This window comes from Burkholderia sp. BCC0397, from assembly GCF_902832865.1.
In the GTDB taxonomy this organism is placed as follows: Bacteria; Pseudomonadota; Gammaproteobacteria; order Burkholderiales; family Burkholderiaceae; genus Burkholderia.
In genome coordinates this window covers 227,799-330,975 of the sequence record NZ_CADFDL010000008.1, presented here as the reverse complement: position 1 = coordinate 330,975, position 103,177 = coordinate 227,799, and the positions used below count along the sequence as shown (strand labels likewise).

Annotated in this window: 78 protein-coding genes and 2 pseudogenes (1 of these 80 running past the window's edge); 56 read left to right on the top strand and 24 right to left on the bottom strand. The window is 67.1% G+C overall.

Annotated elements, in window-relative coordinates:
* Positions 1 to 892 precede the first annotated feature (892 nt).
* Positions 893 to 1,795 (top strand): hypothetical protein, encoded by a 903-nt coding sequence (locus HWX03_RS24540; protein ID WP_244107167.1) that lies wholly within the window; start codon positions 893 to 895, stop codon positions 1,793 to 1,795.
* Positions 1,796 to 1,838: 43 nt separating this feature from the next.
* Here the strand turns inward: HWX03_RS24540 and HWX03_RS24535 are convergent, their stop codons facing one another.
* Positions 1,839 to 3,533 (bottom strand): bacteriophage N4 adsorption protein A, encoded by a 1,695-nt coding sequence (locus HWX03_RS24535; protein ID WP_175872977.1) that lies wholly within the window; start codon positions 3,531 to 3,533, stop codon positions 1,839 to 1,841.
* Positions 3,530 to 5,494: a glycosyl transferase family protein gene (locus HWX03_RS24530; protein ID WP_244132757.1), complete on the bottom strand. Its 1,965-nt coding sequence runs from the start codon at positions 5,492 to 5,494 to the stop codon at positions 3,530 to 3,532. The genes HWX03_RS24535 and HWX03_RS24530 overlap by 4 nt, the downstream gene beginning before the upstream one ends.
* A gap of 960 nt (positions 5,495 to 6,454) precedes the next feature.
* On the opposite strand from HWX03_RS24530, the gene HWX03_RS24525 reads away from it, so the two are divergent.
* From HWX03_RS24525 to HWX03_RS24515, 3 genes are all read left to right on the top strand, one after another.
* The gene (locus HWX03_RS24525) at positions 6,455 to 6,730 is read left to right on the top strand and encodes a hypothetical protein (RefSeq protein ID WP_175820110.1); all 276 of its coding nucleotides are present in this window, start codon (positions 6,455 to 6,457) and stop codon (positions 6,728 to 6,730) included.
* Between the two features lie 12 nt (positions 6,731 to 6,742).
* Complete coding sequence (locus tag HWX03_RS24520) at positions 6,743 to 8,386, top strand: DUF2334 domain-containing protein (RefSeq protein ID WP_175872975.1); 1,644 nt, start codon at positions 6,743 to 6,745, stop codon at positions 8,384 to 8,386.
* Positions 8,387 to 8,491: 105 nt separating this feature from the next.
* Complete coding sequence (locus HWX03_RS24515) at positions 8,492 to 9,460, top strand: hypothetical protein (RefSeq protein WP_175872974.1); 969 nt, start codon at positions 8,492 to 8,494, stop codon at positions 9,458 to 9,460.
* A gap of 347 nt (positions 9,461 to 9,807) precedes the next feature.
* Here HWX03_RS24515 and glmS read toward each other — a convergent pair whose 3' ends face one another.
* A complete protein-coding gene (gene glmS / locus HWX03_RS24510) occupies positions 9,808 to 11,625 on the bottom strand; it encodes a glutamine--fructose-6-phosphate transaminase (isomerizing) (RefSeq protein ID WP_175872973.1) in 1,818 nt (605 codons plus the stop codon).
* A 47-nt stretch (positions 11,626 to 11,672) separates the two neighbouring features.
* Positions 11,673 to 12,761, bottom strand: coding sequence for a hypothetical protein (locus tag HWX03_RS24505; protein WP_175872972.1), 1,089 nt, complete (start codon positions 12,759 to 12,761; stop codon positions 11,673 to 11,675).
* 1,317 nt (positions 12,762 to 14,078) lie between these two features.
* Between HWX03_RS24505 and wecB the strand changes: the two genes are divergently transcribed.
* The 5 genes from wecB (at position 14,079) to HWX03_RS24480 (ending at position 21,660) form a co-directional block, all read left to right on the top strand.
* The gene (gene wecB / locus HWX03_RS24500; RefSeq protein ID WP_175872971.1) at positions 14,079 to 15,296 is read left to right on the top strand and encodes a UDP-N-acetylglucosamine 2-epimerase (non-hydrolyzing); all 1,218 of its coding nucleotides are present in this window, start codon (positions 14,079 to 14,081) and stop codon (positions 15,294 to 15,296) included.
* 453 nt (positions 15,297 to 15,749) lie between these two features.
* Positions 15,750 to 16,211 (top strand): (2Fe-2S)-binding protein, encoded by a 462-nt coding sequence (locus tag HWX03_RS24495; protein ID WP_126360814.1) that lies wholly within the window; start codon positions 15,750 to 15,752, stop codon positions 16,209 to 16,211.
* Entirely contained in the window at positions 16,208 to 18,532 is a 2,325-nt protein-coding gene (locus HWX03_RS24490) for a xanthine dehydrogenase family protein molybdopterin-binding subunit (protein ID WP_175872970.1), read from the top strand. The genes HWX03_RS24495 and HWX03_RS24490 overlap by 4 nt, the downstream gene beginning before the upstream one ends.
* A 175-nt stretch (positions 18,533 to 18,707) precedes the next feature.
* Positions 18,708 to 20,537, top strand: a complete 1,830-nt coding sequence (locus tag HWX03_RS24485) for an acyl-CoA dehydrogenase (RefSeq protein WP_175872969.1) — start codon at positions 18,708 to 18,710, stop codon at positions 20,535 to 20,537.
* A 142-nt stretch (positions 20,538 to 20,679) separates the two neighbouring features.
* On the top strand, positions 20,680 to 21,660 hold the full coding sequence (locus HWX03_RS24480; RefSeq protein WP_175872968.1) for an NADPH:quinone oxidoreductase family protein: 981 nt from the start codon (positions 20,680 to 20,682) through the stop codon (positions 21,658 to 21,660).
* A gap of 158 nt (positions 21,661 to 21,818) precedes the next feature.
* Here the strand turns inward: HWX03_RS24480 and HWX03_RS24475 are convergent, their stop codons facing one another.
* Entirely contained in the window at positions 21,819 to 22,370 is a 552-nt protein-coding gene (locus tag HWX03_RS24475; protein ID WP_175872967.1) for a PadR family transcriptional regulator, read from the bottom strand.
* A 152-nt stretch (positions 22,371 to 22,522) separates the two neighbouring features.
* Between HWX03_RS24475 and HWX03_RS24470 the strand changes: the two genes are divergently transcribed.
* Together HWX03_RS24470 and HWX03_RS24465 are read left to right on the top strand one after the other, a co-directional pair.
* Complete coding sequence (locus tag HWX03_RS24470) at positions 22,523 to 24,547, top strand: NADPH-dependent 2,4-dienoyl-CoA reductase (protein WP_175872966.1); 2,025 nt, start codon at positions 22,523 to 22,525, stop codon at positions 24,545 to 24,547.
* A 46-nt stretch (positions 24,548 to 24,593) separates the two neighbouring features.
* The gene (locus HWX03_RS24465; RefSeq protein ID WP_175820099.1) at positions 24,594 to 25,034 is read left to right on the top strand and encodes a nuclear transport factor 2 family protein; all 441 of its coding nucleotides are present in this window, start codon (positions 24,594 to 24,596) and stop codon (positions 25,032 to 25,034) included.
* A gap of 167 nt (positions 25,035 to 25,201) precedes the next feature.
* Here the strand turns inward: HWX03_RS24465 and HWX03_RS24460 are convergent, their stop codons facing one another.
* Genes HWX03_RS24460 through HWX03_RS24450 form a run of 3 tightly spaced genes read right to left on the bottom strand, consistent with a single transcriptional unit; the run spans position 25,202 to position 27,457 of the window.
* Positions 25,202 to 26,269 carry a maleylacetate reductase gene (locus HWX03_RS24460; protein WP_175872965.1) on the bottom strand — a complete coding sequence of 356 codons (1,068 nt, stop codon included), beginning with the start codon at positions 26,267 to 26,269 and terminating at the stop codon, positions 25,202 to 25,204.
* 7 nt (positions 26,270 to 26,276) lie between these two features.
* On the bottom strand, positions 26,277 to 26,579 hold the full coding sequence (locus tag HWX03_RS24455) for a Dabb family protein (protein ID WP_175872964.1): 303 nt from the start codon (positions 26,577 to 26,579) through the stop codon (positions 26,277 to 26,279).
* A complete protein-coding gene (locus HWX03_RS24450) occupies positions 26,576 to 27,457 on the bottom strand; it encodes an intradiol ring-cleavage dioxygenase (protein ID WP_175872963.1) in 882 nt (293 codons plus the stop codon). The genes HWX03_RS24455 and HWX03_RS24450 overlap by 4 nt, the downstream gene beginning before the upstream one ends.
* Positions 27,458 to 27,575: 118 nt before the next feature.
* Between HWX03_RS24450 and HWX03_RS24445 the strand changes: the two genes are divergently transcribed.
* The 6 genes and pseudogenes from HWX03_RS24445 (at position 27,576) to HWX03_RS24420 (ending at position 34,186) form a co-directional block, all read left to right on the top strand.
* Positions 27,576 to 28,499: a LysR family transcriptional regulator gene (locus HWX03_RS24445; protein WP_175872962.1), complete on the top strand. Its 924-nt coding sequence runs from the start codon at positions 27,576 to 27,578 to the stop codon at positions 28,497 to 28,499.
* Between the two features lie 199 nt (positions 28,500 to 28,698).
* Positions 28,699 to 29,004: pseudogene (locus HWX03_RS24440) on the top strand (transporter); the annotation flags it as partial.
* A gap of 259 nt (positions 29,005 to 29,263) precedes the next feature.
* Positions 29,264 to 31,363 carry a TonB-dependent siderophore receptor gene (locus HWX03_RS24435; RefSeq protein WP_175872984.1) on the top strand — a complete coding sequence of 700 codons (2,100 nt, stop codon included), beginning with the start codon at positions 29,264 to 29,266 and terminating at the stop codon, positions 31,361 to 31,363.
* An 11-nt stretch (positions 31,364 to 31,374) separates the two neighbouring features.
* Complete coding sequence (locus tag HWX03_RS24430) at positions 31,375 to 32,160, top strand: ABC transporter ATP-binding protein (RefSeq protein WP_174386465.1); 786 nt, start codon at positions 31,375 to 31,377, stop codon at positions 32,158 to 32,160.
* The gene (locus HWX03_RS24425; protein ID WP_175872961.1) at positions 32,157 to 33,149 is read left to right on the top strand and encodes an ABC transporter substrate-binding protein; all 993 of its coding nucleotides are present in this window, start codon (positions 32,157 to 32,159) and stop codon (positions 33,147 to 33,149) included. Before HWX03_RS24430 ends, HWX03_RS24425 begins: the two co-directional genes overlap by 4 nt.
* On the top strand, positions 33,146 to 34,186 hold the full coding sequence (locus HWX03_RS24420; protein WP_175872960.1) for an iron ABC transporter permease: 1,041 nt from the start codon (positions 33,146 to 33,148) through the stop codon (positions 34,184 to 34,186). Before HWX03_RS24425 ends, HWX03_RS24420 begins: the two co-directional genes overlap by 4 nt.
* A 36-nt stretch (positions 34,187 to 34,222) precedes the next feature.
* On the opposite strand, the gene HWX03_RS24415 is transcribed toward HWX03_RS24420, so the two are convergent.
* Positions 34,223 to 35,608, bottom strand: coding sequence for an ATP-binding protein (locus HWX03_RS24415; protein ID WP_175872959.1), 1,386 nt, complete (start codon positions 35,606 to 35,608; stop codon positions 34,223 to 34,225).
* Entirely contained in the window at positions 35,609 to 36,334 is a 726-nt protein-coding gene (locus HWX03_RS24410; protein WP_175872958.1) for a response regulator, read from the bottom strand.
* Positions 36,335 to 36,579: 245 nt separating this feature from the next.
* Between HWX03_RS24410 and HWX03_RS24405 the strand changes: the two genes are divergently transcribed.
* The 3 genes from HWX03_RS24405 to HWX03_RS24395 all read left to right on the top strand — a co-directional run bounded on the left by HWX03_RS24405 (position 36,580) and on the right by HWX03_RS24395 (position 38,460).
* Positions 36,580 to 37,326 (top strand): MipA/OmpV family protein, encoded by a 747-nt coding sequence (locus HWX03_RS24405; RefSeq protein WP_174433480.1) that lies wholly within the window; start codon positions 36,580 to 36,582, stop codon positions 37,324 to 37,326.
* A gap of 280 nt (positions 37,327 to 37,606) precedes the next feature.
* Positions 37,607 to 37,942 (top strand): hypothetical protein, encoded by a 336-nt coding sequence (locus tag HWX03_RS24400; RefSeq protein ID WP_175872957.1) that lies wholly within the window; start codon positions 37,607 to 37,609, stop codon positions 37,940 to 37,942.
* Between the two features lie 38 nt (positions 37,943 to 37,980).
* On the top strand, positions 37,981 to 38,460 hold the full coding sequence (locus tag HWX03_RS24395; protein ID WP_175872956.1) for a hypothetical protein: 480 nt from the start codon (positions 37,981 to 37,983) through the stop codon (positions 38,458 to 38,460).
* Between the two features lie 31 nt (positions 38,461 to 38,491).
* Here the strand turns inward: HWX03_RS24395 and HWX03_RS24390 are convergent, their stop codons facing one another.
* On the bottom strand, positions 38,492 to 39,709 hold the full coding sequence (locus HWX03_RS24390; RefSeq protein ID WP_175872955.1) for a transglycosylase SLT domain-containing protein: 1,218 nt from the start codon (positions 39,707 to 39,709) through the stop codon (positions 38,492 to 38,494).
* A 403-nt stretch (positions 39,710 to 40,112) separates the two neighbouring features.
* Positions 40,113 to 41,273 carry a porin gene (locus tag HWX03_RS24385; RefSeq protein WP_175872954.1) on the bottom strand — a complete coding sequence of 387 codons (1,161 nt, stop codon included), beginning with the start codon at positions 41,271 to 41,273 and terminating at the stop codon, positions 40,113 to 40,115.
* A 483-nt stretch (positions 41,274 to 41,756) separates the two neighbouring features.
* On the opposite strand from HWX03_RS24385, the gene HWX03_RS24380 reads away from it, so the two are divergent.
* The 4 genes from HWX03_RS24380 to HWX03_RS24365 all read left to right on the top strand — a co-directional run bounded on the left by HWX03_RS24380 (position 41,757) and on the right by HWX03_RS24365 (position 46,699).
* Complete coding sequence (locus HWX03_RS24380; protein WP_175820085.1) at positions 41,757 to 42,266, top strand: sigma-70 family RNA polymerase sigma factor; 510 nt, start codon at positions 41,757 to 41,759, stop codon at positions 42,264 to 42,266.
* A gap of 3 nt (positions 42,267 to 42,269) precedes the next feature.
* Positions 42,270 to 43,262, top strand: coding sequence for a FecR domain-containing protein (locus HWX03_RS24375; protein ID WP_175872953.1), 993 nt, complete (start codon positions 42,270 to 42,272; stop codon positions 43,260 to 43,262).
* 54 nt (positions 43,263 to 43,316) lie between these two features.
* Positions 43,317 to 45,839 (top strand): TonB-dependent receptor, encoded by a 2,523-nt coding sequence (locus HWX03_RS24370; protein ID WP_175872952.1) that lies wholly within the window; start codon positions 43,317 to 43,319, stop codon positions 45,837 to 45,839.
* 74 nt (positions 45,840 to 45,913) lie between these two features.
* Complete coding sequence (locus tag HWX03_RS24365; RefSeq protein ID WP_175872951.1) at positions 45,914 to 46,699, top strand: hypothetical protein; 786 nt, start codon at positions 45,914 to 45,916, stop codon at positions 46,697 to 46,699.
* A gap of 15 nt (positions 46,700 to 46,714) precedes the next feature.
* Here the strand turns inward: HWX03_RS24365 and HWX03_RS24360 are convergent, their stop codons facing one another.
* Positions 46,715 to 47,605 (bottom strand): LysR family transcriptional regulator, encoded by an 891-nt coding sequence (locus HWX03_RS24360; protein WP_175872950.1) that lies wholly within the window; start codon positions 47,603 to 47,605, stop codon positions 46,715 to 46,717.
* Positions 47,606 to 47,717: 112 nt separating this feature from the next.
* Between HWX03_RS24360 and HWX03_RS24355 the strand changes: the two genes are divergently transcribed.
* Both HWX03_RS24355 and HWX03_RS24350 read left to right on the top strand, forming a co-directional pair.
* On the top strand, positions 47,718 to 48,143 hold the full coding sequence (locus HWX03_RS24355; RefSeq protein ID WP_006481570.1) for a VOC family protein: 426 nt from the start codon (positions 47,718 to 47,720) through the stop codon (positions 48,141 to 48,143).
* 132 nt (positions 48,144 to 48,275) lie between these two features.
* Positions 48,276 to 48,860, top strand: a complete 585-nt coding sequence (locus tag HWX03_RS24350) for a flavin reductase family protein (protein WP_175872949.1) — start codon at positions 48,276 to 48,278, stop codon at positions 48,858 to 48,860.
* A gap of 32 nt (positions 48,861 to 48,892) precedes the next feature.
* Here the strand turns inward: HWX03_RS24350 and HWX03_RS24345 are convergent, their stop codons facing one another.
* Entirely contained in the window at positions 48,893 to 49,789 is an 897-nt protein-coding gene (locus HWX03_RS24345) for a LysR family transcriptional regulator (RefSeq protein WP_175872948.1), read from the bottom strand.
* Between the two features lie 97 nt (positions 49,790 to 49,886).
* On the opposite strand from HWX03_RS24345, the gene HWX03_RS24340 reads away from it, so the two are divergent.
* From HWX03_RS24340 to HWX03_RS24330, 3 genes are read left to right on the top strand one after another with little or no spacing between them, the layout of a single operon-like run.
* Positions 49,887 to 51,185 (top strand): citrate:proton symporter, encoded by a 1,299-nt coding sequence (locus HWX03_RS24340; RefSeq protein ID WP_175820079.1) that lies wholly within the window; start codon positions 49,887 to 49,889, stop codon positions 51,183 to 51,185.
* A 40-nt stretch (positions 51,186 to 51,225) separates the two neighbouring features.
* Entirely contained in the window at positions 51,226 to 52,584 is a 1,359-nt protein-coding gene (locus tag HWX03_RS24335; RefSeq protein ID WP_175872947.1) for an acyclic terpene utilization AtuA family protein, read from the top strand.
* On the top strand, positions 52,584 to 52,895 hold the full coding sequence (locus HWX03_RS24330) for a hypothetical protein (RefSeq protein ID WP_175872946.1): 312 nt from the start codon (positions 52,584 to 52,586) through the stop codon (positions 52,893 to 52,895). The genes HWX03_RS24335 and HWX03_RS24330 overlap by 1 nt, the downstream gene beginning before the upstream one ends.
* A 32-nt stretch (positions 52,896 to 52,927) precedes the next feature.
* Here HWX03_RS24330 and HWX03_RS24325 read toward each other — a convergent pair whose 3' ends face one another.
* Positions 52,928 to 53,749 carry a carbon-nitrogen hydrolase family protein gene (locus HWX03_RS24325; protein WP_175872945.1) on the bottom strand — a complete coding sequence of 274 codons (822 nt, stop codon included), beginning with the start codon at positions 53,747 to 53,749 and terminating at the stop codon, positions 52,928 to 52,930.
* 218 nt (positions 53,750 to 53,967) lie between these two features.
* Between HWX03_RS24325 and HWX03_RS24320 the strand changes: the two genes are divergently transcribed.
* Positions 53,968 to 54,723 (top strand): hypothetical protein, encoded by a 756-nt coding sequence (locus HWX03_RS24320; protein ID WP_244132754.1) that lies wholly within the window; start codon positions 53,968 to 53,970, stop codon positions 54,721 to 54,723.
* A gap of 51 nt (positions 54,724 to 54,774) precedes the next feature.
* Entirely contained in the window at positions 54,775 to 55,599 is an 825-nt protein-coding gene (locus tag HWX03_RS24315) for a topoisomerase IV (RefSeq protein WP_175872944.1), read from the top strand.
* A 42-nt stretch (positions 55,600 to 55,641) separates the two neighbouring features.
* On the opposite strand, the pseudogene HWX03_RS24310 reads toward HWX03_RS24315, so the two are convergent.
* Positions 55,642 to 55,827 (bottom strand): annotated as a pseudogene (locus HWX03_RS24310) (phosphatidate cytidylyltransferase); the annotation flags it as partial.
* A 212-nt stretch (positions 55,828 to 56,039) separates the two neighbouring features.
* Here HWX03_RS24310 and HWX03_RS24305 point away from each other — a divergent pair.
* The 5 genes from HWX03_RS24305 (at position 56,040) to HWX03_RS24285 (ending at position 69,074) form a co-directional block, all read left to right on the top strand.
* Positions 56,040 to 65,180 carry a hemagglutinin repeat-containing protein gene (locus tag HWX03_RS24305; RefSeq protein WP_175872943.1) on the top strand — a complete coding sequence of 3,047 codons (9,141 nt, stop codon included), beginning with the start codon at positions 56,040 to 56,042 and terminating at the stop codon, positions 65,178 to 65,180.
* 380 nt (positions 65,181 to 65,560) lie between these two features.
* Positions 65,561 to 66,238 carry a polymorphic toxin type 22 domain-containing protein gene (locus HWX03_RS24300; RefSeq protein WP_175872942.1) on the top strand — a complete coding sequence of 226 codons (678 nt, stop codon included), beginning with the start codon at positions 65,561 to 65,563 and terminating at the stop codon, positions 66,236 to 66,238.
* Positions 66,232 to 66,693 carry a hypothetical protein gene (locus tag HWX03_RS24295; protein ID WP_175872941.1) on the top strand — a complete coding sequence of 154 codons (462 nt, stop codon included), beginning with the start codon at positions 66,232 to 66,234 and terminating at the stop codon, positions 66,691 to 66,693. Before HWX03_RS24300 ends, HWX03_RS24295 begins: the two co-directional genes overlap by 7 nt.
* A 423-nt stretch (positions 66,694 to 67,116) precedes the next feature.
* Positions 67,117 to 67,299 carry a hypothetical protein gene (locus HWX03_RS24290; RefSeq protein ID WP_175872940.1) on the top strand — a complete coding sequence of 61 codons (183 nt, stop codon included), beginning with the start codon at positions 67,117 to 67,119 and terminating at the stop codon, positions 67,297 to 67,299.
* A 35-nt stretch (positions 67,300 to 67,334) separates the two neighbouring features.
* Positions 67,335 to 69,074 carry a ShlB/FhaC/HecB family hemolysin secretion/activation protein gene (locus tag HWX03_RS24285; protein ID WP_175872939.1) on the top strand — a complete coding sequence of 580 codons (1,740 nt, stop codon included), beginning with the start codon at positions 67,335 to 67,337 and terminating at the stop codon, positions 69,072 to 69,074.
* A gap of 234 nt (positions 69,075 to 69,308) precedes the next feature.
* Here the strand turns inward: HWX03_RS24285 and HWX03_RS24280 are convergent, their stop codons facing one another.
* Complete coding sequence (locus HWX03_RS24280; protein ID WP_059837105.1) at positions 69,309 to 70,238, bottom strand: phosphatidate cytidylyltransferase; 930 nt, start codon at positions 70,236 to 70,238, stop codon at positions 69,309 to 69,311.
* Between the two features lie 37 nt (positions 70,239 to 70,275).
* On the bottom strand, positions 70,276 to 70,908 hold the full coding sequence (locus HWX03_RS24275; protein ID WP_175820070.1) for a lysophospholipid acyltransferase family protein: 633 nt from the start codon (positions 70,906 to 70,908) through the stop codon (positions 70,276 to 70,278).
* Positions 70,909 to 71,377: 469 nt separating this feature from the next.
* Between HWX03_RS24275 and HWX03_RS24270 the strand changes: the two genes are divergently transcribed.
* The 13 genes from HWX03_RS24270 (at position 71,378) to HWX03_RS24210 (ending at position 91,266) form a co-directional block, all read left to right on the top strand.
* Positions 71,378 to 71,983 carry a CDP-alcohol phosphatidyltransferase family protein gene (locus HWX03_RS24270; RefSeq protein WP_175872938.1) on the top strand — a complete coding sequence of 202 codons (606 nt, stop codon included), beginning with the start codon at positions 71,378 to 71,380 and terminating at the stop codon, positions 71,981 to 71,983.
* 59 nt (positions 71,984 to 72,042) lie between these two features.
* Entirely contained in the window at positions 72,043 to 73,812 is a 1,770-nt protein-coding gene (locus HWX03_RS24265; protein WP_175872937.1) for a bifunctional alpha/beta hydrolase/class I SAM-dependent methyltransferase, read from the top strand.
* Complete coding sequence (locus HWX03_RS24260; RefSeq protein WP_175872936.1) at positions 73,809 to 75,218, top strand: phosphatase PAP2/dual specificity phosphatase family protein; 1,410 nt, start codon at positions 73,809 to 73,811, stop codon at positions 75,216 to 75,218. The genes HWX03_RS24265 and HWX03_RS24260 overlap by 4 nt, the downstream gene beginning before the upstream one ends.
* Positions 75,218 to 75,670, top strand: a complete 453-nt coding sequence (locus HWX03_RS24255; RefSeq protein ID WP_175872935.1) for a hypothetical protein — start codon at positions 75,218 to 75,220, stop codon at positions 75,668 to 75,670. Before HWX03_RS24260 ends, HWX03_RS24255 begins: the two co-directional genes overlap by 1 nt.
* A gap of 836 nt (positions 75,671 to 76,506) precedes the next feature.
* Positions 76,507 to 78,840 carry a cellulose biosynthesis cyclic di-GMP-binding regulatory protein BcsB gene (gene bcsB, locus HWX03_RS24250; protein ID WP_175872934.1) on the top strand — a complete coding sequence of 778 codons (2,334 nt, stop codon included), beginning with the start codon at positions 76,507 to 76,509 and terminating at the stop codon, positions 78,838 to 78,840.
* Between the two features lie 3 nt (positions 78,841 to 78,843).
* Positions 78,844 to 80,073, top strand: coding sequence for a cellulose synthase complex periplasmic endoglucanase BcsZ (bcsZ, locus tag HWX03_RS24245; protein ID WP_175872933.1), 1,230 nt, complete (start codon positions 78,844 to 78,846; stop codon positions 80,071 to 80,073).
* Positions 80,058 to 83,942 (top strand): cellulose synthase subunit BcsC-related outer membrane protein, encoded by a 3,885-nt coding sequence (locus HWX03_RS24240; protein ID WP_175872932.1) that lies wholly within the window; start codon positions 80,058 to 80,060, stop codon positions 83,940 to 83,942. Before bcsZ ends, HWX03_RS24240 begins: the two co-directional genes overlap by 16 nt.
* Positions 83,943 to 83,950: 8 nt before the next feature.
* Positions 83,951 to 85,915 carry a cellulose biosynthesis protein BcsE gene (gene bcsE, locus HWX03_RS24235; RefSeq protein ID WP_175872931.1) on the top strand — a complete coding sequence of 655 codons (1,965 nt, stop codon included), beginning with the start codon at positions 83,951 to 83,953 and terminating at the stop codon, positions 85,913 to 85,915.
* The gene (locus HWX03_RS37010; RefSeq protein ID WP_244132753.1) at positions 85,912 to 86,193 is read left to right on the top strand and encodes a hypothetical protein; all 282 of its coding nucleotides are present in this window, start codon (positions 85,912 to 85,914) and stop codon (positions 86,191 to 86,193) included. Before bcsE ends, HWX03_RS37010 begins: the two co-directional genes overlap by 4 nt.
* Positions 86,190 to 86,969, top strand: coding sequence for a cellulose biosynthesis protein BcsQ (bcsQ, locus tag HWX03_RS24225; RefSeq protein WP_175872930.1), 780 nt, complete (start codon positions 86,190 to 86,192; stop codon positions 86,967 to 86,969). The genes HWX03_RS37010 and bcsQ overlap by 4 nt, the downstream gene beginning before the upstream one ends.
* Positions 86,966 to 89,503, top strand: a complete 2,538-nt coding sequence (gene bcsA / locus HWX03_RS24220; RefSeq protein WP_175872929.1) for a UDP-forming cellulose synthase catalytic subunit — start codon at positions 86,966 to 86,968, stop codon at positions 89,501 to 89,503. Before bcsQ ends, bcsA begins: the two co-directional genes overlap by 4 nt.
* Positions 89,504 to 89,530: 27 nt before the next feature.
* Positions 89,531 to 91,087 (top strand): cellulose biosynthesis protein BcsG, encoded by a 1,557-nt coding sequence (gene bcsG / locus HWX03_RS24215; protein WP_175872928.1) that lies wholly within the window; start codon positions 89,531 to 89,533, stop codon positions 91,085 to 91,087.
* Positions 91,069 to 91,266: a hypothetical protein gene (locus HWX03_RS24210; protein WP_174386504.1), complete on the top strand. Its 198-nt coding sequence runs from the start codon at positions 91,069 to 91,071 to the stop codon at positions 91,264 to 91,266. The genes bcsG and HWX03_RS24210 overlap by 19 nt, the downstream gene beginning before the upstream one ends.
* A 55-nt stretch (positions 91,267 to 91,321) precedes the next feature.
* On the opposite strand, the gene HWX03_RS24205 is transcribed toward HWX03_RS24210, so the two are convergent.
* The 4 genes from HWX03_RS24205 to HWX03_RS24190 are packed head-to-tail and all read right to left on the bottom strand — an operon-like array spanning position 91,322 to position 94,559.
* A complete protein-coding gene (locus tag HWX03_RS24205) occupies positions 91,322 to 92,206 on the bottom strand; it encodes a pirin family protein (protein ID WP_175872927.1) in 885 nt (294 codons plus the stop codon).
* A 44-nt stretch (positions 92,207 to 92,250) separates the two neighbouring features.
* Positions 92,251 to 92,643: an OsmC family protein gene (locus HWX03_RS24200; RefSeq protein ID WP_174386506.1), complete on the bottom strand. Its 393-nt coding sequence runs from the start codon at positions 92,641 to 92,643 to the stop codon at positions 92,251 to 92,253.
* Positions 92,644 to 92,692: 49 nt separating this feature from the next.
* Positions 92,693 to 94,273, bottom strand: a complete 1,581-nt coding sequence (locus tag HWX03_RS24195) for a sodium:proton antiporter (RefSeq protein WP_175872926.1) — start codon at positions 94,271 to 94,273, stop codon at positions 92,693 to 92,695.
* A gap of 25 nt (positions 94,274 to 94,298) precedes the next feature.
* Positions 94,299 to 94,559 carry a XapX domain-containing protein gene (locus HWX03_RS24190; protein ID WP_174432070.1) on the bottom strand — a complete coding sequence of 87 codons (261 nt, stop codon included), beginning with the start codon at positions 94,557 to 94,559 and terminating at the stop codon, positions 94,299 to 94,301.
* 278 nt (positions 94,560 to 94,837) lie between these two features.
* Between HWX03_RS24190 and HWX03_RS24185 the strand changes: the two genes are divergently transcribed.
* On the top strand, positions 94,838 to 95,524 hold the full coding sequence (locus tag HWX03_RS24185; RefSeq protein ID WP_175820056.1) for a hydrolase: 687 nt from the start codon (positions 94,838 to 94,840) through the stop codon (positions 95,522 to 95,524).
* Positions 95,525 to 95,587: 63 nt separating this feature from the next.
* On the opposite strand, the gene HWX03_RS24180 is transcribed toward HWX03_RS24185, so the two are convergent.
* On the bottom strand, positions 95,588 to 96,511 hold the full coding sequence (locus HWX03_RS24180; protein WP_175872925.1) for a LysR family transcriptional regulator: 924 nt from the start codon (positions 96,509 to 96,511) through the stop codon (positions 95,588 to 95,590).
* 98 nt (positions 96,512 to 96,609) lie between these two features.
* On the opposite strand from HWX03_RS24180, the gene HWX03_RS24175 reads away from it, so the two are divergent.
* The 6 genes from HWX03_RS24175 to HWX03_RS24150 are packed head-to-tail and all read left to right on the top strand — an operon-like array spanning position 96,610 to position 102,292.
* The gene (locus tag HWX03_RS24175; protein WP_174432067.1) at positions 96,610 to 96,777 is read left to right on the top strand and encodes a DUF1427 family protein; all 168 of its coding nucleotides are present in this window, start codon (positions 96,610 to 96,612) and stop codon (positions 96,775 to 96,777) included.
* A gap of 18 nt (positions 96,778 to 96,795) precedes the next feature.
* On the top strand, positions 96,796 to 98,685 hold the full coding sequence (locus HWX03_RS24170; RefSeq protein WP_175872924.1) for an amidohydrolase: 1,890 nt from the start codon (positions 96,796 to 96,798) through the stop codon (positions 98,683 to 98,685).
* Position 98,686: 1 nt separating this feature from the next.
* Positions 98,687 to 99,139 (top strand): DoxX family protein, encoded by a 453-nt coding sequence (locus HWX03_RS24165; RefSeq protein ID WP_175872923.1) that lies wholly within the window; start codon positions 98,687 to 98,689, stop codon positions 99,137 to 99,139.
* 26 nt (positions 99,140 to 99,165) lie between these two features.
* Positions 99,166 to 100,080: a glyoxalase gene (locus HWX03_RS24160; protein ID WP_175872922.1), complete on the top strand. Its 915-nt coding sequence runs from the start codon at positions 99,166 to 99,168 to the stop codon at positions 100,078 to 100,080.
* Positions 100,077 to 100,775 (top strand): YoaK family protein, encoded by a 699-nt coding sequence (locus HWX03_RS24155; protein WP_175872921.1) that lies wholly within the window; start codon positions 100,077 to 100,079, stop codon positions 100,773 to 100,775. Before HWX03_RS24160 ends, HWX03_RS24155 begins: the two co-directional genes overlap by 4 nt.
* On the top strand, positions 100,772 to 102,292 hold the full coding sequence (locus tag HWX03_RS24150; RefSeq protein ID WP_175872920.1) for an alginate export family protein: 1,521 nt from the start codon (positions 100,772 to 100,774) through the stop codon (positions 102,290 to 102,292). The genes HWX03_RS24155 and HWX03_RS24150 overlap by 4 nt, the downstream gene beginning before the upstream one ends.
* 113 nt (positions 102,293 to 102,405) lie before the next feature.
* Here the strand turns inward: HWX03_RS24150 and HWX03_RS24145 are convergent, their stop codons facing one another.
* Positions 102,406 to 103,177, bottom strand: the 3' end of a protein-coding gene (locus tag HWX03_RS24145) for an acid phosphatase (RefSeq protein ID WP_175872919.1). Its footprint extends 815 nt past the window's final position; only the last 772 of its 1,587 coding nucleotides appear in the window; its start codon lies off the right edge, out of view; its stop codon occupies positions 102,406 to 102,408.

Here is a 103,177-nt window from a genome sequence, read left to right as displayed (position 1 = left end):
GACGCTGCCTGCGATCAAATCGGCAGCATGATTGCCTCGGACGTTCCACTTAAAAATCTCAGAAAACTGTCCGAATGAGCGAGGCCACCTCTCATCTTTCCGAGATTGATGCGGCCCAAACGAAATTTGACCGGAGCTTAGATCGCTCATGAGTCTCGAAGTCGGACCGAGCCCCCTGGGCGGCAGATGCCGACCGGCCAAGGCATACGCTATCAAGCGATAGAACGTGAAGTGCAGTCAGCGGCGCGTCGAAATCGGCCGTTGCCACTGCTGCATCATCTGACCTGCCCGGGAACTCTCGGACCAATTGAAACAGAATGGCTTCCTGATCCGCTTGGGATCTCCGGGTTTTCCCCATCGATCGCTGGTTCTTCGGTGCTGCTTCGTGCAACCGTCATGTAACCCGATCCGAGCAACGCTGGAATCGGGAGGCTATCGCGATGCGCATCGTTGGATGCTCGTGCAAGTGCTCCACGCTTTTGGTGCGCTGCACTCAGCCGATGCCCACGCCGGTCGTGCGCGCCTCGAGGTGCTGGCGCATGCCGGATGTCGCTGACCGCCTGCAGACGCATGCATGACGAGATCGGCGCACTTGTCGTGCGATACAAGCGGATAACCCCTGTTTTTGCATCGCTAGGAAAGAGCGGCAACGAACTGCGCTTGTCTCTCGATAGCATTGCGGAGTCACTTCTCCGGCACGGCGCTCGCGCGCGCATGAGGTGTTGGCGTCGCGACGCCTGGCATCCTGCTTTCGATATCATCAGATAATTTACTTTTATTTTCGTCTAAAATCGCGCTTCTTCTTACTTTAAGACGGAACGACGTTTTGATTAACCTGACGAAATGTATTTCACGTACGACCATTGCTGCATGTGTTGCTTGTGCCGGGCTGATGCCTTTGTCCCGGTCCGCCGAGGCCCAGGTCGAGCCCCTGAAGAGTCCGGTCTACGGCGTGACGCTCGACGATCTGACCAAACTTGATGCGATCATCGCGTCGCTGCAGAACCTGCCGTACCGGCCGACCGTGCGTGTCGTGTTCGATCCGGATACGTCTGCCGCCGACTACTACGCACCGTTGCTGCGCCTGCACGCAGTCGCGTACGTGATGGGCGAGGTCTACGATTCGTACTATTTCCCGACGGATCTCGCGACGTACAAGGCGCGAACGCAGGAACTGGTGTCGCAGTTGAAGAACACCGTCGACGTGTGGGAGATCGCCAACGAAATCAACGGCGAATGGTTGCGGGCCAACCCGAGCGGCACGAACGCCGTGGTCAATTCGCAAGAGCAGCAGATCGGCCAGATGGTCGCCGCGGCCAACACGATCGTCAAATCGAACGGCGGCAAGACGGCCATCACGCTGTACTACAACGACGACAGCAAGGGCAATAACTGCTGGGAGAAGCCGCAGGATTACTGGAAGACCTGGCCGACGAACTTCCTCTCGTCGACGGTTCGCCAGCAGGCCGACTATGCGCTGTTCAGCTACTACCCGTATCAGGATTGCACGGGGCTGAATCCGTCGTGGAACAACGATTTCGCGGCGCTGGAAAGCATCTTCCCGAACGCGAAGGTCGGCTTCGGCGAAATCGGCACGTCGTCAATCTCCGCGCCGGCGTCGGTGCAGCAGAACCTGATCAAGACCTATTACCCGATGGTCAACAGCATGACCGATCCGCGTTTCATCGGCGGATTCTTCTGGTGGAACTACGCCGAGCAGATGCTCCCGTACTCGACGAGCGCCTACTTCCAGTTGTTGCGTCAAACGATCATCACGCTCAAGTCGCCCAACTGATCGCCCCATCCCGCGGGTAGCCCCCAAGCGTCAGCGCAGTCGCTCAGAACCACAATGTCGCGCGCACCACGAGACCACGTGCGCGGACCGCTGACGTCAAGGGAAACCGGTATTGCACCGTCACGTCGAGATAGCTTGCCGGCGCGGTATACCTGCCTTCGCGAAACCAGTACCTGAACTGGATCCCTGGCCCCGCACCGATTGCCGTCTTGTCCGGCTGACGGTTGTCGTGATCGCCGGCCACCGCGGCGTGCGGGTAGACGGTCAGCCGATTGCTGAGCATCGGCAAACGCCACGTGTGCCCGTAACGCAGCTCCGAATAGATGATGTATCGGCCTGCCCGGATGAAATACGCCCCTTCGACGTACGCCTGCCAGCTCCGCCAGCTTGGTTCGGTGACCCGCAGGTCGGTGCCCCCTTCCGACGAATAGCCCAGGCGCATCAGCCAGTCCGTCATCGACAGGCTGCCGATGTGGAACAGCCGCTCGGCGGTCATCACCACGTTCTGGTCGGGTATCGGCTTGTAACGCACGCCCACCGATCCTTGCACGGTCGGCAAGCCGGTCACGTTGCCCGAGCCGTCGTAGGCCGTGCCGTATCCGCGCACGAAGAACTGAAGGATGCGGCCGTTCCGATAGCCGATCTTCGGCGGCTGCCAGTATGCCTCGATGCCTGGCTGGAGCACGCTGATCGTGCCCTGCGGACCGAATGCCGCCGACTGGTATGGCGCGCTCAGCACGAAACCCCAGGTGCGCTCCAGCTGTTCGACTTCCCGCCGATAGCCGAACTTGCGCTGCGCGTCGAACGCATGTTCGTTTTCGTCGGCGTCGAGACTGTGTTCGAACATCTGGACGGACTGCTCGTTCAATCCGATCCGCTTGGCGGCATAGCCCGCATCCGCGTAGTTCATCGCGTTGCCGGCGCCACCGGCGAAACCCTCCTGGAACGTGTCGAGCGCCTCGCGATCCTTGTGCTCGCGCAGGAGGTCGTAGGCCTGCTGCAACTTCCGTTGCGCGGTATCGTCCACCGGCACCTGAGGCGGCTGATCGGCTTGCCGCGCCTGGGCCGCGATCGACGCGGCCATGTTCCGCTCGCCATCGGTCGACGCGTCGCCGGCCGCCAGCTCGGCCACGCGGATGGCGCTGTCGCGGTCGCCCGCCTGCAAGCTCATCTGCGCGATACGCAACTGGATCACGGCCGATTTTTCATCGGCCAGCGGCGCCAGCGCAACGCCCGCCTCGTGCGGCCGATTCGCCGCGAGCGCACTGTCCGACCACGCGAGGCGCAGGTTGCGCTGCTGCTCCTTGCTCCAGTTTCCCGTCGCGACGGCCGCCGAGAAATCGCTGCACGCGACGTCGTAGCGCATCTGCCGCTGCGCCAGATAGCCATGCTGCGCCCGTACCGCCGCGCTTTTCCGAAAACGCACGCTCAGCGATTCCACCATCGCGTCGGCTTCGTCGACCTTGCCTTCCCGCCGGTAGACATCCACGAGCAGCAGTCCGAGCTGTTCGCTTCCGGGCTGAATCTTGAGGGCGCGCAGCGCATAGTCTTCCGCGCGGGGCAGGTCGCCGGCATTGATCGCCTTGTATGCGCCATCGGCGAGCCGATAGGCCTTGGGGGTGAGCTGCTGGGCGGCGGATGCCGGAGCCTGCCAGGCCAGCGACATGGCGATTGCCAGGGCGCTCAACCGTGCGCAGCGCTTGAGGCCAGCCGCGATGGGACGTGTCGAGCGCTTCATGCCTGTTCTCCCGACGGCTTTTTCACCGAAGCTGCCTGCGGCGTCGCGTCGTCGCCGTCGCCGTCGCGTAGCCGCGCAATTTCGACGAAGCGCGAGTGCCGGGCCAGTTCGGCGGCAATCTCCGCATCGCAGGCAATGAAATAGGCCACGTTCGATCTGGCGCCGCGCCGCACGATGTCCTGTTCGTCCGGCGTGAGCGGTCGCCCGACCGCGACGTTCAGCGTCCCGTCGTCCGCGGTTGAAAACGGGACGGCGTGATACGCGTACTGCAGCTCGAATGCCAGCGAGTCCGCGAAGTGACCCACCGCGACGTTGCCCAGGCTCACCCGCGGCAGTTCCGCCTGCTCGGCAATTGCGTCGGCCAGCGACTCGGTGGACAGCGCGCTGCCTTCGAGCAACAGTTCGCCCAGCCGCTTGCCGCATGTCAGTTGTTTCTCGAGACCGGCTTGCAACTGCTCCAGCGAGACCACCCCCCAGCCGACCAGGATCTCGCCGACCTTGAGGCGCGCTTTTCCGAGCTGTTCGTTCGACAGGTAGGTGTGACTGGTCTTGTCCCATGCGATGGGCTTGCCGCTCGCCAGGTGGCCGATATAGATGCGCCAGGCCCGGCAGACCGCGTAGAAATTGATCAGGTTGTTGATGAACATCCTCGGGATCGAGAGCAGCCCCTGGAGCGGACCGTTCAGCTTGCTGACGAAGTGAAAGCGCTGTCCGGCCCGGGCAAACAGCATGACGGTGTTCACCCACAGCAGCGGCGTGACCCATGCACTGGCCGCGACGAGGTGCGTGCCGGCGGGGATGACGTGCCCGGCTTTCTGCAGGGCGGCAAGCAACAGGAAGTTGAGCAGCACGCCATAGGCAATCACCGAAAACAGCGACGTCACGATGCCCTTGCGATCGTGGAAGAACATGTAGCGGGTGAGGAGGTCGCCCTTCCAGCCGAGTTGCTCCCAGCCTTGAAACGCGATGCCGAGAATCCAGCGCGCGCGCTGCCGGTAGGCGGTGCGGAAGGTCTTCGGAAAATACTCGCGCGTGGCCAGCAGGTTTCGATTGGGGGCGCCTTCCTTTGCGCGCTGGCCACCGGCGTCGTGCGCGACGTCCGAAAGCGCAAAGCGGGCGAAGGTTTCCTTCATGCCGAGGTCTCTCAACCGGAAGCTGAAGTCATAGTCCTCGGTCAGCGAACTCGTGTTGAACGGGCAACCGTCGCGCTCCTTCATCGCCGCTTCGATCGAACGCCGGCTGTAGCACGACGCAACGCCCGCGCCCGGGACGACGCCGGTCAGACGGGCGCGCACCGGCACATCCTTCTGGTGCGTTTCGCTGAAATCGTCGAGATAGCAGCCGGCCACGAACTCGTTCCATTTTCGCGGCAATGACAGGACCGGAAGCTGGACCAGGTCGCTGTCCGCCACCGCATGGTTGAGGTACTTGAGTTCAACCGGATGAATGACATCTTCGCAGTCGTGCATGACGACGCCTGCGAACCGAATATGGTGGACCTCTTCGTAGCGCAGGATGGCTTCGATGATCCAGTTCAGGCAGTCGGCCTTGCAGGTCGGCCCGTCGTTCATGACCGTTGCGCGCGTGACCCTGCCCGGATACCGGCGCACCATCCGTTCGACTTCCGCCGTGGTTTCGGCGTCGTTGTGATAGGTTCCGACGAAGATGACGTAGTGCTCGTACTCGAGGGTCGCCAGGGTGTTTTCGATCATTTTGGCGATCACGTCATACTCTTTCCAGGCCGGCACCATGAGCGCCAGATGGCGCTCTTCCAGCGCGCGCAGCATGCCGATATCGATGGTCTGCGATTTCTCGCGACGCAAGATGCGCCGGATTTCGAATGACCAATAACAGGCGTCCAGCGTGAGGTCATCCAGCGTGCTGACCAGGATGACGAGGGCGGCCACAATGGCGACAATGTTAAGTGCATATAAATACGCACTCCATATCATATTATCCATCATTTTTTCCGCGATTTTTCTCTTGTCAGCGTTTCCTCTCCTTCGTACCAACGTAAGACGAAATACGCCCCGTCCCCGTCGACCCCGTCACGTCCACTCGTGGCAAACGCCACACTCACTCCTGTCGCTCTCAACAGACTCGGTCAGACCTCGAGCGCTATTGATACGACCACGTAACATCATCAAAAATGCAACGTGTTCAGTGGATGACTTTTGACAGCCGGTTCTCCCGCTTGCTTGCCTCCATCCCTGCATTCGCCAACGCTTGCAGCCATGCTCGATCCGGCGTCTCGCAGTGCTCCCCGCGCACTGTCTTCTCGACTGACAGTTCATCAAGCAAGTCGTGCGCCACCGTCCCACCACCTTGAACCTGCCGGGCGCCGGACTTGTACGCCACGCACTCGGCTGATCGAACCCGAACCAAATGTTTCAGTGCTGAAACACGCGATCGAGCGATTCGATGAAAGGTGTCTGGCAGATCCGCTGCCGCGCTTCGGTCGCCGCCATCGGAGGGGCGTCACGCGATTGCGGCGTCATTGGCCGGAAGGAATCGACATCGAACCCGAAAATCCGGCGTTCGAGTCGTCATTGCATACGCGCTAACCGGGTCGATTGCCGCGTTGACGTGTGCGGAGCGCGGCGCGCAACCGGTTTTCCCTGAACCGTCCCACCAGGCTTTACGCGTTGAATTCGCGAAACGGGCCGCGTTGCATGCTTGAAACGTTTATCGAAGCAATTTTTGGACGGCCATGACGTACCGATTTGGGCGTCTCGGCCCGGTGCCCATTTGCAGCGGATGGTACGGATCTAGCTTGAAAGCCAAACTATCCGGTTTCGTTTCTTTAACCGGTATCAAGCGTGTCAAAAATCACGACATAACGCCCCGATTCTGAATGGCACTTCACCGTGCTCGTTTCGTTAACGAGATGAACTTAATTTGCATATCAAAGGATGAAAATCATGCCTTCGCATCGCAATCGATCTTTTCGAAACGGGTTGAGGACCATTGGACTACTCCTCGCGTTGGCCCCTGCACTCGTCGTCACCGGCGCGGAGACGAACAATGAGTCTCACGGCAAGATCAAGCCCCCGCCATTACCTATCGGCTCGACCCAGGTCGTCGTGAAGCCCGGTATGTCCGACGAGGAATGGGAAAAGGCGTACAAGGAGACGGGGCGCCCCAAGTTCGACAGAAAGCTCGTCAAGAAACACGGCGGCAACGTGGAACGTGACTAGGGAGAAATGGCCATGAAAAAGATCTTGATCGTCATAGCCCTGCTTGCCGGACTCGCGCAAATGACATTGCCGGGCACGGCGCACGCGCAGGCTACCACCGCACACACGCTTGTGCTGTATGACAACCCGGCCAACAACCCGTATTCGAAGCTTGGCCTGATGTACAGCATCATGTTGAGAAACCTGCTCGGCCACTTCAATACGACGGTCGATCTGGTGCCGATACAGAACTACACGCCCGGCATGATCGGGAGCCACGACGCCACGTTCTACATCGGCGACTACTACGACAACCCGATTCCGGCGGCGTTCATGAGCGACGTGATGACCGCCACGAAGACCGTGGTCTGGTTCAAGTACAACCTGTGGCAGCTCGCATGGAACACGGCCTATACGTTCAACCAGACCTTCGGGTTCAGCTTTCAAGGTGTTGCCGGGATGAACGCACCGCCTTCGTCGAGCAATCCGAATCCCGGCTTTTACGACACGGTCACGTACAAGAACCTGTCGATGGTCAAGTACTACGCGTATGACGCGTCGACCGGCGCCATCAATGCGGACCCGGAGGTCGGACTGACCCAGGTTGTCGATGCCACCAAGGCGCAGGTGCTCGTCACCATGAAGAACAGCAAGAGTGGGGCGACCACGCCATACATCATGCGTTCGGGCAAGCTGTGGTACTTCGCGGATATGCCGTTCTCCTACATCGGCCCGACGGATCGCTACCTGGTGATGTGCGACATCCTGCACGACATCCTGCAGACCAATGCACCGGTGAATCATCGTGCGCTCGTCCGCCTCGAGGATGTGGACGCATTTACGACGACGAGTTCGATGAGAAAGCTGACGGATTATCTGTACTCGAAGAACATCAAGTTCACGATGGCGACCATTCCGTTGTATACCGATCCGAACGGGTATTACAACGGCGGCGTGCCGGAGACGATTCACCTCTCGCAGGCAACGGGCCTCAAGAGTGCGTTGAACTACGCGCTCCTGCGCGGCGGCTCGATCGTGATGCACGGCTATACGCACCAGTATGACTCGACGCCGAATCTTCTGACCGCGGTCAGCGGCAGCGACTACGAGTTCTGGTTCGCGGTCCAGAATCGTCCGGTCGACGAGGACTCGGTGCAATGGGCGAAAGGCAGAATGGCCGATGGCCTGCTCGAGTTCACGCTCAACGGCTACAAGGTTGTGGGCTGGGCCGCGCCGCAGTACCAGATGTCGCCGAAGGCAGCAGCGGCCACGGCGCAGACGTTCCCGACCACGTTCCAGCGGGCCGTCTACTACACCGCGACCAATCCGCAGCTCGGAACGGGGGCGCCCAACCAGGACTTTTCGGCCGGGCAGTTTTTCCCGTACATCATCAATTCCGATTACTACGGGCAGCGGATCATCCCGGAAAACCTGGGCAGCATCCAGTACAACATCTGCACTATCGACAAGTTCTCATGCATCACGTATACGTGGCAGCAACTCCTCACCAATGCGCAATACGGTCTGGCGGTGCGGGACGGCTTCGCGTCGTTCTTCTTCCATCCGTACTGGCTTGAGTCCGATCTCGGCGTGCCTGCCTACCAGGACTTCCAGAGTCTCGTGACTGGCATCACGAATCTAGGCTATACATGGGTGGACGGCACAACGGCCAAGTGACGCGGGCTGGCAGCAACCTCGTGCGACCCGCATCGGCAACGCGGGTCGCACGTTTGCGTTTGATCGGCTACGATGACGCGCGGGAATGTTTTCCGGGAGGCAGCGATGACTACGTACGCCATCCCGGCCTTGCGCAGGCTTCAACAGCGTATGGGCCGGTTCCGACAGGCCGGCCGGCCGCGCCGGTGCTCGCCCGCGCCGCGTTTGCCCCGGGCGGCGACGCTCGCGATCATCGGCGCATCGCTCGCCATGGCCGCGTGTAGCTGGACGGCGCGCGACGTGCATGCTGACGGCATCGTCTGGCAGGTGGACAACACGACGACGAATCCCGTCGGAAGCTGGCAACAGCTTGGCGTGCACGATCTGTTGATCCAGTGGGTCGTCGTCGACGATACCGCGTACGTGGCCCATACCCGCATCCGTCCCGCGGCGCACCTTCCCGACTGGGAACGCATCGGTCGCGAGCCGTGGGCCAGAAACGTCATCCTGGGCCTGGCCGGCTACCAGGACGAAAAACGTGCGCGCACCCATCTGTCGACACTCGCGGACCAGTCCGTGGAGGCGGCGCGCGTACCTGTCCCGCTGCATGTCACCGGCTACTACTTCCCGGTCGAAATCGATCCGACCTGGCAGGACGCGCCCAAGCTTGCTGCCGTCCTGCAGCGGCTGCCTCGTCCGCTGTGGGTGAGCGTCTACGACCAGACCAATATCGGCGGCAAGGCGCTGGCGGACTGGCTCGCATCGTGGCTGCCTTCGGATGTCGGGGTGTTTTTCCAGGACGGCTGCGGCGTCTATGCGCGCGAGCCCGACGTCGCACGCACTTACCTCGACGAACTGGCTTCACGACTGGGTAAACGACGCGTGCGGGTCATTGCCGAGGCCTTCAGGCCAGCCGAGCATGGGGGGTTCCGTTCAGCCAGCGCCGACGAGTTGGGCAGGCAGCTATTGGCTTATCGCGGCTATCCGGCCTATCTGTTCGATGGGCCTCACTATATGTCAAACGACCTCACGCGCGCGCTTGCAACCTGGAAGGCCAAGCCTCCTGCGGCCGGGCCTGCCGGTACGGAACGCTGATTCTGCGTCACCTCGGAAGCCCGAGAAGAAGTGAGCGATCTAGCGGCGCATTGAATGCGAAGGGAGGCTCGGTGCGGCAGTCACTGATCGTAAATGATTTCAGAACGTATCCTGCGGCGTAAGGCACCACACGCATCCCGTCGCCGAGCACGCCATTTCAGTCAATAATGACGATTATTCGTTGACGGGATTTTCGATGTAGTCGTCAATCCAGGTATCAGGCTCCCCGGGGCATAAGGGTCCGGCATTTCGAGCTTCCATTCGTCCAGGTCGAAGGTCGCACGTTCGAATCGTGCAGGACGGCCCAGTTCGGGCATTTCAAGACCATCCGCGGATACGCTCGGGTGTCACTCGACCGTCACCGATTTGGCCAGGTTCCTCGGCTTGTCGATATCCGCGCCGCGCAAGCATGCCGCATGATAGGCGAGCAGCTGCAACGGCACGACGTGCAGGATCGGCGACAACAGCCCGTAGTAATCCGGCATCCGAAGTACCGATACGCCTTCGCTGTTGTCGATCCGCGTATCGGCGTCGGCGAACACGTAAAGCTGGCCGCCGCGCGCCCGTACTTCCTGCATGTTCGACTTGAGCTTTTCGAGCAGCGCATCGTTCGGCGCGATCGTTGCAACGGGCATCGTCTGGGTCACGAGCGCGAGCGGCCCGTGTTTCAGCTCGCCTGCCGGATACGCTTCCGCGTGGATATACGAAATCTCCTTCAGCTTCAGCGCGCCTTCGAGTGCGATCGGGTAGTGCAGCCCGCGCCCGAGAAACAGCGCGTTTTCATGCTGCGAGAATTCCACTGCCCAGCGCGCGATCTGCGGCTCCAGCCCGAGCACGTCTTCGAGCGCGCCGGGCAGACGCCGCAACTGCATCGTGTAGCGCGCGAGCTGCGCGTCGTCGACGTAGCCGCGCAGCCGCCCGAGCGTCACGGCGAGAATGAACAGCGCGACGAGCTGCGTCGTAAACGCCTTGGTCGACGCGACGCCGATCTCCGGGCCGGCCCGCGTCAGGAAGCGCAGGCCGGTCTGGCGCATCATCGCGCTGGTCGGCACGTTGCAGATTGCGAGCGTATCGATATGACCGAGCGCCTGCGCGTACTTGAGCGCGGCGAGCGTATCGGCGGTCTCGCCGGATTGCGACACGCTCACCACCAGCGTGTTTGGCATAGCGAGCGCGTCGCTGTAACGGTATTCGCTCGCGATTTCGACCTGCGCGGGCACGCGCGCGATCGTCTCGAGCCAGCGGCGCGCGGTCAGGCCGGAATAATAGCTCGTGCCGCACGCGAGAATCAGCACGTTGTCGATCTGCTCGAACGCCCGCGCGGCGTCCGGGCCGAATACGGCCGGATCGAACAGCCCCGCATCCGGGATGGTCGCGGCCACGGCCTGCGGTTGCTCGAAAATTTCCTTCTGCATGAAATGCCGGTATGGCCCGAGTTCGACCACGCCTTGCGCGGACGAAACGGTTTGTATCGCACGGTCGACCGGTGCGCCGGTGCGATCGAGCACCCGCACGCCGCCCGGCGTCAACTCGACGAGGTCGCCTTCCTCGAGAAAGATGAAGCGATCGGTGATACCGGCAAGCGCGAGCGCGTCGGACGCGAGAAAGCATTCGCTGTCCGTCACGCCGACGACGAGCGGCGAGCCGGCCCGCGCGCCGATCAGCCGCTGCGGCTCGTGTTTGCTGAACACGGCGATCGCGTAGGCGCCGTGAAGCTGCGACGTCGCATCGCGCACGGCGGCGAGCAGGTCGCCGCGATACTTGCTGTGGATCAGGTGCGCGACGACCTCGGTGTCGGTCTGGCCATCGAACTCGTAGTGCTCGTCTGAAAGCTGCTGGCGCAACGCTTCGTGGTTTTCGATGATGCCGTTGTGCACGAGTGCGATTTCATCGCGGGAGAAGATCGGATGCGCGTTGCAGGTTGCCGGCGCGCCATGGGTCGCCCAGCGCGTGTGCGCGATGCCGGTGCTGCCGGTTAGGCCGGCGCTGCGCACGTGCGCGTCGAGGTCGGCGACGCGCGACATGCTGCGCTCTCGGCGAGCTTGGCCGCCGACGACCGTCGCGACGCCGCATGAATCGTAGCCGCGATATTCGAGGCGGCGCAAACCTTCAATCAGAATCGGGACGATGTCCCGTTGCGCGACCGCGCCGACGATGCCACACATGACAGGTCTCCTTCTCTTTTGGTGATCATGGATCGCGCGCCCTTGCGTCAGCGCGTTGCGGCTGCCGTTGCCGCCGCCATCGTGAATCCGCATCGAGCGGGTGCGACGGGGGCGACCATTCGGCTTTCGAATGCCAGATAAAGCGACTCCTCCAGTACGTTCCAGTGTGCGCCGTGACGGTACGGACCGGATCGAGCCTGCCAGCAGGCGATCGTGCTCCAGTCGTTCATCCTGGACGCGACCAGCGCGACCAAACCCCACGGATAATCACTGCCGGCGAGTTGTTGCCAGGTCTTTCCGTATTTCTGCATCCATTGTGCATAGATCATTTCACTGGATTGTTCGGGAACCTGAATGCCAGACAAGAGTGGAAAGATTTGCGCGATTTTCGCCGGATAAAAGCTCGTATCGCTGACCTGCTGCGTGCTGGCGCGAAAGCCGGATTGCGTGCCGCGCCAGAATATTTTCAGGATGGCCGATGCGAGCCGGTCGGCGCGCTGGCTCCATGGGCTCGCGTGCGAATAGTCGGCGTGCCGGACGTAGTACGCCGCGAGGGCCTGGAATGCGCTATGCACCTCGACGTTGTCTATCAGCAACGCTACGTGCAGCGACGACGAGATTCGATAGACGCCGGCGGGCTTGTCGAGCAGCGTGTCCAGATGCATGCCCGCGCGGTTCAGGCTGAGTTCCCATGCGGCGGGCAAGCCGTCGGGCGGAGCGAAGCGGGCGAGCAACTCGATCCAGGTTGCCATCATCGCGTCGTCGGTGTCAGCTTCGGCGCATGCGCTGTACCGGTCGTTTTTCACACAGTAGCGATCGAAGCCGCCATCGTTGCGCTGGCGCGGCAACAGCCAGGCGATCCAGGCGAGTGCTGCCTGACGGGCGTCGAGTTGCGCGTCGTCCGCGGCGAGCAGCGCCTTCGCCGCGAAATAAGGATCGACGCCGGCGCCATTCAGGCGCACGGTAATCGCCCCGTCGGGGCGTTGGTACAGCCCGTTGATCCGGAGCTCGGCGGCACTCGCGTACAGCGTGAAGCCGCACGCGGCGACACAGCAGGCAACGCACCGCAGGCAGCACAGCCGCACGGTGGCCGCGACGCGTGAGCGTGTGATCGGGAAAAGCGCGAGCCGGTTCATGATCGTAGGCTCCTGCGCGGTGGTCCTGCGCAATCGTGCCGGGCGCGGCGTTGGCCGCGTCGCGCCTGGCGAGCATGTCGACGTTGTGGCTCAAGTTCACCGTGGCGCCGGTGAACTTGAGGCTGGTGCCGTTATTCGCGCTGCCGAGCCCGTTCCTCACATGAGAGCAGGAAGGCGGACCGTGGTTCGCGCGGAGGTCAATGGGCCGCGACGGTACGCTCGTCACGCATGAGCAGTCCTCCTTCGCTCCGTGCGGACGCGTCCCATCCCGGCTTCGTTGCTTGGGCGTGCCCGTCCGTCGGCTGTCGTACGAGCGCTTCGGGGCGCACCCGTCTGGCATCAAGCAAGGCGTGAGCCATCGGCCGCGACGCCCCGCGCAGCAAGGGTCGGGAGGCCGGCTGGGTGCGCGGGGCGGGCGGCGGCGGCACGTTTTGATTCATCGAAGAATCAGCTGGTGCGCAAGCGGCGCGACCGCGCGGTCGATGTCGCAGCCCATACGTGTCTCACGGCCAACGATTTGTCTGCTGAACCTGCGCCGCCTTGCCGGGAGCGGCTTTGCGTGGTTGCTCGACATTGTTAAATTAGTTGCGTGTGCAACTATATGGAGGGGGCGAAATACCCGCTGCTGCGTACACCGGATGAACCGGACTCCGATGAAACCATCCCGTGCCGAACGCGTGTTTCACATTCGCAACATTTCCCGCCCTTCGATTCGTGCGACGTGAACGGCGTTGCGTGTCGGGAAATTCTCCTGCATGACCGTGGCCGGGCGTCGATGACGTGCCGCGCACTGCACGGACAAAGGTTGCGAGTCGAGGCGGCGCAAAGCGCTTCAAAAGAGGCGTGCGGTTCAATCCGCAACGGATGCTCGATATGACTTCGCGATTCATCGGACGACGCCGTCGGACGGATCGCGCAACCGACCGGATGTTTGTCCGTACGCGCTCGGCCGGCGATGCGACGCTCGTAGCAGTTGTGAAACATTCCGTCACGCGCTGCGTGTGTGTCGTGTGCACTGCGCGGACCGGACGCGCCCGCAGGGCGGATGGTTTGAATATTGCTGTAGTGGAGAGGGCGTGACGAACCAACGTGACGCCCGACACAGCGAGGAACGAATCATGACGTGACCGATCAAGCGCAAGGGGACACCGGTAGTACGACGATTCGCGCGGCCCAGACCGCGCGGACGAGGCGGCGCGCTCGCCCCACGACACCGCCGCGTGTTGATCGCGTGCGAGCAGGGGATGCGCCGCCCGAATATATGCTTTGCGCCACGTTCAGGATCGCCAGGTGCGAAGTGGCTAAACGAGGATAACGATGAAAAAGATCTTGCTTGTGTTCGGGACTCGGCCGGAAGCCATCAAGATGGCACCGCTGGTGCGTGCGCTGAAGGCGCAAGCGGGTGTCGATGCCAGGGTATGCGTGACCGCGCAGCATCGGGAAATGCTCGATCAGGTGCTGACGCTGTTCGACATCAAGCCCGACTACGATCTCAACCTGATGCGGCAAAGCCAGACGCTGACCGACGTGACGACCGGCATTCTTCAGGCGATCGGCGTGGTTTTCGACGACTTGCGGCCGGACATCGTGCTGGTGCACGGCGATACGACGACCACGCTTGCGGTGAGCCTTGCAGCGTTCTATCGCTATCTGCCGGTCGGGCACGTGGAGGCCGGCTTGCGCAGCGGCGACATCTGGTCGCCGTGGCCGGAGGAATTGAATCGCCGCGTGACCGATGCGGTGTCGTCATGGCATTTCGCGCCGACCAGGCAGGCACGCGACAACCTGCTGAGCGAGGGGGTGCCGGGCGGGGCGGTCTCGCTGACCGGCAACACCGTGATCGATGCGCTGCACGAGGTCAAGCGCATGCTGGACCATACCGCCGCGCTCTCGGACAAGGTCGCCGCATACTTCCCGTTTCTCGAACCGTCGCGGCGCGTCGTGCTGATCACTGGCCATCGCCGCGAGAGTTTCGGCGAGCCGTTCCGGAATTTCTGCGACGCGCTGTGCACGCTGGCGAGCCGCTATCGCGATGCGCAGTTCGTCTACCCGCTGCACATGAATCCGAACGTGCGGGAGCCGGCGCGTGCGCGGCTCGGCGGCGTGCCCAATATCTACCTGATCGAGCCGCAGGAATATCTTTCGTTCGTATTCCTGATGTCGCGTGCACATTTCATCATCACCGATTCGGGCGGCATTCAGGAGGAAGGACCGGCGCTCGGCAAGCCGGTGCTCGTCACGCGCGAGACGACCGAGCGGCCCGAAGCGATCCAGGCCGGCACCGCACGGCTCGTCGGTACCGATCAGGATCGGATCGTATGGGAGGCGTCGAGGCTGTTCGACAGCGAGAGCGCGTACGAGGAAATGTCGCGCGCGAGCAATCCGTACGGCGACGGCCATGCGAGCGAGCGGATCGTTCATGCGCTGATGCGTACGCCCGGCGTGCCCACGAAGACGACCAGCTTCTCGATGGGCACCGCGGAGATGCCGTTCAACGCGCTCACGCTCGGGTTGCAGGCGTTGCGGTCGCCGTGAGGCGGATCGCGCGGTAGCGTCTTCCGGCGCGTTCTACGCAGCGTCTGGCATCCGGTTCGGCCTCGAGGTCGGCCGGATGCTTGCCTGTGTGCGGCCCAGGCCGAATTTTCCCGATGCATTCAAAAGTCACGCCACCGACACCTCCCGTTCCTGGCCGTGCTTCCTCCCCACTTGCCTAAAACTCCCGATTCCCCCCGATCCGACGTCAAATCCGAAATGGTTCGATAATGCGGACGGCGATCCATGCGGACGAGCCGCTGGCCGGCGTGACGTTGAAAGGTTGCGCAGGCAACCGGCCGGCCGCATCGTTCGCGGCATCTGCCCGACCGTGCCTGCACGCGACACGGTCGACGAAACGGCGCCACGCCTGCCTGATCGTTCTGAATGTGCGCCGCGCCGTTCGAATCCCCACCCGATGCCTGCCCGGCGGGCATCGCAACCAGGAGGTGAACGATGATCACGCTGACCGTCAACGGTAGCGAGCAGCACTTCGACGGCAATCCCGACATGCCGTTGCTCTGGTATCTGCGCGATGTGCTCGGCCACACCGGCACCAAGTTCGGCTGCGGCATGGCGCTGTGCGGTGCGTGCACCGTGCATCTCGACGGCGTGGCGATCCGGGCGTGCATCACGCCGGTCGCGGCGGCGTCGGCCAAGCGCGTGACGACCATCGAGGGGCTGTCGACGGACCTCACGCACCCGCTGCAGCAGGCGTGGCAGGAGCTGAACGTCGCGCAATGCGGCTACTGCCAGTCCGGACAGATCATGCAGGCCGCGTCGTTGCTGAAGACGAACCCCCATCCGACCGACGCGGACATCGACGATGCGATGTCCGGCAACATCTGCCGCTGCGGCACCTATACGCGCATTCGCGCGGCGATCCGGCTTGCCGTGCGCCGCGGAGGTGACGCATGAGCGCGCCCGAACTCTCCGTCCACAACGAAAGCCGTCGCGCGCTGCTGCTCGGTTTCGCGTCCGGCGGGCTGCTGCTCGCGTTCGGTGTGCCGTCGCTGGCGCACGCGGCCGCGCCGGTGCAGCCGCCCGTTAGTGCGAATCCGCAGTATGGCGGCGCAGGGATGCCGCACGGCTTGCGCGACGATCCGAACCTGTTCGTTGCGATCGCAACGGACGGCACGGTCACGGTGACCTGCATCCGCTCCGAGATGGGGCAGGGCGTGCGCACGAGCGTCGCGCTCGTGGTGGCCGACGAGCTGGGCGCGGACTGGGCGCGTGTGAAGGTCGCGCAAGCGGTCGGCGACGAGCCGCGCTACGGCAACCAGAACACCGATGGGTCGCGCAGTTTGCGCCAGAGCTTCGCCGCGCTGCGCCGCGCGGGGGCGGCCGCGCGCACGATGCTCGCGCAGGCGGCAGCGACGGCATGGGGCGTCGATGCCAGCCAGGTGAAGGTGACGGTGCACGAGGTCGTCGACACGAAGAGCGGGCGCAAGCTCGGCTTCGGCGAGCTGGCGGCGAAAGCGGCCGCGCTGCCGGTGCCGGATACGAAGACGCTCGCGTTGAAGGCGCCGGCAGAATTCCGCTATATCGGCAAGGGCAAGACGGCGCTGATCGACGGACGCGACATCGTCGGCGGCCGTGCGCAGTACGGGATCGATACGCGGCTCGACGGCATGCTGTATGCGGTCGTCGCGCGCCCGCCGGTCTACGGCGATACGGTAGCGTCGTTCGATGCGTCGGCCGCCGAGAAGCTGCCGGGTGTCGTCAAGATCGTGCAGCTGGCGTCGACGCCGCTGCCGTCCGGCTTCCAGCCGCTCGGCGGCGTGGCCGTCATTGCGCGCGATACGTGGACGGCCATCCAGGCCCGCGCGCAGTTGAAGATCGACTGGAAGCACGGACCCAACGCGGGCTACGACTCGGCCGAATATCGCAAGACGCTCGAAGCGGCCGCCGCGCAACCGGGCGACGTGATCCGCAACGACGGCGACGCGGCCGCCGCACTCGCCGGCGCCGCGAAACGCGTGCGCGCGACGTACTACATTCCGCATCTCGCGCACGCGACGATGGAGCCGCCCGCGGCCGTCGCGCGGGTGGCCGACGGCCGCTGCGAAGTGTGGACCTGCACGCAGGCGCCGCAGACCACGCGCGACGAGATCGCAAAGGCGCTCGGCGTGCCGACCGAGCGCGTGACGGTCAACGTGACGCTGCTCGGCGGCGGCTTCGGCCGCAAGTCGAAGCCCGATTACGTGGTGGAAGCCGCGCTGCTGTCGAAGGCGGTCGGCGCGCCCGTGAAGCTGACCTTCACGCGCGAGGACGACATCGCGCACGACTACTTCCACGCGGTATCGCTCGAAGCGTTCGACGGCGGGATCGATGCGTCGGGGAAGGTGGTCGCGTGGCAGCATCGCACGGTCGCGCCGTCGATCCAGTCGACGTTCCGGGCCGGCGTCGTGCACGAGCAGCCGGGCGAGCTCGCGCAAGGCATCGCGGATCTGCCGTTCGCGATTCCGAACGTGCGGATCGAGAATCCGGCCGCGGAAGCGCACACGCGGATCGGCTGGTTCCGCTCGGTGTACAACATCCCGCATGCGTTCGGCATCCAGAGTTTCGTGTCGGAGCTCGCGCATGCGGCCGGCCGCGATCCGAAGGATTTCCTGCTCGAACTGATCGGGCCCGCGCGGCGTTTCGAGCCGCACATCACGGTGAAAAACGTGAACTACGGCGAGGATCCCGCGCTGTATCCGGTTGATACGGGGCGGCTGCGGCGCGTGGTCGAGACGGTCGCGCGCGAAGCCGGCTGGGGGCGCAAGCTCGCGAAGGGGCACGGGCTCGGGATCGCCGCGCATCGCAGCTTCGTGTCGTACACAGCGGCGGTGTGCGAGGTGCAGGTCGGCGCGGACGGCAAGATTTCGGTGCCGCGCGTCGACATCGCGATCGACTGCGGGCCGCAGGTCAATCCGGAGCGGGTGCGCTCGCAGCTCGAGGGCGCGGTGGTGATGGGGCTCGGCATCGCGCTGCACGGCGAGATCACGTTCAAGGACGGCCATCCGGAGCAGAGCAACTTCAACGGCTTCCAGGTGCTGAGGATGAACGAGGCGCCGCGCGAAATCCGCGTCCATCTCGTCGCGCCGGACGACTTCGCGACGCCGCTCGGCGGTGTCGGCGAGCCGGGCCTGCCGCCCGTCGCACCGGCGCTGACCAACGCGATCTTCGCGGCGACCGGCACGCGCATCCGTAGCCTGCCGGTTGCCGATCAGCTCGCGAAACCGCAGGCGGGTTGACGCGCCATCTGTCCCGCGCCGGGCCGCGTCGTGCGGCCCGGTCCACCTCCCGGATACGCGGACTAGCTTGCTCGCCGTTGTCGTTTGCGAACGACCGTGCTAAATTCCTGCCAGCACTTGCAGTCACGCAACCCTTCATTCGGCTGACATGGCCGGCACCCCGGGAGGCAGCACGATGAGCCTGTTGATGTCGCGACGCGATCTCGCGTTCCTGCTGTATGACTGGCTCGACGCCGAAGCGCTCGCCGCGCTGCCGCGCTACGCGGAGCACGGTCGCGGGACCTTCGACGCGGTGCTCGACACCAGCGAGCGGATTGCCGAAGACCTGTTCGCGCCGCACGCGGCGCGCGGCGATCGCGAGGAGCCGCAGTTCGACGGCGAACGCGTGACGCTGATCCCGGAAGTCGAACCGGCCGTGCGCGCGTTCGCGGACGCCGGGTTGATCGCCGCGGGGCACGACGAAGCGCTCGGCGGCATGCGCTTGCCGAAACTGGTCGAAGCCGCGTCGTTCCTGTTCTTCCAGGCCGCGAACATCGCGACGGCCGCGTATCCGTTCCTGACCGTCGCCAATGCGAACCTGCTCGTCGCGCACGGCAGCGCCGCGCAGATCGACGCGTTCGCGCGCCCGGAGCTGGAAGGGCGTTTCCTCGGCACGATGTGCCTGTCCGAACCGCAAGCCGGCTCGTCGCTGTCCGACATCGCGACGCGCGCCGATTTCGAATGCGATTCGCCGCTCGGCGCGCGCTACCGGCTGACCGGCAACAAGATGTGGATTTCCGGCGGCGAGCACGAGCTGGCGGAGAACATCGTCCACCTCGTGCTCGCGAAGATTCCCGACGAACACGGCCGGCTGCAGCCCGGCACGCGCGGCATCTCGCTGTTCATCGTGCCGAAGTTCCTGACGGGCGCCGATGGCGACGCGAACGGCGAGCACAACGACGTCGTGCTCGCCGGGCTGAACCACAAGATGGGCTATCGCGGCACGACCAACTGCCTGCTGAATTTCGGCGAAGGGACGCGTTATCGGCCGGAAGGGCGTGCCGGTGCGATCGGTTACCTGGTCGGCCAGCCGAATCATGGGCTGGCATACATGTTCCACATGATGAACGAAGCGCGCATCGGGGTCGGCGCGGGCGCGGTGGCGCTCGGCTATACCGGCTATCTGCACGCGCTCGACTACGCGCGCAACCGTCCGCAAGGGCGCCCGCTCGGGCCGGCCGGCAAGGATGCGGCCGCGCCGCAGGCGCCGATCGTCGACCATCCGGACGTGCGGCGCATGCTGCTCGCGCAGAAGGCTTACGTCGAAGGCGGTCTCGCGTTGATCCTGTATTGCGCGAAGCAGGTCGACGAAGCACGCGCGCACGACGATGCGGCGGTACGCACCGATGCCGCGCGCCTGCTCGACGTCCTGACGCCGATCGCGAAAAGCTGGCCGTCGCAGTGGTGTCTCGCCGCGAACGATCTCGCGATCCAGGTGCACGGCGGTTATGGCTATACGCGCGACTACGCGGTCGAACGGCTTTATCGCGACAACCGCCTGAATCCGATTCACGAAGGCACGCACGGCATCCAGGCGCTCGACCTGCTGGGCCGCAAGGTGACCCAGGACGACGGCGCGTCGCTGCGCGCGCTCGATGCGCGGATCGGCGCGACCGTCGAGCGTGCACGAGCGCTGGATGCCGGCACGCGCGAGCAGGCCGATGCGTTGGCGCAGCGCTGGGCGAGGCTGTGCGACGTGACGCATCAGTTGAGCGCGATCGGCGATCCGCAGACGCGGCTTGCGAACGCGAGCGTGTATCTCGAAGCATTCGGCCATCTCGTCGTCGCATGGCTATGGCTCGACGTGACGCTTGCCGCGCACGGGCACGACGGCGATTTCCACGACGGCAAGCGGGCGGCGGCCCGTTACTTTTTCCGCTGGGAACTGCCGAAGGTGGATGCGCAGCTCGACCTGCTGTCGAGCGTCGACACGACGACGCTCGACATGCGCGACGCGTGGTTCTGAACGTGGCTAAAAAAACATTCCGGAATACCGACGATCTTGTCGATGCCGATAGCCATCGCGTGTTCGTCGTGAACCGGCCGCGCGGGGGTATCCCGCACACCGCACCGATGCGCGGCCACGCCGCGCAAGGAGACAAAAGCGCATGAAAGCCCTGTTGTGTACTGCATTCGGCCCGATCGACCGCTTGCGCATCGAGGACGTCGCGATTCCCGAGCCGGCTACCGGGCAGGTCCGGATCCAGGTGAAGGCGGCGTCGCTCAACTTCCCCGACGCGCTGATCGTCCAGGGGCTGTATCAGGTGAAACCGGCGCTGCCGTTTTCGCCGGGCGCCGAGTTTGCCGGCGTGATCGACGCGGTCGGCGAGGGCGTCACCACGTGGCGGCCCGGCGATTCGGTGATGGCGTTTACCGGCCACGGCGGGTTCGCGGAGCAGTGCGTGGCCGATGCGCACCAGCTCGCCGCGCTGCCGCCGGGGATGACGTTCGAGCAGGGCGCGGCGCTCGTGCTCGCCTACGGCACGTCGCTGCACGCGTTGCAGCAGCGTGCGCGGCTGCAGGCGGGCGAGACGCTGCTCGTGCTGGGCGCGGCCGGCGGCGTCGGGATCGCCGCGATCGAGATCGCGAAAGCGCTCGGCGCGCGCGTGATCGCGGCGGCGTCGAGCGGGGACAAGCTCGCGCTGTGCCGTGAAGCGGGCGCCGACGAGACGATCGACTATGCGACCGAAGACCTGCGCCGCCGCGTCGACGAACTGACCGGCGGGCGCGGCGCCGACGTCGTCTACGATCCGGTGGGCGGCCCATACAGCGAAGCGGCGCTGCGTGCGACCGCGTGGCGCGGCCGGTTCCTCGTGGTCGGCTTCGCGGCCGGCGAGATCCCGAAGATCGCGTTGAACCTCGCGCTGCTGAAGGAGCGCGACATTCTCGGCGTGTTCTGGGGCGATGCGGTGCGGCGCGATCCGGCGCAGCATGCCGCGAACATGCGGCTGCTCGCCGAATGGTTCGCGGCCGGCAAGGTGCGGCCCGCGATCACCGAACGCGTGTCGCTGGCCGGCGCGGCCGACGCGATCGCGCGGATGGCGAACCGGCAGGTGAAGGGCAAGGTGGTGATTTTTCCGGACGCGTGATCCGGTTGCGCCGCGCGGCGATTCAATGCGAGCCGCGCGGCGGGTTCTTCACGACGGCGGGCGCGACGCGACCTGCTGTAAAAACCCGTGACCCGGTAGTCGAGCGCACGATGCCGAGCGGTGCTGAAACGAACGCCGCCCGTCCTTCGTCGGCGCCTTCAATCCTTCGGCAAGCGCAGCGTATCGAGCGCATGCTGCGAAAACTCGACCCAGAACCGCTCGTTCGCGATGCCAGCTTGCAGCACGAGATGCTGCAGGCGCTTCGTGCGTGAATCGTCAGACGCCGGATCGCCGGCCGTCGAAAAATCACGCGCCTCGATCTGCAGATACACGTCCAGTTTTTCCTGATGCAGCGCGATGCGCCGCCTGATCTCGTCCTCGAGGCCGGCCGGCCCGAGCACGGCTTCCGCGCGTAGGCGCACCATCAGCGCTTCGCGCAGCGGCGTCGGATCTTCCGGTTCCGCGATCCAGCGTCGCAATTCCTTCTTGCCGGCCGGCAGGATCCGGTACGCGCGCTTGCGGCCGCGGCCGGACTCGGCGGGCAGCGATTCGATCCAGCCCGTTTCCTCGAGACGCCCGAGTTCGCGATAGATCTGCTGGTGCGTCGCCTGCCAGAAGTAGCCGATCGAGCGATCGAAACGGTCGGCGAGCTCGGACCCCGAACCGGGGCGTTCGGCGAGGGCGGTGAGAAGCGCGTGAGGCAAGGACATGTCGGATCGAAGGAGGCTGCGCAATGAACCGCATCTTGCCATATCGGGGCCGCGGCACAAACGACGGGAGCCTGTTTGTGCAACATGTTGCATAAACGAAATCGACGAGCTACCATCAGTGCAACTTGTTGCATAAAAAATGGAGACGCCCGATGACATCCCGTTATCCGCATTTGACGACCCCGCTCGAACTCGGCTTCACGTCGCTCCGGAACCGCGTATTGATGGGGTCGATGCACGTCGGCCTCGAGGAAGCGCCGAACGGCTTCGAGCGGATGGCCGCGTTCTATGCGGAGCGTGCGCGCGGCGAGGCCGGCCTGATCGTCACGGGCGGCTTCGCGCCGAACGAGCGCGGCCGTCCGGCGCCCGGTGGCGCGATGCTGACGACCGAAGCGGAAGCCGAACGCCATCGTGTCGTGACGCGCGCGGTGCAGGCGGAGGGCGGCAGGATCGCATTGCAGATCCTGCATTTCGGGCGTTATGCGTATCACCCGGCGCTCGCGGCGCCGAGCGCGCTGAAGGCGCCGATCAACCCGTTCACGCCGCATGCGTTGACGAGCGACGAGGTCGACGAGACGATCGCCGATTTCGTGCGATGCGCGGCGCTCGCGCAGCATGCAGGCTACGACGGCGTCGAGATCATGGGGTCCGAGGGCTACCTGATCAACGAATTCATCGCCGCGCGCACGAATCATCGCGACGATGCGTGGGGCGGCGCGTACGACAACCGCATCCGCTTCGCGGTCGAGATCGTGCGGCGCGTGCGCGAGCGCGTCGGCGCGAACTTCATCGTCATCTACCGCCTGTCGATGCTCGATCTCGTCGAAGGCGGCTCGACGCTCGACGAGGTGATCCGGCTCGCGCAGGCGATCGAGGCGGCCGGCGCGACGATCCTCAATACCGGCATCGGCTGGCACGAGGCGCGCATTCCGACCATCGCGACCAAGGTGCCGCGCGCCGCGTACGCGTGGGTGACGCGGCAGCTGATGGGCAAGGTCGGCATTCCGCTCGTCGCGACCAATCGGATCAATACGCCGGAAGTCGCCGAGCAACTGCTCGCCGACGGCTATTGCGACATGGTGTCGATGGCGCGACCGTTCCTCGCCGATGCCGACTTCGTCCGCAAGGCGCGGGAAGGGCGCGCGGACGAAATCAACACGTGCATCGGCTGCAACCAGGCGTGCCTCGACCATACGTTCAGCGGCAGGATCACGTCGTGCCTCGTGAATCCGCGTGCGTGCCATGAAACCGAGCTGGTGATCCAACCCGCGCCGCGGCGCAAGCGGATCGCGGTGGTCGGCGCCGGGCCGGCGGGCCTCGGCTTCGCGGTCACGGCGGCCGAGCGCGGTCATGCGGTCACGCTGTATGAAGCCGGCGCCGAGATCGGCGGCCAGTTCAATATCGCGAAGAAGGTGCCCGGCAAGGAAGAGTTCAACGAAACGCTGCGCTACTTCCGCCGGCAGATCGAATTGCGCGGCATCGCGCTGCACGTCAATACGCGTGCGACCGCCGAAATGCTGTTGCAGGGCGAATTCGACGAAGTGGTGATCGCGACGGGCATCGTGCCGCGCACGCCGCCGATCGACGGCATCGGGCATCCGAAGGCGCTCGGCTATCTCGACGTGTTGCGCGACGACCAGGCCGTCGGCCGCCGCGTCGCGATCGTCGGCGCGGGCGGCATCGGCTTCGACGTCGCCGAGTATCTCGTTCATGGCGACGGCGCCGAGCGGGTCGACGCAGACCGGTTCTTCAGCGAATGGGGTGTCGACCGATCGTATGCGAATGCCGGCGGGCTGGGCGCCGCGCGGCCCGAACCGGCGGCGCGGCACGTGCATCTGCTGCAACGCAAGGCGTCGAAGGTCGGCGACGGGCTCGGCAAGACCACCGGATGGATTCACCGCACCGCGCTGAAGGCGCGCGGCGTCGGGATGTCGTCGGCGGTCACGTACCGGCGTATCGACGACGACGGTTTCCACGTGACGATCGATGGCGTGGAACAGACGCTGCCGGTGGACAACGTGGTGATCTGCGCGGGGCAGGAGCCGTCGCGCGAGCTGGCGGAGCAACTGCAGGCCGCCGGATGCCGCGTGCATCTGATCGGCGGCGCATACGAGGCCGTCGAACTCGATGCGAAGCGCGCGATTCACCAGGGCACGACGCTGGCCGCGACCCTTTGATACCGATTCGTTTCTTTTCCGTCCAACCACGATGCTGGAGACTTCGATGACACACTCCCCGCTGCCTCTTCATCCCGCTGTCGCGAAATCGCTCGATACATGGCACGCGATGGTCGAGCGCAAGGATTTTGGCGCGCTGGAATCGATCGTCCATCCGGACGCCGTGTTCCGTTCGCCGATGGCGTTCAAGCCGTACGGGCCGGCGCCCGCGCTGCTGATGGCGCTGCGCACGGTGATCACGATCCTCGAGAACTTCACGTATCACCGCCAGTTCGTGACCGACGACGGCAAGAGCGTCGTGCTGGAGTTCGGCGCGACCATCGGCGACAAGGCGTTGAAGGGAATCGACATGATCCGCTTCGACGACGACGGCCGGATCGTCGAGTTCGAGGTCATGATCCGGCCGTTCAATGCGCTGCAGGCGCTCGGTGCGGAAATGGGCGCGCGGCTCGGGCAGCAGTTGCCGGCGTTCAAGACCGGCGGTTGAGCGGGGTGGGGGCCCCCGCACAGCTCGGGCCGCCGAACACGATCACGGTGCCGCGGACGCGCTCCGTCGTCGGATGAACCAGCCAGCCGACCAGGCGCGCAGCGCCGAACGGCACATGCGGGTTGTCTCCATGACGGTTTCGTCTATTGGTTTGTCGTGTGTTTGGCTCAGCGCATCGTCGAGCCGGGCAGGTTGCCGTCGAAGGCGTCCTGCAGCAGCGCGCGCAGGCCGTCGCGTTCGATCGGGCGCGGGTTCCAGTACGGATTCGCGGCCGCGAGATCGGCGGCGCGATCGAGGTCGGTTTCCTGCATGCCGATCGCCCGCAACGAGACCGGCGCGCCGTTGTCGCGTGCCAGCGCGTAGAGGCCGCGCGCGGCGTCGTTCGTGCCGATCGCGTGGGCGATCCGCTGCATCGCGTCCGGCGCGTGCGCCGCGTTGTACGCGAGCGCATGCGGCAGCACGACCGTGTGGGTCGGCGCGTGCGGCAGATTGAAGCTGCCGCCGAGCGTATGGCAGAGCTTGTGGTGCAGCGCCATGCCGACGTTGCCGAGCACCATCCCGCACAGCCACGCGCCGTAGAGCGCGTGGCCGCGCGCGTCTAGATCGGTGGGGTCGCGCCGCACGCCGGGCAGGCCGCGCGCCAGCGCGCGAATGCCTTCTTCGGCAACGAGGCTCATGACCGGATTCGCGTTGTTCGCGTAGAGCCCTTCCGCGGCATGCGCGATCGCGTTGAGGCCGCTCGTCACCGACAGTTCGACCGGCAACGTGACCGTGAGCGCGGGATCGTAGATCACCGTCTTCGGCAACACGCGTGCGTCGTGGCCCGTGCGTTTCACGCCGCCTTCGGTCAGTCCGTAGATCGGCGTCATTTCGCTGCCGGCATACGTCGTCGGGATCGCGAGGATCGGCAGGCTGCTTTCGAGCGCGATCGCCTTGCCGAGACCGATCGTCGAGCCGCCGCCGATCGCGACCGCGCAATCGGCGCCGCAGGACCGGGCGAATGCCTGCGCGTCGCGGGCGATCTCGATCGGCACGTGCATCGTCGCGCGGTCGTATAGCCCGGCGGCGCGCGCGCCGAGCCGCTCGACGATGCGTTGCGCGAGGTCGCGCTGCTCCGGCGTGCAGAGCACGATCGCGCGCTGCGCACTGAGTTCCAGCACTTCGCGTTCGAGATGCTCGAGGCTGCCCGCCCCGAAGATCACGCGTGCGGGGCGTGCGTGGTAGATGAAGTTCATGTGGTCGTCACTCCGTTGCGTAGTCGACCAGGTGGCGCGCGATGCGCAGCCCCGTCAGTGCGTCGCGCACACGTGCGTGTTCGGGATGCGTCGCGTACCCGTCGAGCGCCTCGTGCGACTCGAATTCGGCGACGAGGATCAGGTCGCACGCGTAATCGGCCGCGCTGAAATCCGCGCCGATCTCGAGGTGCGTCATGCCCGGAATCCGGCCGCGCAGGCTTTCGAAGGCGGACTTCACGCTGGCACGCGCGGCGGTGCGTTCGTGATCGGTTGCGCCGGCAACCTTCCACATCACGACGTGCCGGATCATGCGGCACCCTCCGCGCGATTCAGCACGAAGTCGTAATCGAGCGTGTAGAACGGCGTGTCCATCGGCGAACCGTCGGGCGCGATGCCGGGCGCATGCCGGACCCAGTCGGCGACGAGCGTCGAACGCACGCCGAAGACCGCATCGGAGTCGAGATAGCGGTCGCCGTCGCGGAACACGTGCGTGATCAGCGTCTCGTAGCCACGCGCTTCGATCATGAAGTGCAGGTGGGCGGGGCGCCACGGATGGCGGCCGAGCGCATCGAGCATCGCGCCGACGGGGCCGTCATGCGGAATCGGATACGGCTCGGCGAGGATCGAGCGGAACGCATAGCGGCCGTCGGCGCCGCTGCGCAGCCGCCCGCGCGCGCGATGCGTGACCGACCCGTCGTCGTCCGGCAACTGCACGTCGTAGTGGCCGTCCTCGTCGGCTTGCCACACCTCGAGCGACGCGTGGGCGACCGGCGTGCCGTCGATGCCGCGTACCTGGCCCGACACGAAGCACGGCTCGCCGCATGCGCCGTTCGCGATGTCGTCGAACATCCCGAATTCGGGGCTGCCGTCGACGTAGAACGGCCCGAACACGGTCGCTTCCGTGCAGCCGGCCGGCTTCGCGTGGTTCTGCGCGGTCACGAGCGTCGACAGCCCGAGCACATCGGACAGCAGGATGAACTCCTGGCGCTTGTCGTCGGTGATGTGGCCGACGGCCGTCAGGAAGCCGATCGCGGCTTGCCATTCGGCTTCGGTGAGTTTCGTTTCGCGCGCGAACGAATGCAGGTGCTGGACGAGGCTCGTCATCACCGTGCGCAGCCGCTCGTCGCGACAGCCGGAGAGCGACGCGATCACGGCCTGCGTGATGGTGTCTTCGTTGAGATTGCGCATTGGGGTTGTCTCCTGATGTCGCTCGATGGCGCATTGACGTAACATTAATTCCTCCCCGAATCGTAAAAAAGTGGGTTTGGAGGAGTTTTGTTCTCCGCCAGGTGGAAGAATCGAACGCATGGACAAGTGGACGCAGATCGAATTTTTCGTGCAGGTGGCGGAGCTGGGCAGCCTGTCGAAGGCCGCCGAGCGGCTCGGCATGTCGAGCGCGGCGGCGAGCCGTTGCCTGAACGCGCTGGAAGAGCGGCTGGGCGCGCGGCTCGTCGAGCGGACCACGCGCCGGCTGTGGCTGACCGACGCCGGGCACGAGTACCACCGGCGTTGCGCCGCGATCCTGACGGAGCTGTCGGAAGCCGACGCGGCCGTCAACGAAGCGAGCGTCAACCCGGCCGGCACGCTGCGCGTGACCGCGTCGGTGTCGTTCGCGTCGATCTACATCGCGCCCGCATTGCCCGAATTTCACCGGCGCTACCCGAACCTGAACGTGCAGATCATCGCGGCGAACCGCTACCCGGATTTCATCGAGGCCGGCATCGACGTGGCGATCCGCACGCGCGAGCACGAGGCAGATTCGGGCATCACCGTGCGCAAGCTTGCCGAGACGCGGCGCGTGCTGGCCGCGTCGCCCGGCTATCTGGCGAAGCACGGCGCGCCCGCGACGCCCGACGCGCTGGGCGACCACCGCCTGCTGGTCTATAACCTCGCGAACGATCCGTACGTGCTGCATTTCCGTCACGGCGCGAAGAAGCAGTCGGTCACGATCAAGAGCGTGCTCGATGCGAACGAAGGGCAGGTGATCCGCGCCGCGGCGCTCGCCGGGCTCGGCATCCTGATCCAGCCGCTTTACATCATTCACGACGATATCGTCGCGGGGAAGCTGGTGCCGGTGCTCACCGACTGGCAATTGCCGGCGCTCACCGTCAACATCGCGTATCAGAGCCGCCGACACCAGCCGGCGAAGATCCGCGTCTTCGCCGAGTTCCTGATCGAGCGGTTCGAACGGCTCGGGCTTGCGCGCAAATGGAAGGAAGTCGGCCGCTGAGCACAGGCCGGCGCGGCGCTGTCGCGCATTTCTCCGCATGACGGAGAACTGTTCTCCCGACCGTCGTCTTTTTCGCCGCTGTCGTGCGTTTTACATTGCGTCTCCCCGGGCCCGCCATGCCCGGCTCACGATAACAATCGGTCTGGAGACGACATGAGATACGCATTGCGACGGGTACCGTTGGCACGCCTGATCGCTGAACCACGCGACGCGCTATCACTCGGGCGCGGTCGCCGTGCTCGACTACCTGATCGGCTGTTCGCTCGACCGTCGCGTGCAGCTCGGCGTGCAGGGCACGTTCCTGAAGCAGTTCACGGACGATACGCAGGACGGCGTGAAGGTCGGATCGGACGGCTTTCGCGGGCAAACGGTCGCGATCGGTCCGCAGTTGCGCGACATGTGGGGGCCGGCGTCGGGCGTGGTCGTGAAATACCAGCACGCGTTCGCGGTGCGTAACCGGCCGCGGGGCGACAAGCTGTGGATGCAGTTCAGTTTCCCGCTGTAGACGCGCGGGGCGGCAACCCAGGTTGTCGAAATCCTGACGGATCAAGTTGATATATTGTATCATCTGACGTTTTCGTCGCCGGTAACCGGGCTGCCCGGCACACGCGCGCGCGACGACAACCGAACAAGATCGATACGACGTGACGAGAACCGGACACACCCCGGCGCGCGGGGCGCGGCGCCATGCCGCGCCGCGCCGGAACGCGGGCGCCTGGCGCACACGCGCGGCACGCAGTTGCACGACCTGGGTGGGCTGCGCGATGGCCGCCACCGGCGCGTTGGCCGCCGAAGCCGCCGAAGCCGCCGCACCGGCGCCGGACGATCGGCACGCGCTGCCGGCGATCAACATCACCGCTTCGTCCGCACTGGGCGACCCGCTGACGCAACCGCTCGAAACGGGCTCGCGGCTCGGGCTCGCCGGCCTCGACACGCCCGCGAGCGTCGAAACCGTCACGGCCGACACGATCGAAGCACGTGGCGATCGCACGGTGCTCGACGCGGTCACGCGCACGGCCGGCTTTTCGAGCGCGATCGCGCCGGGCACCGGCGGCACCGCGCTGAGCGTGCGCGGCTTCAGCGGACAGGAATCGGTGATGACGCTGCTCGACGGCGTGCGGCTGATGCCGGCGGCCGGCACGAGCACGTTTCCGTTCGACACGTGGTCGGTCGCGCGCATCGAGGTGCTGCGCGGCCCGGCATCGGTGCTGTACGGCGAAGGGGCGATCGGCGGGGTCGTGAACGTGGTGCCGAAGCGGCCGCAGCGCACGCGCGAGACGACGCTGCAGGCCGGCGTCGGCCCCGACGGCGCGAAGCGCTTCGCGTTCGATACGACGGGCGCGCTCGGCCCACGGCTGTCGTACCGCTTCTACGCGAGCGATGCACGCGCGAACGGTCTCGCCGAGCGGGCCGATACGCATACGACGGCGATCGGCGGCGCGCTGACATTCGACGTGAGCCCGCAGCTCACGCTGACGCTCGACTACGACTACGGGCGCCAGATGCCGGCGACATACTATGGCGTGCCCGCGTCGAACGGCGTGCTCGATCCGTCGCTGCGCAAGCTGAACTACACCGTCGGCGATGCGACGATTTCGTACTACGACCAGTGGACGCGCCTGTCTGTCCGCTACCGGCCCGCGCCCGGCGTGACGATCGACAACCAGCTCTACTACCTGACGTCGAACCGCCACTGGCGCAACGCGGAATCGTATGCGCTCGACCCCGCGACGGCGCGCGTCACGCGCGGCGACTATCTCGACATCGGCCACCACCAGCGGCAGATCGGCGACCGGCTGAGTGTGCGTTTCGACGGGATGCTGTTCGGTCGCGCGAACCGTTTCGTCGTCGGCACGGAATTCAGCCAGATCACGTTCAGCGGCATCAACAATTCGCCATACGGCGGCGAAACGACGGTGCCGGCGCATGGCTTCGATCCCGGTGTGTTCACGAGCCCCGACCCGACCGTGCCGCAGTTCAGCACGCGCGCGCGGCAGGCGGCGGTATTCGCGGAGAACCGGCTCGAGGTGCTGCCGCGGCTCGCGTGGGTGAGCGGCCTGCGCTACGACCATATCGCGTTCAGCCGCGAGCAGGCGGCGACCGGCACGGGCTTCGACAAGCGGTTCGCGAACGTCGGCTGGCGCACCGGTTTCGTATTCGACATCGCGCCGACGTTCAGCGCGTATGCGCAGTACACGACGGGTGCGGAGGGCGTCGGCTCGCTCGTGACGCTGTCCGCGTCGCAGGCGGGCTACCGGCTCGCGACCGGTGAACAGTGGGAAGCCGGGCTCAAGCAGACGCTGTTCGACGGTCGCGCGTACTGGACGTTCGCGGTGTACGACATCACGAAGCGCAACCTGCTCAGCACCGATCCGTTCAATCCGGCGCTGCGCCAGCAGGTCGGCCGGCAGTCGTCGCGCGGTGTCGAGCTGACCGGCGGCGCGCGGCTGCCGCACGGCTGGACGATCGATGCGAACGTCGCGCTGCTGCGTGCGCGCTACGATGCATTCAACCAGACGGCCGGCGGCACGACGGTGTCGCGGGCCGGCAACGTGCCGTCCGGCGTGCCGCAGCAGACCGCGAACCTGTGGCTCGGCTGGGCGTTCGCCGAGCGCTGGCACGCGAATGCGGGCGTGCGTTACGTCGGCGCGACCTACGGCGATGACGCGAATCGCGTGCAGGTGCCGTCGTATACGGTGTTCGATGCGTCGCTGCGCTGGCAGCCGACGTCGCGCACCGAGCTCGCACTGTATCTGCGCAATCTCGCGAACCGCACGTACGCGGTGACGACGTCGAACGGCGGCGAGCAATGGCTGCTCGGCCCGTCGCGCTCGGCGGAGCTCGTCGCGACGATGCGCTTCTAGGGCGGCACGACATGCGTCCCGTCACACACATGCTCGACATCGAACGCGTGAGCTGGTCTCCCGGCGGCGCGGTCGACGTGCTCGATTCGGTGACGCTGACGGTGGCCGAAGGCGAAGTCGTCGGCCTGGTCGGCCCGAACGGCAGCGGCAAGACGAGCCTGCTGCGCTGCGTGTTCCGTTACGCGCGGCCCGATGCGGGCCGCGTCACGCTCGACGCGCAGGACGTGTGGCGCATGCGGCCGCGCGCGGTCGCGCAGCGCATCGCGGTGCTGCAGCAGGAAACGCCGGACGATTTCGGGCTGACGGTCGACGAGCTGGTCGGCATGGGCCGCACGCCGCACCAGCGGCCGTTCGATGCGGAGTCGGCCGACGATCGCCGGATCGTCGAATCCGCGTTGCACGATGTCGGCCTCGTCGAGCGCCGCGCACAACGCTTCGCGTCGCTGTCGGGCGGCGAGAAGCAGCGCGCGCTGCTGGCCCGCGCGCTCGCGCAGCAGCCCGAACTGCTGTTGCTCGACGAACCGACCAACCATCTCGACCTGCGTCACCAGCTCGAACTGCTCGCGCGCGTGCGCCGCCTCGGCATCGCGACGCTCGCGACGATTCATGACCTCAATCTCGCGGCTGCGTATTGCGACCGGCTCCATGTGCTCGCGCATGGCCGCGTCGTCGCGTCCGGTGTGCCGGACGACGTGCTGACCGAAGCGCTGCTGCGCGACGTGTTCGGCGTCGCCGCGCTCGTCGATCGCCATCCCGTCACGGGCCGCCCGCGCATCACGCCGCTTCATCCGGAATGACCGCCATGCCGTTTCCTGTCCTGTCCTCCGTCTTCCGCCGGCTGGTCGCCGCTGCCGTGCTCGGCAGCGGGGCCATTCACGCGGGCGCCTATCCCGTCACCGTGCGCAGTTGCGATCGCGACGTGACGTTCGAGCGTGCGCCGACGCGCGCGGTGAGCAACGACGTGAACCTGACCGAAATGATGCTCGTGCTCGGCCTGAAGGACCGGCTCGTCGGCTATACCGGCATCGGCGGCTGGAAGACGGGGACCGCACGCGTGCGCGACGCATTGCGCGGCGTGCCCGAACTGGCGAGCCAGTATCCGTCGCTGGAAGTGCTGGCCGCCGCGCGCGCCGACTTCTATCTCGCGGGCTGGAACTACGGTATGCATGTCGGCGGCCCGGTGACGCCGGCGACGCTCGCGCCGTTCGGCATCCGCACCTACGAACTGACCGAATCGTGTTCGCACGTGATGAAGCAGTCGGCCACCTCGTTCGACGACGTGTTCCGCGACCTGAACAATCTCGGCCGGATCTTCGGCGTCGATGCACGCGCCGCGCAGGTCGTAGCCGGGATGCGCGCGCGGCTCGCGGCGGTGTCGCGCGCGATCGGGCGCCCGGCGCCGCTGCGCGTGTTCGTGTACGACAGCGGCACCGACAAGCCGATGACGGCGGGCGGGCTCGCGATGCCGACCGCGTTGCTCGCGGCGGCGGGCGCGCGCAACGTGATGGACGACCTGCCGCGCAGCTGGACGCAGGTGAGCTGGGAAAGCGTGGTCGCGCGCGATCCGCAGGTGATCGTGATCGTCGACTATTCGGCGATCACGGCCGCGCAGAAGCAGCAGTTCCTGTCGAGCCAGCCGGCGCTCGCGCGCGTGGCCGCGATCCGCGACCGGCGCTTCGTCGTGATTCCGTACGATGCCGCGACGCCGGGCCCCGAGAACGTCGCGGCCGTCGAGACGCTCGCCCGCGCGCTGTATCCGGCCGCCTTTGCCGGAGCGGCGCGATGAGCGTGCGCGGGCAGGCGGCGCGGCCCGGCATGCGCGTGGTGCTGCCGGGGCTGGCCGTGCTGCTGGTCGTGTCGATCGTCGTGTCGGCCGCGTTCGGTTCCGCGCCGATCGCGATGCCGGACGCGGTGCGGATCATCGCCGCGCACGTCGCGTCGGCGTTCGGCGGCGCGGATGCGTTCGCGGCGGCGGCCGGCGACGACAGCATCGTCTGGCTGATCCGGATGCCGCGTGCGCTGCTGGCCGCGATCGTCGGCGCGACGCTGGCGACGGTCGGCGTCGCGTTGCAGGCGGCGACCGCGAACCGCCTGGCCGATCCGCACCTGCTCGGCGTGAGTGCGGGTGCGATGCTCGGCGCGATCGCGGTCACGGTGGTGGCCGGCGCGGCGTTCGGCCCGTTCACGCTGTCGGCCGCCGCGTTCGCGGGTGCGCTTGCGGCGACCGCCTGCGTGATCGCGCTCGCGTACCGCGGCGGCCGGCTCGAATCGGACCGGCTGCTGCTCGCGGGCGTGTCGGTGTCGTTCATGATGGCCGCGTTCGGCAACCTGCTGCTGTATCTCGGCGATCAGCGCGCCGCGTCGTCGGTGCTGTTCTGGATGCTGGGCGGGGTCGGGCTCGCGCGCTGGGACCTGCTGCCGGTGCCGGCCGTGTGCGCGGTGCTCGCCGGCGGCGCGCTGGTTGCGCGTCGGCGCGAACTGAATGCGCTGATGTCGGGCGATGTCGCCGCGGCGTCGCTCGGCGTGCCGAGCGCGCGGATGCGGCGCGAGGTGTTCGTCGTCGCGTCGTTCGCGACGGGCGCGATGGTCGCGGTGAGCGGCGCGATCGGCTTCGTCGGGCTCGTGACGCCGCATCTGTGCCGTCGCGTCGTCGGTGCCGAGCACGGCCGGCTGCTGCCGGTCGCCGCGCTCGCAGGCGCGATCCTGCTCGTGTGGGCCGATGTCGCCGCGCGCACGCTCGCGGCGCCGGAGGATCTGCCGATCGGCGTCGTGACCGCGCTGTTCGGCAGCCTGTTCTTCGTCGCGCTGTTGCGCCGGCGCTGAGTGAAGGCGAGGGCAGGGCGGGCGCCCGCGCCTGTTTCAACGAAGCGGGATGACCGTACCCGTGCCGCGACGGCGGCGCGCATCGGCGTGCGGGTTCGCGACGTCCTGCGCGACGTCGAAGAGGCTGTCCGGCAGCGCGCGCACGGGCAATGTGATCACGAAGCGCGCGCCGCCGAGCGGCGAATCCTCGAGCCGCACGTCGCCGCCGTGCACCTGCGCGACGCGCCGCACGATCGCGAGCCCGAGTCCGAAGCCGCCGGTCTGCCGGTCGCGGCTCGAGTCCAGCCGCTGGAACGGCTCGAACACGCGGGCGCGCTCGGCGCGCGGAATGCCGGGGCCATCGTCGTCGACGCTCAGCACGAGCGCGCCGGCGCGGTCGCGGGCGGCGGCCAGCACGACCTTGCGCGACGCATAGCGCGCGCCGTTGCGGATCAGGTTCAGCAGTGCGCGGGCGACGAGCTTCGGATCGCAGACATGGCTCGCGGGCGCGTCGAGCGTCGACACGTCGAGCGCGATGCCGCGATCGGCGATGTCGTCCGCGACGTTGCCGGCGACGCTGTCGATCAGCGCGTCGACGACGACCTCCATCGGCGCGAGCTCGCTCGCCCCCTGTTCGAGCCGGCCGATCGTCAGCAGCTCGGTGACGAGCTCGTCGAGTTCGCGCACGTCGCGCCGCAGCGCGTCGCGGCGCTCGCGCATCCGGCCCGTTTCGTCGGGATCGGCGAGCAGCGCGAGCCCGAATTCGAGCCGGGCGAGCGGCGTTTTCAGTTCATGCGAGATGCCGTGCATCATTTCGCGCTGCTGCTTGATCGACGCCTCGATGCGCGCGGCCATGTCGTTGAACTGCTGTGACAGCTCGTAGATGTTCGACTTGCCCGACAGCTTCACGCGCGTCGACAGCATCCCGGCGCCGAACGCGCGCGCGGCGTCCTGCAGCCGGCGAATGTCGCGCCAGTGATAGTTGATCCACAGCACCACCGCGAACAGCGTCGCGAGCGCGAGCAGCATGTACGCATAGATCCGGATGTCGAGGTCAGGTGCCTCGATCGGCCGCGCATGCAGCACCGAGCCGTCCGCGAGCGGCATGTAGTAATCCTTGCCGTTGTAGCTGATCGCGATCCTGCCGGCATCGAGATCGCGCAGCGGCGCGCCGCTCAGTTGCGCACGCGCGTCGGCCATCGACATGAAGCCGAATCCTTCGCGGCCGTGCAGCGCGAGTTCGCGCAAGGCGAGCGCGCGTTGCGCGCCCGGATGGCGTTCGAGGTAGTCGTTCAGCACGAACGAGTAGGTCGTCAGCGAGTCGCGTTGCGCCTGCGCGCCGCGCTCGTAGAAGATCCGGTCGAACGACAGCTGGATGAAGATGATCGACGCGCCGACGAACAGGATCACGACGAGGTACAACCGGAGCAACGGGCGCAGCATTTATTCGTCCCACGCAGAAGGGCTGAACAGGTAGCCGCGACCCCAGATCGTCTTGATCTTGTGCGGCTCCGATGAAGCATCCTCGAAGCGGCGGCGCAGCTTCGAGATGCCGGAATCGACCGAGCGGTCGAGCCCGTCGAATTCGATCCCGCGCAACTGCTTGAGGATGTCGTCGCGGCTCAGCACGGTGCCGGCCGCGCGCGCGAGAATCAGCAGCAGGTTGAATTCGGCGGTCCTCAGCTCGACCGGCTCGCCGCGCCACGTGACGGTGCGGTTCGGCGGCGAGATCGTGAGTTCGCCGAATACGAGCGCGTCGGGCGCGACGACGGGCGCTTCCGCCGCGGCCGGCTGCGCGCGGCGCAACAGCGCGCGGGCGCGCGCGACGAGCACGCGCGGCTCGATCGGCTTCGTCACGTAGTCGTCGGCGCCGGTCTCGAGCCCGGCGACCTGGTCGTACACGTCCACGCGCGCGGTCAGGATCAGCACGGGGACGTTGGTGAACGCGCGGATGCGCCGGCAGACTTCCATGCCGTCGAGATTCGGCAACATCAGGTCGAGTATCACGAGGGCCGGCTGGTGCTCGCGCACCGCCGCGACGGCGAGGTCGCCGCGCCGCACGACCGTCACCGCGAATTCATAGCCGTCGAGGTATTCGCGGACGAGCTGCGCGAGGCGATCGTCGTCCTCGATCAGCAGCACACGGTATTTGAGCGGAACTTCGTTCATGGTCTCCTCAGGATGCACGCGCCATCTCACTCCCGGCAGGCCGATGCGCGGCGCGGCACGCGAATTCTATCCGGCGGACCGGCTGCCGGGGCAGCGGGGCGACAATCTCGAACAATCGAACACAATTGCGCACAGATTCCCCGCACATTCAGGACAGTCTCGGCGCAGGGCGGCACCTAGACTGCGGGCTTCGTCACTCATATCTCAATATTGTGCGCCCATCACTTCGCCGCTACCGCTATTGCATGCCGCTCGCCGGCCTGACCCTCGCCGCCGCCGCCCACGCGGAAAACCAGTACTCGTTGTCGCTCGGCGGCGGGGTCGCACCGCGCTATCAGGGCAGCAAACAGTATCGCGGCGTCGTGGCGCCGTCGTTTTCCGCCACGTTCGGCAATGGCTTCTTCGTCGACAGCACGCAGGGCGCCGGCTACCGGCTGGACCTGCCGCACGGTGCGTTCGTGTCGGCGGCGGTTAGCTACGACGCGGGCCGCGCGGACGAGAACCGCTTCGACCTGCCGGGCTCCGACTACCTGAAGGGGATGGGCCGGATTCCGGGCTCGGTGCTCGTCGGCGTGCGCGCCGGCGTGACGCTCTTCGACGCGGCGGAACTGAGCGTCACGATCGATACGCCCGTGACGCACACGTCGCGCGGCGTGTCGGGGCACGTCGATCTCGCGGTGCCGGTACTCAAGACGTCGCAGCACGAGATCATCGTGACGGGCACCGTGCACGCGGGCTCGGGACGCTACATGCAGACCTTCTATGGCGTGACCGACGCGCAGTCGATGACGAGCCGGTTCCGGCCGTATTCGGCGAGCGGCGGGATCGACAGCGCATCGATGGCGGTTGCATGGAACTGGACGCTGTCGCGGCACTGGTCGGTGCTCGCGACCGGCGGCGTGACGCGGCTGCTCGGCCGCGCCGGCGACAGCCCGATCGTGCAGTCGCGCAGCAACTACTACGGCATCGCGGGCGTGACGTACAAGTTCTGAACGGATTGTCGACGCGAGCCGGCGCGCGGGGCGCACACGATGCGTCGGCGTCGCATCGTCGCCGCGAACCGCGTGCGGTAACATGCGGGCGGGTTCGGCGTCAGGCCGGGCCTGCGACGCCGGTGCGCCGAGGCGGCTCCGCCGGGTCGCGACAGGCCGCCATTGGCTGGCCGGCTCCATCAGGAAACGGCCGGCAGCGCGCGGAATCGATTACGCATGCGATGCCCGGTCGTGCACGAATGCCGCACATCGACCGCCGGGCCGAGACAGGGAGAAACCGATGAAGAACACGATCGCGATGCTCGTTTCACTCGTTGCGGGCGCAACCTTTGCAGGATGTGCGGACATGGATACGAAGCACCCCAACGCCACCGCGGGTGGCGCAGCCAGGGCCCCTTTGCAGTCGGGCGCCGCGCAGGTATGCAAGGCGGACGCCGCGCCGGACGATGCGCTGGTCGGCAAGACCGAGACCGATGCGACCGCGCTGCTCGACGGCTGCCTGTGGCGCGTGCTCGAGCGCGACGGGAAGTCGTTGCCGGGCACGATGGATTACCGGGAGGAGCGCCGCAATCTCGGCATTCGCGACAGGAAAGTGATCTGGGTGCGGCGCGGGTGAGGGCCGGTGTCGGTATCGCAGCGCGCGCCGGGTCGTCGATGCGGTTCAGGGCGCGGGTGCTCGCACTGGTGCTGACGGTGCCGGGCGTGCTGGCCGGATGCGGGCGGCATGACGGCGATGCGTCTAATGACGCGCATACCGTGTGTATCACCGGATACAACGAGTACACCCGCAAGCTTCACGAATTCTGGCTCGACAACGAGCACAAGTCGGGATGCTTCGGCAATCCGTCGGCACGTGAGGACGGCGAGGCATTCGGCGGCGGCGGCGGGTTCGCGTGCGGCTGCAAGGTCACGCCGGGCCGGAAGGTGAAGCAGGACTGGGCATTCGCGCAGCCGCTGGACGAGATCCAGCGTGGTGTTCCGGCGGAGCACGCGGTGATCGACGTGACGATTCCGCAGCCGGAATCGTCGACGTCGCGTTATCTGCGTGTGTATTTCAGGAAGAACGGCACGGCCGAGCTGCAATGGGTGGACGACATGAACGCGCCCAAACTGCGGCCGACCGCGGGCCCATGAGCGCCGCGACGCGCGTGCGATCGGACGCGCGTCACTTCGAGATGTACCACAGCGCGTCCGCGCTGGCGCGCGACGGCTGGGCGGCCGCAGCCGGTGCTTGAGCCGGCGCGGGCGGCGGCGTATTCGACGTGACGGCCGTCGGCAGCGTGGCGGGAATATTCGCGGTCGAAGGCGAGGCCGCCGCCGTTCCCGACGTTGACGGCGTATTCAGGTACCACAGCGCGTCGGCCGACGCCGTGCGTTTCGCGGCCGTATTGGCCGCCGTGTTCGTCGCCGCATTCGCGCCTGTCCCGGCCGACTTCTTCGATGCCGATGCCCCGGCCGTCGCCGTCCCCGCCGTCCCCGCCTGCGCGGTCATGCCCGCGGCCGCTGCACTGCGCTGCGCGCGCGCCTCGAACGGCCCGAGCTGGAAGATCAACGTTTGCGCGGGGCGCGTCAGAACGGCATACGGGAACTGCAGCTCCCACGACATCAGCACGCGGCCCGACGACGTTTCGGTGAAGATCGCCGGCACGTGCTTCATGTCGCTGAACTGCACATAGATCCGCGCGCCGTCGTCGAATACCTGGGTCGGCTTCGCCTGATCCGCACCCGTGACCGTCCATCCGAAGTTGTACGTGCCGGCCGGGCCGGCAGGCCCGCCTTGCGGCTGCGGGGGCGAGCCCGGCGAGATCGTACGTGCGCGCGTGACGGGCGGTGCCGACACGCTCAGGCTCGCGAACGGGTTGTACGTCTGCGCCTGTTGCGGCGGCGTGAAGGACGGTGGAAGGATAGGCATGGGAGTATCCGGCGAATCCGGCATGGTCCGGATTGCATCATAGACCTTGCGCGCATACGCGAGGCGCTTGTCGGGCGAGGCGGAGTTGTACGCGCCGATCGCGTTCCAGTTGGCGCCGAGCTGGCGGATGTTCTGCGACAGGATCCACGCGCCGACATACGCGTTCGTGCACGCATCGAACAGGCTCTCGCGCGTGATGCCCTCGCGCGCGAGCGTCGGCAGCCACGTGCTGTTGATCTGCATCAGGCCGATGTCGACCGTGCCGTTCGTATTGGTGTTGACGGCGCGCGGATTCATCCCCGATTCGACTTGCGCGATGCCGCGCATCAGGCTGACGCTCACGTGCTGGAACGCGGCCGCGTCGTCCAGGCAATCGGCCCGCGCGACGCCGCAGAGCGCGCATGAGAGCGCGATCGTCGAGGCGATTGTCAGCGTGACGCGGCTGAGCGGGCGAGTGGTATGACGCGGCATGGCAGGATGGGGCGGAATCCGACCGCCCGGTGCAAGGAAATTACGCAGACGCGAAGTGTGCCATAGCGGGCGGCCAAATGGCTCGCGTCAAACTTTCCTTTGCATTTGCCCGCGCGTTTGCCGCGCATTTTTATCGCGCCGGATCACGGATCGAGGAGATGGCTGATCGGTAAAAATGGCCGGCATTTGCGCGAATGCGAATGTAATGGCGGCGAGGGGAACTTGACGTATTACGTCAGGCGCGCGATGAAACCGGCGATGAAGCGGGCGAAAGGGAAAATTGCCCGGCAGCCGTCGGCGGGGCGAAAGAAAGCGACAAAAAATCGGCGGCCGAAGCCGCCGTCTGCGCAATGCGAAGCCGACCGGCCACGCCGCGCGCAGCCGGCCGTCTCGAGTCTCGCCGTCAGAAGCGGTGACGCAGCCCGAGGTTGACCATCGTCTGCGAGCTCGTGCCCGCGTAACCGTACGAACCGATCGACGCCTGCGCGGCCATCGAGCCGCCGTTGCCGTCGCCGGTCTGGCCGCTCGCGTGCTGGTACGCGGCGGTCAGGTAGACGTCGGTGCGCTTCGACAGGTTGTAGTCGGCACCGGCCGATACCTGGTGATAGGTCGCCGACGTGTCGCCGCCCGAGCGCGTGTAGCTGTAGCCGACGCCGACGAGCAGCGCATTCGTCGCCTGGTAGTTCACGAAACCTTGCCCCGTGTTGTAGTGCTCGTTCGAGCCGAACACCGAGCTTGCGTCGCGGCGGTACTGCGCGTTGCTGTAGCCGAGGCCGAACGTGAACGGCCCGGCGACGTACTGGCCCGCGATGCGGGCGATGCCGAACGAGTGCGCGCTCGCATAGCCGCTGTTGATCGGGCCGTCGAACGTGCCGTCCGACGAGCTGGTCCAGCCGTTGCGCACGCCGTTCGACGCAGGGCTGTTGGTCGCGTGGAAGTAGCCGCCCGCGACGCTGAACGGCCCGTTGTTGTACGACACGGCGGCCGAGTACGACTGCGCGGCGCCGGTGCTGCCGGCGATGCCGCCGAACGAATACATCGCCGCGAACTGCAGGCCCGCATAGACGGCCGACGTGTACTTCACCGCGTTGTCGACGCGGAAGCTGTTGTCGTAGTTGTCGACGTCGCCCGGCGTCGCGAACACGCTGCCCAGATAGTTGTCGGCGGTGATGCCCTGCACGAGATCGACGAGCGGATCGTACTGGCGGCCGAACGTCAGCGTGCCGTAGCGGTCGCTCGTCAGGCCGACGAAGGCCTGCCGGCCGAACAGGCGGCCGCCCTGGCCCTGCCGACCGTTGCTCGGGTCGAAGCCGTTCTCCAGCTGGAACAGCGCCTTCAGCCCGCCGCCGAGATCCTCGGTGCCTTTCACGCCCCAGCGGCTGCCGGCCAAGTTGCCCGCGCTGCTGTTGCCGAGCATCCACGCGTTGTCCTTGCCTTGTGCATGGTTCACATAGGTGATCGACGTGTCGATCACGCCATACAGCGTGACGCTCGACTGCGCATGCGCGACGGGCATCGCCGCGAACGACGCGAGCGAAATCAGCGAGAGGGTCGTGCGTTTCATTTTCATCTCCTTGCGCATGGGTGTGGGTTCGTGATCCGGAATGGCAGGAGACTACAGAGCCGCACTGAAACGGCAAAAATGAAATTCTTCGTTGTGGCCTGATGTTGACGGGGATGTTCCTGGAAATTCACCGTTGAGGGATTCGCATTATTGATAGCCGCGTATCAATGGGTTGTTATTCCACCGATTTTTCATTGCGTTTTGCGCGTGCCGTGATAATTCCGCGTGATTTTCGGGCGACTTACCGCAATCTCAATATTGTTATCGATCCGTTAAATCATTATTTAACGAATCGAATTGGCCGGGCTCGAACGGATGTGATAACGCGTGCGAATCGCGTCCGACGGACGGCATCGCGGCTTCGCCATCCGTTCGCTGCGTCGTCGCCCGCGCACCGAAACCGCGGCCGCCAGCTTACTTTTGTATATAATAATCATTCTCATTTACAGAATTGTTGATGCTCGCGCACCCCGGAACCCGGCCATGTCCGCTGACAAGCTGTCCCTCCATCGAGAAATCGACGCCCTCTATGCCGGCCACCACGCGTGGCTGCGCGGCTGGCTGAGCCGGAAGCTCGGTTGCGCGCACCGCGCGGCCGACCTGGCGCACGACACGTTCATGCGCCTGCTCGCACGCGACGAGCCGATCGGCGCCGACGAGCCGCGCGCGTTCCTGACGACGGTCGCGCAGCGTGTGCTGAGCAACCACTGGCGGCGCGAGCAGATCGAGCGCGCGTATCTCGACGTGCTCGCGCAGCGCCCCGAAGCGGTTGCGGCGTCGCCGGAAGAGCGGGCCGTCGTCGTCGAGACGCTGCTCGAGATCGACCGGCTGCTCGATGGCCTGCCGCTCGCGGCGAAGCGCGCGTTCCTGCTCGCGCAGCTCGACGGGCTCACGCAGGCCGAGATCGCGCGCGAACTCGGCGTGTCGCTCGCGACGGTGAAGCGCTATCTCGTGAAGGCCGGCACGCAGTGTTTCTTCGCGATGGCGGCCTGACCGATGGCCGCCCCGGGAGCGCCGGCGGTGCCGCCGCACGTCGCACGTCGCGCGGTCGAATGGTGGGTCGACCGGCAGTCGGGCCGGACGGACGACGCGTTCGTCGCCGCGCTCGCGCGCTGGCGCGCGGAGGATCCGGCGCACGACGCGGCGTGGCGTCACATCGAAGCGATGCAGGGCCGGTTCGGCCGGCTGGCGGCCGGGCTCGACGCGCAGGCCGCGTATGCGGCGCTGCTGCCGAAGCGGGCAGGCCGCCGCGCGGTCGCGAAGGCGCTGGCCGTGCTGCTGTTCGCGGGCGGTGCCGCATGGATGGCCGAACCCGCACGGCGCGCGGCGATCTGGCCGGCCGACCTGCGCACGGCGGTCGGCGAGCGGCGCACGGTGACGCTCGCCGATCGCACGGTCGTCGTGCTCGATACCGATACGGCGCTCGACGTGCGCTTCGACGACGCGGCGCGGCGCCTGCGCCTGCTGCGCGGCACGACCATGGTCACCAGCGGTCACGACGATCGTGTGCCCGCGCGGCCGCTCGTGGTCGCGACCGCGCAGGGCGAGCTGCGCCCGCTCGGCACGCGCTTCGCGGTGCGGCAGCGCGACGGTGCGACGCGCGTCGAGGTGTTCGCCGGCGCCGTCCAGGTGCAGCCGGTCGATGCGTCGGCCGGCACGCGCGTGATCGCGGCCGGAGAGGGCGCGGATTTCTCGCGCGATGCGATCGGGGCGCCGGCGCCGCTCGATCCGTATGCGTCCGCGTGGACGGGCGGCATGCTCGTCGCGTCGCGCATGCGGCTGGCCGATCTCGTCGCCGAGCTCGACCGCTATCGGCACGGCAGCCTGCGCTGCGATCCGGCCGTGGCCGAGCTGCGGGTGTCGGGCACCTATCCGCTCGACGATCCCGCGCGCGTGCTCGATACGCTGACGGCGACGCTGCCGATCGACGTCCACTACCTGACGCGTTACTGGGCGACCGTCGTGCCGGCCCAGTCGGCCCATTCGTGAGCGCCCCGCAAATTTTTTTCGCCGACCTGAGCTGTTTCTCGATGTTCGCGTGACATGGGTCATGAAAGCAGCCCATCGTCCACCGACTCCCCGATCATGGCTTCCATCCGTCTCACGTATCGGCGCCGTCCGGCGCCCGCCCGTCTTGCCCGCCGGCTGGCCGGCGCCGTCCTGCTGTCGGCATTGCTGCCGTTGCCCGCGCTGGCCGACACCGACGCCGATGCGGCGCCCGCCGCGCAGCGCGCGTCGCGTCGTGCGTTCGACATTCCGGCCGGCCCGCTCGAAGCAACGCTGAACCGGTTCGGCCGCGACGCGGGCATCCTGCTCGCGTTCCCGGCCGAACTGACGGCCGGCCTGACGAGCGGCGGCGTGCACGGCCGGTTCGACGTCGACGGCGGGTTCGACCGCCTGCTGGCCGGCACGGGCCTCGTCGCGCTGCGCCAGCCGGGCGGCGGCTACACGCTGATGCGCGCCGACGGTTCGGCGGCCGCGCCCGTGGCGGCCGGCGCCGCGCCGGCCGCCGAGTTGCCGACGATCGACGTGCGGTCCAGCGCATTGCGCGCCGAAAGCTATCGCGCGCCGAAGGAAGCCGGCGTGATGCGCTCCGACATTCCGCTGCTCGACACTGCGCAGGCCGTCAACGTCGTGCCCGCACAGGTGCTGCGCGACCAGCGGCCGCGCAATCTCGACGACGCGCTCGGCAACGTGAGCGGCATCACGCAGGGCAACACGCTCGCGGGTACGCAGGACACGATCATGAAGCGCGGCTTCGGCGGCAACCGCGACGGCTCGATCATGCAGAACGGCATGCCGCTCGTGCAGGGCCGCGCGTTCAACGCGGCGACCGACAGCGTCGAGGTGCTGAAGGGGCCGACGTCGCTGCTGTACGGGCTGATGGACCCGGGCGGCGTCGTCAACGTCGTCAGCAAGCAACCGCAGCTCGCGCGCTACAACGCGATCTCGCTCGGCGCCTCGACGTTCGGGCACGGCAAGAACGGCGGCAGCGCGACCTTCGACTCGACCGGGCCGGTCGGCGATTCGCGGCTCGCGTACCGGCTGATCATCGACCAGTCGAACGAGCAGTACTGGCGCAACTTCGGCGAGTACCGGCAGACCTTCGTCGCGCCGTCGCTCGCATGGTACGGCCGCGATACGCAAGTCGCGGTGTCGTACCAGTACCGCAAGTTCCATGCGCCGTTCGATCGCGGCACCGCGCTCGACCCGCGCACCAACGCGCCGCTCGACATTCCCGCACGGCGGCGCATCGACGAGCCGTTCAACAACATGGACGGCGAATCGCATCTCGCGCAACTGAGTGTCGATCACCAGTTCAACGCGGACTGGAGCGCGCATTTCGGCTACAGCTACAACCGCGAGACCTACGATGCGAACCAGTTGCGTACGACCGGCGTCGATCCGGTGAAGGGCACGATGACGCGCAGCAACGATGCGACGCACGGGTCGCTCAGCACCGACAGCTACGGGATCGGCTACGTGACCGGCAAGCTGACGCTCGCGGGGATGCGGCACGACCTGCAGGTCGGCTTCGATACCGAATACCGCCGCATCTATCGCAAGGACATGCTGCGCCAGGCCGTGAAGACGCCGTTCAGCTATGTCGATCCGGTGTATGGGCTGCTGCCGCCGTCGAGCACGGTGTCCGCGAGCGACAGCGACCAGACCGACACGCTGCACGATGCGTCCGCGTTCTTCCAGGATACGGTTCACCTGACCGACAAGTGGATCGTGTCGGGCGGCATCCGCTACATCACCTACAACCAGGTCGCGGGGCGCGGCCGGCCGTTTACCGCGAACACCGATCTCAGCGGCTCGAAGTGGCTGCCGCGCGCGGGCGTCGTCTACAAGTGGACCGATGCGTTCTCGCTGTACGGCAGCTATTCGCAGTCGCTGAAGCCGTCGTCGTCGATCGCGCCGATGACGGGCTACGTGATCGACGGCGCGACGCCGCCCGAGGAAGCGACCGCGTGGGAAGTGGGCGGCAAGCTCGACCTGCCGGGCGGGGTGACCGGCACGCTCGCGCTGTTCAACATCGACAAGAAGAACGTGCTCGTGTCGCAGTACAACGACGCGACGAAGCTGACCGACTGGCGCACGTCGGGCAAGGCGCGCTCGCGCGGCGTCGAGCTCGACGTGTCCGGCAAGATCGGCGAACGCGTGAACGTGATCGCGAGCTACGCGTACATCGACGCGAAGACGACCGAGGACCCGTTGTACGCGGGCAACCAGCTGTGGAACGTCGCGCGTCACACCGCGTCGCTCGCGGCCGTCTATGACTTCGGCACGGTGGCGGGCGGCGACGACCTGCGCATCGGCGCGGCCGCGCGTTACGTGGGCGCGCGGCCCGGCGATTCGGCGAACAGCTTCACGCTGCCGTCGTACGTGCTCGCCGACGCGTTCGCGACCTACGACACGCGGATCGGCAAGCAGAAGCTGTCGTTCCAGCTCAACGTGAAGAACCTGTTCAACCGCACGTACTACCCGTCGAGCGCGAACCGCTATTTCGTCGCGGTCGGCGATGCGCGGCAGGTGTCGCTGCTGACCACGCTGCAGTTCTGAGTGCGCAACCCACTTCATTCACGCAAATCGCCGCGCGTCGCACATGACGGCGTGCGGCTTCGGAGAAGAACCTGATGAACCGGAACATGAAGACCGGCGCCGCGCGCGCCGTGGCCGCCGGCACGCGGCGTCGCGCGTTGCGCTCGCTTGCCGGCGCGGCGTTCGCATTGTGCGCGGGCCTGTCAGCCAGCGCCCCCGCAGTCGCCGCCGATGCCGCCGATGCCGTCGTTGCGGCGCCGGCCGTCACGCGCGTCGCGATGCTCGTGCAGCTGCACGGCCCGAACCTGAAGATCGACGAACGCATCGGCCAGCATCTCGGCGAACGCGGCTACGCGGTGCGCCTGATCGACGAGTCGGCCACGCCCGATGCGGCGCGCGATGCCGACCTGGTGGTGATCTCGTCGACGGTATCGTCGAAGAACGTGCGGCCCGGCTGGCGCACGCTCGACAAGCCGCTCGTCACGTGGGAGAACGACCTGCTCGACGATCTCGCGATGACGGGCAAGCGGCACGACGTCGACTTCGGCGAAACGGGCAAGGAGCGCTACCTGTGGCTCGTCAATGCGCCGCATCCGATGGCGGCCGGGCTGCCGGCCGGCGCGACGAACGCGTACGGCAAGCAGGCGCCGATGAGCTGGGGCAAGCCGGGGCTCGGCGCGATCACGATCGCGACCGTGTACGGTCAACCCGACAAGGCCGCGATCTTTGCATACGAGAAGGGCGCGACGATGGACTACGAAACGCTCGCGCCGGCGCGCCGCGTGATGTTCTTCCTCGACAACGACACGTTCACGAACCTGTCGCCGGCCGGTGTTGCGCTGTTCGATGCGGCGGTGGACTGGGCGGCGGGACGGCGTTGAGCCGCCACGCGTCGATCACGCGGCCTGCGGCGGCGCGCGCCGCCGCGACGCTGCTTCGATCAGTTGCGCCAGCGTTTGCGCGGGTTCCGACATCGTGCGTCGCGCACGATGCACGAGCCCGATGTCGCGGTGAAACGTGTGATGCCCGAGGTCGATCGCGCGCACGCCGGCCGGCCAGCGGCGATACACGGCGGTTTGCGGCACGATCGCGACGCCGACGCCGTTCTCGACCAGCTTGACGATCGCGTCGAGTTCGTCGAGTTCGCAGGTGTCGCGCACCGTGATATGCATCTTGCGCAGAAAGCGGTCGACCTGGCGGCCGCCGAACGACGCGCGGTCGTAGCGCACGAACGGCGCGTTCGCGAGCAGGTCGGCCCAGTCCTTGCCTTTCACGCCGCGCGGCACGATCAGCCGGAACGGTTCCTGTGCGAGCGTCGTCCAGTGCAGGTCGCTCTGCAACGCAAACGGCGGCCGGATGATCGCGGCCATGTCGATCTCGCCCGCGTCGACCCGGTTGACCAGCTCGATCGACAGCCCGGGTATCACGCGCGTCCGGCACGCGGAGTGCAGGCGATGGAAATCGGCCAGTGCGGCCGGCAGCAGCGCGCTCTGCACCGACGCGATCGCGCCGATCGTCACGCGCACGGCGGCCGGCGTGCCGGGCGCGGTGGAGCTCAGGTTCTCATACAGGCCGATCAGCGCCTGCGCCTGGTCGAGCACGTGATTGCCCCGCTCGTTGAGCCGCGCCGATCGACCCTGCCGATCGAACAGCGCGAAGCCAAGCTCGGCTTCGAGACGCTGCATCTGCGCGCTCACGGCCGCCTGCGTGAGCCCGATACGATTGCCGGCCGCGGCAAAGGTGCCTTCCCGGGCGACGGCGACGAGGGTTTTCAGTTCGCGAATCATTCATCAATTCCGTTTGTGAATCGCAAAACTATATATTGATTTAATTTTTGCTCGGCCTTGTCTACCATGATGCCGTCCTCGCGTCACGCGAGCGTTTCTTCACGAGGCCATCATGAGTCTTTCCCCGTTTCACCTGGCGATTCCGGTCTACGACCTGCCGGCCGCGCGCGATTTCTACGGCCGCGTGTTCGGGCTGGAGGAAGGGCGTTCGAGTGCGCAGTGGGTCGACTTCAACTTTTACGGGCATCAGCTCGTGATCCACGAGCATCCGAAAACCGCGTCGCAGGAAGGCGCGCATACGAATGCGGTCGACGGTCACGACGTGCCGGTGCCGCATTTCGGGATCGTGCTCGACTGGGCGAGCTGGGAAGCGCTGGCCGAGCGGCTGCGCGGGTTCGGCGTGACCTTCGTGATCGAGCCGTATGTGCGGTTCCAGGGGCAGGTCGGCGAACAGGCGACGATGTTCCTGTTCGATCCGTGCGGCAATGCGCTCGAATTCAAGGCGTTCCGCGACATCGGCCAGCTGTTCGCGAAGTGACCGGCAACGGCGCCAGCGCCGAAAGAAATTGGGTGCGAGAATGCGGCCTGCGGCCCGGCCGCGCGCAGGTGCGACGGCCGGCGCCGCACCGCACGGCATCCGTCCGTGCGCGCCGTTCTCCAAGGAACCCGTATGGACAGTCACATCGCTCCGGTCGCGCTGAATAAAGCCTACCGTCTCCTCAATCACGGCCCGACCGTGCTCGTGTCGGCGCGCCACGACGGCGTCGACAACGTGATGGCCGCCGCGTGGGCGTGCGCGCTGGATTTCCTGCCGCCGAAGCTGACCGTCGTGCTCGACAAATCCGCGAAGACGCGCGAGCTCGTCGAGCGCAGCGGCACGTTCGTGATCCAGGTGCCGACGGCCGCGCAACTGCAGCTCACGCATGCGGTCGGCAGCCACAGCCTCGCGGAACGACCCGACAAGCTGCGCGAAGCGGGCGTCACGCTGTTCGACGTCGACGGCCATGACCTGCCGTTCGTCGCCGGCTGCTCGGGCTGGCTCGCGTGCAGGCTGATTCCCGAGCCGCACAACCAGCAGACCTACGACCTGTTCATCGGCGAGGTGGTCGGCGCGTGGTCCGACACGCGCGTGTTCCGCGACGGCCACTGGTATTTCGAATCGGCCGATCCCGCGCTGCGCAGCCTGCACTACATCGCGGGCGGCAATTTCTATGCGATCGGCGAATCGCTGCACGTCGATCCGGACGCGCAGTAAGCGCCGCACGAACTTTCCGAATCAGGCGCGCTTCATGCGCGCTTTTTCAATTCCGCCAGCATGATGTCGGCGAACGCCTGCGCGACGCGCGGCAGCGTGCGTCCGCGCTTCGTGACGAGCGCGATCGGCCGCACGAACGCGGGATCGTCGATCGGCTTCGCGACGAGGTCGGGCTCGGCGCGCACCTCGCGCGCGGTCGCGGGCAGGATCGTCACGCCGAGGCCGCCGCGCACCATCGCGACGGCCGTCATCATGTAGGTCGGCTCGCACGCGATGTCGGGCGTGCAGCCGGCCGCTTCCAGCGCGGCATCGACGACGCTGCGCACGCTCGTGCCCTGCGCGGTGAGCACGAGCGGCACGCCGGCGACGTCAACGGTGCTGACGCGGCGCTTGCGCGCGAGCGGATGATCCTTCGGGCACACGGCGACGAGCCGGTCGGCGCCCGCATACAGCACCTCCAGCGACGCATCGAACGTATCGCCGCCGGTCAGCCCGAGATCGGCTTCCTCGTTGCGTACCAGCGCGGTGACGAGGCTCGCGACGCCGTCGCGGATCTCGAAGCCCGCGCGCGGCACGTCGCGCCGGAGCGACTGGATCAGCTCCGGCAGTACGCTCGACGCGAAGGTCGGCAGGCACGCGAGCCGCACCGTGCCGCTCGTGCCTTCGCCGAGCGCACGCGCATCGCGCAGCACGCGTTCCATATCGTCGAGCGAGCGCTGCAACAGCGGCAGCAACTCACGCCCGGTCTGCGTGAGCGCGACGCTGCGGCTGTTGCGGTCGAACAGGCGCGCGCCGACGATTTCCTCGAGCCGACGGATCTGCACGGTCAGCGCCGGCTGCGACAGATGCAGCCGCGCGGCCGCGCGCGTGAAGTTGCCGGCGTGCGCGACGGTGACGAACGCGCGAATGTCGCGAAGATTCAGATCCATAACGATTCGTGATTGCTGCGATCAAATCATTTCAATTGTGCTATCGCTGCGCCGACCTTACGCTCGTCTCCAACAAAAGACAAGGTAGGAGACACGGATGCTGCCGTTACTCGGGCTTGGCACGATCGTCGTGCTGCTGGCCGCGATTCTGTCGAAGCGGATGTCGCCGCTCGTCGCGCTGATCATCGTGCCGATCGCCGCGTCGCTGATCGGCGGCTTCGGGCTGCACACCAGCAAGTTCGTCATCGACGGGCTGAAGGGCCTCGCGCCCGTGGTCGGGATGTTCGTGTTCGCGATCCTGTACTTCGGGACGATCACCGACGCCGGCACGCTCGACCCGATCATCGACCGGATCCTGCGCGCGGTCGGCACACGGCCGACGCGCATCGTGATGGGCACGACGCTGCTCGCGCTGCTGATCCACCTCGACGGCTCGGGCGCCGTGTGCTTTCTCGTGACGATTCCCGCGGTGCTGCCGCTGTACGATCGCCTGAAGATGGACCGGCGCGTGCTGGCCGCCGCGGTGTCGATGGCCGCGGGCATCAACTTCCTGCCGTGGACCGGGCCGATGATCCGGGCCTCGGCGTCGCTGCATCTGCCGGTGTCGGCGCTGTTCAATCCGTTGATTCCGGTGCAGGCGATCGGGCTCGTGTTCGTGTTCGGCGTCGCGTACTGGCTCGGGCGGCGCGAGGAGAAGCGGCTCGGCCTGTCGCGCGACGATGCGTCGGTTCCGTTGCCCAAGCGCGAGCTGACGCCCGACGAGCAGGCGCTGCGTCGGCCGCACCTGTTCTGGTTCAACCTCGTGCTGACGCTCGTCGTGCTCGGCACGATGGTCGTGATGGGCGAGAAGATTCCGCCCGCGATCATGTTCATGGTCGGGCTGTGCATCGCGCTGATGGTGAATTACCCCGACGTCGACATGCAGCGAAAGCGCGTCGACGCGCATGCGCGTGCCGCGCTGATGATGGCCGGCATCCTGCTCGCGGCCGGCGTGTTCACCGGGATCATGCAGGGCAGCGGGATGCTGAAGGCGATGGCGCAGGCGGCGGTCGGCTTCGTGCCGCCGTCGATGGCCGGCCACATTCCGGTCGTGCTCGGCCTCGCGTCGATGCCGCTCAGCATGCTGTTCGATCCCGATTCGTTCTACTTCGGCGTGCTGCCCGTGATCGCGGAGGTGGCCGGCCAGCTCGGCGTGCCGGCCGTGCAGGTCGGACAGGCGGCGCTGCTCGGTCAGATGACGACGGGTTTTCCGGTCAGCCCGCTCACGCCCGCGACGTTCCTCGTCGTCGGCCTGTGCGGGATCGAGCTGGCCGAGCACCAGAAGTTCACGTTTCCGCTGCTGTTCGGCGCGTCGATCGTGATGACGATCGCTTGCGTCGTGCTCGGCATCTTTTGATTCTTCCCGGCGGCGCACTCCGCCGGACGACGGTACGGACATGACAGCAAAGCAACCTGAACGGCGCGTGCGCATCGGCGCGGGCGCCGGCTACTCGGGCGACCGGATCGAACCCGCGGTCGAACTGGCCGAACACGGGCAGCTCGATTACCTGGTCTTCGAATGCCTGGCCGAGCGCACGATCGCGATCGCGCAGCAGGCGCGCCGCAAGGATCCGGCGCTCGGCTACGATCCGCTGCTCGACGCGCGGATGCACGCGGTGCTGCCGGTCGCGGCGGCCAAGCGCGTGCGCATCGTGTCGAACATGGGCGCGGCGAACCCGCGCGCGGCCGCACGGCGTACCGCACAGATCGCGCAATCGCTCGGCATCGCAGGGCTGAAAGTCGCGGCGGTCGAAGGCGACGACGTGCTCGACGTCGTGCTGCGCGGCGCGTTCCGCTTCGAGGAATCCGGTGACGAGGTCGCCGCGTATCGCGGCCGCATCGTGTCCGCGAACGCGTATCTCGGCGCCGCGCCGATCGTCGATGCGCTCGCGGCCGGCGCGGACGTCGTGCTGACCGGGCGCGTCGCCGATCCGTCGCTGTTCGCCGCGCCGCTGATCCATGCGTTCGGCTGGCGGATGGACGACTGGGACACGCTCGGGCAGGCGACCGTCGTCGGCCATCTGCTCGAATGCGCGGGGCAGGTGACGGGCGGCTATTTCGTCGATCCCGGCTACAAGGACGTGCCGAATCTGGCGCGGCTCGGCTTCCCGATCGGCGAGGTCGCGGCCGACGGCTCGGTCGTGATCACGAAGGTGCCGCATGCGGGCGGCCGCGTGAGCGCGGCGACCTGCAAGGAACAGCTGCTCTACGAGATTCACGACCCGGCGCGGTATCTGCAGCCCGACGTCGTGGCCGATTTCATGCGCGTGGCGGTCGCCGAGGAGGCGATCGATCGTGTGCGCGTGACGGGCGGACGCGGCACCGCGCGGCCCGATACGCTGAAGGTGTCGGTCGCATATGTCGACGGCTGGATCGGCGAAGGCCAGATCTCGTACGGCGGCCCGGGCGCGCTCTCGCGTGCGCGTCTGGCGCTCGACATCGTTCGCGAGCGGCTGGCGCTGACCGGCGTCGCGGCGAGCGAGCTGCGCTTCGACCTGATCGGCGTCGATGCGCTGTATGGCGACGCGACGCCGGCCGCGCGCGGCGAGCCGGCCGAGGTGCGCGTGCGGGTGGCCGGCCGCGCGACGAACGGCGCCGAAGCCGCTCGGATCGGCAATGAAGTCGAGACGCTCTATACGAACGGGCCGGCCGGCGGCGGCGGTGCGTTCAAGTCGACGCGCGAGGTGATCGCCGTACAGTCGGTGCTGTTGCCGCGCGCGGCCGTGACGCCGTCTTTTTCATTCGTGGAGGCCTGATGCAACTGCGTGAACTCGCGCATGCGCGCACCGGCGACAAGGGCAATACGCTGAACGTGTCGGTCATTTGTCGCGATCCGCGTCATTACGACTACCTGCGCATGCATCTGGATGCGGAGGCTGTGAAGACATGGCTCGCGGGCATCGTGCACGGCGACGTCGTGCGCTACGAATTGCCGGCGCTCGGCGCGTTCAACTTCGTGCTGCGCGATGCGCTCGGCGGCGGGGTGACGCGCTCGCTCGCGCTCGACGCGCACGGCAAATCGGTCAGTTCGGCGTTGCTGGCGATCGAGGTGCCCGACCCGGCGTGACCCAGGCGTCGCGGCCGGAACGCGGCCGGCGTTCACGGAATCAGCAGTTCGCGACGTCCGTCCGCGTGCTCGATGCGCTCGCCCGCGATGTGCAGGCGCTGGTCCCGCCGATAGTCGTACACCGCGCGCGATGCGGCGAGCTGGTCGAAATCGAGTTCGACCGCATGACGCGATTCGGTGTTGCCGGCTTCGACGATCAGGTTGCCGAACGGATCGACCGCGAGGCTGCCGCCGGCGAACACGACGTCGTGGCTGCCGGTGCCGACGCGGTTGGCGACCGCCGCGAACACCTGGTTCTCCATCGCGCGCGCCGACACCGACGTGCGGTGGACGTTGCGGTACGGCTCCATGTTGCCGTCGGTCACGAGGATCAGTTGCGCGCCGAGCGCGGCAAGCGCACGGCCGCTTTCCGGGAATTCGCTGTCGTAGCAGATCAGCAGGCCGATCCGCACGCCACGCCATTCGACCGTCGCGTAGCGGTCGCCGGGCAGCACGGTGTCGCGCTCGCTGACCCACAGGTGCGTCTTGCGATAGCGCAGCGCGATGCCGTCCGGCGTGACGAACACGGTGGTGTTGTAGAAGCGGCCGCCATCGTTCTCGATCAGCCCGACCACGACCGCGACGTCGCGCGCACGGGCGGCCGCGATCACCGCGCCGACGCTCGGGCCGTCGAGCGGCTCGGCGACTTCGGCGAGATTCGATGGATCGAGGAAGCCGGTGAGCTGCGCTTCCGGAAACATCACGAGGTCGGTGCCCGGCGCGCAGGCTGCGATCGCTTCGAGCGTGCGCTGCAGGTTGGTGTGGGTGTCGCCGTCGCGGCCGGCGAGCTGGACGATGTCGAGCTTCAGTTTCATGAGCGGTGTCGATGGCAGTGGCCCGTCGCGGCAGGCGGCGGAGCGGTTGGAGCGAGCGCCCAGTATGCGCCGAACCCGGCAATTTCCTATCCCGCCGACGCGTTAACCCCTCGGGGTATTGATCTTGCGGCAGGCCACTCGACGCTTGCGGCGCCGCGCCGTGCGTGTACGCTACGGCCTCGCGGGCCGATTCCCGCGCGTATCGAACGGAGCCTGGAGTGAAGAACGAGATCGTAACGCCGGCCGGCGCGAATGGCGCGACCGGCCATCGTGGCCGGCGTGCGGCAATCGCGATGTGCGCCGCATTCGCTTGTGTCGGCGCGATTGCCGTGCAATCGGCGGCCGCCGCGCCGGCTTCATCGTGTGACGCGCAACTGACGGCACTCATCGTCCCTGCGCTGCGACAGACCGCGATGGATCGGCGTGACATCCGTGCCGCCGTGGACGAGCGCAACGGCGACGTCTACCGCATCCGCCTGTTCACGACGCCCGACCATCCGGGCACGCCGAATCGCGAAGCGACGGTTGGCTGGGTGACGCTCGATACGCAGGCGATGCAGGCGCTCGATGTTACGCGCGACCCCGATCGGCCGGACGTGCTGCAGATCGACCGGCGTGCGCTGTCGCGTTTCGTGTCGACATGCGCGGTATCGGCCACGCCGGTACACAGTGCCGTCGATTGCGATGCGCTGAACCGCCATGCGCAGGCGCAAGGCGATTACGTGACGGGCAGCGACGCAGGGCGCGTCGTCACCGGCAAGGGGCGGCTGCCGTTCTTTTCCGCACCGGACGACGCATGCAGGATCGACGGGCTGTTCATCGTCGAGCACGACCACGTCGACGCGCGGACCGAGTACGGCCGCTTCACGTCGGTCGTCTATCTGAATTCGCGCACGCGCGGCATCGCCGAAGGATGGGTGCGTACCGCGCGGCTGAAGCCCGACGGCACGGGCATCGCGCCACGGCAACCCTGATCGGACGAATCTGCAACGATTTGCCACACATCAATCCGACCTGATCTCATCATGACTGTCCAGAACCGGAACCGACGTCTCAAGCCGCTCGCGGCCTCGCTCGCTGCCCTTGGCGCGCTCACGGTACTCACGGCGCTCGCCGCGCTGTCGCCCGTTCATGCCGCCGAGCCGCCCCGGCCCGACCTTCCACTGCAGGCCTTCATCCACGACTCGTACGGCAACTGGCGCGCGGACCGCAAGGGCTGGCAGGCGGAAGGGGACGATTCCATCTATTCGCCGTGCGGCGTGCTGCGCGTGGCGACCGCGGACGGCCCGCGCACGCTGCTCGCGATGTGCGGCGAGACCGAGGCGGCGGTGCAGAACGGGATGCCGGGCATGGATGCGGACGCGACGCCGGGCACGATCGACCTGTACGTGCTGAAACCGGCGCCGGACGGCAGCGCGCTCGAGGCGGTCGTGAAGAAGACGGAGATCGCGTCGGGCCAGCGCGGCGCGCCCGGCACGGTGCGCATCGAGCGGCTCGGGCCGCATCTGTTCGGGTTCGTGATCGGCGAAAGCGACACGCGGCAAGGCTATACGCAACGCTTCCGCGCGATCTGGCTGCCGTACGGCAACGCGCTGGTGCCGGCGGCGGCGCGCATCGACGAGGCGCTCGACAATGCCGAGTCGACGGAATGCGCACACGTCCGCGCGCGCTGCGAGGAACGCCGCTTCGAGATCGCGCCGGACACGACCGGCGCGGGCGACGTCTATCCGTTGACGGTCACGGAAACGGGTACGCGCGGCGACAAGGCCATCCATGCACGCTACACGGTGAAGTTCGACGCCGCGCGCGGCCGCTACCTCGTGCCCAAGGCGCTGCGCGACGGGTACTGATCCTTCGCGTGCAGGGACGGGCGGCGTTGCGCCGCCCGCGCATCACACGTACAGGTAGCGCACGAGGTGGAAGAGCACCGGTGCGGCGAAGCAGATCGAATCGACGCGATCGAGCATCCCGCCGTGGCCGGCGATCATCGAGCCCCAGTCCTTCGTGCCGAGCGAGCGCTTGACGGCCGACAGCACGAGCCCGCCGACGAAGCCCGCGATCACGATCGCGAGCGAGATTAAAACGGCGAATTAGCGTGGTACTCGGAGACTTGTCGTTCGACTGGCGGCTGTCGAAGTCGTACGTCAGCACACGTCAATCAGACGAGACTGAAAATCGAAATTTGTGGTTCGCATTCAACATCTTGGCAATATTTGACAGTCGTTTTTCGATGTTTCAGTAAGCTCGCGTTCAATAACCAAACGAACGGACGCAGGCCGCGTCGGCGAGAATGAACAAGAATACGCATCGCCTGGTGTATTTCAGGCTTCGGGGTATGGTGGTTGCCGTCGCCGCGACGGCGACGGCCGAGGGGAAATCGGCAACGGGCGAGGCGCGTGCGCGGCTGCGTTCATCGTCGTCTGGCGTTCGCGTTGTGATGGCAGGTGTCGCCGCGCTCGGCATGTTGCCCACCCTGTCCGGTGCGCAGATCATCCCGACGCCGGGCACCAGCACACAGGTGATCCAGACGCCGAACGGTCTGCCCCAAGTCAACGTGGCCAAGCCTTCAGGCGCCGGCGTATCGGTCAATACCTACAATCAGTTCGATGTCCAAAAGGCCGGCGCGATCCTGAACAACTCGGCCACGATGGTTCAGACACAGCAGGCGGGCTGGATCAACGGCAACCCGAATTACGGAGCCGGGCAGGCCGCTCGGATCATCGTCAACCAGGTCAACAGCCCGAACCCCTCTCAAATTCGCGGCGCCGTGGAGATCGCAGGCGCCCGCGCGGAGCTCGTCCTGGCGAATCCGTCCGGGATTTTTGTCGACGGTGGAACCTTCCTGAATACCAGTCGCGCGACCTTGACGACCGGCGTACCGTACTACGGCGCCGATGGTTCGCTCGCCGGGTACAACGTCAACCGCGGGCTCGTGACCGTCTCGGGTGCCGGCTTGAACGCAACCGGTACCGATCAGGTGGACCTTATCGCCCGTGCTGTACAGGTCAACTCCGCCATCTATGCGAAGAACCTGAACGTGATCGCAGGCGCGGCTCAGGTCAATCACGACACGCTTGCTGCGACGCCGATCGCCGGTGACGGCTCCGCTCCGGTAGTCGCGATCGACGTGAGCCAGTTGGGCGGTATGTATGCCAATAGGATCGTCCTCGCATCGAACGAGTTTGGTGTGGGGGTGGCCAACGCCGGCACCATCGCCGCGCAGGCAGGCGACCTGACGTTGCAGTCGAACGGCCGGCTCGTGCTCACGGGCAAGACCACGGCAAGCGGCAATATGGCGCTGTCGGCCGCAGGCGGCATCCAGAACAGCGGTACCACGTATGCGCAGCAATCGCTGTCGGCGAACACCGCCGCCGATCTCACGAACACCGGGACGCTCGCGGCGCAGCAGAACACGACGGTCAACGCTGGCAGCGTCAACTCGACCGGCACGCTCGGCGCGGGCGTGAACAACGACGGTTCCGTCGCGCACAGCGGCGACCTGAACCTCACTGCGTCGGGCCAACTGACCGCGACCGGCCAGAATGTCGCAGGCGGCAATGCGTCGCTGACGGGCGGCAGCGTAAATCTCGCCGGCAGCCAGACGGCGACGAACGGCAATCTGTCGCTGAACGCGACGGCCGGCGACGTGAACCTGTCGAACGCAACGACGAGCGCGCAAGGCGCTATTCACGCGAACGCGATGGGCACGGTGATCAACGACCACGGTAGCCTGTCGAGTGGCGGCAGCACGATGCTGACCGGCGGCAACCTGTCGAACCAAGGCGGCAAGGTATCGTCGCAGGGTCCGTTGTCGGTGAATGTCGCCGGCCAGATCGCCAACCAGTCCGGCGAACTGGTATCCGAAAGCACGGCGGACGTGCGGGGCGGCGCCATCGCGAACAACCAGGGCACCATCCAAAGCGCGGCGGGCATGATGGTGGCTGGTGCGTCACTGGACAACACGGCGGGTCGGATTACGTCGCTCAACAGCGACGGTCTCTCTGTGACGACCAGCAGCCAGTTGACCAACGCAGCGGGCGTGACGGCGAACGGCGCGCAAGGCGGCGTCATCGCCGGCAATGGCGATGTGTCGGTTCAAGGCGCAAACGTTGTCAATCGCGGTGCGATCACATCCAACACGAATCTTCGTGTATCGGGGCAGTCGATCGACAACGGCAGCGGCACGCTGCAGGCTGCGCAAAAGGTGGCTGTCGATGCGGGCGCGCACCTGGTCAATAACGGCGGCTCGATCGTCGGTCGGACGGCCGCGCTGACTGGTACGACGCTCGACAACAGCGCGGGCACCGTACAGGCCGACCAGGTGTCGTTGAACGCGACGGATCTCATGAATCACGGCGGCACGATCACACAGACCGGCACCAGCGCGATGAGCGTGGACGTGTCAGGCACGCTCGACAATTCCAGTGGCGGCACGCTGCAAACCAACAGTACCGACCTGACGCTCGCACCGACGGCAATCGTCAACGACGGCGGCACGATCACCCATGCCGGCAACGGCACGCTGACGCTTGGCGGTGGCACGGGTTCGGTGTCGAACGTGGGTGGCGCGATCGCTAGCAACGGGCGCGTCGTCGCGCAAACCGGCACGCTGAACAACGCGGCGGGCTCGATCAATGCGCAGAACGGACTGACGGCAACCGTCGGCGGCATGCTGAACAATGCGAGCGGCAAGCTGTTGTCGAACACGGACGTAAGTGTCACAAGCGGTACGTTGTCGAACGACGGCGGCCAGATCGGTGCCAGCACGAACGCGACGATCCGCACCGGCTCGATGACGAACCAGGGCGGCTCGATCGTCGCGCCGAACCTGTCCGTCACCGCCGATTCGACGCTCGACAACAGCGGCGGCAAGCTCGAAGCCAATCAGCTTGCGCTGACGGCCGCCAACCTCGTGAACCACCGCGGTACGATCACGCAATACGGCTCGTCGGCGATGGACATCAATGTCAGCGGCACGCTCGACAACTCGGCGGCCGGTGTGATTCAGACCAACGCCACGGACCTGACGCTTGACCCCGCCGAGCTGAACAACGCGGGCGGCACCATTACGCACGCTGGCACGGGTACGCTGACGATCGCGCCGGGCAACGGATCGAACGTGCTGAACAACGCGTCGGGCACCATCGTGACGAAGGGGCAAGCCACCGTCGACGCGGCTTCCTGGAACAACGTCAGCGGTATCCTCGCCGCGCAGCGCGGCATCAACGCCACGATTGCGGGCGACATGAACAACGCGCAGGGCCTGCTTCGATCGGATGCATCGCTGTCATTGAAGGGCGGCGGTGCCCTGTCAAACCGGGGTGGCCACATCCAGGCCGGACAGTCGACAGCGGGCGACACCAGCACACTCGACATTCAATCGGCCTCGATCGACAACGCGGACGGCGCCATTGTCGACCTCGGTGCGGGCAAGATGACGGTGCAAGGCGGCAGCCAGATCGCCAACAGCCACGCCAGCGGCGTAGCGGGCATGGGTGCGATTACCGGCAACGGCGATGTGACGGTCAGCGCGGCGTCGATCAGCAACACGCAAGGCGGTCAGCTCAGTGGCGCATCGCTGCATGTTCAAGGCAACACCCTGGACAACAGCGGCGGCACCATTGGCAACGTCACGAATTCGAACGGCGACGTGGACGTCACGACGACCGGCGCGATCACGAACACGAACGGCCAGATCAGCTCGACGCATGACCTGTCGGTTGCGGCGGCCACGCTGCAGGGCGGCGGCACATACAGCGCAACGCACGACGCGAACGTGAATCTGCAGGGCGACTACACGGCGGCATCCGACACGCAGTTCAATGTTGGTCACGATCTCGCCTTCACGCTGCCCGGCACCTTCACGAACAACGCGAATCTGCAATCGGTCAACAACCTGAGCGTCAACGCGGGCAACATCGTCAATGTGGGCGCCCTGACTGCCGGCGGCCTGCTGCATACGCAATCGACCAACCTGATCAATACCGGCGCGCTCGTGGGCGCCAGCGCCTCGCTCAACGCGACGAATACGATCTCGAACCTCGGGCCGACCGCGCTGATCGGTGCGTCGGATAGCAGCGGCACGCTGGAAATCCTGGCGCACGACATCGAAAACCGCGACGACACGACCGCGACCGATTCAATGGCGACGACCGCCATCTTTGGCATGGGCAAGGTCGTGCTGGCGGGCGGCAAGGACGCGAGCGGCAACTACACGAACTCGGGGCTCGTCAACAATGTATCGGCGCTGATCCAGTCCGGCGGCGACATGGAACTGCATGCCGACAAGATCACGAGCACGCGCCGCGTGATGAAGACGTCCACCGGTCAGATCGATCCGGCATTGCTCGCGCAGTTCGGCATCAGCATGTCCGGATGCGTGGCGGTCCACATGGAGGCCTGCGCCGGCCGTGACGTGCACTGGGTCGACCTGAGCAAGCCTGAACAGCGTGAACTCTTTCTGGATTTCGTGGGCGGGGTTCCGACCGATCCGCCTCATGGCGGGCAGTGGAACAGCGGCTACCAGAAGACGACGTACTATGCGGACAGCGCGACGGCGACGACGGTAACGGACATTAGCCCGGCCGCCCAGATCGTGTCGGGTGGCAGGATCGATGCGTCGTCGGCCGGCACGCTGCAAAACTACTGGAGCAACATCGCGGCGGTCGGCGACATCAAGATGCCGGCCCGCTACGACGCCGATGGCTGGGCAGCGTCCGGCCAGAAACTGCCGGGCGTGACGGTTTCGTACTCGGGCCAATATCACTACAACAACTACGACAACACCGAACACGACTGGCAACTGCCGTTCGGCAACGCGCCGTTCGTGACGGGGCGTCCAGGCGGCTATACGCAGGCGGCACCGGCGTCGATCAAGGATTACACGCTGCCGGGCTACTTTTCGACGCTGAGTTCCAACGGCACGATCTCGGGGACGGGCGTCAGCGTCAGCAACACGGCCGGTAACGCATCGATTCCGTCGCTCGGCTTGTTGCCGGGGCAATCGGTGCCGGGCCTCACGCCCACGAACTTGAGCGGCAACGCGAGCGGCGCAAAATCGGGCGCATCGTCGGTGCACGGCGGTCCGCCGGCGCCGGTCGATCCGATCATCGCCAGTGCGACGGCGCTGAACGTGCTGAACAACCTCACGATTCCGCAGGGTGGGTTGTACCGGCCGACTACCGCGCCGAATGCGAACTACGTGATCGAGACGAACCCGGCGTTCACGAACCAGAAGAACTTCATTTCGAGCGACTACTTCTTCGGTCAACTCGGCGTCGACCTCACGCATATTCCGAAGCGTCTCGGCGACGGCTTCTATGAACAGCAACTCGTGCGCAATCAGGTGACGGCGCTGACCGGCAAGGCGGTGCTGGGGCCGTATGCCGACTTGCAGACGATGTACCAATCGTTGATGACGGCGGGCGCGGATCTGTCGAAGTCGCTCGATCTGCCGATGGGCGCGAGCCTGTCGGCCGAGCAGGTGTCGAAGCTGACCAGCAACGTGATCATGATGGAAACGCGCGTGGTCGACGGCCAGTCGGTGCTCGTGCCAGTCGTGTATCTCGCGAAAGCCAGCCAGCAGAATGTCAATGGCCCATTGATCAGCGCGACGAACATCGATTTCCAGAACGCGCAGTCGTTCACGAACAGCGGCACGATCAAGGCAGACAATACGCTCGCGATTCAGGGCAAGCAGATCGACAACGCGTTCGGCGCGCTGCAAAGCGGCGGACTGATGTCGCTGAAGACCGAGAACAACATCGACCTGACGTCGGCGAACGTGAAGGCTGGCAGTCTGCAACTGGATGCCGGCAAGGACCTGATTCTCGATACGGCGACGAAGACGAACACGCGCGTGAGCCGCGACGGTGCCACGAGCGTGGTGACGACGCTCGGGCCGACAGCGAAGCTGGACGTCGCGGGCAATGCGTCGATCGTCACTGGCGGCAACTTCCAGCAGAACGCGGGCAACCTGTCGATCGGCGGTAATCTCGGGATGAACGTCGGCGGCAACTGGGATCTCGGTGCGGTCCAGACAGGCGAGCACAAGATCGTGCAGCGGGCGAACGGCGTGTCGAACACCGACATCAACAAGGTCACCGGTAGCTCGGTGACGGTAGGTGGGCAATCGAGCATCGGCGTCGGCGGAGACCTGACGGCGAAGGGCGCGCAGATCGACCTCGGCCAGGGTGGCACGATCGCCGCCAAGGGCAACGTGACGCTCGGCGCGGCGAGCACGACATCGACGGTGAACAGCAACAGTTCCGGCAGCGACAGTCACGGCAGCTATGCGGAGACGCTGCACACGTCGGATCAGGCACTCACTGGCACGACGCTCAAGGGCGGCGATACCGTCACATTGGCGTCGGGCAAGGATCTCACGATCAGCGGCAGCACGGTCAGCCTGGATAAAGGCAATGCGAATCTGATGGCGAGCGGCGATGTGAATATCGGCGCGGCAACCGAAACGCACGAGCTGAACTCGCATGAAACGCATAGCCATAGCAATGTGGTGAGCGGCGTGAAGGTTGCGAGTGGGATCGACCAGACGATGACGCTCAATCGCGGCAGTCTGGTGTCGGCGGACGGCGTGAACATTGTCAGCGGCAAGGACGTCAATGTTCAGGGCAGCACCATCGTCGGAACGAATGATGTGACGCTCGCGGCAGCGCGCAACGTGACGGTCACGACGTCGCAGGACACCTTGCAGTCGTCGAGCTACTACAACAAGAAGGAATCCGGGCTAATGTCGGGCGGGGGACTGTCGGTGTCGGTCGGCAGCAGTTCGCTGAAGACGACCAGTCAGACGGCCGAGGTGTCGAACAACGGCAGCACGATCGGTTCGCTGAAGGGTAACCTCAGCATCACGGCTGGAAACGACTTGCATGTGACCGGAAGCGACCTGATCGCAGCGAAGAATCTCAGCGGGACAGGCGCGAACGTAACGATTGATGCGGCGCAGGACAAGAACTACCGCGGTGAAACGCAGGAAGTCTCGAAGAGCGGCCTGACGCTGGCGCTGAAAGCGCCGGTGATCGACGCGGTGTCGAATGCGGTGGGGCAGTCGCGCGCGTCCGGCAGCAGTCAGGATGGCCGGGCAGCAGCGCTGCACGGAATGGCTGCGGCGAGCGCGGCATGGGATGCGAACATGGCTGCGGGCGATGTGGTCCGGGCGCTGGGGGCGGGCGAAACGCCTCAGTTCAAGGTCGAAGTCAGTGTCGGCAGCAGTCACAGCAAGAGCGCGTTCTCCGAAGACAGCGTGACGAATCGCGGCTCGAATGTGAATGCGGGCGGAACGGTGGCGTTTGCGGCAACCGGCAACGGTCAGGCTGGCAGCGGCAACGTGACGATCGCCGGCTCGAATGTGAACGCAAACGACGTGATTCTGGCTGCAAAAAATCAAGTCAATATCGTCAATACGACGGACACCGATTCGACTCGCAGCACGAACGAGTCGAAGAGCGCGAGCGTGGGCGTGTCGGTCGGCACCGGCGGGTTCGGTGTTTCCGCGGCGATGTCGAAGGCCAACGGCGACGGTAACAGCGATCTGGCCACGCAGAACAACAGCCATGTGAATGCTGCAAACAATGTGACGATCATCTCGGGCGGCGATACGAACATCATCGGCTCGAACGTGAAGGGCAATCAGGTGAACGCCGACGTGGGTGGAAACCTGAACATCGTCAGCGTGCAGGACACGTTGTCGAGCGCGGCGCATCAGTCGAGTTCGGGTGGCGGCTTCAGCATCAGTCAGGGCGGTGCCAGTGCGAGCTTCAGCCAGAGCAAGGGCAACGCGTCGGGCAGCTATGCGGGCGTCAATGAGCAAGCCGGGATTCAAGCAGGTGACGGCGGTTTCAATATCAATGTCACCGGTAATACCGACCTGAAGGGTGGACTCATCGCAAGTCAAGCGGATGCGTCGAAGAATTCGCTGACGACAGGTTCCCTGTCCTTCTCGGACATCCAGAACCAATCGCATTACGATGCGAGCTCGAGCGGCTTCAGTGCGGGTGCGACGACCGGCGACGGCGGGATGAACTACAGCACGCACGGCAGCACGTCGGGCAAGAATGCGGGTGGTGCAGCGCCTATGCTTGGCCAGAACGACAGCGGTAGTGATAGCGCGACGACGAAGAGCGGAGTCAGCGCGGGAACAGTGACGATCACGGATTCGGCAAACCAGAAGCAGGACGTGGCGAGCTTGAACCGCGATACGACGAACACGAACGGAACAGTCGCCAAACTGCCGGACATGCAGAACCTGCTGGCCAAGCAGTCGGACATGATGGCCGCGGCCAGCGCGGCTGGTGAAGCGGTGTCGCGCCGGATCGGAGACTACGCCGACGAGATGAAACGGCAAGCCGAGAAGAATGGTGACCAGGCAGGTGTCGATGCTTGGAAGGAAGGCGGAGCGAATCGCGCACTGATGCAAGGTGCAGGCGCGGCGCTGGTGACTGGACTGGCGGGCGGCAACGCGGTCGGTGGCGCAGCTGGCGCAGCGATTGCGTCGATCGCGTCGGGCAAGCTGAACGAGCTGAGCAGTGCGATCGCGGGGAGCGATCCGACCGGCAACGCCAATATGAATCAGGCGCTGGGGAACATCGTGGCGAACGCGCTTGCTACTGGGGCCGGCGGTGTCGTGGGCGGTGAATCCGGGGCGTTCTCGGGAAACAACGTTGACCGGTTCAATCGGCAGTTACACGAGGACAGCAAGGCGAAGGAACTGACGCTGGCGAAGAAGCTGGCGACGGAGAGCGGTGGTAAGTACACGGTGGAGCAAATCGCGGACCAAATGGCACAGATGAATCTGGTGACGTCGGATGGCGGGATGCTGCCGGGCAATGTGCGGGTTGCGTCGGGTGATAAGCCGCAAGACGGGACGGAATGGACGCAGTACGGTGTGAATAGAGCCGGGCAAACAGTATGGACGCAATCATTGGGGCCAGGTGATCCGGATTTGCAGGCGTATATTGCGAAGGGAGCGCAGGGCAGCGGATTCTCCTATCAGTCGACGACGACGGGCTCGAATCCGGGATTGGTGAGGGCCCCAGACTTTGTGAATTTCCAAGTCGACTACTTTGTAGGAAGTGTGTGGGGAACGTTTACACGAGATGGTCACGCGTACTTCGGGACTGGGGTAAATATGGCACTTCCCAATCCAGTCCAGGCATCAGCAAGCATTACTGCTGGTTGGCTCAATCAAACAAGCGTTGCTCCCGGCCAAACGAATAACTTCGCTGGCGGCTATGCTGGCGGGATGACTGGTGCATACGGTATATTTGGCGCAGGGATTATGAATTCGCCAGGCAATGGAACGGCAACGATTATTGGTGTTGGTGGTGGCGTTAGCGCTGGGAAGAATACCAATATCGGTGGCGTTGGTGGTGGCTACAGTATCGATCAAGGTAAAACAGGAATTGGGTGGTAAATATGGTTGGCATTCCAGGATCAACTCCAAAAACACGATTGCAGAAGGCGGTGGGAGTTCTTGTCTTCATTGCAATTATGGGTTTTATTGTATACGTGGTGATAAAGAACATTTTATTTTGATAAAACATTCAGTTGACTGGGGCTTCTATGTGGATAAAGGGATAACTGGGGTTAGGTGGTAACCATGGGGTCGTCAATTACATCTGTTCCGAAAGCGCGTGCACATAAAATCATCTGATGGTGCTGTTTTGCTACGATGTTGGGTTTCATCGCTTACGTGATATTGATCGGCTGTGACTTGCGACGGGGGCCGGTGCCGCAGTTGGCGGTGAAGCGGGAGCGTTCTCTGGGTATAACGCTGACCGATTCAATCGGCAGTTGCATCCGGACGAACGGAAGTGGGCGCAAGATCGCGCGAAGGACTTCGTGGCGTTCTATAAGCAGAAAACCGGGCAAGACATTACGATCGATCAAGCACAGAACATGTTGCTGGTGAATGGATATCGTTTGGTGGATGCAGCAGCCAGCAAAGGACCGGGTGGTGATTCGACAGCGGTAGCTTATATTAACCAGAACGGTGGTGGACTGTTTGCCAAGGACCAGTACTACAATAATCCGCTCATGTTCGGAAATAAGGACGGCTCGCCAACGCCCGAGCAGGTTGCGTTGGCGAGCAACTCGGGCAAGCCGGCAGGGCCTGGTTTTCGGGCGCCGGATTATTCTTCCGCAAATGGATCCGGTATGAGCGTCGCCTACGGAACATCCGTGAACTTGCATGATGGCCAGATATACGTGGGCGGTGGAAAGGCAAATCCGTTTTCACCCTCTGGGAATATTATGTTTGGGTATCTGTTGTTTCCAGGCGATTCCCCCACGCTTGAAACCAATAATTTCCTTAACGGAGCCGCAATTCCGATCGGCGGATGTATGCTTGGCGTTTGCATAGGATTGAATCATTCGATTGGTGGTCAGACATCTATTGAGTTTGGGGTTGGTACACCCGGAGTTTCAACTGGTGTTACGGTATCGAAGCCTGTCGGAGGTTCCCGTTGGTGAAATTTAAAACGTGGTTTCAATTTTTGATAATTGCGATTTTCGCGGTGGCAATGGTCAGCTTTGTTCGATCTTGTCAAGCTGATCCTACGCAAGGCCAACTATTCGACCAATTGGCGATGATGCGTGACGATATGCGAGCGATTATTAATGATGGTGGGCGTGTTGTTCGTTATGACAATAATGAAAAGACAACGTTCGCGAGAGTTTATCTCTTGCTGAGTGTTGATCGGAAAACATGGGGCGTTGATCTAGAGAGAGCCTACGGCAATACATTGCTTGCACGCGGATGGGTGCCAGTTAAAAAGGAGGCTAACGAATTGTCGCTTTGTAAGGGTGGTGCTTTTGCATCAGTAACTGCTCCGACAGCTGATAGGAATGGTTCGATAGCAATGATTTTCGATGCTGCGAGTATTTCTAAGTGCCAGCGTTTACTACGTACTGGCGAGGCGCGTTGAGTAGTTTGCTAACTGATGGCCACATCCTGAAATTCTGACGGGCACATAATGTAGGGTGGTCTGGGAATGTAATGTAGATCAAGATAAATCGGAATAATAAATTTTGTTGGAATTGCATGATTAAAAAACACTGTTTCAGAAGATGGTGGGGTTATTGTCTTCGTTGCGATTGTGAGTTTCATTGCGTGCGTGATGCTAAAGAATATTTTTTGATAAAAAATTTGGTTGACATGGGATTCTGGATTGGTTGAGGGAAGTTTGAGTTAGATGGTGGCCAGGGGGGCGCCAATTTAATCTGTTCCGAAAAAACGTGTGCATAAAATTATCTGCTGGTGCTCTTTCGCTGAAATTATGGGCTTCGTAATTTTCGTGCCATTGAAGAATATATTTTTAGACTGAGGCATTTCTTGGAAAGTAGGATGGTTGGATAGCAAGCAGTTGGCGGAAGCAAAAATCCGGAATAGTGGGGGCAAGATGATGCACGAGCAGCATCCTGCTGATTGGATTCGTGTGGCTGCCACCCGTGCATTTATTTCTGGACTTTTCTCGGCGATCAGTGTGCTGGTCGCGTTAATAAGCAGTCGCATCCTTGACGAATGCGCATGATTCGGTTGTAGTCAACGACTCATATCTAGAAAAACATGAAAATTATTCGCCGAGGGAATTTGGCTGCCGCAGCACTGCTGTTTATCGTGACCGGTGTGTCGGCGCAAGAAGCTCCGCGTCTGATTGTTCCAGGCAACGACCAGCAAACCCGACAGCAGGAAGAGGCTCGTGAACGCGAACGGGCAGTCACCGCGCCCGGGGTGCGTTCTGGTGTGACGGCGAGTGCTGCGTATCCAGTGCTGCCGTCCGAAACGCCGTGCTTTCGCATCGAGCATTTCGCACTCGACGTACCCGATGCACTGCCTGCATCCCTGAAATCGCAAGGCGCGTCGGCGTTGCCGATGGATCGCTTCGCCTTCGCGCGCGAATGGCTCGAGCACTACACAGGCCAGTGCGTCGGCAAACAGGGGCTCGACGTGCTCGTCAAGGGCTTGTCGCAAGCGATCCTGGCGCGCGGGTACGTCACCACGCGCGTGCTGTTGCCCGAACAGGATCTGTCGACCGGTATCCTCAAGTTTTCGCTGATTTCCGGCGTGATCCGCCACGTGCGTTTCGCCGACGAGAAGCTCCGCGGCACCTGGAAAACCGCCTTCCCGACCGGTGACGGCGAACTGCTGAACCTGCGCGATCTCGAACAGGGCCTCGAGCAGATGAAACGGGTGTCGAGCCAGGACGTGTCGATGCAGATCGTGCCGGCCGATGTGCCAGGCGAAAGTGACGTCGTGCTCGATGTGAAGCGCGGCAAGCCGTGGACGGTCGTCGCCTCGATCGACAATTCGGGCACACGCGCGACCGGCCGACTGCAGGGCAACCTGTCGCTCGGCATCGACAACCCGCTCGGCCTGAACGACATCTTCAACATCGGTATGAGCCAGGATCTCGAATTCGGCGACAAGCGGCTTGGCTCGCACGGCTGGAACGGCTTCTATTCGATCCCGTGGGGGTACTGGACCGCGACGCTTTCCGCATACACGAGCACGTACTACCAGCAGGTCGCTGGCGTGAACCAGACCTTCGTTGCGAGCGGCAATTCGAAGACCGTCGACTTCAAGCTGAACCGCGTGCTGTCGCGCAGCCAGAACGACGTGTTCGGGGCACAGTTCCGGCTGTCGCGCCGCTTCGGTCAGAGCTTCATCGAAGACACCGAAATTCCGCAGCAGCGTCGCAACAATACGTTCGTCGAGTTTGGCCTGACTGATCGCCACTACTTCGGCAACGCGCAGTTCGACGGGACGCTCGTGTACCGGCAGGGCATCGGCGCGTTCGGCGCGCAGGACGACATGCTGGCATCCGACGGCGGCCCGACCTACCGTTACAAGATGGCGGTGCTCGACGCGAACCTGTCGGTGCCGTTCGCGATCGCGCAGCAGCCGTTTCGCTACGTCACGACATTCCACGGCCAGTACACGGGCAACACGCTCTACTACATCGACGACCTGACGATCGGCAGCCGCTACACGGTACGCGGCTTCGATGGAGAGACGATGCTGGCGGCTTCTCGCGGTTTCTACTGGCGCAACGAGCTTCAGGCGCCGATCGGGCAGACGGGGATGGCGGTCTACGCGGGGCTCGACTACGGTCGAGTGTGGGGCCCGCAACCGATCGCGCTGGTCGGCACGCAACTGGCCGGCGCGGTGATCGGCGTGAAGGGCAGCGTCGCGACGCGTTTCGGCGGGTACGGCTACGACCTGTTCGCCGGTACGCCGGTGTACAAGCCGTCCGGCTTTCCGACGAACCGGGTCACGCTCGGATTCCAGCTGACGGCCCAGTTTTGATGAGTACGCGATCAATCCGACCGGCGCTTCATGGATTCGATAACGACGACGAGGACCGGGAACCGACGGTGTTGCTGACCGCGCAGATCGCTGCAGTCTTGTTCGCGAACAGTTGGCCGGCTATCGATGTTCGAACGCCAGGCTTGCCAGTGCCACTTCAGCTGGACGATCGACACGGTGCTCGATCGGCGACAAGTTTTGGCGTACGACGGGCGGCGTTGCGCCGCCCGCGCATCACACGTACAGGTAGCGCACCAGGTGGAAGAACACCGGCGCGGCGAAGCAGATCGAATCGACGCGATCGAGCATCCCGCCGTGGCCGGCGATCATCGAGCCCCAGTCCTTTGTGCCGAGCGAGCGCTTGACCGCCGACAGCACGAGCCCGCCGACGAAGCCCGCGATCACGATCGCGAGCGAGATGCCGAACGCCGCGCCGAAGCTGAACGGCGTCACGCGATACAGCGAGGCGCCGCACAGCGTGGCCAGCAGGCCGCCGCCGACGAAGCCCTCGATCGTCTTCGACGGCGACAGCTGCGGCGCGATCTTGCGGCGTCCGAACAGCTTGCCGACCACGTATTGCAGCACGTCGCTGATCTGCACGACGAACAGGAAGAAGAACAGCAGCAGCGCGTTCTGGCCGGCGTAGCGCGGAATGTCGAGGATCAGCACGGCCGGCGCGTGGCTCAGTCCGTACACGCACACCATCAGCGCCCAGTTGATCTTCGCGTTGCGGCTCAGGAATTCACGCGTGTCCTGCGTGAGCGCCGACACGAGCGACATTGCGAAGAACAGGTGCACGGGCACGAAGATCGAGTACATCCCGTACCAGTTGATGCCGAGCAGCAGGTACTGCACGGGGATCGCGATGAAGAACGCGATGAAGAGCGTCGTATGGTCGCTCGCGGTGGTCGGCGTGAGCGTGATGAATTCGCGCAGCGTCAGGTACGACAGCAGCGCGAACACCAGGTACGTGACGTTGTTGCCGAGGCCGATCGCGACGGCCATGATCGCGATCATCGCCCACCACGCGCGGATGCGCTGGTTCAGGTTGACGATGGTCGCGCTGGTGCCGCCGCTGCGTGCGCCGAGGATCGCGCCGATCACGGTCGCGACGACGAGCACGCCCGTGACGCCCGCGACCAGTTCCCAGAAGAGGGTTCGCATGGTTGATATCCGGAAAAGGGAGAAGGGAGCGCCGCGTTCAGCCGGCCGGCCGTTGCGGCGGCGCGAGCGCGACGACCGCGTCGCGCATGCGGGCGAGGAACGTCGGCTTGTCTTCGTCGGCGCCGAGCGCTTCGTTCGCCCCGAAATGCACCTTGCAGATCAGCGGCACGGGCCAGATTGCGCCCTTCGGCATGATGCGCTGCAGGTTCTCGAGGTAGACGGGCGCGAGCGCGACGTCCGGGAACTCGGTCGCGAGATGGAACAGCCCGCTCTTGAACGGCTGCGGCAATACGTCGGCGCCGCGCGTGCCTTCCGGGAAGATGATGATCGAGTGGCCCTGCCGCAGCGCGTCGCGCACCGGCTCCAACGGGTCGCCGCCGTTTTCGCGGTGACGGTCGATCAGCACGACGTTCAGCAGCTTCTGCGCGATGTGACGCTTCAGGTCGCTGCTGTCCCAGTAGTCGCGCGCGGCGACCGGCCGCACGACCGCGCGCACGTCGCGCGGCAGCGCGGCGAGGATCGCGAGCGTGTCGATGTGGCTCGTATGGTTCGAGAAATAGATCTTCTGGGTCGGGGACGGCGGCGCCTGATGCCAGACGGGATACGCGCCGGCGACGAGCCGCACGATGGACAGCAGGAAGTCGCGCTGCCAGACGTTGACGATGTTCATCGGCGCGTGGCCTCCTGCGTGCATGCCCGGCCCGCTGCGCATGCGCGGCGGACGGAACCCCGGAATGCCGGCGCGGCAGGATGCGCGCCGGACGGCTCTTGTTTAAATTTTTTCAATTTCGTGGCTGCCTGTCGCAGGTCCGCGATAATCGGACGATTCGCCGTCGCACGCTGTTGCGTCGCGGCGAATGCGCCGGTCGGCGGCGTGATAATCGGCTGTTGCACGAGTGCCCGTCTGCAGTTCGAAGGGATCTCGCTGCGATCGGGCCAGCGGATTATCGCGAGTTTCGCCGAAAAACGCCAGATTGGCGCCACGCGGGCGGGGCGGGCCTGCATGCTTGACGCATCGAGGCCGCTCGGCGACGATGAGGGCCGTTCAATCCAGGCCGACGACGGCCGTTTCGCCGCCCGGGGCAGGGCGGCGGGAAACGTATCCGACTGTGCCGCGCGAATAATACGAATACGAAACGATGAGCCTCTACGCACTCAAACCCAAATTCCAGAACCGTCTGCGCCCGTTCGCGAATTCGCTCGCCGAACGCGGCGTCACGGCCAACCAGGTCACGCTGTTCGCGGCCGGCGGCTCGATCGTCGTCGGCGCGCTCGCCGGGCTCGGCGTGTTCGCCCGCGCGCTGTTCCTGCTGATTCCGCTATGGCTGTTCGCGCGGATGGCGCTCAATGCGATCGACGGGATGCTCGCGCGCGAGCACGGGCAGAAGAGCACGCTCGGCGCATACCTGAACGAGCTGGGCGACATCGTGTCCGACGTCGCGCTCGTGCTGCCGTTCCTCGCCATTCCCGCGTTCGCGCCGGCGGACGTCTGGCTGTTCGCGCTGACGGCGGTGATCGTCGAATGCGCGGGGCTGATCGGCCCGCTCGTCGGCGCGACGCGCCGCTACGACGGCCCGTTCGGCAAGAGCGACCGGGCGCTGGCCCTCGGCGCGTTCGCGCTGTGGATCGGCTTCGGTTTGCCGGTCGGCAGCGTCGCCGCGTGGCTGTGGCGGCTGCTGATCGTGCTGTCGATCGTGACGGCGGTGCGGCGCGTGCAGGCCGGCATTGCCGAAGCGGGCGGCTGACGGGCCGGGCGCCGGAGGGCGGCGCCACATCATTCGAATAACGAAACGAGAGAGATCGCATGAGCACACGCACGGCCCGTGAGGCCGACTTCATCACGCACGACGGCGAAACGCTGTTCTATCGTCACTGGCCCGCGACGGGCGCACGCTGCCGCGGCGCCATCGTGCTGCTGCATCGCGGGCACGAACATTCGGCGCGCGTCGCGCACCTCGTCGACGAGCTCGACCTGCCGGATTTCGCCTTTTTCGCCTGGGATGCGCGCGGCCACGGCCGCTCGCCGGGCGCGCGCGGCTACAGCCCGAGCGCGGCCGCGTCGGTGCGCGACCTGCAGACCTTCGTCGAGCATATCCGCGACACGCATGGCATCGCGATCGACGATATGGCCGTCATCGGCCAGAGCGTCGGCGCGGTGCTCGCGGCGACCTGGGCGCACGACTACGCGCCGCCGATCCGCGCGCTCGTCGTCGCGTCGCCGGCGTTTCACATCAAGCTCTACGTGCCGTTCGCGCGGCCCGGGCTGCGGCTGATGCACAAGCTGCGCGGGCTGTTCTACGTGAACAGCTACGTGAAGCCGAAATTCCTCACGCACGATCCCGAACGGATCGCGAGCTACGCGTCCGATCCGCTGATCACGCGGCCGATCGCGGTCAACATGCTACTCGACCTGCACGATACCGCGCAGCGGATCGTCGCCGACGCGGCCGCGATCACCGTGCCGACGCAGTTGCTGATCTCGGGCGCCGACTGGGTCGTGCATCGCGGCCCGCAGGACCGCTTCTTCGAACGGCTCGGCTCGGCGCGCAAGGAGCGCATCGTGCTGCCGGGCTTCTATCACGACACGCTCGGCGAGCGCGACCGTGCGCAGGCGCTCGCGCCGCTGCGTGCGTTCGTGCTGCGCGAGTTCGATGCGCCGAGCCCGCGCGTGTCGCTCGCCGATGCGGACCGGCGCGGCGCGTTCCACGACGAATACGCGGCGCTCGGCCGGCCGCCAGCCAACGTGTTCGCGCGTGCGTACTGGGCGCTCACGCGCGCCGGCCTGAAAGCCGGCGGCGCGCTGTCGGACGGCATCGCGCTCGGGCTGCGGCTCGGCTTCGATTCGGGTTCGACACTCGACTACGTGTACCGCAACCGCGCGCAGGGGCGGTTCGGCATCGGCGCGCTGATCGACCGCACGTATCTCGATTCGCCGGGCTGGGCCGGCATCCGCCAGCGCAAGGTGCATCTGCAGGAACTGATCGGCACGGCGATCGGCCGCCTGCGCGGGCACGGCTCGCCGGTGCGGATCGTCGACATCGCGGCCGGCCACGGGCGCTACGTGCTCGATGCGATCGCGACGGCCGCCGAACGCGACGGCGCGGCGCCCGACGACATCACGCTGCGCGACTACAGCCCGCCGAACGTCGAGGCCGGGCGCGTGCTGATCGCGCAGCGCGGCCTCGAGCCGATCGCGCGCTTCGAACGCGGCGACGCGTTCGACGAGGCGTCGCTCGCGACGCTCGAGCCGCGGCCGACGCTGGCGATCGTGTCGGGGCTGTACGAGCTGTTCGGCGAGAACGCGCTGATCGAGCGCTCGCTGCGCGGGCTCGCGCAGGCCGTGCCGCCGGGCGGCTATCTCGTCTATACGGGGCAGCCGTGGCATCCGCAGCTCGAATTCATCGCGCGCGCGCTGAACAATCACCGCGGCGAGTCGACCTGGGTGATGCGCCGCCGTTCGCAGGCCGAAATGGACGAGCTCGTCGCGCGCGCGGGTTTCCGCAAGCTCGACCAGCGGATCGACGAGATGGGCATCTTCACGGTCAGCCTCGCGCAGCGGGTCGACGCGTCATGAGCGCGCTCGGCGGCGGCGCGGGCGCGGGTGGCGGGCTGGCCGAGCCGGCGGCCGGCGCGCGCGACGCGTCGTTCGTGCTGCGCTTCGGCTGGCTCGTGGCGATGGGCGCCGTGTTCTTCTCGACGTACGGCTTCGCGAACTGGCTCGCCGCGCGCCGCGCTGCGGTGCCGACGTTCGCGTTCGACTGGGAGCATGCGATCCCGTTCGTGCCGTGGACGATCGTGCCGTACTGGTCGATCGACCTGCTGTACGCGCTGTCGTTCTTCTTCTGGACGCGCCGCGACGATCTGCTCGATCACGTGAAGCGGCTGCTGACCGTGCAGCTGGTGTCGGTCGCGTGCTTCATTGCGTGGCCGCTGCGCTTCGGCTTCGAACGGCCCGACGCGGGCGGCATGGCCGGCGCGCTGTTCACGCTGCTGATGGGCTTCGACAAGCCGTTCAACCAGGCGCCGTCGCTGCATATCGGGTTGCTCGTCGTGCTGTGGGCCGTCTATGCGAGGCACCTGAGCGGCACGTTCGCGCGCGTCGTGCTGCATCTGTGGTTCGCGGCGATCGGCGTGTCGGTGCTGACGACCTACCAGCATCACGCGATCGACGTGCCGACCGGGGCGGCCGTCGGCTGTCTCGCACTGTTCCTGTTTCCGCTGCGTGATGCCGCGGGCCGCTTGCCGGGCGTCGATGCGTCACCGTCCGCGCCCGGTCGCGCGCTCGCGCGCCGCTATGTGCTCGGTGCCACGCTGGTCGCACTCGCGGCGCTGGCGTGCGTGCCGCGCGCGCCGGGCTGGGCGCTGGCGGCAGGGTGGGTCGCGCTGGCGCTCGCCTGCGTCGCATGGGCCTACCGGCGCGGCGCGCCCGGCGCATTCCAGAAGGATGCGCACGGGCGGGTTCCGGTCTTCATCGGCTGGCTGCTCGCGCCGACGATCGCCGGCGCGTTCGTCAATTCGCGGCTGTGGACGTTCCGGCAGCCGGCGCCGGTGCGGATCGACGAACGCGTGTCGATCGGGCGGACGCCGACGACGCGCGACATCCGGCGCCACGGCTTCACCGCGCTGGTCGACCTGACCGCCGAGATGCCGCGCTGGGCCGCCGCCGATGCATCGCTCGCGTATGCGTCGGTGCCGCAGCTCGACCTCGTCGCGCCGACGGCGGCACAGCTCGCGCAGGCCGTCGCGGCGCTCGAACGCCTGCACGGCGAAGGGCGCGACGTGCTGGTCTGTTGCGCGCTCGGCTATGGGCGCAGCGTGCTGTGCGCGGCTGCGTGGCTCGCGGCGCGGCGCGGGCTGGCGGATGCGCGCGACGCGCTGGCCGCGGTGCGCGCGGTCCGGCCGCACGCGGTGTGGTCGGATGACGGTGTGGCCGTGCTGCAGCAGTGGATCGATCGCCGTCGCGACGCGGGGCGCGTGTGATGCGCGATCCGTCCGCCCCGTTCAGGATCGCCGCCGCGCGCGGCACGCTCGATGCAGGCGTGTGGGCGATCGCGGCCGCGGTGGCCGCGGCCGGCGCGGGCGGATGGATCGCGGCGGGCTGGCCGCTGGCGACGCTCACCCGCGTGCTGCTGGCCGCCGTCAGCACAGGATCGGGGATCGCGGCGCTGTGGTACGCGGCGCGCATCGAGATCGACCGGCGGCTGTTTGCCGCGCTCGCCCGGGCGGTGGACGGCGACGGGTCGGTCGACGACGGGCTCGCGGCGCTCGACCGCGCGCTCGCCGATCTGGGCTGGATCGATGCGACGAAGGCCGGGCGCACGCTCGACGCGCGCGTGCGCGGCGCGGTCGGGCTGTGCCGTGCCGCCGTGCTCGTGGCGGTCGTGCAGTGGCTCGTCGTCGGGATCGCGATCGCGGTGTCGCCGACCGGCTAGCACGGCGCCTGTACGCGGCGACCGCGTTCAGTTGGTTCCTTGCGTCGTCTGTTTCGAATGCGCGGCCAGTCCGTTTTTCTTACGGGTGCCATCGGCCGATCGCTCTGCGCTGCCGACGCCGACACCCGGCCGGAGCGCCCGCTGTCGAATTCGGCGGATTCGCCGGCTTGCCGCGCGCTCCGCGCAAGCCCGACCTCGCGGAACGCCGAGATCTGGCAGGGCGCACGCGCGTTATTGGCGGAAACCGGCCGTGAGCGATCGTGCTCCGAATCTCGGGGCCCGGGTCGTCGCGATATCGACCGGCGCCGCGCCGCTGCACGCCCGGGAGCGGGTGGCGGTGTCGATGAATTGATTCAAATCAGTTTTCCGCGAAGAAAATCCGTCGCGCAGTGCGTGCTTGCGGTAGCATACGCGCCGCTCGCGGCAGCGCGTTTCGGCGGTCCGCAACGGACCGTAGCCGGTGCCGGGCCAGCCGTCGCGCGCCGGCAGCATGCCGTGTCGGCCTGCCGGCGGCAACGGCGCAATTCTTGCTGTTCGTTCTTCCTGCGCAGCATTTTCGACCGAATTCGGGTTCTTTTCGCCTCTCAGTCGCGAATCACGGTAAGTTTTGTTCTATTTTTGAGATAGTGTGACGAATGGGCGGACGCCTGTGCCAGGCGCCCCCCAGCGCGACGAACCGGTCATTCAAGCATCCGCCGCGTCGTACCGATAAATGCAATCAAGTCATAGATATGAGGGGAAGCAGAGGGGATGTGCACTTACGGGCATAGCTGCTTTGCGCGCGTCGGTTGCGACGCGCAGGATCACCGGACGATCGTGACGACGCGGGGCGGCGCATGAAGCCGGCCGTGTCGCTGTTCGTCCTGGCGGCCGCGATGACCGGCGCTTTCCACACGGCCGCGCTGTCGGCCGCGCCGATGCCGGCGGTGCCGGCCGCCGCTTCGACGGCCGCTGCCGGTCACGCGGCGGCGCCCGATGTGGCACCGGCCGCAGTGCCCGCGGCCGCGCCGACGGCGGCCAGCGCGCCGGCCGCCGGCCTGCCGGCGACGACCGTCCATGTGCCGTTCGCGTCGCTCGGCGCGTTCGATCCGCTGCGCCTGCGCGGCGCCGACGACGCACGCACGATCAACGCCGGCGTGCGGCTCGATCGCGTGATCACGGGCGCGCGGTTGCGCCTGACCTACGCGTATTCGCCGTCGCTGGTCTTTCCGCTGTCGCACCTGAAGGTGTCGGTCAACGGCGAGGTGATCGCGACCGTCCCGTTCGACGCCGCGCGCGCGGGCCGCACGGTGACGCAGGAGATCCCGATCGATCCGCGCTACTTTTCCGATTTCAACCAGATCGGCCTGCGCCTGATCGCGCATTACACGCTCGACCATTGCGAGGATCCGACGAACTCGGCGCTGTGGGCCGACGTGAGCCCGACGAGCGAGCTGATCCTCGACGAATCGCCGGTGCGCCTGCCGAACGATCTCGCGCTGCTGCCCGCGCCGTTCTTCGACCGGCGCGACAACGGCCGCGTGCGGCTGCCGTTCGTGCTGCCGGCCACGCCCGATTCGGCGACGCTGCGCAGCGCGGGCGTGCTCGCGTCGTGGTTCGGTGCGCTGGCCGACTACCGGCATGCGCGCTTCCCGGTGTCGACCGCGCTGCCGGCCGACGACCAGGCCGTCGTGGTCGGCACGGCCGCGATGCTGCCGGCCGGTCTCGCGCTGCCGCCGGTGGGCGGCCCGCTGCTCGCGGTCGCCGACAACCCGGCCGCGCCGGGCCGCAAGCTGCTGGTCGTCACGGGCCGTACGGCGGCCGAGGTCGACGACGCGGTCGCGACGCTCGTGCTCGGCCGCGCGGCGCTGTCGGGGCCGGCGGCGACGGTCGCGCACGTCGATCTGGGCGCGCCGCGCAAGCCGTACGACGCGCCGCGCTGGCTGCCGGTGAATCGGCCGATCGCGTTCCGCGAGCTCGTGAACGACCCGCGCCAGCTCGAAGTGCGCGGCACGACGCCCGATGCGATCCGGCTGAACCTGCGCGTGCCGGCCGATCTGCATTCGTGGAACGGCGCGGGCGTGCCGATCACGCTGCGCTACCGCTACACGGCGCCGACCGTGCAGGACAATTCGACGCTCGCGGTCGAGATCAACGATCAGCTCGTGAAGTCGTACCGGCTCGGGCCGGCCCACGCGGAGGACGCGCACGGCCGCATGCAGCTGCCGCTGCTGGCGGTGCCGGAAGGGCGCGTGACGAGCGACGTCGACATTCCCGCGTTCCGCGTCGGCAGCGGCAACCAGCTGCAGTTCCGCTTCACGCTCGATTCGCAGAAGACGGGCCTGTGCTCGAGCGCGGCCACCGAGCCGCAGCGCGCGGCGATCGATCCCGATTCGACGATCGACTTCTCGCACTTCGTGCATTACGCGCAATTGCCGAACCTCGCGTTCTTCGCGAACAGCGGCTTCCCGTTCACGCGCTTCGCGGACCTGTCGCAGACGGCCGTCGTGATGCCCGACCGGCCGTCGCCGCAGGAGCTCGAGGCCTACCTGACGATGCTCGGCCACATGGGCGAATGGACCGGCTACCCGGCGCTGCGCGTGCAGGTCGCGCGGCCCGGCGACGTCGCCGCGCTGTCGGGGCACAAGGATCTGCTCGTGATCGACGGCTCGCCGGCGTCGCCGCTGCTCGCGCAGTGGCGCACGGCGCTGCCGCTCGCGATCGGCGAGCAGGGCGGCGCGGGCGGTGGCGCGACGCGCGTCGCGTTCACGGTGAAGGAGCGCTGGCGCAACGGCGTGGGCGTCGCCGACGGCGGCGCGCACATCGAACAGACGGGCCCGCTCGCGGCGCTCGCCGGTTTCGAGCTGCCGGGCAGCCGCGGCCGCAGCGTCGTCGCGCTGACGGCGACCGACCAGCCGCGCCTCGGCGATCTGCTCGACGTGTTCGAGAACGGCGGGCTCGTGTCGCAATTGCAGGGCGACCTCGCGCTGGTGCGGCCGGGGCAGGTCGACAGCCTGCGGGTCGGCGAGCCTTACGTGGTCGGCTTCGTGCCGTGGTATGCGCGCGTGTGGACGCAGGCGGCGCGGCATCCGGTCGTGCTCGGCGCGGTCGGCGTCGTCGCGGGGCTGCTGCTCGCGCTCGGCGTGTTCAGCGTGCTGCAGCGAATCGCCGCGCGTCGACGGGGGATGTAACGGATGGCGCGGGCAATGACGAAGCGACGGGCAACGCAGCCGGCGCGGCGTGTCGGCGCGACGCTCGCGCTGGCGGTTGCGGTGACGTGCGCGGCGGCCGGCATGGCCACGCGCGCGCACGCCGCGGGGGCCAGCGCAGCCGATGCGGCCGGTGCAGGATGCAGCGCGGCGTGGCCGCGCTGGGATACGTTCAAGCGCGATTTCATCTCGGCCGACGGCCGCGTGATCGACGTCGGCTCGGCCGATTCGCGCACGGTATCGGAGGGGCAGGCGTATGGACTTTTCTTCGCGCTGGTCGCGAACGACCGGCGCATGTTCGACACGATCCTCGCATGGACCGAGAACAACCTCGCGCAGGGCGACCTGAGCGCGCACCTGCCGGCGTGGCTGTGGGGCCGCGCACCCGACGGCGCGTGGCGCGTGCTCGACGCGAACCCGGCGTCGGACGCCGACCTGTGGATCGCGTATGCGCTCGTCGAAGCCGGGCGGCTGTGGCACGAGCGCAGCTATACGGCGCGCGGCGCGCTGCTCGCGAAGCGCGTGCTCGACGCCGAGACGGCGACCGTGCCGGGCCTCGGGCTCACGCTGCTGCCGGGGGCGACCGGGTTCAAGCTGGCCAACGGCCAATGGCGCGTCAATCCGAGCTATTCGCCGCCGCAGGTGATTCGCGCGCTCGGCGCGCGGCTGCCCGACGACCGTCGCTGGGCCGCGCTGGCATCGAGCACCGGGCGCGTGCTGCTCGACACCGCGCCGAAGGGCTTCTCGCCCGACTGGGCGCTGTATCGCGCGGGCAACGGTTTCGGGCCCGATCCGCAGACGCATGCGGAGAGCGCGTACAACGCGATCCGCGTGTACCTGTGGGCCGGCATGCTCGATCGCGCCGATCCGCTCGCCGCGCCGCTGCTCGCGAAGTTCGCGCCGTTTGCCGACCATATCGCCGCGCATGGCGCGCCGCCGGAGCGGGTCGATACGACGACGGGCGTCGCGGGGCCGAACGACGGCAACGGCGGCTTCTCCGCGGCGGCCGTGCCGTTCCTCGACGCGCGCGGCCAGCACGCGCTCGCGGATGCACAGGCGGCCCGCGTCGATACGCTCGCGCGCCAGTCGGCGCCTGGCTATTACACGAGCGTGCTGACGCTGTTCGGCCTCGGCTGGCGCGACGGCCGCTACCGGTTCGGTGCGGACGGCACGCTCGACACCCGCTGGGGAGGCCGTTCGTGCGCCGCCCGCTGAAGTGCGCCGTGCCGCACGTCGCGGGATTCGCGTGGCTCGCGTCGTCGGTGTGCGCGGCGGCGCCGGGCGCTGTCTCGGGCGCGACGGTGGCGACCCCCGCGACACCGGCGACCTCGGTTGCCGCCGATGCGCGGCGCGAGCTCGACACCGCGCGGATGTGGGGCATCAAGCATCGCGACGATCTCGCCCGCGATGCGTTGCGCAAGGGCCTGCTGATCGCGCCGGGCGATCCCGAGCTGCTGGCCGAACAAGTGCGCGTGCTGCTGCGGCTCGGCGACGCGAAAGGCGCGCAGGCGTCGCTGGCGCGGCTGCAGGCGCAGTCGCCGAATGCGCCGGCCACGCGGCGGGTGGCCGACGAATACCGCGTCGCGACGAGCGGGCGCGGCGAGATGGCGCAGATCCGGCTGCTCGCGCGCAGCGGCCGCGCCGACGAGGCGGCCCGGCGGATCGTCGCGCTGTTTCCGAACGGCGCGCCGTCGGGCGCGCTCGGCGCCGAGTATTACCAGATCGTGTCGAATGCGCCGGGCGGGCGCGAGCCGGCGATCGCCGCGCTGCGTCGTGCGGTCGCCGCCGATCCGCGCGACACGAGCGCATCGGTCGCGCTCGCGCGGCTGTTGAATCAGCGCGACGACACGCGCGCGGAAGCGGACCGGATCGCCTCGTCGCTCGCGCAGCGCGCCGACGCGGACCATACGGAAGCGATGGCGCTGTGGCGGCGCGTGCTGCAGTCGGCCGGCAGCGACCCCGCGTATCTCGATGCGCTGCACGCGTATCTCGCGCTCGCGCCGGACGACACCGAATTCCGCGATCGCGCGGCCGCCCTCGACCAGCAGCGCGACGCGCAGCGCCGGCTCGAACGCGATCCCGACTACATCGCGCAGCAGCGCGGGTTGCAGGCGCTCGCGCGCGGCGACCTGGCCGCCGCCGATCCGCTGCTCGCGCGCGCCGCGCGGGCGCGGGCGGACGACGCCGATGCGCTGGGCGGGCTCGGCCTGCTGCGCTTGCGCGAAGGGCGGCACGACGAAGCGCGCGCGCTGTTCGCGCGGGCCGCGACGCAGGCGACCGACCAGCGCGGCAAATGGCAGGGCCTCGCGCGTACCGCGCAGTTCTGGGGGCTGCTCGCCCAAGGCCGCGAAGCGGCCAGCGCCGGGCGCCCGCGCGATGCCGAGCGCGCCGCGCGGGCGGCGCTCGCGATGCAGCCGGACAACCCGGACGCGAAGCTGCAGCTCGCCGATGCGCTGCTCGCGCAGCGCGACTGGGCGCAGGCGGAGCCGTTGCTGCGCGGCTTGCTGGCCGCGCGTTCGCCGAGCCTGTCGGCCGTGCGCGACACGGCCACGCTGTATGAAAACACCGGCCGCGCGGACCGGATCGGCCCGCTGCTCGATGCGCTGCAAGGGCGCGTGACGGGTTCCGACGATCGGCGCGCGCTCGACGGCCTGCGGAGCGATGTGCTCGCGAACGAGGCGCGCGCGCTGGCCGACAAGGGCGCACGCGGGCCGGCCGCGCAACGCTACGAGGCGGCCGTGCGCGCGGCGCCCGACGCGCCGTGGACGCGCTTCGCGCTCGCGCGCCTCTATCGCGACATGGGGCTGCCGCAGCTCGGCCGCACCGTGATGGACGACGGGCTCGCGCGGAGCGACACGCCCGAGATGCGCTACGCGAGCGCGCTGTACCGCAACTCGCTCGACGATGTCGCGGGCGCGCAGGCCGCGCTGGCGCCGGTCGACGATGCGCACCGTTCGGACGGGATGCGGGCGCTCGCGCGCAAGCTCGATGCCGAAAGCGCGCTGGCCGACGCGCGCGGCGCGCATGCACGCGGCGACCGCGCGGCCTTCGCCGCCACGCTCGCGCACGCGCAGGCGAGCGCGCCGGACGATCCCGACATGCTCGCCGCGATCGGCGCGCAGTGGATCGACGCGGGCGAAGCCGAGCGCGGCCTCGCGCCGCTGCGCGACTGGATCACCGCGCATCCGCGCGAAGCCGACGCGGACGTGCGGCTGCGCTACGGCGATTTGCTCGGCCGTGCGGGGCGCGACGATGCGCTCGCCGTGTGGCTCGACACGCTGCGCCGTGACCCGGCGCTGACGCCCGCGCAGACGGCGCGACTGGAGGACCAGTCGCTGCGGCTCGTGCTGCGGCAGACCGACGACGCGATCGCGCGACAGGACTATGCACAGGCGCGCATGCTGCTCGATCGCGCGAGCCCGGCCGGCCGCGCGGACAAGCGCTATGCGCTCGAACTCGCCGATCTCGAACGCGCGCAGGGCCATTACGGTGCAGCACGCGATGCGCTCGCGCCGGTCGTGGCGCGCACGCCGGACGATGCCGATACGCAGCTCGCGCTCGCGCGGATCGACGAGGACAGCGGCAACCGCGCCGCCGCACGCGAGCGCGTGCAGGCCGTGCTGGCGCGCACGCCGGACGACGACGTCGACACGCAACTGTCCGCCGTGCGCCGCCTGAACGCGCTGCGCCGCCCGGACGAAGCCGCGCAGGTGACCGACCGGCTGCAGGCCGCGTATCCGGCACGCGCCGACGTGACGGTCGCCGCCGGGCGCGTGGCCGAGGCGCAGGGCCGCTATGACGATGCGGCGTCGCTGTACCGGCTGTCGCGGTCGCAGGAACGCGCGACGGGCGTGAGCCCGGGCCGCGATGGGCTCACGCCCGCGCAGGCCGCATTCGGGGAGCTGGAGCAGCGGCGCAATCCCGAGATCGAGACCGGCTGGATACCCGCGTACAAATCGGGCGACGAAGGCATCTCGTCGTATCGCGCGCAGCAGGTGCCGATCTACATGCAGATGCCGGTCCGCTACGACGGGCACGTGTTCGCGCAGATCGACACCGTGCATCTCGACCCGGGCACGCTCGATACGAGTAATCCGGACGCCTATTCACTGACGACGTTCGGCACCTACGCGGCGCTCAAGGCACAGACGAACCCGCAGGCCGCCGCACTGATCGCGAATCCGCCGGGCTCGCTGCACCAGTCGGCGACGGGCGTCGCGCTCGGCGCCGGCTATCTGTCGGATGCGTGGCGCGTCGATCTCGGCACGTCGCCGCTCGGCTTCCCCGTGCACTATCTCGTCGGCGGCGTGCGCTATCGCTTCGACGCGGGCCCTGCGAGTTTCTCCGTGAATGCGTCGCGGCGGCCGGAAACGAGCAGCGTGCTGTCGTACGCGGGGATGCGCGACCCGTGGACCGGCGCGGTGTGGGGCGGCGTGCGCCGCGACGGCGTGAACCTGCGCGCGTCGGTCGACGTCGGCCGCACGAACCTGTTCGCGGAACTCGGCGCGGGCGTGCTGTCCGGCCGCAACGTCGAACGCAATGCGGAAGTCACGCTGCGCACCGGTTTCACGGTGCCCGTGTACGAGCGCGCGACGATGAAGGTCAGCACGGGGCTCGTCGGCAATGCGTGGCACTACGCGCAGAACCTGCGCTACTACACGTACGGGCAGGGCGGTTACTACAGCCCGCAGCGCTATCTGTCGCTCGGCGTGCCGATCGAATGGGCGGGGCGACACGATGGGCTGTCGTGGGACCTGACCGTTACCGGCGGGATCTCGAACAGCTACGAGAAGGATTCGCTGTATTACCCGACGTTCTCGGCCCAGCGGGCCGCGCAGGTGGCGGCCGGGTTCGTGTACGCGGGCAGCTCGACGCACGGCGTGTCGTTCTCGTACGGCGTGAACGGCATCGTCGAGTATCGCGTGAACCCGCACCTGAGCGTCGGCGCGCAGTTGCACATCGACCGGTCGCACGACTATGCGCCGAGTTCGGCGCTCGTCTACCTGCGCTATGCGTTCGACGCGCGCGCGCCGCGCAGCTGGCTCGTCACGCCGACGCCGGTGCGGCTTTATTCGGATTACTAGGGGAACGCGTGAATACGGAATTCGATGCCACCCGCTCCGCGCCCGGCGCCACCGGCCTGGCCGACCGCCTGCGCGCGCTGCTGCGCGTGGCGCCGGCGGGCGGCCGCGCCGGCGCATTGAGCCGGCTCGCGATCGACGGCCTGCCCGATACCTGGACGCAACTGGAAGCCGGCGGCCTTTACGCGATCTACGCGGCCGGCGGCACGCCGGCCTGCGATGCGCTCGTGTGGGAAAGCGCGCGCCAGGCGCGCACGCGCGACGTCACGATCGTGCTGGCACGCGATCCGGCGCGCGTCGCCGCGCACATGGAATCGCTCGGCTTCGCGGGCGGCGCGCAGCCGGCCGGCTGGCCACGCAACCTGAACGTGCTGGCGATGCCGCCGGCGGCCACGCCGGCCGATGACGGCGCCGACGCCGGCGTGGCCGGCAACGCGCCGCGCCACGCGGCGCCGGGCCCGTTCGCGCGGCTGACCGGCGGCTTGCGCGCGATGAAGCGCTACGGGCTGCATGCCCGTTCGCTGTATTTCGTCGAAGGCGCCCAGCGCTGGTTCAGCTGGGACGATCCGGTCGCACTCGCGGAGGAAGCGTACGCACTGGCCGATTGGTGTCGCACGCGCCGGATCGCGCTCGTGCTGCTGCTCGACCCCGAAGCAACCCGCGCGGGCGGCGACGCACGCGCCGACGATGCGCCGCTCGTGCGCGAGGCGGACCGTGCGCCGCGCAGCGGTTTCCACGGGATCTGCTCGGGCGTCGCGCAGTTGCAGCGCACGCACGGCGAGCTGCTGTGGGTCGTCGATTTCTGGCGCGCGGGCGACACGCTCGCGGCCGGCGAGGTGCGGCCGCTGCGCTTCGCGCCGGACGGCCGGCTGTCGGCGAGCGTGGATGGCGGCGCGACCGAACCGGCGCACCGGATGAAGCTCGCGAGCGACGAGGATCGCGTGGTGGTCAGCCGCGCGGTGCTCGACGGCGCGAGCCGCGTGCCGGACGCCTGGGAGATCGTCGACGACAACGCGGCCGTGGTCGCCGCGTGCGCGCACGCGCAGGCCGCGACCGCGGTGCTCGTGTTCCGCTCGCATGCGCAGCTCGAAGCGCTGTGCGCGGACGTGCACGCGCTGCGCCGGCAGTGCGGCGGCGCGCTGAAGATCGCGGTCGTCGAACGCGGCGAGGTGCTGCGCCAACAGTTCGAAGTGCTCGTACTGAGCGTCGGCGCGAACCGGGTCGTCGCGCGCGACCTGCCCGTCTCGCGGATGCAGGCCGCCGTGCACGCGCTGCACGGCCAGCTCTACGCGCGGCCCGTCGCGGCCGACTATCGCGCGGCGCTCGCGGCCGCGCTCGGCGATTCGGTGCTCGGCTATCTGCCGGTCGGCGCGTTCTGCCAGCGGATTCGCGCGGTGCTCGACCGCGGCGCGGTGCTCGCGCTGCCGCATACGCTCGCGAAGCTCACGCTGCTGCCGGGCGTGTCGCACGTCGACGCGCTGCGGCATTGCCGGCCGCGCCGCACGGGCGACATCGTGACGGCCGATGCGGGGCACCTGTTCGTGTTCCTGTTCGCCTGCGAGCCGATCGACGCCGACGACGCGCTCGCGCGGATCTTCGACGTGCCGGTCGATACGCTGTCCGATCGCGTCGTGTGCCTCGGGCAGGGCAGCATCGACACCGAGCTCGATGTGCTGAAGGCCGAGAACCGGCGCGCGCCGATCGCCGACTACAGCGACCTGTTCGCGGCGACGCAGCCGCCGGGCGCCGCGCGCACAGCGGCCGCTCCCGGCGAGGTGTTGCCCGATGCGGGCGAGGTGAGCGACGCGATCGATGCGATCGATACCGTCGTCGCGCTCGACGCGATCGGCGTGCCGCAGGCGTCCGCGCCCGCCGCCGACGACGACGCCTCGTCGGCGGACCCCGTCATTCCCGCCGCGCGTGCGCGCGGCGCCGTCCGCAGCGCGATGCCGCTGCGCAAGCAGGAGGACGCATGATCGCCGAACTCGTCATCGGCTTCATCGTCGGTATCGCGATTGCGGTGCCGGTGTGGATCGTCGCGCAGCACCTCGGCATCGGCCGCGGCTTCCACGCGCCGCGCGGCATCGACCGGCGCGACGCGGTGCCGTGCGAACTCGTGCCGGTCGCGCTGCGCGGCCGCCTGCTGCCGGGCGTCGGCGACGACGAAGCCGACGAAGCCGACGAAGCCGACGAAGCCGACGAAGCCGACGAAGCCGACAAGCGCGGCAAGCGCGACAACGAGGCGGCACGATGAAGACGATCGCCCTCACGTCGACGACGGGCGGCGCGGGTCGCACGACGCTCGCCGCCGCGCTCGCGGTGCTGCTCGCGCGCCGCGGCCGGCCGGTCGTCGCCGTCGAATTCGATGCACAGAACCTGATGGGCGCGACGCTCGGCCTCGATACGCTGGCCGAACACGGTCTCGCGCACGGCCTGCTGGGCGGCGCCGAACCGTGGCACGCGCACACGTGGCGCAACGCCGACGGCGTGCTGTTCGTGCCGTACGGGCAGGTCGATGCGGCCGGCGCCGCCGCGTGCGATGCGCGGCTCGTGGCCGATCCGGCCTGGCTGTCGCGCGCGCTCGACGAGATCGCGCTGCCGGCCGACGGCGTCGTGCTGGTCGACACTGCCCGCTATCCGTCGCCGCAGGCCGGGCAGGCGACCGGTTGCGCGGACCTGACGCTCGTCGTCGTGCCGCCGGAGCCGGTCGCTTGCGCGACGACGGCCGCGCGGCTCGGCGCGCTGCGGGCCGGCGGCGGCGAACTGCAGATCGTCGTGAACCGGCTGAACCCGGCGCGCGACATGCAGCGCGACGCGCTGGCGATGCTGCGCGCGGTCGCGGGGCCGGCGTCGATGCTCGAGCAGCGCATCCATGTCGACGCGGCGGTGCCCGAAGCGCTTGCGCGCGGCAGCTGGATCTTCGACGACGCGCCGTATTCGCAGGCGTCGCACGACCTGAACGGCGTCGCGAACTGGGTCGATGCGTGGCTGACGGCGGCCGTCGCCGGCCGCGCCGGAGCCGCGCGATGAAGGCCGCACTCGCGTCGCGACTGCGCGCATTCGGCCGTCGCGCGGCCGACTGGTGCGCGCGCGGCATCGGGCTGCCGGCGGAACGCACGCGGGTGGACTGGCTCGTGCGGCTGTTCTTCCACGTACCGCCACCCGGCCGGCCCGATCATGTGCGCCGCTGGGTGCGCGTCGCGTTCCTGCGGCTCGCGCACGACTGGGGCGTGCTGCAGCCGCTCAGCGTGCGCGAATGGCTGTGGCGCGCGATCGTGCGCGCACCGCGCGCGGCCGACGGCCGGCCCGCGCGCGATCCGCTCGCGTGGTTCGACACGTTCGTGGTGCCCGTCTACGTGGCCGGGCGTGCGGTCGGCCGGCGCATCAACGCGATGCTCGAGCGTCTGCCGTGGGCGCGCTGGGGCGGCTGGCTCGATGCGCGCGCGAACGGCGTCGGCCGGCGCCGCTGGCTCGCGCCGCTGCTGCTCGTGGCCGGCGCGGTGCTGTGGGCCGCGGCCGGGATGTCGCCGCTGATGCCCGGCGCGCAGTTCGCGTTCTTCGCGATCGTCGCGGTGCTGGCGCTCGCGCTGCGCCGCCTGCCGGGCCATCTGCCGACGCTCGCGCTCGCATCGCTCGCGCTGCTCGCCACCGTCCGCTACGTGTGGTGGCGCACGACCCAGACGCTCGACTTCCGCAGCCCGGTCGAAGCCGTCGCCGGCTACCTGCTGTACGGCGCCGAAGCCTATACGTGGATGATCCTGCTGCTCGGTTTCGTGCAGACCGCATGGCCGCTCGACCGGCCGATCGTGCCGCTGCCCGACGATCCGGACACCTGGCCGACCGTCGACGTCTATATCCCGACCTACAACGAGCCGCTGTCAGTCGTGAAGCCGACCGTATTCGCCGCGCAGAGCATCGACTGGCCGAGCGCGAAGCTGCGCGTGTATCTGCTCGACGACGGCCGGCGCCCCGAGTTCGCGGCATTCGCGGCCGAGGCCGGCATCGACTACCTGACGCGCGACGACAACCGCCACGCGAAAGCCGGCAACATCAACCGTGCATTGCCGAAGACGCACGGCGAGTACATCGCGATCTTCGACTGCGATCACGTGCCGACGCGCTCGTTCCTGCAGACGACGATGGGTGTGTTCCTGCGCGACCCGAAGTGCGCGCTCGTGCAGACGCCGCACCATTTCTTCTCGCCCGATCCGTTCGAGCGCAACCTCGGCACGTTCCGCGAGATCCCGAACGAGGGCAACCTGTTCTACGGCCTCGTGCAGTCGGGCAACGACCTGTGGAACGCGACGTTCTTCTGCGGCTCGTGCGCGGTGCTCAAGCGCAGCGCGCTGGAGGAGGTGGGCGGCGTCGCGGTCGAGACCGTGACCGAGGATGCGCATACGGCGCTCAAGCTGCATCGGCGCGGCTATACGTCGGCGTACCTGCCGACCGTGCAGGCGGCCGGCCTCGCGACCGAAAGCCTTGCCGGTCACGTGAAGCAGCGCACGCGCTGGGCGCGCGGGATGGCGCAGATCTTCCGCATCGACAACCCGTTCCTCGGGCGCGGGCTCGGTTTCATCCAGCGGATCTGCTACGGCAACGCGATGCTGCATTTCTTCTACGGGATTCCGCGGCTGGTGTTCCTGACGATCCCGCTCGCGTACCTGTTCTTCCACCTGTACTTCATCAACGCATCGTCGCTCGCGCTCGCGAGCTACGTGATCCCGTATCTCGTGCTCGCGAACATCGCGAATTCGCGGATGCAGGGGCGCTACCGGCATTCGTTCTGGGCCGAGGTCTACGAATCGGTGCTCGCGTGGTACATCGCGCTGCCGACCACCGTCGCGTTCTTCAGCCCGAAGCACGGCAAGTTCAACGTGACCGACAAGGGCGGCAAGATCGACGAAGGCTACGTCGACTGGTCGACGTCGAAGCCGTATCTCGTGCTGTTCGCGCTGAACGTGCTCGCGATCGTCGCCGGCCTGTGGCGGCTCGTGGCCGAGCAGGGCGACGAGGCGTCGACGATCCTGATCACGCTCGGCTGGACCGTGTACAACCTCGCGATGCTCGGCGCGGCGCTGGCCGTCGCGCGCGAGACGAAGCAGGTGCGCGTCACGCACCGGATCGCGATGCGCGTGCCGGCGATGCTGCTGCTCGCCGACGGCTCGACCGCCGCGTGCTTCACGAGCGACTACTCGACCGGCGGCCTCGGGCTCGAAGCGGTGCCGGGGCTGCCGCTCGCGGTCGGCGACACGCTGACGGTGTGCGTAACGCGCGGCGACCGTGCGTTCCCGTTCCCGGTGCGCGTGACCCGGGCGACGCCGACCCATGTCGGCGTGAGCTTCGAGGAACTGACGCTCGAGCAGGAGCGCCAGCTCGTGCAATGCACGTTCGGCCGCGCGGATGCGTGGCTCGACTGGCACGAAGGCGCGCGGCCCGACACGCCGCTCGGCGGGCTCAAGGAAGTGCTGCGGATCGGGCTGGACGGTTATGTACGAATGTGGAAGGGTGCGGCGCGCGGCGTGCAGACGATGCTCGCGCCGAAACTCGATCGCGCGCGCGACTGACGCGGCGCGCATCATGGAGTGGGTTAGATGACGTTCTGGAATCTGTATTTCATCCTGAAGTTCGCGCTGTTCGCGACCGGGCACCTGCAGCCGTTCTGGCTCGCGAACCTCGCGTTCGCGGTGGCGCTCGCGGCGAGCGCGCCGATCCGGGCGCGCGCGTGGCGCATCGTCCGGCAGGTCGTGGCGATCGCGATCGCGGTGCCGCTGCTCGCGCGCGAGCTGCATGCGCCGCCGCTCGCCCGTCTCGCGGAGGCCGCGCGCGAAGTCAGCACGTTCCGTCTCGACTACTGGATGGAGCTGCTGCCGCGCCTGTTGCCGCCCGTGCTGGCGCTGACGATCGTCGGCGTGCTGATCGTCTATTTCATCGTCAACCGCTGGCTGCGCGTCGCGACGTTCGTGGTGGCCGTGCTGGTCGTGATGCCGCTGTGGCAGGCCGGCAGCGGGCTGATGGCGCGCGTCGCCGCGCCGGCCCAGCCGCAGGCGAACGCGGCGGGCGCCACGCGCGTCGACCAGCCCGAGGACCACAACGCGGCGCTCGCGACGTTCCGCGCGCAGGAGTCGCAGCGGCAGGTCGCGTTCGGCCATCTCGGCAGCGATCCGGCCGCGCAGTTCGACGTGATCGTGCTGCACATCTGCTCGCTGTCGTGGGACGACCTCGATGCGGCGAAGGTGCGCAACCACCCGATGCTGAGCCACTTCGACTACCTGTTCACGAACTTCAGCACGGCCGCGAGCTACAGCGGCCCGGCGGCGATCCGCGTGCTGCGTGCGAGCTGCGGGCAGGAAGCGCATGCGGACCTGTACAAGCCCGCGCCGCAGCAGTGCCACCTGTTCTCGCAACTGGCGGGCGCCGGCTACACGGTGCAGTCGCTGCTGAACCACGACGGCCATTTCGACAACTTCCTGCAGGTGATCCACGACAACATCGGCGTGGCCGATGCGCCGATGATCTCGAACGCGGCCGCGCCGGTCGCGATGCACGCGTTCGACGGTTCGGCGATCAAGGACGACTATTCGACGCTCGCGAACTGGTACGCGCAGCGCGCGGCGGTGCCGGGGCCGGTCGCGCTGTACTACAACACGATCAGCCTGCACGACGGCAACCGCGTCGTCGGCAGCGCGCTGACGAGCATCGACTCGTATCCGCAGCGCGCGACGAAAATGATGACCGACTTCGACCGTCTCGCCGACCTGATCGCGCAATCGGGCCGCCGCGCGGTGATCGTGTTCGTGCCCGAGCACGGCGCCGCGTTGCGCGGCGACAAGAACCAGGTCGCGGGGCTGCGCGAGATTCCGACGCCGCGCATCGTGCACGGGCCGGTCGGCGTGCGGCTCGTCGGCTTCGCCGGCAACCACGGCGCGACGACCGTGATCGAGCAGCCGACCAGCTTCCTCGCGCTCGCGCAATTGCTGTCGAACCTCGTGTCGAACAGCCCGTTCAAGCCGGGCGCGACGCTCGCGCAATATGCGGCCGATTTGCCGCGCACGCGGATGATCGGCGAGAACGAGGGCACGGTGACGATGCAGACGGCCGCGGGTTACGCGGTGAAAACTCCGGACGGCGTATGGATCGACGAACAGTAACGATGGCCGGCGAAGGCGACGACGATCGCCTGTCGCAACCGAACGACGTGATCGGCCTCGCGCGGCATCTGCCCGCGCTCGATCCCGAGCGCTATGTCGACGAACAGGCGCGCCGCGCGTTCGACGCGTCGCTCGATCGCTGGCCGGTGCTCGCGAAGCTGATGGGATTGAAGCGGTAAACGCACGACGGCCGGCGTGATGGCCGGCCGTCGTCGGTTCGTCGGGATGGGCCGCTTAGTGCGCCTTGCGCTCCGACTGGCGCGTCCATTCGTCTTCTTCGCCCGGCACCTTGCCGAACGTCTGATCGGCCCACGCGGCGCGCGCCGCGTCGATCTTCGCGCGTTCGCTCGACACGAAATTCCATTCGATGAACCGCTCGCCCGGCAGGTGTGCGCCGCCGAGCAGCATCACGCGTGCGCCGTGCGCGCTCGCGAGTGCGACGGTCGCGCCCGGTTCGAGCACGGCCATCGTCGTGGGCGCGAGCGGCGTGCCGTCGACGGTAAGGTCGCCGTCGACGAGATACACGCCGCGTTCGTCGTGCTCCGCATCGAGCGCGAGCTGCCCGCCCGACGCGAATTCCGCAACCGCATAGAGCGTCGGCGAGAACACGGCGACCGGCGACGCGAGCCCGAACGCGGTGCCGGCGATCACGCGCACGGTCACGTCGTCGCGCGTGAACGACGGCAGCGTATCGGCCGCGTGATGAACGAACGCGGGCGCGGTGTCCTCATGCTCGACCGGCAGCGCGACCCAGGTCTGGATCCCGTGCACCGGCTGCTCGCGCGGCCGATCCTCGTCGGGCGAGCGCTCCGAATGCACGATGCCGCGGCCGGCCGTCATCCAGTTCACGTCGCCCGGCACGATTTTCTGCCGGAAGCCGAGGCTGTCGTGATGCATCAGCGAACCGTCGAACAGGTAGGTAACGGTCGCGAGGCCGATGTGCGGATGCGGCAGCACGTCGATGCCGCGGCCGGCCGGCAGCACGGCCGGCCCCATCTCGTCGAAGAAGATGAACGGGCCGACGAGGCGCGCGGCGCGCGCGGGCAGCACGCGACGCACGACGAGGTTGCCGATGTCGCTTTCGCGCGGCGTGAGCAGGGTCTTGATCGAGGCGGACATGACGGAAATCTCGTGACGGTGGCGGGGGCGATGGCGGGAAGCGCTCAGGCGATCGCCGTGTCGATCGCGATCGGATGCGTGAGGATCTTGTGCACCGGGCACGCGTTCGCGATCTGCAGCAGGCGTTCGCGCTGCTCGTCGGTCAGGTCGCCGTCGAGCGTGATGCGGCGCACGATCGTGCTGCCCGCGCTGCCCGATTCGTGCGCGAGCTTCACGTGCACTTCGTCGAGCGGCCAGCCTTTTCGTTGCGCATACATCTTCAGCGTGATCGCGGTGCACGCGCCGAGACTCGACAGCAGCAGCGCGACGGGCGTCGGCGCCGCATCGCCGCCGCCGAGCGACGCGGGTTCGTCGGCGCGCCACTGGTGGACGCCATCGCTGAAGTGGACGAGGTAATCGACCGGGCCGATGCTCGCTTCGACGGTGAGTTCGCTCATTGAAATTCCAGGTGGGAAAGGGGACGGGCAGGGCCGGGCAGGCCGGACGTTACGGTTCGAGCAGGCGCTGCAGCCGCAGCTCCTCGAAATCGAGTTCCGATTCTATGCGGTGCAGCACCGCGTCGTCGACCCGGCCGTCGCGATGCAGGTCGAGCAGCGCGTCGCGCGACACGCCGACCAGCTCGAGCTCGACGCGCAGCATCCGCGCACGCACGTCCGCGGGCGCCGCACCGTCACGGTGCGCGCGTTCGTTGAACGCGACGCGGCTCCGGTATTCGGTCAGCAGCCGGTCGAGCGATGCACGTTCGAGGCCGGCGCCGCGCTGCTCGCGCGCATCGAGTTCGGCGAGCGCCGCGCCGAACGTATGCGCACGCACCGCGTGTTCGGACATCGTGCGGCGCGCGGCCGGGCGCAGCTTCAGCACGCGGATCAGCGGCGCGAGCGTGCCGCCCTGCACGACGAGCGTCGCGATGATCAGCAGGAACGTGCTGAACAGGATCAGGTCGCGGCCGGGGAAGTTGGCGGGCAGCGCGATCGCGGCCGCGAGGCTCACGACGCCGCGCATGCCCGACCAGCCGAGCACGACGGCCTCGCGCCACGACCACGGCGCGTGGCCCGCGCGCCGCGCGCGCAGGCGGCCCGGCAGCCACATCGCGACGAACACCCACACCACGCGCGCGCCGATCGCGGCGGCCGTCGCCGGCAGCGCGACCCGCAGGCCGGCCATCAGCACCGCGCCTTCGTGGTTCACGCCCGCGAGGATCGCGTGCAGCGCGAGGCCGATCAGGATGAACACGAGCGCGTCGAGCACGAACACGATCGCTTCCCACGTCGCCTTCGCCTTGATCCGCATGTCGGCGTCGAACACGCGATGCTGGCGCACGCCGAGCACGAGGCCGCAGGTGACGACCGACAGCACGCCCGAGCCGCCGACGGCTTCCGCGATCCCGTAGCTGCCCCAGGCCATCGCGAAGGTCACGACGATGCCGAGCATCGGGTCGCGCAGGCGCGGCAGCACCCAGCACATCGCGTGGCCGCACGCGAGGCCGACCGCGATGCCGATCAGCGTGAGCGAGAAGAACAGGCCGGTGGCGCTGGCCGCCGTGATCGACACGGCGAGCGCGGCCGACACGGCCATCTGGTACAGCAGCAGGCCCGACGCATCGTTGACGAGGCTTTCGCCTTCGAGCACCGCGACGAGCCGCGCGGGCAGCGGGTGGCGCTGCAGGATCGCCTTCGCGGCGACCGCGTCGGGCGGCGACACGATCGCGCCGAGCGTGAAGCACGCGGCCCACGGCAGCGCGGGATTCGCCGCATGCACGGCGAGCGCGACCGCGACGGTCGTGAACGCCACGGCCCCGAGCGCGAGCGACGCGATCGATGCGAGCTCCTGCCGGAATTCCTTCCAGGCGGTGTAGAAGCCGCTCGACATCAGGAGCGGCGGCAGCACGGCCGCGAGCAGCAGCGCCGGGTCCATGTCGGGCACGCGCTTGCCGGCGACGGCGACCACGCAGCCGCCGAGCAGCAGCACGACGGCCGGCGGAATCGAGACGCGCTCGGCGAGCCACGTGAGGGCGCCCGCGCCGCAGATCAACAGCAGCAGGTAATGGAACAGCTCGACGTTGGTCATGCGCGGCCGGCGGCGATGGGGTGGATTACGAAGGCTTGCGGTCGTTCGCGGCGCCGCCCGGCAGCGCGCCGAACATGTGCTGGCTGCACTGCGCGTCGCGCCATGCGGTGTTCAGCCGATGGCCGGACAGCATGCGGCGCGCGACGGGCAGGATCTGTTCGCCGGCCAGCATGCCGAGCAGGCCGGTGAGCGCGATGATCGGCGGCGCGGGCGAGTTCAGGCCGAGCGCGCCGTAGATGACGCCGGCGAGGATGCCGGCGAGCAGCGACAAGACATACGGTTTCATGGTGGTGCGCCTCGTGATGGCCGAGCGGCACCGGAACGGCACCGTCAGAGTCTTGAAAGCGTAGCGGGTTTGCGTGAAGAAAAAAAGAGCGGGGCGCCCCGAACGGGCATCCATTCAGGAATCGGATCGATTCCGTTTCTTGGGTGTTCGCGCCGCGCGTTTGCGGCTTAAATGTTTCGGCCCGGATGATGACGATCCGGCGCCGACGCATTCCGGGCTCCTCCCGTTTTCACGGTCGAGGCAGGCTTCCCTTTTCCCGTTCACAGGACCCATCCGCCATGAGCAACCCGAAACTTGAAGTACTGACGCCGCAGAACAGCCAGCTGATCTTCATCGACCAGCAGCCGCAGATGGCGTTCGGCGTGCAGTCGATCGATCGCCAGGCGCTGAAGAACAACGTCGTCGGGCTCGCGAAGGCCGCGAAGGTCTTCAACATCCCGACCACGATCACGACGGTTGAAAGCGACAGCTTCTCGGGCCACACCTATCCCGAGCTGCTCGACGTATTCCCGAACCAGAAGACGCTCGAGCGCACGTCGATGAATTCGTGGGACGACCAGAAGGTGCGCGACGCGCTCGCCGCGAACGGCCGCAAGAAGGTGGTCGTGTCGGGCCTGTGGACCGAAGTCTGCAATACGACGTTTGCGCTGTGCGCGATGCTCGAAGGCGACTACGAGATCTACATGGTCGCCGACGCATCGGGCGGCACGTCGCAGGCCGCGCACGATTTCGCGATGCAGCGCATGGTGCAGGCCGGCGTGGTGCCGGTCACGTGGCAGCAGGTGCTGCTCGAATGGCAGCGCGACTGGGCGCGGCGCGACTCGTACGACGCGGTGATGGCGATCGCGAAGGAGCATTCGGGCGCATACGGGATGGGCGTCGACTACGCGTACACGATGGTCCACAAGGCACCGCAGCGCACCGCGACGCCGCACGAGTCGATTCCGGCCGTGCCGGCGAAGTAACGGGCCGCCGGCCGCGATCGCCGCGCGGGATGCGGCGATCGCCTGCCGTCGGCCGTCGCGCGTTCAGGCGACGGGCAGCGCCCACGGCGCGTGCGCGAAGTGTTCCGCGAGGAAGTCGAGCAGCACCGTCACGCGCGCGGCGCGCAGCATGCCGGGCGGCGTGACGAGGTTCACGTTGATGTCCGCGATCTTCCAGTCGCTCATCACTTCCTCGAGCTCGCCGCGCTGCATCGCGTCCCACACGAGGAACTCGGGCTGCAGCGCCAGGCCGTGACCGCCGACGAGCGCGGGGAGGATCACGTCCGCGTTGTTGGTGCGGATACGCCCGTGGACGGACACGCCGACTTCGTCGCCCGATGCCGGATGACGGAAGCGCCAGTGCTCGGGCGTCGGCAGGTTCGTGTACGTGAGGCACACGTGCTGTTCGATGTCGCGCGGATGCGTGGGGCGGCCGCGCCGGTCGAGATACGCGGGCGACGCGACGAGCGGCCGGCGCACCGCGCAGAGACGGCGCGAGCGCAGCGTCGAATCGCTCAGCTCGGCGATGCGGATCGCGACGTCGAAGCCACCCGACACGATGTCGACGATGTGATCGGTGAGCACGAGATCGATGTCGACGCGCGGATAGCGCTCGAGAAACGCGGGCAGCACCGGCGACAGATGGTGCACCCCGAACGACATCGGCGCATTCACGCGCACGAGGCCGTGCGGTTCGAGCGCCTGCGCAGTCGCTTCGTTTTCGATCAGCTCCGCATCGGCGAGCAGGCGGATCGCGCGGTCGCGCAGCAGTTCACCGGTCGGCGTGAGCGACAGCTTGCGCGACGTGCGGTACAGCAGCATCGCGCCGAGGCGCTTTTCGAGGCGTGCGATCGCTTTCGACACGGTGGGTTGCGATACGCCGAGCAGGTCGGCGGCTTTCGCGAACGAACCCGTCTCGGCGACGCGCGCAAAGATGGCCCAGGCTTCGAGATCAGGAAGGTGTTGCATGGTCGGAACGGATGGCAGGGAAGCGAAACGGATGCGATGCGCCGCGCACGCGGCCTCGTGATGCGGGTGATTCTAATCCGGCCGGGAGAAAAATCGTTATGGAATCTTATCTACTTTCATTGGGCGCCGGCGTGCTGATCGGCGTCGTGTACAGCGTGATCAGGGTGCGCTCGCCGGCGCCGCCGCTGATCGCGCTGGTGGGCCTCGCCGGCATGCTGGTCGGCGCGCAGGCCATTGCGCCGGTTCGTCACTGGCTCGGCTTCTGACCGCATCGAGGACATTTCATGAGCGCAACCGATACCCAACCCGATCTCATCCTGCACAACGGGCGCATCACGACGCTCGATCGTGCGAACCCGGTCGCGACCGCCGTCGCGATCAAGGACGGTCGCTTCGTCGCGGTCGGCGGCAACGCGGAGATCGTGCCGCTCGCGGGCCGCGCGACGAAGGTCGTCGACCTCGACGGCCGCACCGTGCTGCCGGGCCTGATCGACAACCATACGCACGTGATTCGCGGCGGCCTGAACTACAACCTGGAGCTGCGCTGGGACGGCGTGCGCTCGCTCGCGGTCGCGATGGAGATGCTGAAGCGGCAGGTCGCGATCACGCCCGCGCCGCAGTGGGTGCGCGTGGTCGGCGGCTTCACCGAACACCAGTTCGCCGAGAAGCGCCTGCCGACGATCGACGAACTCAATGCCGTCGCGCCCGATACGCCCGTGTTCATCCTGCACCTGTACGACCGCGCACTGCTGAACGCGGCCGCGCTGCGGGTGGTCGGCTACACGAAGGACACGCCGGAGCCGCCGGGCGGCACGATCCTGCGCGACGACGCGGGCAACCCGACCGGGTTGCTGCTCGCGAACCCGAACGCGACGATCCTCTATGCGACGCTCGCGAAGGGCCCGAAGCTGCCGTTCGATTATCAGTACAACTCGACGCGTCACTTCATGCGCGAGCTGAACCGGCTCGGCGTGACCGGCGTGATCGATGCGGGCGGCGGGTCGCAGAATTATCCGGACGATTACGAAGTGATCCGCAAGCTGCACGACGCGGGCGAGATGACGGTGCGGATCGCGTACAACCTGTTCACGCAGAAGCCGAATGCGGAGAAGGAAGACTTCGTGAACTGGACCAGGAGCGTCAAGTACCACGACGGCACCGACTACTTCCGTAACAACGGCGCGGGCGAGATGCTGGTGTTCTCGGCGGCCGACTTCGAGGACTTCCGCGTCGCGCGTCCGGACCTGCCGGCGCAGATGGAAGACGACCTGGAAGGCGTCGTGCGCGTGCTCGCGCAGAACCGCTGGCCGTGGCGCATGCATGCGACCTACGACGAAACGATCAGCCGCGCGCTCGACGTGTTCGAGAAGGTGAACCGCGACATTCCGCTCGACGGGCTGAACTGGTTCTTCGATCATGCGGAAACCATCTCCGAGAAGTCGATGGACCGGATCGCTGCGCTCGGCGGCGGCATCGCGGTGCAGCACCGGATGGCGTATCAGGGCGAATACTTCGTCGAGCGTTACGGCGCGCAAGCCGCGGAGGCGACGCCGCCGGTGGCGAAGATGCTCGGCAAGGGGCTCAAGGTGTCGGCTGGTACCGATGCGACGCGCGTCGCGTCGTACAACCCGTGGGTGTCGCTCGCGTGGCTCGTGACGGGCAAGACGGTCGGCGGTCTCAGGATGTATCCGCAGCGCAACCTGCTCGATCGCGAAACCGCGCTGCGGATGTGGACCGAGTACGTGACGTGGTTCTCGAACGAAGAAGGCAAGAAAGGGCGCATCGCGGTCGGGCAACTGGCCGACCTGATCGTCCCGGATCGCGATTTCTTCACATGCGCGGAGGACGATATCGTCGACACGAGCGCGTTGCTGACGGTGGTCGGCGGCAAGATCGTGTGGGGTGCGGGGCCGTTCGCGTCGCACGATGCGCCGATTCCGCCGGCGATGCCCGACTGGTCGCCGGTGCGCGAGTTTGGCGGCTATGGCGGCTGGGGCGCGACGCAGCACAACGGCGCGCCGTTGCAGCGCGCGGCGGCCGCTGCGATGTGCGGCTGCGCGAATGAATGCAACGTTCACCAGCATGCGCATGTGGGCGCATGGGCAAACGCGTTGCCGACGTCGGACGCGAAGGGCTTCTGGGGCGCGTTCGGGTGCTCCTGCTGGGCGGTCTGACATGACGACGCGCATCGCTTACGGCAACCCAGCGTGGATCCGCGTGCTGCTGTCGCAGCCGTGGGTCCTGCCGCTCGCGCGCCTCGCGCTGGTGTCCGCCTATCTGCTCGGCGGCGTCGCGAAGGCGCTCGATTTCCATGGTGCAGTCGCGGAGCAGGCGCATTTCGGCCTGCATCCGGCCGCGCTGTGGGCGGCGCTCGCGATCGCGGTCGAGATCGTCGGCTCGCTGTGCGTGGTGTTTCGCCGCTTCACGTGGCTCGGCGCCGGCAGCCTCGGCATGCTGACGCTGGTCGCGATGGGCGTGGCGAACGATTTCTGGAACCGTTCGGGCGCCGAACATTTCATGGCGCTCAACAGCTTTTTCGAGCATCTTGGGCTGATCGCGGCACTCGTGCTCGCGACCGTGCTCGACGATGCGCGGCAACCGGCCGATGATGGCCGTTCCATTCGATGACGATGCAACAACCAGGAAATCCTGTGATGAAATCTGTTCGTTCCGTGCTGCTCGCCGCGATGCTCGCGGGCGGCCTTGCCTGCGCGCCGACGGCGTTCGCGAAACCGCCGGCGCCGCCCGCGGTGGTGCCGACGGTGGCGGTCGGTCCGCAGTACGACACGACCCACGTGTGCGTCGCACCCGAAGACTTCGACCGCTTCACCGACAGCTTCGTCGCGATGTTCGGCGGCAAGAAGTCGAAGCAGGGCGTGTTCCAGGTTACGCCGACGCCGAGCCAGACGATGTCGCAACTCGTGCTGACGCCGGTCGGCACGATCTCGGTGTTCGGTTTCAAGACGCCGATCCCGTATCCGTTCTGCGCGGAGCGCACCGGCTATCTCGTCACCGACATGGACGTCGCCGTGAAGTCGGCGCGCGAGCACGGCGCCGACGTGATCGTCGACACGTTTCCCGATCCGATCGGCCGCGACGCGATCGTCACGTGGGCGGGCGGCGTGAACATGCAGCTCTACTGGCATACCCAGGCGCCGCATTACGACGCGCTGCAGACCATCCCCGAGAATCGCGTGTACGTGTCGCCGCAAAGCGTCCGCAAGTTCGTGCATGACTTCGTCAAGTTCTCGAAAGGCAAGGTGGTGTCCGACAACTTGAAGGCGCCGGGCATCGAGATCGGCCGGCCGGACGATACCTACCGCCGCATTCGCATCGAATCGGGCTTTGGCAAGATGACCGTGCTGGTGACCGACGGCCATCTGCCTTACCCGTTCGGGCGCGAGATGACCGGCTACGAAGTGGCCGATCTCGCCGCGACGCTGAAGCAGGCCGAAGCCGCGGGCGTGACCGTGCTCGTGCCGCCGTTCAAGTCGGACGGCCGTGACGCGGCGCTCGTGCAGTTCCCGGGCGGCTACGTCGCCGAGATCCACGCGAGCGCGGCGCGATGAAGCACGAGGATACGATCCTAGCCGCGGTGGCCGGCTTCGTCGACACGCTGAGCTTCGTCGCGCTGTTCGGGCTGTTCACCGCGCACGTGACCGGCAACTTCGTGCTGATCGGCGCGGGCATCGCGGGCTTCGGCCAGGGCGTCGTGCTGAAGCTCAGCGTGTTTCCGGCGTTCGTGTGCGGTGTCATCGCGAGCAGCCTGATCGCGCGGTCGATGGCCGCGCGGCCGGCGTGGCAGGGCACGCGTGTGCTGCACACGGTGCAGGCCGTGCTGCTGCTCGGCTTCTGCGCGGCCGGCGTGTGGGCGACGCCCGTCACGCAGCCCGACAGCCTGGCGGCGCTGGTGGCCGGCATCGTCGGCACGTTCGCGATGGGCGTGCAGAATGCGCATCCACGCGTGATCGCGCGCGCGGGCGGCGTGCCGAATACGGTGATGACCGGCAACGTCACGCAGGCGATCCTGGATGCCGTCGACATGCTGTCGCCCGGTACGGCGGACAGCGTGCGCGTCACCGCGCGCGCACGCTTCGCGAAGATGCTGCCGGCGATCGTCGCGTTCGCGCTCGGCGCGGCGTGCGGTGCGCTCGGGTTCCGCTATGTCGGATTCCTGGCGCTGCTGGTTCCCGTCGGCGCGCTCGCGACGCTTGCGCTGTGCGCGGCGCAATCAGCCGGTACGACCACGCAGGAGCGTGCATGATCGAGCGACGGAGGCGACGCCACGGCCGCCGCTTCGAGCGGGCCGCGCGTGTGTCGGTCGTCGCGGGGCTGCTGTTCGCGGGTGCCGACGCTGCGTTCGCGGAAACGGCAGATGCGTCGACCTCGACTCCGACGCCGGCCCCGACGCAAGAGCCGGCTCCGACGCCGGCCTCGACGTCCGCAGCCACCACCGCCTCGACGTGCACCGCCAAGCGGCCGACGGTGCTGTTCAACCGCTGGCAGGAAGACTGGTCGGTGCTCGCGAATCCCTGCGTGCCGCGCGCGCCGCTCGACGGACTGAAATATATTCCGATCGGCAACGATCCGTCATCCTATCTATCACTCGGCGTGAACCTGCGCGAACGCCTGGAGACCAACGACGCGCCGCTGTTCGGCATCGGCTCCGCGCAATCGGATACGTACCTGATCCAGCGCGTCGAAGTGCACGCCGATGCGCATCTCGGCCCGCACTGGCAGTTCTTCGCGCAATTGCAGGACGCACGCGCGTTCGGCAAGAACACGGTGTCGCCGGTCGACAAGAACCCGTTCGATCTCGAACAGGCGTTTGCGACCTACACGGGCGCGCTCGGCGGCGGCACGGTCAAGTTCCGCGTCGGCCGTCAGGAGATGGCGTTCGACCTGCAGCGCTTCATCGCCGCGCGCGACGGCCCGAACGTGCGACTCGCGTTCGATGCGGTGTGGGCCGATTACGAATACGGCAAGTGGCGCTTCATCGGCTATGCGACGCAGCCGGTGCAGAACCGCAACGCGTCCGATTTCGACGACGTGTCGAATCGCGATCTCACGTTCAGCGGCGTGCGCTTCGAGCGGCAGTCGGTCGGGCCGGGCGACCTGTCGGGCTACTGGTCGCGCTACAACCGCAACAACGCGCGTTTCCTCGATGCGAGCGGCCCCGAGCATCGCGATGTATGGGACGTGCGCTACGCGGGTACGCAGGGCCGCTTCGACTGGGATCTCGAAACGATGCTGCAGACCGGCACGGTGGGCAACAACACGATCCGCGCGTGGGCGGTCGGCTCGATCGCCGGCTACAAGCTCGATGCGCCGTGGTCGCCGCGCATCGCGCTGCAGGTCGACGCGGCATCGGGCGACCGCCATCCGCACGACGGCCGCGTCGGCACCTTCAATCCGCTGTTTCCGAACGGCTATTACTTCACGCTGGCCGGCTATACGAGTTACGCGAACCTGATTCACGTGAAGCCGTCCGTGACGCTGAAGCCGACGGCGAACCTGTCGCTGCTCGGCGCGCTGGGTTTCCAGTGGCGCGAGACGACCGGCGACGCCGTCTATCAGCAGCCGAACATCCCGGTGCCGGGAACGGCAGGCAAGCGCAGTCTGTGGACGGGCATGTACGTGCAGTTGCGCGCGGACTGGACGATCGCCGCGAACCTGATCGGCGCGATCGAGGCCGTGCATTTCCAGGTCGGCGACGCGATCCGGCAGGCGGGCGGGCACAACGCCGACTACGTCGGCGTCGAGCTGAAGTACGGCTGGTGACGGCGGCGCGCGGCCACCCGCACGCGGCATGAAAAAGGGCAGCCCTGCGGGGCTGCCCTTCGTTCGTCCGGGCCGGCAGCGCGGCCGGCCCGGACGCGGTGATGGCGATGCCGTTACAGGTTCGGCGACAGCGCGAGCGCGTTCGTCAGGTCGCCCATCGGCTGCGCGCCGTTCGCCTTCAGCGCGTCGTCGCGCTGCTGCAGGCCCGCGAGGCGCGGCAGCGAGAAGCGGCGCGTGATGAAGCGCAGGATCGAACCCGTGTCGTACTGCGTGTGATCGACGAAGCCCTGCTTCGCATACGGCGACACGATCAGCGCCGGAATGCGGGTGCCCGGGCCCCAGCGGTCGGCATTCGGCGGCGTGGCGTGATCCCAGAAGCCGCCGTTTTCGTCGTACGTGACGACCACGACCATGTTCTTCCATTGCGGGCTGGCCTGCAGGTGCGCGATCACGTCGGCGATGTGCTGGTCGCCGGACGTCACGTCCGTGTAGCCCGGGTGCTCGTTCAGGTTGCCCTGCGGCTTGTAGAACGCGACCTGCGGCAGCGTGCCCGCATCGATCGCCTTGATGAACTCGGCGCCGTTCGCGCCGCCGTCGAGCAGGTGCTGCGCACGGCTCGCGGTGCCCGGCGCCTGGTTCGCGAAGTAGTTGAACGGCTGGTGGTGCGGCTGGAAGTTCGGCGTCGACAGGTCGGCGCCGTAGATCACGTTCGACGTGCCGTTCTGGCTCGCCTGCAGCGCCTGGCCCCATGCGCCGCCATACCACGCCCACGACACGCCCGCGTTGGTCATCAGGTCGCCGATGTTGGTCGCCGTCTGCGGCGGCATCGTCGATGCATTGGCCGGATCGGCGAGCAGCGGGTCGCCGCCCGTGGCCGCCTTGTTG

What these genes read in the sequence shown, in the direction of transcription:
- HWX03_RS24540 (WP_244107167.1), top strand. Translation starts at nt 893, where the DNA reads ATGCCTTTGTCCCGGTCCGCCGAGGCCCAGGTCGAGCCCCTGAAGAGT.
- HWX03_RS24535 (WP_175872977.1), bottom strand. Translation starts at nt 3,533, where the DNA reads ATGAAGCGCTCGACACGTCCCATCGCGGCTGGCCTCAAGCGCTGCGCA.
- HWX03_RS24530 (WP_244132757.1), bottom strand. Translation starts at nt 5,494, where the DNA reads ATGGATAATATGATATGGAGTGCGTATTTATATGCACTTAACATTGTC.
- HWX03_RS24525 (WP_175820110.1), top strand. Translation starts at nt 6,455, where the DNA reads ATGCCTTCGCATCGCAATCGATCTTTTCGAAACGGGTTGAGGACCATT.
- HWX03_RS24520 (WP_175872975.1), top strand. Translation starts at nt 6,743, where the DNA reads ATGAAAAAGATCTTGATCGTCATAGCCCTGCTTGCCGGACTCGCGCAA.
- HWX03_RS24515 (WP_175872974.1), top strand. Translation starts at nt 8,492, where the DNA reads ATGACTACGTACGCCATCCCGGCCTTGCGCAGGCTTCAACAGCGTATG.
- glmS (WP_175872973.1), bottom strand. Translation starts at nt 11,625, where the DNA reads ATGTGTGGCATCGTCGGCGCGGTCGCGCAACGGGACATCGTCCCGATT.
- HWX03_RS24505 (WP_175872972.1), bottom strand. Translation starts at nt 12,761, where the DNA reads ATGAACCGGCTCGCGCTTTTCCCGATCACACGCTCACGCGTCGCGGCC.
- wecB (WP_175872971.1), top strand. Translation starts at nt 14,079, where the DNA reads ATGAAAAAGATCTTGCTTGTGTTCGGGACTCGGCCGGAAGCCATCAAG.
- HWX03_RS24495 (WP_126360814.1), top strand. Translation starts at nt 15,750, where the DNA reads ATGATCACGCTGACCGTCAACGGTAGCGAGCAGCACTTCGACGGCAAT.
- HWX03_RS24490 (WP_175872970.1), top strand. Translation starts at nt 16,208, where the DNA reads ATGAGCGCGCCCGAACTCTCCGTCCACAACGAAAGCCGTCGCGCGCTG.
- HWX03_RS24485 (WP_175872969.1), top strand. Translation starts at nt 18,708, where the DNA reads ATGAGCCTGTTGATGTCGCGACGCGATCTCGCGTTCCTGCTGTATGAC.
- HWX03_RS24480 (WP_175872968.1), top strand. Translation starts at nt 20,680, where the DNA reads ATGAAAGCCCTGTTGTGTACTGCATTCGGCCCGATCGACCGCTTGCGC.
- HWX03_RS24475 (WP_175872967.1), bottom strand. Translation starts at nt 22,370, where the DNA reads ATGTCCTTGCCTCACGCGCTTCTCACCGCCCTCGCCGAACGCCCCGGT.
- HWX03_RS24470 (WP_175872966.1), top strand. Translation starts at nt 22,523, where the DNA reads ATGACATCCCGTTATCCGCATTTGACGACCCCGCTCGAACTCGGCTTC.
- HWX03_RS24465 (WP_175820099.1), top strand. Translation starts at nt 24,594, where the DNA reads ATGACACACTCCCCGCTGCCTCTTCATCCCGCTGTCGCGAAATCGCTC.
- HWX03_RS24460 (WP_175872965.1), bottom strand. Translation starts at nt 26,269, where the DNA reads ATGAACTTCATCTACCACGCACGCCCCGCACGCGTGATCTTCGGGGCG.
- HWX03_RS24455 (WP_175872964.1), bottom strand. Translation starts at nt 26,579, where the DNA reads ATGATCCGGCACGTCGTGATGTGGAAGGTTGCCGGCGCAACCGATCAC.
- HWX03_RS24450 (WP_175872963.1), bottom strand. Translation starts at nt 27,457, where the DNA reads ATGCGCAATCTCAACGAAGACACCATCACGCAGGCCGTGATCGCGTCG.
- HWX03_RS24445 (WP_175872962.1), top strand. Translation starts at nt 27,576, where the DNA reads ATGGACAAGTGGACGCAGATCGAATTTTTCGTGCAGGTGGCGGAGCTG.
- HWX03_RS24435 (WP_175872984.1), top strand. Translation starts at nt 29,264, where the DNA reads ATGGCCGCCACCGGCGCGTTGGCCGCCGAAGCCGCCGAAGCCGCCGCA.
- HWX03_RS24430 (WP_174386465.1), top strand. Translation starts at nt 31,375, where the DNA reads ATGCGTCCCGTCACACACATGCTCGACATCGAACGCGTGAGCTGGTCT.
- HWX03_RS24425 (WP_175872961.1), top strand. Translation starts at nt 32,157, where the DNA reads ATGACCGCCATGCCGTTTCCTGTCCTGTCCTCCGTCTTCCGCCGGCTG.
- HWX03_RS24420 (WP_175872960.1), top strand. Translation starts at nt 33,146, where the DNA reads ATGAGCGTGCGCGGGCAGGCGGCGCGGCCCGGCATGCGCGTGGTGCTG.
- HWX03_RS24415 (WP_175872959.1), bottom strand. Translation starts at nt 35,608, where the DNA reads ATGCTGCGCCCGTTGCTCCGGTTGTACCTCGTCGTGATCCTGTTCGTC.
- HWX03_RS24410 (WP_175872958.1), bottom strand. Translation starts at nt 36,334, where the DNA reads ATGAACGAAGTTCCGCTCAAATACCGTGTGCTGCTGATCGAGGACGAC.
- HWX03_RS24405 (WP_174433480.1), top strand. Translation starts at nt 36,580, where the DNA reads ATGCCGCTCGCCGGCCTGACCCTCGCCGCCGCCGCCCACGCGGAAAAC.
- HWX03_RS24400 (WP_175872957.1), top strand. Translation starts at nt 37,607, where the DNA reads ATGAAGAACACGATCGCGATGCTCGTTTCACTCGTTGCGGGCGCAACC.
- HWX03_RS24395 (WP_175872956.1), top strand. Translation starts at nt 37,981, where the DNA reads ATGCGGTTCAGGGCGCGGGTGCTCGCACTGGTGCTGACGGTGCCGGGC.
- HWX03_RS24390 (WP_175872955.1), bottom strand. Translation starts at nt 39,709, where the DNA reads ATGCCGCGTCATACCACTCGCCCGCTCAGCCGCGTCACGCTGACAATC.
- HWX03_RS24385 (WP_175872954.1), bottom strand. Translation starts at nt 41,273, where the DNA reads ATGAAACGCACGACCCTCTCGCTGATTTCGCTCGCGTCGTTCGCGGCG.
- HWX03_RS24380 (WP_175820085.1), top strand. Translation starts at nt 41,757, where the DNA reads ATGTCCGCTGACAAGCTGTCCCTCCATCGAGAAATCGACGCCCTCTAT.
- HWX03_RS24375 (WP_175872953.1), top strand. Translation starts at nt 42,270, where the DNA reads ATGGCCGCCCCGGGAGCGCCGGCGGTGCCGCCGCACGTCGCACGTCGC.
- HWX03_RS24370 (WP_175872952.1), top strand. Translation starts at nt 43,317, where the DNA reads ATGGGTCATGAAAGCAGCCCATCGTCCACCGACTCCCCGATCATGGCT.
- HWX03_RS24365 (WP_175872951.1), top strand. Translation starts at nt 45,914, where the DNA reads ATGAACCGGAACATGAAGACCGGCGCCGCGCGCGCCGTGGCCGCCGGC.
- HWX03_RS24360 (WP_175872950.1), bottom strand. Translation starts at nt 47,605, where the DNA reads ATGATTCGCGAACTGAAAACCCTCGTCGCCGTCGCCCGGGAAGGCACC.
- HWX03_RS24355 (WP_006481570.1), top strand. Translation starts at nt 47,718, where the DNA reads ATGAGTCTTTCCCCGTTTCACCTGGCGATTCCGGTCTACGACCTGCCG.
- HWX03_RS24350 (WP_175872949.1), top strand. Translation starts at nt 48,276, where the DNA reads ATGGACAGTCACATCGCTCCGGTCGCGCTGAATAAAGCCTACCGTCTC.
- HWX03_RS24345 (WP_175872948.1), bottom strand. Translation starts at nt 49,789, where the DNA reads ATGGATCTGAATCTTCGCGACATTCGCGCGTTCGTCACCGTCGCGCAC.
- HWX03_RS24340 (WP_175820079.1), top strand. Translation starts at nt 49,887, where the DNA reads ATGCTGCCGTTACTCGGGCTTGGCACGATCGTCGTGCTGCTGGCCGCG.
- HWX03_RS24335 (WP_175872947.1), top strand. Translation starts at nt 51,226, where the DNA reads ATGACAGCAAAGCAACCTGAACGGCGCGTGCGCATCGGCGCGGGCGCC.
- HWX03_RS24330 (WP_175872946.1), top strand. Translation starts at nt 52,584, where the DNA reads ATGCAACTGCGTGAACTCGCGCATGCGCGCACCGGCGACAAGGGCAAT.
- HWX03_RS24325 (WP_175872945.1), bottom strand. Translation starts at nt 53,749, where the DNA reads ATGAAACTGAAGCTCGACATCGTCCAGCTCGCCGGCCGCGACGGCGAC.
- HWX03_RS24315 (WP_175872944.1), top strand. Translation starts at nt 54,775, where the DNA reads ATGACTGTCCAGAACCGGAACCGACGTCTCAAGCCGCTCGCGGCCTCG.
- HWX03_RS24305 (WP_175872943.1), top strand. Translation starts at nt 56,040, where the DNA reads ATGAACAAGAATACGCATCGCCTGGTGTATTTCAGGCTTCGGGGTATG.
- HWX03_RS24285 (WP_175872939.1), top strand. Translation starts at nt 67,335, where the DNA reads ATGAAAATTATTCGCCGAGGGAATTTGGCTGCCGCAGCACTGCTGTTT.
- HWX03_RS24280 (WP_059837105.1), bottom strand. Translation starts at nt 70,238, where the DNA reads ATGCGAACCCTCTTCTGGGAACTGGTCGCGGGCGTCACGGGCGTGCTC.
- HWX03_RS24275 (WP_175820070.1), bottom strand. Translation starts at nt 70,908, where the DNA reads ATGAACATCGTCAACGTCTGGCAGCGCGACTTCCTGCTGTCCATCGTG.
- HWX03_RS24270 (WP_175872938.1), top strand. Translation starts at nt 71,378, where the DNA reads ATGAGCCTCTACGCACTCAAACCCAAATTCCAGAACCGTCTGCGCCCG.
- HWX03_RS24265 (WP_175872937.1), top strand. Translation starts at nt 72,043, where the DNA reads ATGAGCACACGCACGGCCCGTGAGGCCGACTTCATCACGCACGACGGC.
- HWX03_RS24260 (WP_175872936.1), top strand. Translation starts at nt 73,809, where the DNA reads ATGAGCGCGCTCGGCGGCGGCGCGGGCGCGGGTGGCGGGCTGGCCGAG.
- HWX03_RS24255 (WP_175872935.1), top strand. Translation starts at nt 75,218, where the DNA reads ATGCGCGATCCGTCCGCCCCGTTCAGGATCGCCGCCGCGCGCGGCACG.
- bcsB (WP_175872934.1), top strand. Translation starts at nt 76,507, where the DNA reads ATGAAGCCGGCCGTGTCGCTGTTCGTCCTGGCGGCCGCGATGACCGGC.
- bcsZ (WP_175872933.1), top strand. Translation starts at nt 78,844, where the DNA reads ATGGCGCGGGCAATGACGAAGCGACGGGCAACGCAGCCGGCGCGGCGT.
- HWX03_RS37010 (WP_244132753.1), top strand. Translation starts at nt 85,912, where the DNA reads ATGATCGCCGAACTCGTCATCGGCTTCATCGTCGGTATCGCGATTGCG.
- bcsQ (WP_175872930.1), top strand. Translation starts at nt 86,190, where the DNA reads ATGAAGACGATCGCCCTCACGTCGACGACGGGCGGCGCGGGTCGCACG.
- bcsA (WP_175872929.1), top strand. Translation starts at nt 86,966, where the DNA reads ATGAAGGCCGCACTCGCGTCGCGACTGCGCGCATTCGGCCGTCGCGCG.
- bcsG (WP_175872928.1), top strand. Translation starts at nt 89,531, where the DNA reads ATGACGTTCTGGAATCTGTATTTCATCCTGAAGTTCGCGCTGTTCGCG.
- HWX03_RS24210 (WP_174386504.1), top strand. Translation starts at nt 91,069, where the DNA reads ATGGATCGACGAACAGTAACGATGGCCGGCGAAGGCGACGACGATCGC.
- HWX03_RS24205 (WP_175872927.1), bottom strand. Translation starts at nt 92,206, where the DNA reads ATGTCCGCCTCGATCAAGACCCTGCTCACGCCGCGCGAAAGCGACATC.
- HWX03_RS24200 (WP_174386506.1), bottom strand. Translation starts at nt 92,643, where the DNA reads ATGAGCGAACTCACCGTCGAAGCGAGCATCGGCCCGGTCGATTACCTC.
- HWX03_RS24195 (WP_175872926.1), bottom strand. Translation starts at nt 94,273, where the DNA reads ATGACCAACGTCGAGCTGTTCCATTACCTGCTGCTGTTGATCTGCGGC.
- HWX03_RS24190 (WP_174432070.1), bottom strand. Translation starts at nt 94,559, where the DNA reads ATGAAACCGTATGTCTTGTCGCTGCTCGCCGGCATCCTCGCCGGCGTC.
- HWX03_RS24185 (WP_175820056.1), top strand. Translation starts at nt 94,838, where the DNA reads ATGAGCAACCCGAAACTTGAAGTACTGACGCCGCAGAACAGCCAGCTG.
- HWX03_RS24180 (WP_175872925.1), bottom strand. Translation starts at nt 96,511, where the DNA reads ATGCAACACCTTCCTGATCTCGAAGCCTGGGCCATCTTTGCGCGCGTC.
- HWX03_RS24175 (WP_174432067.1), top strand. Translation starts at nt 96,610, where the DNA reads ATGGAATCTTATCTACTTTCATTGGGCGCCGGCGTGCTGATCGGCGTC.
- HWX03_RS24170 (WP_175872924.1), top strand. Translation starts at nt 96,796, where the DNA reads ATGAGCGCAACCGATACCCAACCCGATCTCATCCTGCACAACGGGCGC.
- HWX03_RS24165 (WP_175872923.1), top strand. Translation starts at nt 98,687, where the DNA reads ATGACGACGCGCATCGCTTACGGCAACCCAGCGTGGATCCGCGTGCTG.
- HWX03_RS24160 (WP_175872922.1), top strand. Translation starts at nt 99,166, where the DNA reads ATGAAATCTGTTCGTTCCGTGCTGCTCGCCGCGATGCTCGCGGGCGGC.
- HWX03_RS24155 (WP_175872921.1), top strand. Translation starts at nt 100,077, where the DNA reads ATGAAGCACGAGGATACGATCCTAGCCGCGGTGGCCGGCTTCGTCGAC.
- HWX03_RS24150 (WP_175872920.1), top strand. Translation starts at nt 100,772, where the DNA reads ATGATCGAGCGACGGAGGCGACGCCACGGCCGCCGCTTCGAGCGGGCC.